The sequence below is a fragment of the Streptomyces dioscori genome (genome assembly GCF_003024195.1).
Classification (GTDB): domain Bacteria; phylum Actinomycetota; class Actinomycetes; order Streptomycetales; family Streptomycetaceae; genus Streptomyces; species Streptomyces dioscori.
The window spans coordinates 1-85,590 of the sequence record NZ_KZ679063.1; the positions used below are offsets into that span (position 1 = coordinate 1).

Consider the following 85,590-nt stretch of genomic DNA (forward strand, 5'->3'; position numbering starts at 1 on the left):
ATCTACACCGTCTTCGCCGCACTCTCCATCCCCTTCGTCCTCAAATTCGTCAAGGAGACCAAGGGCAAGACCCTGGAAGAGATGGGCTGACGCACGCTACGGACCAGCCGGTCCGGTCCGGCTGGTCCGGCCGGGCCGTCGCGCGCGGCGCGCAGCACCGCACGCAGCACCGCCGGGTTCAGGGGAGGCGGGCCGTCCACTCCGGCGTGGAGAACTTCGTGCGCATGAGTTCACGCGCACGCGCCATCTCCGTGTCCGTCACCTTGCCGGCGGCGAGCCCGTAACGGGTCCTGAACGATGAGATCAGCCCCGCGATGATGGCCTCCCGTGCCAGGCCGGTCTGCCGCCGCAGCGGATCCACTCGCTTCTTCGCGCTCCTCGTGCCCTTGTCCGACAGCTTCTCCCGCCCCGTGCGCAGCACACTGAGCATCTTGTCGGCGTCGATGTCGTAGGCCATCGTCACGTGGTGCAGAACGGCGCCGGGCCCTCCGTCCGGTCCCACGATGCGCTTCTGCGCCGCGCCGGCGATCTTCCCCTGGTCGGTGGCTATGTCGTTCAACGGCTGGTACCAGGCCTTGATCCCCATCTCGCCGAGCGCGTCGAGCACCCAGTCGTCGAGGTAGGCGTAGCTGTCCTGGAAGGACAGCCCCTGCACCAGAGCGTCCGGCACGGAGAGGGAATAGGTGATCGTGTTGCCGGGCTCCACGAACATCGCCCCGCCACCGGAGATCCGGCGTACGACCTCGATGCCGTGTTCGCGGGCGCTGTCGACATCGACTTCGTTACGCAGGGACTGGAAGCTGCCGATGATGACCGCCGGGGCCGCCCACTCCCACACCCTGAGCGTCGGCGGCCGACGACCGGCGGCGACCTCAGCGGTGAGCGCTTCGTCCAGCGCCATGTGGAGCCCAGGACTCTGCGGGCCGTCGTGGATCAGCTGCCAGTCGTAGTCGGTCCAGTCGCTGGCGTGCGCGAGCGCCCGGCGTACGGCGATGCCGACGCCGTCGGACGTCAATCCGTACATGACCGTGCCGTCCGGCACCGCCCTGTCGACGCGGGCCGCAAGACCGGCCGCGTCGGTGTCCGCCGGAGCGCCGTCCAGCGCGCGGTTCATCGCGTCGAGTGCCTCGTCCGGTTCGAGGAAGAAGTCGCCCGTGACCCGGGGGTGCCGCAGCACGCCGTCCTCCACGTCGACATCCACGACGATCAGCTTGCCGCCAGGAACTTTGTACTCACCGTGCACGAATATCGCCGTCCTTTCTCCTGCAAGGTTCAACAGTGTGAAAGGAGGGCGTGTTCCCGGGGGTCGGAGACAGAAAGCGCGCAGCCGGCGCACCCGTGCTGTCCTGTACGTTGCCCGGCGTCACCCGGCGCGTCAGCCGGCCCGGTAGAGACCTCGGCCGGCTCGCTGGATCCGCGAAGTGCCGACAAGCCGGTCGAGCGTACTGCGCACGGCGTTGATGGCTCCGCTGTCGGTGTCACGGCCGAGCGCCGCGGCCACGTCGCGGGCCCGGACTTCTTTGTCGGCGATGTGCGTGAAGTACTCGATGATCTGCTCGGTGAGCTGTCCGTACTGCTGCTGTTGCTCGGGCGCCTTGGAACGCGGGGCGTCGGCAGCACGAGAAGCACGTTCCTCCCGCCCGCCTTGGGATTCCGCGGGGGCGGTGTCGTCCGACGGCGGCTCCGCCGCTCGGGAGGGGGCGACCTCCTGCACCGTCTGCGCAGCGTGGTGCCGATCGGTGTTCCCGGTCGTGGCGGACTGTGTCGCGCCGGGCGAGTCGGACATCAGGACCGACAGGGCGCTCAGAGCCCGCTGGACCGAGTCGAGGTGCGCGACGACCGCGGCCAGTTCCCTCTCCAGCGCCCGCTTCTGCAGCTCCAGGCGGGCCAGATCCCCCTGGAGGCTCTCAGCGGTGGTTTCGATGTTGTGCGCCGTGTGAGTTGCCGGGACCATGGCTTCCTCTCATCCTCACTCCCATGCACCGGGCCGTGCCCGGCCCAGGGTTATGGGGCCGCACGGTTGGGACGCCGGGACGGGTACCTCGTGACATCGTTGGGAGGAGCATACTCTTCACCACAGACGCACCAGTACGCGACGAATCGGAAGATGCAGTAGAGGGTGCCACTGTCCTGAGCCGCAGCCGAGACGGCCGTGCGTCGTGCGGTCAGGGCCGGCAGGGAGCGGAACGCGGCGGTTCCAGCCGGCCCAGTTTCTCGGCGGTCTCCCGGATGCGCGCGTCGACGTCGGCCAGTTGCTGCCGCAGCATGCGGACCCGCTCCGTGAGCACGGCTGCTTCCGCCGCCAGGAACACGGAGGCTGCTGTGGGATCGTCGTCGTGATCGAAATCGTGGTTCATCGGGTGTCCTTCTGCGGCAGGTCACAAGAGAGACCGGAAGGCCCCTACCCGCTCTGACCGAACAGCAGGAGCCTCTGTGACAGACACCGATCGTGTGACACCTTGTGCGCCGGGAGCTCGCCGATGCCGGCCTCAGGGCAGCAGACTCCGCAGGGGGACAGCGGGGTCGGACAGTGCGCCGTCCTCCGTCACGGCCTCGGATTCGATGAGCGAGCGGATGTCGTCGATGACGTCCCACACATTGACGCTCATCCCGGCCAGGACGCGGCTGCCGGACATCCAGAACGCGATGAAGCGCCGCTCGTCGGGCTCACCGCGGAGGACGACACGGTCGTAGCCGCCTGGCTCCGTGTAGCCGGTGTACTCCATGCCGAGGTCGTACTGGTCGGTGTAGAAGTAGGGCAGCCGGCCGTGGACCGCGTCCTTTCCGAGCATGCTCTAGGCCGCGGTACGCGGTTGGTGCAGGGCGTTGGCCCAGTGCTCCACGCGCAGGTGCCGGCCGAGCTTCGGGTGGAAGGCGTTGGCGACGTCCCCGGCGGCGAAGACGGCGGGGTCCGAGGTCCGCAGATGCGCGTCGGTGACGATGCCGTTGTCCACATCGAGGCCCGCTGCCTCGGCGAGGCCGACGTTGGGATGATGCCGACTCCCACCACGACGGCGTCCGCGGGCAGATGACGGCCGTCGCCCGAGCCGTCACCGTCCTTGCCGCGGAAGAAGTGGTGGAACCCGATCTCGTAGAGCCAGGCCGCCGAGGCGTACGTGGCGATGTGGCCGCCCAGTCCGAGGGGTGCCCCACGGGTGACCATGGCCGCCGCGTTCCACCGGTTGAGCGCGGTGATCCTGGTCTCCATGGCCAGGTCGCCGTCGAACGCGGGCTGGGCCGAGGCGGGGACGGTGTTGATGTAGTCCGAGGTCAACAGGCCGGGCAGGGACATCCCGGACCGGGTCGCGAACTCGTGCACACGGCGCAGGAGATACACCGCCCGGTCCGGCCCGGCGTTGCGCACGACGGCGTCGAGAGAGGCCTGCCATTCGGCGGTCTCCTCGCGGTCGCGGTCGGGCAGCTGGTCGAGCTCACTGGTCACGGGGGACTCGGTGGGCCGGGACGGAACACTCATGACAGCCTTCCTGGCAGGGCAGGGGAGAAGGAGGCGCCGGCACTCTCGCCTACTCCACGAAGTAGGAGTCGTGCTTGTCGAAGAACGCGTCCCGCTCCTCGTCCGAGGCGTGCGCCAGTTGGGACACCTGCTCGAAGTACTCCTCACGGGGCGCTCCGGGGGTGAACAGCAGGAGCATGTCGGCCGGGGCGTCGGAGTCGTTGCGGAAGGCGTGCAGGCCGCCTTGCGGCACATGAAGGAAATCGCCCTTGCGCGCGTCGATCCACTGCACGCCGTCGAACACCCGGACCGTTCCGTCCAGGATGTAGAAGGACTCCGAGATCCGCTTGTGGAAGTGGGTCTTGGGACCGCCTGCCCTCGGCTTCATCTCCACTCGGTACAGCCCGAACTCTCCCCGGGTGGTCTCGGTGGTGGCCAGATAGTGGGTGGCGCTCTGGCCCGCGCCGCTGACGCCGAGGGCCGGAGGGGTGGCCGCGGGCCGGAAGACGGCGCTGACCTCACCGTCCTCGCCCCAGTACTTCTGCTCGGGATAGGGATACGACATAACGGTGTTCCTTTCATGGCGGTTCGCGCCGAGGCGGCGGCACGGAACGACGTGACGGTCCGTTCTACCCACAAGACCGGTGGGCGTGTACCGGTGTGACACCGGCCTACGCCTCGAAGGGTCAGCCGAACATGCCGACCTGGTAGCCGCCTGCTGGCTGCCGGCTGACGGTTGATGACGTTGATGCGGTTGTAGGCGCAATGGTTGCGGCCCATTGACCGGACACCCTGGCGTTCTGTGACACGGGAACACCACTGTTCACACCGGATACCATCGAACGTGTGGGCGTGGTCCCTCGATGTCCGGAGCCGTGCCCACGGCCCGTGACGGAGCTCGCCCGTGACGGGGCCGGCAAACACACCGTTGGCGAACGAACCGAGGTGACCGCCCTGGCAGTCGAAGGCGTTCTGCACCCCGGCCTCATCGTGCCGGTCGGGCACATGGAGCCCGTGCCGCGCCGCATCCGGGGTCTGATCGGCGGCCGTGTCGTCTTCGATACGCGCCGCGCCCTCTACGTCTGGGAATGGCAGGCCTACCCGCAGTACAGCATTCCCGTCGAGGACCTGCAGCGTACGGGTGGAGGTGGAGGGAGTGGTGCTGGCGGAGGCGTCCGACTGCGTGAAGCTGTTCGAGACCGGGCCGCCCACCCGTTACTACCTCGACCGCACCCGAATCGACTGGGGTCGGCTGCGGCAGTCGGACACCGTGACCAGGAGTCCCTGCAAGGGGACGACGAGCGCCTACTGGTCGTTGGACGGTGCCCCCCCCGGACGGGGGCCGACATCGCCTGGACGTACGACTTCCCCACGATTCACGCCAACCGCATCGCGGGAATGACCGCGTTCTACAACGAGCACGTGGATCTCTACGTCGACGGCACGTTGCTGCCCAGTTCCTCCGACAGCAACGGTCCTACCCCCGGACAGGGGCCTCGCGGCCACGACCGGACGGTGTGAATCGCCTTCCGTCATGCTGTGCTGTGTCACACGAAAGCTCTCGGCCCGGTCTCATGAGGTGAAGCCCGGACTCGCCTCTGCCGAAGGAGTACGCCGTGAGCGACGTCATTCTCGAACCCGCCGCCCAGGATTTCGCCGACGCCACCGCCAAGCCGCCTCTGCTGCACGAACTCGGAGTCTCCCGAGGCCAAGTACCCCGTCGCCATCGAGCAGGCCTACGCCGCCGCCCGGTGGATCACCACCAGGGGAGCCGAGGAGGGCCTGGACGGCTCGCGTCTCGTAGTCGCCGGCGACTCCGTCGGCGGCAACATGACCGCAGCCCTGACACACATGGCCAAGCAGCGCGGCGACGTGGTCTTCCTGCACCAGTCGCTGTACTACCCCGTGACAGACGCCGCCCAGGACACCGAGAGCTACCGGACCTTCGCGCACGGCCCCCACCTGACGGCGAAGGCCATGGAGTGGTTCTGGGACGCGTATACCACCGATCCCGCCGAACGCGCCCAGATCACCGTGTCCCCGCTGCGGGCCACCCTCGACGACCTCCGGGGCCTGCCGGCGGCGCTCGTCATCGTCGACGAGAACGACGTGCTGCGCGACGAGGGCGAGGCGTACGCCCGCAAGCTGATCCAGGCGGGTGTCGCCACCACCAGCATCCGCTACCACGCGACCCTGCACGACTTCATGATGCTGAACCCCGTCCGCGGAACGCAGGCTTCGACCGCGGCCGTCGAGCAGGCCGTCCACGTCCTGCGCAAGGCACTGGGCACCGACTGACCGCCCGACCGACCTCCCGAACGGCAGATACGCGACTGAAAGGCCGATCCCATGACTGCACAGAATCCGACCGTCGTCCTCGTACACGGCGCGTTCGCGGACTCCTCCAGCTGGAACGGGGTCGTGGAAAGACTCCAAGCGCACGAATACCCGGTGGTGGCCGCGAGCAATCCGCTGCGGACACTCGGTGGCGACGCCGAGTACGTCAGGCAGCTCGTGGCCTCCATCGAGGGTCCGGTGGTGCTGGTCGGACACTCCTACGGCGGATCCGTCATCAGCAACGCCGGCAAGGGACTCGGCAACGTCAAGGCACTCGTGTTCGTCGCGGCCTTCCTGCCGGACGAGGGGGAGAGCGCCATCGCGCTGTCGGGCAAGTTTCCCGGCAGCACCCTCGGCGAGGCCCTTCGGCCGGTGCCCGTCACACTCCCCGACGGCAGCCAGGTCACCGACCTGTACATCGAGAAGGGAAAGTTCCACCAGCAGTTCGCCGCCGATGTCGCCGCGGAGACCGCAGGGGTCATGGCGGCCACCCAGCGGCCCGTGACCGATGCCGCGCTGGGCGAGGGCGCCTCCGCGCCGGCCTGGCGGGAGATTCCCTCATGGGTGCTGGTGGCCACGGAGGACAGGAACATCCCGCCGCAGGCACAGATCTTCATGGCCGAGCGGGCGAACGCCACGGCGGTGCGCGTCGCCGCCTCGCACGCCGTCGGCGTCTCGCGCCCCGGCGAGGTCGCCCGCCTGATCAACGCGGCGGCTCAGGCCACCCTCTGAGACGCCGCGTCCGGGCAGGACCGTGTGACGGCCGGCCGATCACATGGGGGATCGGCCGACCCCACGTTCCACATCGGAGTACATCGGAGTACATCGGAGCACATGATGGACACGGACAAGCAGACAGCGGCCCGCGGCCTGGCCGAGATCGAGGCCCATCTCTACCGGGAGGCCCACCTCGGTGCGGCCCGCCGGCGCCTGGCCCAATTCACCGCGCGGGCCGACGACTTCAGCCCCGGCCAGAAGCGCGACCTCGAACAGTGGTACCTCGACGAGCAGCGATACGTGGCGCGCATGGTCACCGATCACATCGCCGACAGCGTCAGCGCCGTGGAGAAGGCGCACCGCATCCGCTTCGGACACTGGCTGCGCGGCACACTGGTGGCCATGACACTGATCACCGTCGTGCTGTTCCTGTGTGCCGCGCTGGTGGTGGGCATGGCCACCTGACCAGCGGCCATGGCCGGGACGCCGGGTATCGTGGCAGCCGGGAGGCTGTCATGGCGCGGGACGGAGCTAGGACCGAACTCGTCGGGCGGCGGTACGAGCGCCAGGTGCTGGACGGCCTTCTGGCCGGCGTCAGAAGCGGGCGCAGCGAGGTCCTCGTGCTGCGCGGCGAAGCGGGGATCGGCAAGAGTGAACTGCTGAGACATCTGCTGGATCGTGCCGACGGATGCCGAGTGGTCCGGGTAGCCGGGGTGCAGTCGGAGCGGGAACTCTCCTACGCCGGCCTGCATCAACTGTGCGCACCACTGCTCGAACACATGGACGACCTGCCGGAGCCGCAGCGCAACGCACTGCGCACGGCGTTCGGGCTCCAGCCGGGTGACGTCCCCGACCGGTTCCTGATCGGTCTGTCCGCCCTGAGTCTCCTCGCCGGTCATGTGGGCGATCAACCCTTGGTGTGCGTCGTCGACGATGCACAGTGGCTCGACAGCGTCTCGGCCCAGACACTGCAGTTCGTGGCCCGCAGACTGGTGGCGGACTCGATCCTGCTGATCCTTGCCGTGCGGGAGCCCACTCCCCGCGAGGTCCTCCCGGGGCTGCCCGAACTGGTGTTGACAGGTCTGACGGAGAGCGAGTCGCGCCGGCTGCTCGACTCGGTGGTCACAGGTCCGCTCGACCACGCGGTGCGGGACCGCATCGTCGCCGAGACGCGGGGCAACCCACTGGCTCTGCTGGAACTCCCGCGCGGGCTGGCCGATGTCGAACTGGCCGGCGGGTTCGCCGAGCCCGACGTCCGGCCGCTGTCCAGCCAGATCGAGAGCGGCTTCGTACGTCGTGTCGCCGCGCTTCCCGAGGAGACACGGCAGTTGCTCGTCCTCGCCGCCGCCGAGCCGGCGGGTGATGTGACCCTGATCCGGCGAGCGGGTGAACGGCTGGGGATCGCGGTGGACGACGCCGTCATGGACGCCGAGGCTTCCGGACTGATCGTGTTCGGCACCTGGGTGCGTTTTCGGCACCCGCTGGTTCGTTCCGCGGCGTATCGCGCGGTCGGTGCCGCCGACCGGCGGCGCGCGCACGAGGCCCTCGCGGACGTGATCGACGCGGAGGTGGATCCTGACCGCCGGGCGTGGCACCTGGCCGGTGCCGTGGTGGGCCCCGACGAGACGGTGGCGGCCGAATTGGAACGTTCGGCTGAGCGGGCCCGGGCGCGTGGTGGCATCGCGGCCGCGGCGGCTTTCCTTGAGCGTTCCACGGAGCTGACACCCGACCCCACCCGCCGCGGCGGCAGAGCTCTGGCCGCCGCGCGGGCCGCGTTCCAGGTAGGAGCCTTCGAGCCGGCACGCGAACTCGTGGAAGCGGCCGAGCTGAGCTGTCTCGACGAGGTCAGCGCCGCGCAGGCCACTCTGCTGCGCGGGCAGATCATGTCCGCGTCGAAGAGTGCCGGCGCCGGCCTGCCGATGCTGCTGGAGGCGGCCAAGCGCCTGCAGCCGTTCGACGCCGTGCTCGCCCGCCAGACCTACCGCGACGCGATCTACGCGGCGCTCACCGCGGGCCGACTGGCCAGGGGAGGGGTGCGCGACGTCGCGGAAGCCGTACTGAGTGCCCCGAGCCACTCGGACGCCCCGACGCGGGAGGACGCTCTTCTGCGGGGGCTGTCACGAGTGATCACCGAGGGCTACGCGGACGGGGCGCCGGCGCTGCGCCGGGCCGTGACCGCCTTCCATAGCGAGGAGATCTCCCGGGAAGAGGGCCTGGGCTGGCTGCCACTGGTGTGCCGCATGGCGCACAGCATCTGGGACTTCGAGGCCTGGACCGTGTTGTCCGAGCGTCTGGTCGACCTTGCCCGTGAGGCGGGCGCGCTCACCGTGCTGTCCTCGGCCCTGCTGCTGCGGCTGTCCAACCGGGTGTTTGCCGGTGACCTCCAGGGCGCCGATTCCCTGGTTGCGGAGGCGCAGGCGATCGGCGAGGCCACGGGCAGCAGTTTCTTCGCCCACTACGGTGCGCTGGTCGTGGAGCCGTTCAAGGGACGGGAGGCCGCGACCCGGGCGTCCATCGACGCCGTCACCCAGGACCGCGTTCTGCGGGGCGAGGGGAAGGTACTGACGGCCACACAGTGGGCCGCGGCGGTTCTCCACAACGGTCAGGGCCGGTACGAGGAGGCGTACGCCGCGGCCCTGCGCGGCTGTGAGAACCCCCAGGAGATGGGGCTCTCCCTGCAGTCGAGGGTGGAACTCGTCGAGGCGGCCGTCGGGCTCGGCCGGCGGGCCGACGCGGTCGACGAGGCCCGTACGGTCGAAGAGATGGCCCGGGCGAGCGGAACCCCGTGGGCGCTCGGCGTCGCCGCCGGTGTGAGTGCGCTGATGAGCGATGACCAACGCGCCGACGACTCGCACCGTAGAGCCATCGAACTGCTCGACACCACACAGGCCCGTATGGACGGCGCCCGCGCCCGGCTCCGCTACGGCGAATGGCTGCGCGTCCAGGACCGACCGGCGGACGCCCGTGCTCAGCTGAGTCAGGCGCACAAGGTGTTCACCGCGGTCGGCGCCGAGGCCTTCGCGGAACGCGCACGCCGTGAACTCGCAGCCGCGGGTGCGAAGGTCGGCAGACGGGGCGTGGCGGCGCCCGCGGTGCTGACCGCTCAGGAGTCGGAGATCGCACGGCTCGCCCACAGCGGGCTCACCAACCCCGCGATCGGCGCTCGGTTGTTGCTCAGCCCGCACACCGTCGAGTGGCATCTGCGCAAGGTGTTCGTGAAGATGGGCATCTCCTCCCGCAAGGAGATCAGTCTCGAACTGCTGGACGGCGGAGCCGCGTCGTAGCCGCCCCCCCCCCGGCGGACAGGCCCTTCGGCATGTCACGGCTGCGGAGGGACATCCGTCGGCATCTCGGGTTCGGCCGGCCGCGCGGGTACGGTGACGATCGCGATGTCCTTGGTCAGCAGACGGTGCACGGGGCAGCGCCCGGCCGCCGCCAGGAGCTGTTCCCGCTGTGCGGCGTCGAGTTCGCCGGGGCAGGCCGGCGGTGGGGTCGTACGAGGATCTCGTCGACAGCGACATGGGAGGACTGGGTGACCGCGTCCGATCCCGCCTTGTGCGAGATGATCGGGCGGCCTTCGAGGCAGCACGCGGGACATGGCAGGTGTGTGTGGGCTGTCGTCAGCAGGCCTCCGCGAGGAGAACGCGCTCCAGGTGGGTCAGGTCGCCGGTGCGTGCGGCCCCGAGGAACGCCTGTACGAGACGACGGTGCGTCACGGCGTCGACCTCCTGGCGGTGGCGCCGTGTGCCGAGTCGCTGCTGGGCGCGTGCGACCTGCTGCCGTGAGTTCACGACGCTGATCCGGAGAAGTGAGGCGATCCGGTCGTAGGAGCAGCCGAAACCCTCGCGCAGTATGTAGGCGGCGCGCTGCTTGGGTGTAAGCGTCCCCAGCAACAGGGCGACGGCTCGCTCGACGGCGTCCTGCCGCTCGGCGACCGCCTCCGGTGTCGCGTCGACGTCCGTCGGGTCCGGAAGCCACGTACTGGCGCTGAACTCACGGCGCCGGCGAGCCGACTGCACCACGTTCATCGCCAGCCGAGCGGTGATCGTCCGCAGCAGAGCGGACGGGTTGTGCACGGCCGCCCGGTCGGTGCGCTGCAGTCGCAGCCACACTTCCTGGACGACGTCCTCGGCCTCGGCCGGGCTGCCGACGATGCTATGGGCGATGTGCAGCAGGGAAGGGCGGACCTGCGTGAACATGGACGCGGCGTCGTCCAGACTCTGGATGTCCGGGATCCTCGGCGTGTCATACGCGGTGGGTGGGCGTCTTGCTTCGATCAGGTCGGTGTCCACGATCTGCTCCTCCGAGAAGGCGGGCCGGTCGGCCGGAGTGCTTGTGGAACCAACCTCCCGCCCGGGCCGGGGTCATCGCGCCTTTGACAGCCCGTGGGGAGTGCGTGGTGAACCCGTGGCCACGCACCACGTGGTGGACGCCAGGACCCCGGGGGTCGGCCCCGTAGGACCCTGGGGTGGCCGTTGCGGGGGTACGCACCTGGGAGACCGTCGCTGGGCTTCCCGCAACTCGCCTACAGGTCGGTCGGCGCCTTTTCTGGTCTGGCAGATCCCCCCGGGGCGGCTCCCCGGCGTGCCCTGGTAGACCCTGGCCCACTGCGTGGTCGGCTGTGCCGGGACCCCTGGCGGGACCCCCGGGGACCGGATGGCCGGGCTGCGGTGGTGCGTAAGGGTCAGAGTGCCGTGTGCAGCTGTCGGCGTGAGGTGATGCCGAGCTTCGCGTACACCTTCCGCAGGTGCCACTCCACGGTGTGCGGGCTGAGGAACAGCTGCGCACCGATCTCGGAGTTCGTCAGTCCGTCCCGGGCGAGTTGCGCGATCTGCTTCTCCTGAGCGGTGAGCGATGTCGGGGCCGCACCCGCGCGAGAGGCCACGGTCTCACCGGTCGCCCGCAGTTCGCGGACGGCGTGTCCGGTGAACGCCTCAGCACCGAACACGCCGAACATCGCATGTGCGGTGCGCAGGTGATGCCGGGCGTCACCGCGCCGGTTCTCCCGGCGCAGCCATTCCCCGTACACCAGGTGCGCCCGCGCCAGCTCCGAGTGGACCAGCGTGCGTTCCAGCCGCTCGACGGCCTCGCGGTACAACGCCTCGGCTTCGGCACCCTGGGCGAGCAGGGCGCGTGAGCGTGCCTGCACGCCGAGCGCCCAGTCCGTTCCGGCGGCATCCGTGATCCGCGTCAGTTCGGCCACTGCCCGCTCGGCCTCTTCATGGCGACCGAGTCGGGCGGCGGCCTCGACGAGCTCGACCAGCGCCCAGTTCGCCGCGACGAGGTTCCGCGGATCGCGGCTCGCCTCCCTGGCGGCGTCCAATGCCTCCGCGTACATTCCCAGGCTGTTGTGGAGGACGGCCAGCGCTCGCTGAGCGATGGCCACACCGACTCCCGTCTCACCGCGGTCCGCGGCGCCGTCCATGGTGGCGCGGATCAGCTCGGCGGCCTCTCGGTCATGGCCCTGCCATGCGGCGAGGGTCAACGTGCCGTACGCCGTGAAGCTGCTGTCGGCCGCCGCCTGGATCGTGGCGATCTCCGTGGTGAGCAGGGCGGCGGCCTCCAGCTCGCCCGCGCACACGTGGACGACGACCCGCGAGTTGAGCGCGAGCGGCAGCTCGGCCAGTGCGCCGACGGCTCGGGCGGTCCGCACGTGCCGTGCCGACAGTTCGCTCCACGCCCGGTCGTCCCACACTTCTGCCGCGAGCACCGAGGCCGGCCACGACCAGCGCAGCACTTCCTCCGTCCTGGTCTCCCGGCGGAGTTCCCGGACAGCCGCGCGTGAGGCGTCGACGGCAGCCTCGTACCCGTCGGTGAAACGGGAGGACAGGGCATCCAGCAGCAGATCGACATGACGAGGTTCGTTCGTCGCGCCGGTGGTTGTCTGCCGGGCGGCCGCCGCGACATCTGCGACGTCGGTCCCCGAAGCGGGCCGTCCCGCGAACATGGCGGCAGAGAGGGCGTCGAGAAATGTCTCCCTGGCCAGATCCACGTCCAGCGGGACCAGCCGCCGCGCGGCGGCGAGCAGGGCGGTCAGTGCCGGGCCCGCGTGGCTTGAGGCGAAGGCGATGTGTGCGCGCAGTAGCGCGGCCCGCGCGCGGCCGTGTTCGTCCGCGGCGGTGCTCTCGGCCAGAGCCAGCAGCTCGCGTGCCGCCGTCGGCGCACCGGCCCGGAGCTTCGCCTCGGCGGCGGCGAGGGCCCGGGTCGCCTTGCGACGCGGCTGGGGTGTCAGCACTGCCGCGTGCGCGAGGAAGGCGGCCGCCGCGGCGGCCCCACCCCGTGACATCGCGCGTCCGCCGGCCGCCTCCAGGTCGGCCGCGATGGCCTCGTCGGGGCGTACGGTCGCCCGAGCCAGGTGCCAGGCGCGGCGGTCGGGGTCCAGGGCGCGGTCGGTCACCTCCGCGAGTACGCGATGGGTTTCCCGCAGGTCGGTCAGCGAGGCCGAGCGGTAGACCGCCGATCGCAGAAGCGGATGCCGGAAGCGCACCAGCGCACCGATGTCGAGCAGTCCGGCGGCCACTGCCGGGCCGAGCGCGCCGGGGCCGATGCCCACGCGCTCCGTCGCACGGCGGAGCAGTGTGAGATCGCCGATCGGTTCGGCGGCGGCGATCAGCAGGAGACGCCGGGTGTCGGCGGGGAGGGTGCAGACGCGGTCCAGGTAGCTGCGCTCGATCCGGCCGGTCACCTGCCCCGGGCCGGGCAGGCCGAGGGCGTCCGTGGGTCCTGGGTTCGTTCGGCCTTGGGGCAGTTCCAGCAGCGCGAGCGGGTTGCCGCGTGCCTCGGCGAGGATCCGCTCGCGGATCTGTTCGTCCGCCGGGTTGCCCGGTACCGAGTCCAGCAGGGCGCGGGCATCGGCGTTCGTCAGACCCTGGAGTGTCAGTTCGGGGAGGTTGGCGAAATCGTCCCGTCCCGAGGGCTCCCGGGTGGCGAACACCATGGCCAGGGGTTCGGCGAGCATGCGCCGTGCCACGAACGACAGGGTCTGCGCGGAGACCTTGTCGAGCCATTGCGCGTCGTCCACGAGGCAGAAAAGTGGCTTCTCGGCAGCCGCGTCGGTCAGGAGGCCGAGTACGGCCAGGCCGACCATGAACCGGTCCGGAGGAGGTCCCGTACTGAGCCCGAAAGCCGTGGCGAGTGCTTGTCGCTGCGGGCCCGGAAGGCGCGTGGCCAGATCGAGGAACGGGGCGCAGAGCTGGTGCAGCCCCGCGTAGGGCAGTTCCATCTCCGATTCGGCGCCCGCTCCCCGGGCGACACGGTGACCGGCCGCGCGTGCCGCCAGGTGGTCCAGGAGGGCGGACTTCCCTATTCCGGCCTCTCCACGCAGTACCAGGACGGCGCTCCGGCCCGTCTCCACGGCGTCGGCCAGCGCGGCGAGCGTGTCACGTTCGTGTCTTCTGCCGCGCAGCGGCCTGCGGCCGTTTACGTTCGTCCCTGGCCCTCACCCTCATCCGTCTCGCACCGTCGTCCGTCAGGCCGCCGCGGCCTCCTCGACCCTGACCGCTGAGATGTCGAGGGTCAGTGTGACCTTGTCACTGATGAGGACGCCGCCTGTCGCCAGTGCCGTGTTCCAGGTCAGACCCCAGTCCGAGCGCCGGAGCGTGGCCGTGCCTTCGAAGCCGATCCGGTGCTGTCCGTAGGCGTCCTCGCCGGCCCCTCCGAACGTGACGTCCAGGGCGAGGGGGAGTTCGATGTCCTTGATGCGCAGGCGGCCGTCGAGGCGGAAGGTGCCGTCGCCGAGCTGGACGATGCCGGTGCTCTGAAAAGCCATCAGCGGGAACGTTTCCGAGTCGAGGAAGTCGGGTCCTTTGAGATGTGCGTCGCGTTCCTGGATTCCCGTGTCCAGGCTGTCCATCTGCACACTCACATACGCCTCGGAACCGGCAGGGCGGGACCCGTCGAGCTTGAGGAGGCCTTCGAAGCGGGTGAACCTCCCCCGGACGTTCGAGATCATGGCGTGCCGGACGGCGAATCCGATCGTGCTGTGGACCGGATCGATGGTGTAGGCGCCGGTCAGTTCCGCGTACGCGTTCGACGTCCGGCCTGCGTTCTGGTCGCTTCGTGCATACATGGCGCATGCCCTTCTGTGTGTGCTTGTGGCTTCAAGGGAAAGGGTGGCTTCATGCGGACAGACCGGCTCACAGGCATGTCCGGTCGGTAGGACCGCTCTGGTCGGTAAGACCGCGCATCCGGCGATGCTGTGACACTGTCGTCGTTCGCTCCACGCCGGAGGCCGGCGAGCCGGCGGTGGCTGCTCACACCTGAACGAGGCTGACCGTGGCCCCTGTCACAGATGCTCCGGAACCCCGGTCACCTGGGCATGACGCTCTTCGCAACCAGCACGATCGTGTCGTTGTCGGCCAGGACGACGGTCGCTCTCGTGCCGCGCTCTTTGCTGACAGCGCTGTTCACCGTCGTGGTCGCCCACACTGTGTGGCATGGTCTGCGTTCGGCGGACGGTGCGTGGCGCGCCCGGGTCGGTCACTTCTTGCACGCTGCCATGGCCCTGGCGATGGCGGTCATGCCCTGGGGCTGGGGACTGCCCGTGGTGGTGATGACGGTCTTCTTCGCCGGGGCCACGCTCTGGTTTCCGCTGAGTGCGATCGGACGGAGGGAGGACCGTGCGACCGAGTCTGTTGCCGTGTTGCCGCACATGGCCGGTATGGCGGCGATGACATGGATGGTGCACGCACACCACTTCACGGTGTCCGGTGGCGTGGCGGGTTTCCAGGTCGCTGCTCCGGCGGTCACCGCGGTTCTGGCACTGGTCCTGCTGGGGTGCTCGTTGCGGTCGTTGACACGGTCCATGCCCCCGTTGCGGGCGGTGGCCGGTGTGGTCCGCGCAGGGCCTGCCGCGGCGCCCTACCAGCATGTGCGTGAGGGTGCGATGGCCCTGGGCACTGCGGTCATGCTGCTGATGCCCCACTGACCGCCGTGCGGGTCGGCAGGTATCAGGTGTCCTTGGTGAGTTCCGTGACATGGGCGCCGACATAGTCGGTGGCGGCGGCGTCGAGGAGGGCCGAGAGCAGCCCTGGGAACCGGTCGTCGAGGGCGTCACGTCGCAGCGTGACGTAGCACCGCGTGCCCTCCTGGCGGGTCCGTGTCACGCCCGCCTCGCGCAGCGTCTTGAGGTGATGGCTGAGCGTGGACTTGGCGACGGGTGCGCACAGTTGGCCCCAGCCGCGTTCGGCGCCGTCGGAGAGCACGCGCACGATGCCCAGCCTCGTCGGATCGCTGAGAACGCCCAGCAGCCGGGGCAGTGTCACCTCTGCGTCGGGCCGGGCAGGACGGTGGTCGTGATCGGACATGCAGCCAGGGTAGGGCACACCGCGCCCGGCGATGCGAGGCAGATGACAACGTTGTGACCGTCTTCACTGCTCAACAGGGGAGTTCGTTTGACTCAATGGCACACGCTTGCACACTATGTTCGATGTTCAATGAACTTCGAACGATGAATGAGGGTCTCATGACCGTGAATTCGACCAGCCGCACCATGTCCGGGCACGTTGCGATCGTCACCGGGGCGGGATCGGGCATCGGACGTGCCACCGCCGTCGCGTTCGCGGAGGCCGGCGCGCACGTGCTCGGTGTCGGCCGCCGCGAGGAGCCCCTGAAGGAGACGGCGGCGATGAACAGCAACATCGAGGTCCTGGCCGTGGATGTCTGCGACGACGGGGCACCCGCCGACGTCGTAAGGACCGCTGTGCGGCGGTGGGGGCGCCTCGACCATCTGATCAACAACGCCGGAGCGACCGCGGTCATGCCGCTCGTCGAGACCGACAAGCAGACCGTCCTGAACCTCCTCGCGCTCAATGTCGTGGCTCCCAGCCTCCTCGCGCACGCGGCCCTGCCGCACCTGCGGAAGACCTCCGGAACGATCATCAATCTCTCCAGCACCTACGGGCACCGTCCGATGGCCGGCGGCGCGCACTACGCGGCCACCAAGGCCGCCGTCGAGCAGCTGGGCACTGGAACTCGCCGGTGAAGGCGTCCGCGTCAACTCGGTCGCTCCCGGACCGACCCGTACCGACGTCATGTTGCACGCGGGCCTCAGCCCCGAAGCCGCCGACGACATGTACGCCTACGAGCGTGAGCGCATCCCGACGCACCACATCGCCGGCGCGGACGAGATGGCCCACTGGGTTCTGCGACTGGCCGAACCTGCCGGACGCCATGCGACCGGCCAGGTCGTCACGGTCGACGGCGGACTCGAACTGATCTGAGACCACGCCGCCGTCACGACCGCGCGCCGCCCCGATCACCGCGTGCGGCCTCATCGACCGCGTGCGGTCATCGGAACGGGTGGGCAGGAGGCCCGGCCGGCCCCCGCCCACCTCATTGCGTGTTCCCGATGTGCCAAGCGAAGATCGACTTCCGGTTCGGAAAAGCTAGGGCCTGCGCTCGTCACAGATTCAGCCACATCCCGGTCAACCTGATGAAACGGGTGTGCGCGGGCCAGTCCCACGCACAGTCACAGCACCGCGAGGATGGAGCAGACACGCAGTTCGCAAGGGTTTTGCACCCCGCCGCCGCGAGGTCCCGCCCACGTCGTCCAGCGATCACCCCGACATCCGCCGGGGCAGCCGTCCGCCGAGTCTCCAGGAGTCGCCTCCCATGATCGCCAGCTCGCATTCCGACCCGGTCGGGCGACACCGTGAATGCGCGGTGCTCGACGAACTTCTGGTCGCGCTGCGCGCAGGCGAGTCCCGCGTACAGGTGCTCCGCGGCGAGGCCGGCATCGGGAAGTCGGTACTTCTGGAGTACGCGGTGGCCAAGGCGGGCCATGTGACGGTCACCCGGGCACAGGGCGTCGAGGCGGACATGGAGCTGCCCTACGCGAGCCTGCACCAACTGTGCGCGCCCTTCCTCGCCCAGCTGGACGCGCTCCCAGGCCCCCAGCGTGGAGCGCTGCGCGTGGCGTTCGGGATGGCGGCCGGAGACCCGCCCGACCGCTTCCTGGTCGGCCTGGCCGTGCTGACCCTGCTCACCCGGGCCTCCGAGACCCGACCGGTGCTCGTCGTGGTCGACGATGCCCAGTGGCTGGATCAAGTGTCCCTGCAGACACTTGAGTTCGTGGCCCGGCGGCTGCTCGCCGAGGCCGTCGCCATGGTGTTCGCGGCACGCGACCCCGAGGGACAGGCCGCGCTCGCCGGTCTGCCGGAGTCGCGGATCGGCGGTCTCGACGCGGCCGCGGCCGCGGAACTCCTGGGCAGTACCGTCGGCGGGCGACTGGAGAAGCGCGTCAGGGACCGCTTCGTGGCCGAGATGCACGGCAACCCGCTCGCGCTTCTTGAGTTCTCCCGCGGCCGAAGCGCCGCGGAGCTGGCCTACGGCCTGGACTCCTCCACGTACCGCAGCGCCCGGGGAACGGTGTCGAGCCGTGTCGAGCGGGACTTCGCCGAACGGCTCGGTCCGCTGCCACGAGCGACCCGGACGCTGTTGCTGATCGCCGCCGCGGAACCGGTCGGTGACGCGGCCCTGCTGGTACGTGCGGCCGCCGCACTTGAGGTCACCCCCGACGCCGAACCGGCCCGGGCCGCCGGTCTGATCGATCTTCACGGGTCCATCCGATTCCGGCACCCGTTGGCCCGTTCGGCGGTCTATCACCAGGCCGACCCCGAGGAACGCCGAGCGGTGCACAGGGCGCTGGCCGCGGCCACGGACCCGGCCGCGGACCCCGACCGGCGCGCCTGGCACGCCGCCCAGGCCGCCACCGGACCCGACGAGGACGTGGCCGCGGGTCTGGAACAGGCGGCGGACCGCGCGCGGCAGCGCGGCGACATCGCCGCCGAAGCCGTACTGCTGGAGCGGGCAGCCCAGTTGACGCCGGACGCCGGCTCCCGCGGGCGCCGGGCCGTCGCAGCCGCCGAGGCACACTTCTCGGCGGCCGCACCCGACCGGGCGACGGAGCAGGCGACTCTCGCCGAACTGTGCCCCCTCGGCGCGCTGAACCGTGCACGCCTGGCGCGCCTGCGCGCGCGGATCCTCTTCGCCCGCAGCCGCAGCGACGAGGCCGCGCCCCTGCTCCTCGCGGCCGCCGCACAGTTCGCCGCCGCCGGATCGCCATTGGCGCGGGAGACCTACCTCGAAGCGATCAGCGCCACGATCTTCGCGGGCAGGCTCCACGGTCCGACCGGCGCACGCGCCGCGGCCGTCGCAGCCCGCGCCTCCGGAGCGCCACCGTCGGGATCGGCGGCAGCCGACCTCCTTCTGGACGGGGTGGCCGCACTTCTCGCCGATGACTACGACACCGGTCTCACGACCCTGCGCAGCGCCCTGGAACTCCTCGCGACCGAGGAACTTCCCACCCGTGAGGCCACGATGCGCTGGCTCCTGCTGGCCCCGGTCGCGCTGGAGGCCTTCATCCACTACGCGTGGGACCTGCACGCGTGGGACGTCCTGGCGACCCGTGCGGTGCGCCTGGCCCGCGACGTCGGAGCGCTCGGTGCGCTGCCGCCTGCACTCATCTACGCCGGCGGGGTCCACATCCACTACGGCGACTTCGCCGAGGCGGCCCGGATGATCGACGAGGCCGACGCGATCGCCGCCGCGACCGGTCACGCCCCGCACAAGTACGCCGCACTCGTCCTCGCCGCCTGGAAAGGCGACGCCGATGTCGCCGCCGGCATCGTCGAGGAGGCCCGGGCCAGCGCCGTGGAACGTGGCGAGGTATCTCTCCTGGGCGCCATGGGTTACATCCAGGGCGTGCTGTTCAACGGGCTGGCACGCTACGAGGAAGCCCTGGTCGCCGCACGATCCGGCATCGAGCACGACGGTTTCAACTTCACCGGTCTCTCGCTGGTCGAACACATCGAGGCCGCCACCCGGTGCGGCAAACTCGACCAGGCCCGGACCTCACTCGACCGGCTGGTCGAACTGAGCCGCGCCGCCGATTCAGGCTGGGCCCGCGGCGCCTGCGCCCGCAGCCGGGCACTGCTCGCGGACGGCGACGAGGCCGACAGCCTCTACCGGACCGCGATCGAGGAGTTCGGCCGCGGCCGGGTGGCCGTGGAGGTCGCCCGTACGCACCTCCTGTACGGCGAGTGGCTGCGTCGGAGCCGCCGTCCCGCGCTGGCCCGTGAGCATCTTCGCGAGGCGTACGAGATGTTCGACGGCATGCGGGCGGACGCCTTCGCCGAGCGGACCCGTCGCGAGTTGATCGCCACCGGCGAGCACGTCCGGACGCGCGTGGCCGTGCCGGCCGCTGACCTGACCCCGCAGGAGTCCCAGATCGCGACCCTCGCCGCGGACGGCCTGACCAACGCGAAGATCGGCGCGGAACTGTTCATCAGCCCCCACACGGTGGAGTGGCATCTGCGCAAGGTCTACACCAAGCTCGGAATCACCTCACGCCGCGCTCTGCCGGATGCCCTCGTGACGGCTCCGGCCCTGGGCATTAAGGCACGCGGCGGGAGCGACGGCCCGAGGAAGAACCGGTACGAAAGGTCCCTGCGATCACCGCGGACGCCCGGGCCGCGATGATCGGCCGAACCGCGGCCCGGGAGGCCGTGGTGGTGCCGCCCGACGGGTGTTCCGCCCTGTCCAGGGCTTCATGACGGGGCACAGGGCCGCTTCGGACCGGGCGCTCACTCGTGCCGCAGCCCCTGAGGCCGCGTGGACCGCCACAGCGTGGGCAGGGTCAGCAGGGTCACTCCGACGGAGGCGACCGCGCCGATGCCGGCTGTGGCCAGCAGAGCGCTCCAGTCGTGGACCATGGGCCTGCCGACGATACCGAGCAGCGCGCCGCCGAGCGTGGTACCGGTCAACCCGGCGACGAGCAGGCCCAGTCCGACCGGGAGCGCGGTCTGCCAGAGCACGGATCCGGCGAGCGTACGGCGCCGGGTGCCGAACGCGGACAGCACGGCCAGGACCCGTGCGCGGTCCCGGATCTGCTCCAGCGCGCCGAGCAGCATGCTTGCCGCGATCAGCAGCAGGACGGCCGCCACCCCGGCCAGCAGCGCCCGCCAGATCCCGTCGAGGGCCGTGTCCTTCTCGGGCCGTCCCGGGAAGTCGACGGCGAAGGACGGGTCCAGCCGGGCAGCGGTGGTTCGGATGCGGTCCTGCACGTCCTCGATGGTGGTCGTGTAGGTGAGCCTGATGGTGCCGACAGCGTCTTCCATACCCGTCGGTCCGGCCGCCCCGGGTGTGGCGAGCAGTATCCGTTCGGCGGCGTCGCCCGGGGGATCGGCGCTCGTGACGGGGACGGTCGCGGTGATGCGCGGGGTCCGCCATCCGGGTCCGTCCGCTCCTACGCGCAGCGTCATGCCGGCCTGCCAGGTGGTCACGTCGTGGGCGCGGTCCATGCCGACAGGTGTGGTGAGGAAGGCGTCCCCGTCGGAACAGGAAGGCAGTGACGCGAGTCGGCGCAGCTGGGCGCAGTCGGCGACGCGGACTGTCCGCGTGAATCCGCCGTCCGGAGGGTTCACGGACAACTCCGCGAAACCGACGGCCTCCCGCACGCCGGGAGTCGCGGCGAGGACCGGAGCGTACGCCGCTGTGTTCCCTGCTCCGGCGGCGAGGCGGGCGACAGCGGTGCGCGTGTGGGACGAGGGCGCGCGGTGGGCCGTTGGGGCCGCGCCGTCCGCCGGACCGTGGGCGAGTCCGGTGAAGAGGGTCTGCAGCGCCACGGCACCCGCCACGGCGACGGCGATCCCGTTGACCGAGCGGGTGGCGGTCTCACCGCTCAACTGCATTCTGCGCAGAGCGAGTTGCCAGGACAGCGGACCGAAGCCACCGCACAGCCGGGTGAGACGGTCCACGGCCCAGGGCAGCACGGCGGTGACGCCGACGAGCAGCGCGAGCATGCCGACAGCCACCAGGACGACACCGGAGCCGCCGCGCAGGCCGGCGGGGCTCTGGACGATCACCCGCAGCAGGACCAGTCCGAGCACAGGGAGCGCGATGCGCCACCAGAGGCGCCGGGTGGTTCCGCCCGACCTGCGGACGACTCCGAGGGGTTCCACGACCACCTTGTGCATCGACAGGCGCGTGACGAGGAGGCCGAGCATGAAGACGGCGACGACAGTGACGGGCACCAGCACGGGCTCCGGGGTGAGGTCCTCGGTGAAGACGCCCAGCCCCTGTATCTCCACCAGCCCCGCGAACTGGCGGCCTGTCAGGAACAGGACCGCACCCAGTGCGGTGCCGGCCAGTGTGCTGAGCGCGACCTCGCCCGCGGCGACGGTGGCCGTCGTCCGGCGGTCGGCGCCGACCAGACGCAGCGCGGCCAGCCGTCGGTCCCGGTGCTCACCGCCGAACCGGACGGCCGCGGCGATGAAGACGCCTATCGGGACGAGCAGCACGACGATCCCCGCGATGCCGAGCAGGACCAGTTCGGGGGAGAGGGGCTTCCTCGGATAGGCCTTGCCGAAGTGGTCCAGCCGCCGTGTGTCCCCGACGCCCTCCACCATGTGACTCCCGCCCAGGTAGAAGACGTACTCGCCCGGGTCGAGCAGACCCGCGTCAGCGACCTCTCCCGCGACGGGGTGGGCGAGTCGCTCGCGCAACAGATGGCTGCCGGGTGAGGCCAGCAGCCGGCGCAGTGCGGGTGACACCACCATCTCTCCAGGGCGGGGCAGACGCCGGACGCCGGGCGGAAGCGGCGCGGCGCTCCCCTCCTGCTGCACCATGCGCCCCCGGATCTCCTTGCCACGGAACACGGTGTCGATGTCGCTGATCAACACGGTGTGATCCGAGGCGTCGATGGCGCGATCGTCGAGATTGACGTCGATACGGGCGTGGGTGCGCTCGTCGCGGTGGTGGCGTGCGGTCGGTACGGACGCGGCGAGCAGCAGCATGGCTACGCCCAGCCCCACCCCGACGGCCGTCAGGGCGGTGCGGACCATGCCCTCCCGGCCGCCGGCCAGGGCGAATCGCATGCCGAGGCCCAGCGCGCGAAGTCCTCCGAAATGTCGTTGCAGACGCGGGCTCACAAGGTTCCTCTCCTGCGGGTGTGTGCCGTCCGTGAGGCCTGGTGACCGGGCCTGGCAACGTGAGGGCATGGGGTGCCGAGCATCTCGGTCGGGCGGACGGAGCGGCGGCGCGGCGTGGAATCCGCCGACCGGTCTGCGCCGACTATACACAGTGCGTATAGACGGATGCGGCGACACCACCGCCATCGTGTGAACCGACCTCACAACAGTGTCAATGCACTGGCCGGGAGGACGAAGAGAAGAGCGGCCGGGATCGCGACAGGAAACCCCGTGATGCGCGCGACCCCGGCCGTCCGCGGAACCTGCTGTGAACGGAGAGCGTCAGTCCGTGTAGACCTCGGCGCGGTCCACGCTCACGAACGCCGCCCCGGCGGAGGAGTTGCGTTCCCCGGTGACCCGGACCTGCAGGGTGTGTGTGCCGTACGGCAGGCGTGGGCTGAGGTACTGGAGCGTCTCGCCGGTGCGGATGGCGCCGTAGAAGTCGACGCGCTGTTCGGCGCCCCCGTCGACGCGGATGCCGGCTATGCCGTTGCCGGTGTCCTTCACGGACAGCAGCGCGATCCTGGTGCCCGTGAACGTGAACGTCGCGGTGTTGCCGGCCCCGTTGCTCCAGTGGTCGTCGCCCCAGAAGCACTGCGCGGCGCAGCCGGTGCCCGAGTTCCACGAACCCTGGTACGTCACCGTGCCGTTGCCGCTGGAACGGCCGTCGTCGTTGATCCAGTGGTTGCCGGACCCGGGGTCGCCGGAGGGCAGGTTCTGCGTGGCGCCCAGGGCGAGCGGGGTGCCGAGATCAGGGCCTCCGTCCGCCCGCCAGCCGATCTTCTGGGCACGCGTCGTGCGGTTGCTGTAGGTGAGGTCCGACGTGGTCTTGGCGTGGTAGATGATCCAGTCCTCCGTCCCGTCGGGGGAGCGGAAGAAGGCGTGGTGGCCGGGGCCGAACACGCCCCTGGCGTCGTTGCGTGCGAAGACGGGCCCGCTGCGCTGCGTCCAGTTGCCGGCCACCAGCGGGTCGGCTCCGCTCGGCAGGGACATCTCCCACACCTGGTAGTCGGGCTTCCCGGTGTCGCACGTCGAGTACGTCATCCAGGTACGGCCGTTGCGGTAAAGGAACTCGGGCCCCTCGCGGACCTCCGGGCAGCCTCCCGCCCCGTTCAGCGCGACGGCGTTGCCCGAGACGGTGTACGGGTTCGACATGGGCGCGATGTTCAGCCCGTTGTGCTGGTACGCGTTGATGCCGCTGTAGGCGAGATAGAGCCGGCCGTTGTGCTGGAGGATGCCGGGGTCGATGGCGAAGTCGTTCGTGTGGTTGGGCGGGGTCAGCTTCGCCTTGAAGTGGTAGGGCCCCGCCGGGTCGTCGCCGGCCGACTCCAGGACGTAGAGCCGGTGGTGGTCGTCCACCCCGTCGTCGGCCGTGTAGTACATGTACCAGCGGCTGTCGAAGCGGTAGAACTCGGCTGCCCAGATGTGCTGGTTGCGCGAGGCGTCGGTGTCCGTCCACACGGTGATCGGTTCGGCGTCGAGCAGGGTTCCCAGCGAGGGGGAACGCCACATCTTGATGCTGCCGCCCTGGGTGGTGGTGAGGTGGTAGGCCCCGTTCGCATACGTCATGAACGGGTCGGGCCCCGTGTTCAGCGGATTGCGGAAGGTTCCCGAGGCCGCCGCGGCCGTGGCGGCGGTCGATGATGTCGTGGCGGGGGCCTGCGGCGCGCAGATCAGGCCGAGCAGCAGGGCGAACAGGGCGGTGACCAAAGCAGTGATGGGCCGGGCACGCATCGCTGGCTCCCCACGTATCGAGGTCCGGGTGTGACGGACGGCGTGACACGAGCTGATGGTTGCCCATGGCAACACAGGCCTTACATCGATGTAAAGAGAGGCGGAGCAAGAGATTCTGACGTGCCGGCGGATTCGATCCCGCCCCGGGAATCTGTCACAGACGCGGGACGGGCGTTGTCAAGGAAGCAGACGGGAGAAGCAGACGGGAGAAACCGTCGGGAGGAGTAGTCGGGAGAAGCCGACGGGAGGAGCCGGGAGTGCAGGTCTCAACGACGTCCGGAGGCGTCCTGCGGATTCCACGAGCGAAGTTTGTCCGGGTTGAGGACGACCCAGACCTGAACGGCCCGGTGGCCCGCGACGTCGAGGCCGATCACCGCGGCCACCTGGTCGTCGTAGCGGGCGACGAGTCCGGTGCGGCCGTTGACGGAACGGGTGTGCAGGCTGGTGCGGGGACGCCGGGCGAGGAGCGTCAGCAGACAGTGGGCGATCCGCTCGTTGCCGTGGACGGGTTCGGTCAGTGCGCGAACCTTGCCACCGCCGTCGAAGAACGCGATGGCGTCGGGCGCCAGCAGGGCTGCCAGAGATGCCGGATCCTCCGTGGCACACGCCTGCTGGACGGCCTGGACCACGGTGTCGTGCCGCTCCGTGGTGGTGGGCCGTGAGCGGCGTCCCTGGAGACTCCTGAGGGCCTGGTCGACCGGATTGGTCGGTTCGCTGCGCTCGGGCTCGGGCTCGGTGCACCCCATGCTCTCCGCGACCGTACCGGGGGCCGTACCGATACCTTCGGAGTGCCCGTCCCGCGGTCCCGACAGCGTCGAACGGGACAGGCAGACCGCACCCCCGACCTGCACGAGCCAGGCGCGGGGCGCCGTCACGCACCTCCGCTCGGGCGCGGACAGGGCGTACCAGCGCCGATAGGTCTCCGCGACGACCTCCTCGGCCGCACCGCTGTCACCCGTCACCCAGAACGCGATGTCCAGCAGATGCCGTCGCTCGTCGAGCAGCTCTGCGATCGGCACCGCACCCTCGTGATCCATACGGCACCCACTTTTCCCTTGTGTGCGTTTGACACCCTGACCGGTCAGCCGCAGAGCATGTGACACGCCTTCGGATCCTGCTGGCGACACGGTGTTCTGACGCGACCACTGTGCGGCACTGACCGTCACACCTTCGTGAACTGCTCTGTCGTACTGGTAGCAGGTCACGGTGGTACGCGCAGTGGAACGAGGTAGAAGATGAGACGCAAGGACCGACCCCTCGAAGCAGGTGGCCCCACCGAACCGACGAAAGAAGCCCGGACGACCGGACCCCGGAGGGGTCGAAGGGGCGAGAGGCTCGCCGACTGGGCGGACGCCCGACTGGGATACCGCTCCTCGTCGAAAGACTTGCTGCGCAGGGCCGTCCCGGACCACTGGTCGTTCATGCTCGGGCAGATCTGTGTCTACAGCTTCCTCGTCCTCGTCGTCACAGGTGTCTACCTGACCTTCTACTTCCATCCGTCGTCGGAGCAGGTGGTCTACCAGGGCAGTTACGCGCCACTGCGCGGGCTGCTGGTGTCCGAGGCGTTCGACTCGACGATGCACATCTCCTTCGACGTCCGCGGCGGCCTGCTCATCCGCCAGGCGCACCACTGGGCGGCTCTCGTCTTCGTGGCCGCCCTGTTCGTCCACATGATGCGAGTCTTCTTCACCGGTGCCTTCCGCAAGCCCCGCGAGATCCACTGGGTGCTCGGCTTCCTGCTGCTGATCCTGGCCATGTTCGGCGGACTGACCGGATACGACCTGCCGGACGACCTCCTGTCCGGAACCGGACTCGCGGTGGTCAACGGAACGATCCTCTCCATGCCGATCGTCGGCACGTACCTCTCCATGCTTCTGTTCGGCGGAGAGTTCCCGGGGAACGACCTGGTGGCCCGGTTCAACACCATCCACGTCCTGATCATCCCGGCCCTCATCGCCGCGCTGTTCGTCGCCCGTGCGGCGCTGTCCGTCCGCCACCGGCCGGCTCAGCACGCCGGCCCCGGACGCACGAACGAGAACGTCGTAGGAATTCCGCTCAAGGTGTACGCGGTGAAGTCCGCAGGGTATTTCTTCCTGGTCTCGGGCTTCATCCTCGTCATCGCGGCGCTCGTACAGATCAACCCCGTCTGGGACTACGGGCCCTACCGGCCGGACCAGGTCTCGGCGGGCTCACAACCCGACTGGTACATGGGCGTGGCCGACGGCCTCCTGCGCGTGATGCCCGGCTGGGAGCTCGGCTTCCGGGGCCACACCCTCGCCCTCGACAACCTCGTCCCGCTGCTCGTGGGCGCCGGCCTCTTCCTCGCCATGGGTGCCTATCCGTTCGTCGAGGCCTGGGCGACCGGCGACGACCGTGAACAGCATCTGCTCGACAGGCCGCGCAACAGGCCCGTGCGCACCGCTCTCGGGGCGGCCTGGCTGAGCGTGTACCTGGTCGCGCTGATCGGCGCCGCGAACGACATCATCGCCATCAGGCTGCACGTCTCGGTCGACGACGTCACGTGGGCGGTCCGCGTCGGCCTCTTCGTCGTCCCCCTCATCGTCTACTTCGTCACGAAACGGTGGGCCCTCGGCCTCCAGCGGCGCGACCGCGACAAGGTACTGCACGGTCGTGAGACGGGAGTCATCAAACGCCTCCCGAACGGTGAGTTCGTGGAAGTGCACGAGCCGCTCAGCCAGGAGGAGCTGCACAAGCTCACGGCACACGAGCAGTACGCGCCGCTCGCTGCGGTGTCGCCCCCCAAGGCCGTGAACGGCACACCCGTGCCGGTGCCGGTGCCGGAGCGTGCACAGCGTCTGCGGATCGGGATCAGCCGGGGCCTCCACGGCGCCGGCGCACAGATCCGCAAGCCCACCGCCCATGAATACACGCAGATGACGGGCGGACATGCGTCTGACGGTGACGGTTCACAGAATGACGACGGCGTGTAGCCCACTTTCTCGAACCCGCACCCGCCGCGCGGACACGCAGTACGAGCGATGCCCGATCGGTGTTGTCTTCCGGCCCCGGCCGCTGCAGCAACGCGACGCGTCGTCGCGGACGGAAAAGGGCGTGATGAGGCTTGCTCGCCGACGGAACACGCCCCGCCGCGCCGGCTGTCCCGGGGAACGGCCGCCGCCATGGGGGTCACCGACCAGCGAGCCAACGGTCGACTGATCCGTGGCCCAGCTGCGCGTCGGCCCCGGGAAGCAGCGTCCGCTCTTCGAGCAGCGCGCCGAAGAAAGGGGCCCGCGGGTCGGATACGACCTCGCGCAGGGCACCGCGGGCGGCCAACAGCTTGGCGGTGAGGTCGTCGAGACGGTGCTCCTCGGGACCCGCGACCTCAAGCACGCCGAACAGCGGTAGCCCCACGGCCACATGAGCGACCGAGGCGGCGACGTCGTCCGTCGACACGGGCCGTACCGGCACGGGCGCCACGTGCACACCGTCCGCGTGGGTGGTCGAGCGCGAAAGGGCCTCCACGGACTCGAAGAAGGGCGTGGCCCGCACGATGGAGTGAGGGATCGGCGAGCGCCGTAACCGCTCCTCCTGCAGTGCCTTCGCGTGGAAGTACCCGCCTCGCGCACGGTCGGCGCCGACCAGGGACAAGGCCACATAGTGCTCGGCACCCGCGGTGGCGGCGGCGTCCAAGAGGTTGGCGGTCGCCGCCTCGAAGAACAGCACACTCGTGGCCTGCGCGCGGGACGGCGCGTCGGTGACGTCCACCACGACGTCGGCGCCGCGCAGGGCGACGGGAAGTCCCTCGCCCGTGACGACGTCTACCCCGTCGGCGCGAGAGAGAGGGCGGACCTCCACGCCGTGATCCCGCAGTCCGGCGACCGTCCTGGACCCGATGAGCCCGGTGGCACCTGCAACAACGACTCTCATCCTTTTCGGCGTCTTCCCGTCGACGGTGATGGCGATGGTGGGGGAGGGGGAACTGCGTACCCACCGCTCTTCTGACCGTCTGCGGGCAGATAGTGTGACACTGTTCGGCGCCGAACCGACAGACAGCCGACAGGCCGGGACTCGGCAGCGCACCCCGTGCACCCCGTGTCACAGATCCGCCGCGCGTCCGGTCATTCCTGGGAAGAGCCGAGCAGTTCGATCACCCCAGGAAGGTGCGACACAGTGTCAGAGAGCCATGCAGGACACATGCACGGGACCGATGCGCAGGAGGGGGCGACGGCCGGTTGGATGACCGCCGCCAAGATGATCCAGGACGCCTCGCCGATCACCGTCCCGGAGGGTGCCTCGGCCATGACGATCCACGTCGAGTGGGAGCCGGGCGACCCGGGGACCCCGCCGCACCGGCACTCGGGTCCCGCCTTCGGATACGTCATCGAGGGCGCGGTCCGCTTCGAGCTGGAGGGTGAGCCCGAGCGCGTCGTGGAGGCGGGCGGCACCTTCTGGGAGCCGGGCGGCGACGTCATCCACTACCAGGACGGCAACGCGCTGACGGACGCGCGGACCCGGTTCGTGGTGACCATGCTGTGCGCGCCGGGCAAGCCCATGCTCGAACTGGTCGACGAGGAGGAACTGGCGAAGCGGGTCCATCTGCGTGCCCCGCGGCCCACTGCCTGACCTGTGGCCCTGCCCGCTTGACCTGTGGCCCCGCCCCCCTGACCCGTGCCCTGCCGTCCGCAACAGCCGCTTGCGGGCGGCAGGGGAAACGGGACGCGGACCGGCGGGCGGGCGGCGGAGCGGCGGGCGGGCGCCTCAGCCGACCGTTCGCCGCGCACCGTGCAGCACCGTCGCCGTGCGTTCGCGGACCGTGTCGGCGCCGACGCCGGGTGCGGTCTCGTGGAGCGTGAGTCCGTCCGGCCCGACGTCGATGACGGCGAGGTCGGTGATGATGCGGTCGACCACGCCCTTCCCGGTCAGCGGCAGGGTGCAGTTTTCGACGATCTTCGGTTCGCCGGTCCGGGTGGTGTGTTCCATCAGCACGATGACACGGCGGGCGCCGTGGACGAGGTCCATGGCGCCGCCCATGCCCTTGATCATGCGGCCGGGTACGGTCCAGTTGGCCAGGTCGCCGGCCGCGGAGACCTGCATGGCGCCGAGGACGGCGACGTCGACCTTGCCACCGCGGATCATCCCGAAGGACAGAGCGGAGTCGAAGACGGAAGCGGCCGGGCGCAGCGTCACTGTCTCCTTGCCGGCGTTGATCAGGTCGGGGTCGACGTCCGCGCGCAGGGGGTGATCACCCACGCCGAGCAGGCCGTTCTCCGAGTGCAGCACCACGTCGACGCCTTCGGGGACATGGGCGGGGATCAGCGTCGGCATCCCGATGCCGAGGTTGACGTACTCGCCGTCGCGCAGTTCGGCCGCCGCGCGGGCCGCCATCTCGTCCCGGGTCCTCATGCGGTCACCTCTCGGACTGTCAGTTTCTCGATGTCTTTCGCCGCGGCTTGTTCCGAGGTCAGTACGACGACGCGATGGACGTAGATGCCGGGCAGATGCACCTCGTCGGGGCCGAGTTCGCCGGGCTCGACCAGCTCTTCGACCTCGGCGATCGTGACCCGTCCGGCCATCGCGGCCAGGGGGTTGAAGTTCCGCGCCGAGGAATGGAAGGCGAGGTTTCCGTAGCGGTCGCCCCGGGCCGCCCGGACCAGGGCGAAGTCCGTGGGGAGGCCGTGTTCGAGGACGTAGTCGCGCTCGACGCCTTCCGTGGTGAAGCGCCGGGTCTCCTTGGGAGGCGAGGACACGAGGACCTCGCCCTCCGGTCCGTAGCGCAGCGGCATACCTCCGTCGGCGATCACCGTGCCGACCCCGGCGGGTGTGTAGAAGGCGGGGATGCCGCAGCCGCCTGCGCGAAGCCGCTCGGCGAGGGTGCCCTGCGGAGTGAGCTCGACCTCGACCTCACCGGCGAGATACTGCCGGGCGAACTCCTTGTTCTCGCCGATGTACGAGGCGGTGATCCGGCGGATCCGCCGCCGCTCCAGCAGGATGCCGAGACCTCGCCCGTCGGTGCCGCAGTTGTTGGACGTCACGTCGAGGTCCGTCGTGCCGGCGTCGGCGAGAGCTTCGATGAGTACCGTCGGGATGCCGCAGAGCCCGAACCCCCCGACCGCGAGGCCGGCACCGTCGGCGATGTCGGCCACGGCCGCGGCGGCACTTCCGACGATCTTGTTGACAGGCATACGTGTGCTCTTTCTGGGTCGGTCAGCCGCCGGCGAGGGCGCGGACGGTGCGGGAAGGGCTGGGCCGGCCGAGCAGATCGGCGAGCCATGTACTCGTCTCGACGAGCTTGTCCAGATCCACCCCGGTGTCGATGCCGAGGCCCGCGAGCTGCCACAGCAGATCCTCCGTGGCCAGATTGCCGGTGGCGGACTTCGCGTAGGGGCAGCCGCCCAGCCCGCCGGCGGAGGCGTCGACGGTGGTCACTCCGTGCCGCAGCGCGGTCAGGGTGTTGGAGAGGGCCTGACCGTAGGTGTCGTGGAAGTGCACCGTGATGCTCTCCACCGGTACGCCGGCCGCGGTGAGGGCGTCCAGCAGGGCGGCGACCCGGCCGGGAGTGGCGACCCCGATGGTGTCGCCCAGGGACAACTCGGTGCAGCCCAGCGCGATCAGCCGGGTGGCCACCGACACCACCTGCGGAACAGGGACCTCGCCCTCCCAGGGGTCGCCCCAGCACATGGAGAGGTAGCCGCGCACCCGCATGCCGGTTTCGCGGGCCCGTCCGACGACCGGCGCGAACATCTCCAGTGACTCCTCGACCGTCCGGTTGAGGTTGGCCCTGGCGAAACTCTCCGTCGCCGAACCGAACACCGCGATGTCCTCCACCCCGAGGTCGACGGCCCGGTCCAGGCCCCGCATGTTGGGGACCAGGACCGGGTACCGCACGCCCGGCCTGCGGTCGATGCGACGCAGGACCTCCTCCGCGTCGGCGAGTTGGGGCACCCACTTCGGATGGACGAGACCGGTGGTCTCGACGACGCGGTGCCCGGCGTCGACCAGTCGCTCCACCAGCTCCGCCTTCACAGAGGCCGGGACGGTCGCGGACTCGTTCTGCAGCCCGTCGCGGGGGCCGACTTCGCAGACGGTGACCCGGGCGGGGAGTCCGGGCAGCTGATCGATGCCGTAGCCGGTCACTGGGAAACCTCCGGTGGTGCGGTGCTGTCGGTAGGGCCGGGGCGTAGCGCCGCGGCCGTACCGGGGGCGAATGTTCTGTCGGCGCGACGTGGCCGACGGCGGGCGTGCGATGACCTGGACCAGGCCGTCCGTCCGGGCCCGTGCGCCTCTCGGTTGCGCCTGTCGGTGTCAGCGGCCGGCGCGCAGTTCGGCGAGGACGCGCTGGGCATGGTCGGCGCGGACCTGCTTGTCCGCGACGAGACGGGCGACGAGGGCGGGCACTTCCTCCGCGCTCGCGCCCGCTGTGAGGGCGACGTTGCGGGCGTGCAGCGACATGTGCCCGCGCTGGATGCCCTCGGTGGCCAGCGCACGTACCGCGCCGAAGTTCTGCGCCAGTCCGACGGCGACGATGATCTCCGCCAGTTCGGTCGCGGTGGTGACACCGAGGAGGGCGATCGAGGCCTGCGCCACCGGGTGCAGTTTGGTCGCACCGCCCACCAGACCGACCGGCATCGGCAGTTCCAGGGTTCCGACGACGTTTCCGTCGGCGTCCTTCTCGAAGCGCGACATCGAGGTGTAGCGCCCGGTGGGGGAGATCGCATGGGAATGGGCGCCGGCTTCGACCGCGCGGGTGTCGTTGCCGGTGGCGAGGACGACCGCGGAGATGCCGTTCATGATGCCCTTGTTGTGGGTGGCCGCACGGTAGGGATCGGCCTCCGCGAGCGCTGCCGCGTGCACGATGTCGTCGACCACGGACTCGCCGCCCAGCGCCTCGGCGTCGAAGACGGCCCGCGCCCGGGAGAGGCGCAGATCCGCCTTGTTGGTCAGGATCCGCAGCAGCGTACGCCCGCCCGCGATCTCGCCGGCCCGGACGGCGACGGCCTCGGCCATGGTGTTCACCGCGTTGGCGCCCATCGCGTCGCGGACGTCCACGTGCAGATGGGCGACGACGTAGGTGCCGGCCCGGGAGGGGACGACCCGCACCGAGATGTCACGTACTCCACCGCCGAACTCGACCAGCTTCGGGTCCTGTGCGTCGGCCAGTTCGACGAGTTCCTGGCGGGCCTCCAGCAGCCGGAGCCGGCCTGCCTCGGGGTCCCGGACACCGATGATCTGGACCTGGGCCTGCATGACCGGCTCGGTGGACGAGGTGAAGAAGCCGCCGTGGGCGCGGGCCACCTTGGCCGAGTTCGAGGCCGCGGCGACCACGGAGGCCTCCTCGCTGGCCATCGGCACGAGCACGTCACGGCCGTTGACGGTGAAGTTGGTCGCCACGCCCACGGGGAGTTCCATGACCCCGACCACGTTCTCGATCATGTGGTCGGCCAGGTCGACACCGAGGCCGTGCTGCGGGGCGAAGGCGGCGATGCGCTGCGGATCGACGGTGGCGGACTCCGCCACGATCCGTCGGCGTGCGTCGACGGACAGGTCCCGTAGACCCTGGATACGGCTGGTGCGCGGCATACGGCCCCTCCACTGCGTCGTGGTCACCGAACAGCTCGGTGCGGTAGGCGACGCTAGTTCCGTTCCGCCCGCACAGGTATGGGTGAATGGCCCATGCGCTCTGCCGATTCGCTGGACGATCGGCCCTGCCGGGTCCAGGGGGCGCTCTCGGAGCAAGCCCGTCGGCGCGCACGTCTCTCCGGGGCTCACGCACCTCTCGTGAGGTGGGCCAACTGGACCGCCACCGTGATCCGGAAGAGCCGGTCGGGTTCCTGCCAGTCCGCTCCGAGGAGTTCCGCCGTGCGCTCCAGTCGCTGCAGCACCGTGTTCTTGTGCAGGTGGAGGGCACGGGCTGTGGCGACCGGACTCATCCGGTTGCCGAGATAGGCGGCCAGGGTGGGCACGAGCTTGCCTGCGTGCGCGGCGTCCCAGTCCAGCAGCGGGCCGATGACAAGCCGCAGGTACGTCGCCACGCGCGGCTCACCGGGACCGAACAGCGCCGTGTACGGGAGGTACGCGTCGGCGGTGACCGCGGCGTCGTCCAGCCCGAGGGCCGGCAGGACCCCCACGCAGGCCGACGCGGCGTCGATCCGGGCGCGCAGATCGTGGTCCAGGTCCGAGAAGCCGGCGCCGACCGCCAGCACGGGTGCCCGTACGGTGCGGCCGACGGTGGCATGGACGGAGGTGCTCGCGGCGGCCGGGTCGGCGTCGGTGGTGAGGGCGATCACATGGTCGGCGTACTCCCCGATCAGTCCGCTCTCGCGGCGCAGGCCGCGGACGGCCTCATGACGCAGTTCGGCGGGCAGCGCGACCACGACCACGGAGCGCAGTGCGTCGAGCCGGATGCCCCGCGCGCGGGCCCGGGTGGCGAGGTCGGCGTGGCGCTCGGGGTCGGCGGAGAGCAGGTCGGCCAGCAGGTCGCTGCGTACCCGCTGCTCGGCCTCGATCGTGGCGTCCTGCTTGAGGTTGAGCAGTGCGGTGATCTGGGCGGCACGTTCCGCGGTGCGCAGCTCGACCGGTCCGAACGGAACCTCGCCCGGCTCCAGCAGCAGCGCGCCCAGCAGGGTCGCGCCGGCCAGGACGGCGACCACGTATCCGCCGTCCGTCGGAGTGCACCGGCCGCTGCGGCGGCTGCGGTCGACCGCCGTGGCCACGGGTTCCTCCAGACGCCCCACATCGAGGAGCGTCACCTCGCACCGCAGGGCCCGGCCCAGCGCGGTGGCGACATCGGACGCCTCGCTGCCCTGGAGCACCAGCCCCGTCAGCTCGCTGTGCACCTCGCTGGCCCGCTCCATGGCCTCCACGTGACGGGCGAGCTCGCCGTAGGCGTGGCGGGTCTCGTCGGCCGCGTCCTGGGTGCGGGCCAGCAGCCGCGCGGTCTGCAGCACGACGGCGGCATGGTCGGCGAAGGCCGACAGCAGGGAGATCTCCTCCGGGGCGAATTCGTGCTCGACGCGGTTGGCGGCGAACAGCACACCGATCACCTCGTCACCGGCGAGCAGCGGGACGCCGAGCATCGACACGAGGCCCTCCGCGGTCACGGCGGAATCGATGCCGGAATCGTGCGGCGCCTGGGTCATCGTGGCATAGGAGGACGTCCAGCAGGGCCTGCGTCCCTCGACCACCCGGCTGGCCAGGCCCATCCCCGGCGGAACCCGCAGCCCTGGGAAGGACGGCGCGACCGTCCCGAGGGTCGTGCGCACCAGCAGCTCGCGGCTGTCCTCCTGGTACTCGGACAGATAGGTGACGTCCGTGCCCATCAGGTCGTGCGCCCGCTCCACGAGCCGGCCCAGCAGCTCGTCGACGTCACGGAGCTGGGCCAGCTCACGCGCGGAGGAGAACAGTGCCGCCAGCTCCTGACCGCGGCGCCGCCACCGGTCGGAGGTCGCGCGCAGCCGCCGCAGCTCCTGCCCGATGCGCACGCTGTCCCGCCGGGAGAGGGACACCGTCGCCAGCAGCTCGTCCACGTCCGCCTCCTGCTCGGCGGACGCGGCCTGGAGCAGGCTCACGACCACGTCGACCGGAAAAGTGTCCGTCATGTGCGAGCCTCACCTTCTGTGCCGATGAGCCACCGGCAGCCTGAATCCAGTGGACCGAACATACATAGCCGCTCGGTGACGGCGCACGTAGCGTCCACAGCAGCGCCGAGGCGGGGCGAGGCGGGGAAGCCTCCGCGAGCCGCCCTTGCGCCGGCCGGGCGCGCACGGCACCGACGCGCAGTCACAGCACAGCACCGACGCAGTCAAAGGAGACAGCGAGCATGACACTTCATGTGGGCATCGACGTCGGTGGGACCTTTACCGACGCCGTGGCGGTCGTCGACGGGGTCGCCGTACGCGGCAAGGCCTTCTCGACCAAGGACGTGACCACCGGCATCCTGGGTGCGCTGGCGGTGCTCCAGGAACGCGCGGGAATGACCGAGGCCGCCTTCTTCGCCGCCGTGGACCGCTTCGTGCTCGGCAACACCATCGTCACCAACGCGGTGGACGAACAGAAGTTCGCCCCCGTGGGACTGCTGACCACACAGGGCTTCCGCGACACCCTGCGCATCGCCCGGTCGGCCCGCACCGACGAGCGCGACCCGCACAAGATGGCGGCACCGCCGGACATCGTGGAGCGCCGCCGCATCATCGAGGTCGCGGAGCGGGTCGACGCGCACGGCACGGTGCTGGCGCCCCTCACCGACGACGTGATCGCCACCGCGGTCGACGCGGTACTGGCGGCCGGCGCGGAGGCGATCGCCGTCTGTCTGCTCTGGTCGTTCCGCAACCCGGTGCACGAGAAGGCGATCGGGGAGTACCTGGATGCCCACCACCCGGACGTCCCGTACACCCTCTCCAGCCGTCTCACTCCCGTGTACCGCGAGTACGAGCGCATGGTCACCACCGCGCTGGACGCCGCGGTCAAGCCGATCGTGGCGTCGCACTTCCATCAGCTCGCCGACGAGCTGCGCGGCCGGGGGCTGCGGGCGCGGGTGCAGATCATGCAGGTGCACGGGGGATTCCTGTCGGTCGAGGAGACCAGCAAGGCCCCGATCCAGATGTTCAACTCCGGCCCGGTCGGCGGCGTCACCGGAGCCCGGCTGCTGGGCCGGCAGCTCGGCCGCCGACGCGTGCTGACCGCGGACATGGGCGGCACCAGCCTCGACGCGGCAGCGATCATCGACGACGAGTTCCGGCTCCTGCCGCGGGCCGAGATCGGCGGCCTGCCCACCAGCCTGACCGCCGTGGACATCGAGACCATCGGCGCCGGCGGCGGCAGCCTCGCCTGGGTCGACGGCCGCAACCTGCTGCGGGTCGGCCCGCACAGCGCGGGCTCCACCCCGGGCCCCGCCTGCTACGGCAAGGGCGGCACCCGCCCGGCGGTCACCGACGCGGCGCTGGTGCTCGGGCTCATCAACCCGCACTACTACCTCGGCGGCACCGTCCCGCTCTACGAGGACCAGGCCCGCGCCGCCCTGCGCGAGCATGTGGCCGGACCGCTGGGCATCACCGAGGACGCCGCGGCCGAGGGCGTCTACCGGCTGGCGACGTCGCAGATGTCCAACGCGCTGCGCAAGATCACGGTGAACCGGGGACACGATCCGCGCGAGTTCACCCTCGTCGGCTTCGGCGGCGCGTGCGGTCTGTTCGCGGCCGCCATCGCCGCCGAGGCGGGCGTGCGCGAAGTGGTCGTCCCGCGCAACGCCGCCGTGTTCTCCGCGCACGGCCTCATGCACGCCGACTCCGTGTTCTCCGCCGTACGGACGAGCCCCTGGACGATGGATCAGCCCGCCGCCGACCTGGACAAGGAGTTCACCGCTCTGGAGGAGCGCGCACAGTCCTGGTTCGAGGCCGAGGGCATCCCCGAGGACCGGCGGGAACTCTTCCGCGAGGCCGACGTCAAGTTCATGGGCCAGATCTTCGAAGTCACCACCCGGCTGCCCGCGGGCACCTTCGGCGAAGCGGACAAGGCCGCGCTGCGGACACAGTTCATCGCCGACTACGAGGAGGAGTTCGGCGCCGGAACCGCCTGGGCCGAGGCGGACATCCTCCTGGTCAACTCGCGGGTACGGGCCGTCGGGCGCAGCGACGTGCAGAAGGTGGAACGGGTCGCGGGCGGCGAGGAGCGGCACGAGCTCAGCCGCCGCAAGGTCCTGGAGCCGCTCACCGGCAAGCGGCTGGAGATCGACGTGCACCGCGGCTTCGGAGCCCTCGGCCGCGCGGACGGCCCGTGCCTGCTGGAGGAGCCGGACACCACGGTGTACGTGCCGAGCGGTGCCACCGTCGCGCTCACCGACGGCGGCGACTTCCTGATGCGCCTCGCCGACCACTGACTCCTGCCCCGTCCGTCGAAGGAGACGACCATGAGTGGCACCCCGCACAACCTGCCCGACGGCTTCGACCCGGTCACCCTCGAAGTGATCCGCATGCGCCTGGACTCCATCGTGGAGGAGATGGGCATCGCGATGATCCGCTCCTCGGGCTCCCCGGTCATCACCGAGGCCGGTGACTTCAACACCGCGCTGTTCGACCCCACCGGCCGTATCTACGCCTACTCCGACTACGTCCAGTTCCACATCGGCTCCGGCAGCGTCGCCGTACGGAACCTGGTGAAGGCGATCGAGGGGGAGCAGCTGTCGCCCGGTGACGCCTTCATCAGCAACGACCCGCACACCGCCGGCGCCAGCCACCCGCCGGACACCAACGTCATCTCGCCGATCTTCCACGGCGACGAGCTGATCGGCTGGGCGCAGTCGCAGGCGCACCTCATCGACGTCGGCGGCATGACCCCCGGCGGCTTCGCGCCCGGCGCCCACGACTGCTACGCCGAGGCGCTGCGGCTCCCGCCGGGCGTCAAGATCTTCGAGCGCGGCGAACCCGTCGAGTGGGTCCGCCGCATCCTCCTCAACAACGTCCGCGTACCGGCCCTGTTCTGGAACGACGTGCGCTCCCTGGTCGCCAGCAACAACACCGGCATCCGGCGGCTGCTGGCCACGACGGAGGAGTTCGGCCTCGACCGGTTCAGGGACTACACGAAGCTGTCCTTCGAGCTGGCCGAGCAGGTCGTGCGCGACCGTGTCCGTGAGATCCCCGACGGCACCTACACCGCCGAGGAGTGGACGGAGCACAACGGACACGTCGACGAGCTGTACCGCGTCGCGTGCACCATGACCAAGCGCGACGACCAGGTGACCTTCGACTTCACCGGCTCCAGCGAGCAGACCGACGGCTTCGTCAACTGCAGCTACGGGGCGCTCGTCGGCAGCGTCGCCAGCGCCATCGTGCCGATCCTCGCCTGGGACGTCCCCTTCAACGAGGGGGTCATGACCGCGTTCGACATCGTCGCCGAGCCCGGTTCCATCGTCAATCCGCGGCCTCCGGCGCCGATCAGCAACGGGCACCTGACGACCGGGGCCCGGGTCAGCCGCGTCATCACGAAACTGATGAACGAGGCGTGCCGTACCAGCGCCGACGAGGTCATCCGCGACCGTACCCAGGGGGTGTGGGGCGACTCGTGGACGGGTGGCATCTCCGCGGGGACCACCGACGACGGCGAGTACTTCGTGCTGTTCAACATGGACGGCGGCGGCATGGGCGCCGGCGCCCAGCCGGAGAGCGACGGGCTCGACTGCGCGGGCATGATGACGCAGGTCAACAACATGCTGCCGGACGTCGAGATGAACGAGATGCTCTACCCGGTGCTCTACCTGTGGAAGCAGCTCAACGTCGAGAGCGCCGGACACGGCGCCCACCGCGGCGGCCTCGGCCTGCGCTTCGCCTGGACCCTGCACGGCGCCCAGGAGGTCACCCAGACCGTGTTCGCCCCCAACGCTCAGGTGCCCGCCGACGGTTTCGGCGGGGGACTGCCCGGCGGAGGCAGCGGCCACGAGGTCTGGCGCCGCAGCAACGTCGCCGACCTCCTCACCGAGGGCCGGGTGCCCGGACCCGGCACGCTGGACAGCGCGGAGCGCGAGCTGCTCGCCATCAACCAGCAGTCCGTCGCCATCCGCGACGGTGACGTGCTGGTGCAGTGGATCGCCGGCGGAGGCGGCTACGGCGACCCCCTGCTCCGGGACCCGCGGCTCGTCGCCGCCGACGTCCGGGACGGATACGTGACCGAGGAGACCGCACGGCACACCTACGGCGTGGTCCTCACCGACGGGGCCGCCGACGAGGCGGCCACCACGCGGGCGCGCGCCGCGCTGCGCGAGGAACGCCTCGGCCGCAGCCCGGAGCGGCCCGTTCCGGCGGACTCCCCGGCCCGGGCCTCCGCGCCCCGGCGCGACGCGGACGGCTGGCACGTACAGGCCAGCGGCGCCCGCCTGGGTACGGGCGACGACTGGCACGACCTGGCACACAAGGTCACCCATGTCGCGGCCGACCGGCTCGCCGAGCACGGAGTGCGCGTCCGTCCCCGCACCGACGGCTGGAAGATCGTCATCGACGAGTTCTACAGTCCCTCGTGCGGCACCCTGCTCGATGCCCGTGTCCGGGTGGACACCGGCACGAGCTGACCGAGAACCGGAGCAAGGAACCAACATGACCTTCAACGACGCCGGGCCCCTCGCGGGCATGCTGCCCGGAGGACTGTCCGAGGGCGCGCTGCGCGGTGTGGTCGTCCTCGACATCACGCGGGTGGTGGCGGGGCCGTTCTGCTCGATGCTGCTGGCGGATCTCGGCGCGACCGTGATCAAGATCGAGAACCCGAAGGAGCCGGACTACGCCCGGGACTTCCCGCCCAAGCTGACGGCGGACTCCGGCGACGAGTTCAGCGGGTTCTTCGCGCAGTTCAACCGCAACAAGTTCGGCCTGACCATCGATCTGTCGACCGACGGGGGCAAGGAGCTGCTCAAGAAGCTGGTGCGGCGCGCCGACGTCCTCGTGGAGAACTTCCGGCCGGGCACGATGGACAAGCTCGGCGTCGGCTACGACATCCTGCGCCAGGAGAACCCGCGCCTGGTCTACACGGCGATCTCCGGCTACGGACAGAACGGCCCGTACCGCCGCCGGCCCGCCTACGACAACAGTGCGCAGGCCACCGGCGGCCTGTGGTCGATGAACGGCTTCCCCGACCGGCCGCCGGCGCGCGTCGGCACCATCATCGGAGACCTCTCCGCGACGCTGTACGCCGTCATCGGCACCCTGGCGGCCCTGCGCCACGCCGAGAAGACGGGCCAGGGACAGATGGTCGACATCTCCCAGCAGGACTCGGTGCTCAGCCTGACCGAGAACGCCGTCGTGTCCTACACGGTCGACGGCAAGGTCCCCGGCCCCCTGGGCAACGAGCACCCGTTCGTCAAGCCCTACGAGCTGTACCCGTGCAAGGACGGATTCGTCTTCTTCGGCGGCTACACCGACAAGTTCTGGCGGCTGTCCTGTCAGCTGTTCGGCCGGCCCGAACTCGCCGACGACCCCGAGATCGACACCATGGCCAAGCGGTTCACGCCCGAGGTGTACGAACGCCGGGTCCGGCCGCTGCTGCACCGGTGGTTCGAGGACAGGACGAAGACCGAGCTTGAGGAGATCGTCGGGGACGCCGTACCACTGAGCGCGATCAAGGACATCGCCGAGGTCGTCGCGGACCCGCAGATCGCCGCGCGCGACATGGTCGTCGACGTCGAATACCCCGACTTCGGCGAACTGCGGATGTTCGGATCACCGGTCAAGCTCACCGACACGCCCACCCAGCCGCGCGGACTGGCGCCGAAGGTCGGCGAACACTCGGACACCATCCTGCGGGCACTCGCCGACCTCGACGAGAACACGATCACACGGCTGCGGGAAGAGGGAGCCATCTGATGGGCGGCATCACCCTCGACAGGGACGGCGACGTCGCGATCGTGCGCTTCGACCGCCCGGAGAAACTCAACGCGCTCACCCTCGCGATGTACGACGAACTCGGCGCGGCCTTCGCCGAGGTCCGCGACAACGACGCGTTCGCCGTCGCCGTCCTCACCGGCAGCGGCGACCGGGCCTTCTGCGTGGGCGCCGACCTCACCGAGTCCATCCCGGCACTGGCGGAGGGCCGCTTCGACATCTCGCGATGGGACGCCGCGCACCAGAAGCACACCTCGCTGTTCAAGCCGGTCATCGCCGCGGTGAACGGCCTGTGCCTCGGCGGCGGATTCGAGATCATGCTGTCCACCGACATCAGGATCGCGGCCGACACGGCGCAGTTCGGCCTCCCCGAGAGCGGCGTCGGCGTCGTGCCGGCCGGCGGTACGCTCACCAGACTCACCCGCCAGATCCCCTACGCCTGGGCGATGGAGCTGATGCTCCAGGGCGACCGCGTCACCGCCGAGCAGGCGCTGCGCTACGGGCTGCTCAACGAGGTGGTCCCCGCCCCCGACCTCCTCGACGCGGCCCTGCACCGCGCCCACCGGCTCGCCACGCGCAGCGGTACCGCGCTGCGGACCATCAAGGAGGCCGTGCTCCGCCTCGGCGACCTCCCGCAGGACCAGGCCTTCCACAGCGAGGCCCTCTACGGGCAGAAGGCCTTCACCTCACCGGACGCCCGTGAAGGGCTGAGCGCGTTCGCCGAGCGCCGCGAACCCGACTTTCCCTCCCGCCCCCGACGGTGACGCCCGTGGCCGGCGCCATCGCGCCGGCCACCACGACGGGTGCGGCCACTTGCCGGCTCAGCCGTGATGAGGCGAATCGGGAGGAGCGGGGGAGCGGCTGCCGGGCTTTCGGCCGCCGTCGTTGGCCATCAACCAGTCCGACAACTCCCGTACGGCCGCGTCGATCTCGTCGTGCGCGTAGTGGTCGCGGTCCCAGCCTGCGTACAGGGAGATGGCCAGCGGGCGGCCCTGGGCGGTCAGCGGGCGCACGCTCAGGTCGAACTGCGGATGGTCGACGACGACGCAGACGCCGTGGCCCGCGGCGGCCAGGGCCTGCGCCATGGCCTCGGACTGCGGCTCGAAGGCGGGCCTGAGCGGCGTGCTCTGCTCGTACAGGGTGGTGTCGAGGGCGCGCCGCACGGCGCTGGCCCGGCTGCTGACGATGACCGGGTGGTCGAGCAGCCCCGCCAGCTCCAGGTCGCCGCCGCCCTCCTGGGCGACGGGGTGGGAGGCGGGCATCTGGGCACTGATCCGACGGCCGCCCAGCCGCCGCGCCGCCATGCCGCCGGGCGGCGGAGCGGTGGAGATGCCGATGTCGACGTCCCCGGCCAGCAGCCGCTCGTACACCTGGTCCGGCTCACAGCCCCGGGCGTCGGTGAAGGGGCCGCCGAGTTCGGCGACGTACGGGGCGATGAGGTGCGTGATGGTGGAGTTGGGGCAGGCCACGCGGAACTGGAGCGGGCTCTGTCCGGACACGGCCTGCAGCAGTTCCGTGCCCTGCGCGGCGCGCAGCGTGAGATCCCTCGCGACGGGTACGAAGCGGCGTCCGGCCGCTGTGAGCTGGACCCCCGTGCTGGTGCGCCGCAGCAGTTCCGCGCCCAGTTCGCGTTCGAGGGAGCGCAGCTGCCGCGAGACGGAGGGCTGCGCCACATGGACGCGCGCGGCGGCGGCCGTCATCGAGCCGGTGTCCACCACCGCCAGGAAATACCGCAGGACCCGCAGTTCCATCGTGCCTCCGTCGTGGCTCTGTCGTGCCGCGGTGGCGCCGGCGCCGCGTCGTCACCGCTCAGCGCCCGCCGCCGTATCCCCGCTCGGACCCGGCCATGCCTTTGAGGTATGACCGTACAGCTCAGAAGGTACTGGACCGTATGGCCGGTGGGCCACGAAACTATGGCCGACCGGACAACACCGTTCGAACGGGCACCCGCAGCGTCGCGGTCAACGCAGGACCTCGTGCCGCCTCGCGCCGCGCACAGGTCACATCCCCCGCCGGCACCGCCGCTTATCCCCGGAGTCAGCCATGCCCCAGACCACATCCGCCGCCGGCCGCAAAGCCAGACAGGCCACCACCGCGTCCTTCATCGGGACCGCGGTCGAGTGGTACGACTTCTACATCTACGGCACCGCCACCGCCCTGGTGTTCGGGAAGCTGTTCTTCCCCACGGCAAGTCCCACCGCCGGCACCCTCGCGGCCTTCGCCACCTTCTGGGTCGGCTTCCTGGCCCGCCCGCTCGGCGGACTGATCTTCGGCCACATCGGCGACCGCGTGGGACGCAAGAACGTCCTCGTCACCACCCTCGTCCTGATGGGGTCCGCCACCACGCTCATCGGCCTGCTGCCCACCTACGCCACCATCGGCGCCGCCGCACCGGTCCTGCTCGTCCTGCTCCGCGCCGTGCAGGGCATCGCGGTGGGCGGCGAATGGGGCGGCGCGGTGCTCATGGCCACCGAGAACGCCGAGCACAAACGCCGCGGCCTCGCGGGCATGTGGGTCCAGCAGGGCTCGCCGGCCGGGTCCATCCTGGCCACCCTCGTCTTCATCGCCGTCGGAAACCTGCCCGACGACGCGTTCATGACGTGGGGCTGGCGCGTCCCGTTCCTGCTCTCCGCCCTGCTGGTGATCATCGGTCTGGTGATCCGGCTGAAGGTCACCGAGTCCACCGACTTCGAGAAGGCCAGGCAGCAGGAGGACGCCGCCCCGAAGATCCCCGTGGTCGAGCTGTTCCGCACCTCCCGCGTACTGGTCCTGCTGGGTGTGGGTGCCAGCGCCATGGGAATCTCGTCCGCCTACTTCACCAACACCTTCGTGCTGTCCTGGGCCACCAGCGACCTGGGCGTGCACCGGCAGACCATGCTCGACATCCTCCTGATCCTCGCCGTCCTGCAGTTCCTGTGGCAGCCCCTGGCGGCACTGCTCGCCCAGCGCGTGGGAACGGTGCGGGTGATGGCGGGCGCCCTGATCGCCAACATCGTCGTCGCGGTGCCGATGTTCCTCCTGATCGCCACCCGTAACAGCACACTGATCGGGGTGGGACTGGCCCTGGGCGTGCTCACCGGATGCAGCTACTACGCGCTGCTGGCGGGCTTCCTGTCCCAGGCGTTCCCGGTCAAGGTCCGCTACACCGGCGTCTCCCTGGCCTACCAGCTGTGCAGCACCGTCATCGGCGGCTCGACCCCCTTCGTCGCCCAGTGGCTCCTGACCCGGGGCGCCGGCCACTGGCCGGTGGTCGGCTACTACATCACGCTCCTGCTGCTGACCACGGTCTGCGTGCTGGCCCTGGCCCGGTACCGCTCGGGTCCCCGCGACGACGCCTCGGGCGCCGAAGCCCCTGCGCGGGAGAGCCTCCCCACCGTCGCGTAGGTCGGCCGCACACCCGAACTCCCTTCCTTCCTAGGACCCAGTCATGCACCTGGACGCACTGTTCACCAACGGCCGCTTCACCACACTCGACGCGGACCGGCCCACCGCACACACCCTCGGGGTCTTCGGAGGCCGCATCGTCGGCCTCGACGAAGAAGTCGCCGGATGCACCGCCGACCAGGTCCACGACCTGCGCGGAGCCCCGGTGGTGCCCGGCTTCAACGACGCCCACCAGCACCTGAGCATGCGAGGCCGCCGCCTCCTCGAACTCGACCTGCACGCGCGGACCGTCCCCACCCTCGACGCCCTCTACGCCGCGGTACGCGAGCGGGCGGCGCGGCTGGGCCCCGACGAGTGGCTCTTCGGCGCGGGCTACGACCAGAACAAGATCGGCGCCCACCCCACGGCCGAAGCTCTCGACGAAGCGGCTCAGGGGCGCCCCGTGTGGCTGGAGCACGTCTCCTGCCACATGGGTGTGGGCAACACCGCGGCCTTCACCCGCGCCGGCTTCACCGACCGGCTGGGTGTCCCCGACATCGACGGCGGCCACGTCGAGCGCGACCCGGCCGGCAGGGCGGTCGGCCTGCTCCAGGAAACCGCCCAGCACCTGGTGACCCGGGCGTTCCGGCCCTCGCCCCTCGACTCGGTCGTCGCCGCCATCAAGGCCGGCAACGACCAGGGCGTGAGCGAGGGCATCACCAGCCTCACCGAGCCGGGCATCGCCGCCGCCGAACACGTCGGACACGGCCCCGCCGACCTGCACGCCTTCCACCGGGCCGTCCAGGAAGGGGCACTGAGCATCCGTACCACGGTCATGCCCTACATGACCGTCCTGCACGACATGGGGGAAGTCGGGGGCGGTGACACCTGGTTCGGGCTCGACCTGGGTCTGCGCAGCGGATTCGGCGACGACCGCCTGAAGATCGGCGCCACCAAGATCGCCACGGACGGCTCGCTCATCGGCCGCTCGGCACACATGTGCTGCGGCTACCAGGACGAACCCGACAACGTCGGCTTCCTCCAGTTCGACGAACAGTGGCTGCGCCACACCATCACCGAGGCGCACCGCTGCGGCTGGCAGATCGCCGCCCACGCCATCGGGGACGCCGCCATCGACGTCGTCCTGGACGCCTTCGAGGCCGCGCAGGCCGCCCACCCGCGACGCGACGCGCGCCACCGTATCGAGCACTTCGCCGTCGCCTCCGACAAGCAGGTCCGCCGCCTGGTGGACAACGGCGTCGTCCCCGTGCCGCAGGGGCGCTTCGTCTCCGAGATCGGCGACGGAATGATCACCGCTCTGGGTCCCGAACGCGCCGAACTCTGCTACCGCATGCGCAGTCTCCTGGACGCCGGGGCGGTTCTGCCCGGCAGCAGCGACGCCCCGGTCGCACACGGCAGCCCACTGCTCGGCATCCACGACATGGTCAACCGCCGTACCGCGGGCGGCGCCCCGCTGGCCCCCGCCGAGGCACTCACCCCCGAACAGGCCCTGTACGCCTACACCGTGGGCTCCGCCTACGCCGAACACGCCGACGACCGCAAGGGCCGCCTTGCCCGCGGCATGCTGGCGGATTTCGCCGTCCTCTCGGACGACCTGCTGACCGTCGACCCGCAGCGGATCGACACCCTGACCGTCGGCGCCACGGTGATCGGCGGAACCGTGGTCCACGACACCGGAGCCCTGTCCGCGTAACCGTCACTCCCTGGGACCGACTCCGGCATGGGCCGGCCGATTCGCCTCGACCGGCGCCGGCCGAGGCGAATCGGCCGGCCTGTTCGGGCCGACGTGCGTGGTGCGGGACCTGCCCCGCCCGTATGACGTGCTGCTCGCCCGGGAGCGCCAGGCGCGCTGCCTGCTCGTCTCCGGTCGGCGACAGGCGGGGGTGCGGATGCGACACCCCCGCCTACCGGCTCACGGCGCCAATGGCGGACGATGCCTGACATCCGTCACCGGGAGCCGCGGGCACGGATACAGCAGGGCCGGCCGCGCAGCACGCCGTCGAGGCGCTGTGATCCGCCCCGGCCGGGTCCCGTACCTTCATGACGTTCCCGTTGATTCCCATGGAGAGGTTCCCGCATGGACAGCAGTGTCGAGACGCTGGAATTCCAGGCCGAGACACGCCAGTTGCTGCGACTGGTCATTCATTCGATCTACTCGAACAAGGACATCTTCCTACGCGAGCTGATCTCGAACGCCTCGGACGCACTGGACAAGCTGCGGCTGGAATCGCTGACCGACTCCAGCCTCACCGAGGTCGGCACCGCCGACCTGCACATCGCGCTGGAAGCCGACCAGGACGCCCGCACACTGACCGTCCGTGACAACGGGATCGGCATGAGCCGGGACGATCTCGTGGACCTGATCGGCACGATCGCCAAGTCCGGCACCGCCGGCCTGATGGAGAAGATCAAGCAGTCCAAGGACGCCGCCACCGCCGAGAGCCTGATCGGGCAGTTCGGTGTCGGCTTCTACTCCGCCTTCATGGTCGGCGACAAGGTCACGCTGCTCACCCGGCGGGCCGGCGCCGACACCGGCACCCGGTGGGAGTCCGACGGCGAGGGCGCCTACACGATCCAGAGCGTCGACGACCTGCCCGTGGGCACCTCCGTCACCGTGCACCTCAAGTCCGCCGACAGCGAGGACGACCTGGCCGACTACCTGTCGGAGTCGAAGATCCGCCAGATCGTCAAGCGGTACTCCGACTTCATCCGCTGGCCGATCCGGATGGCCACCGAGCGCAGCGACACCGACGGGACCGCCGCCCCCGCGGTCGACACCCTCAACTCGATGAAGGCCCTGTGGGCCCGGCCGCGCGCCGAGGTCACCCAGGAGGAGTACAACGAGTTCTACAAGCAGCTCAGCCAGGACTGGCTCGACCCTGCCGAGACCATCCACATGCGCGCCGAAGGAACCTTCGAGTACGAGGCGCTGCTGTTCCTCCCCTCCCAGGCGCCGTTCGACCTGTTCTCCCAGGAGACCAAGCGCGGGGTGCAGCTGTACGTCAAGCGCGTGTTCATCATGGACGACTGCGAAGCGCTGATGCCGAACTACCTGCGCTTCGTCAAGGGCGTCGTCGACGCCCACGACCTGTCGCTGAACATCTCCCGCGAGATCCTGCAGCAGGACCGCCAGATCAGCGGCGTACGCCGACGCCTGGTCAAGAAGGTCCTCGGCGCGATCAAGACCATGCAGGCGAACGACGGCGAGCGCTACACCAAACTCTGGGCGCAGTTCGGCCGGGCGCTGAAGGAAGGGCTGATCGAGGACACGGACAACACCGAGGCGCTGCTGGAAGTGGTGTCGGCCGCTTCCACGAACGATCCGGAGAAGACCACCACCCTGCGCGAGTACGTCGAGCGCATGAAGGACGGCCAGGAGGCGATCTACTATCTGACGGGCGAAACCCGTGCGACGGTGGAGAACTCCCCCCACATGGAGGCCCTCGCGGCCAAGGGCTACGAGGTCCTCATCCTCACCGACCCCGTCGACGAGGTCTGGGCCGACCGGGTCCCGGCCTTCGACGGGCACCCTCTCCAGTCCATCGCCAAGGGCCAGGTCGACCTCGACGAGCCGGCCGAGGGGGAGCGGTCCGCCGAACAGGCCCAGCGCGAGGAGGACTACGCCGCCCTGCTGCCATGGCTGACCACCACGTTGTCCGAGCACGTCAAGCAGGTGCGCCTGTCGTCGCGCCTGACCACCTCGGCGGCCTGCATCGTCGGGGACGCCCATGACATGACCCCGACGCTGGAGAAGATGTACCGCGCGATGGGGCAGCAGCTGCCTCCCGTCAAGCGGACCCTGGAACTCAACCCCGCACATCCGCTGATCATCGCCCTGCGCACAGCGTACGAGGCCAACGCCGACGACCCCGCGCTGGCGGAGATCGCCGAGGTCATCTACGGCAGCGCACTGCTCGCCGAAGGCGGCGACCTGCCCGACCCGGCCCGCTTCACCCGCCTGCTGAACGACCGACTGACCCACGCCTTGTAGCCCACGGCCACGGCCGAGCGCAGCCCGATGCCCGACGCCCGATGCCCGATGCCGAACGTCCGGCATCGGGCGTCTGGCGTCGGCCGGAGCGCAGCCTTCAGCGCAGCCGACGCGCCCGTAGCACCACGTCGTCGGTGTGGTGCGCGCCGGCGCCGCCGTCAGGTGCCGTCCGTGGCCGCTGCTCGTCCACCTCCACCTTCCAGTCGTCGTCGAACAGAGCGGCGACCATGGAGGGCCAGACGTAGTCGGCCGGGTCGAACTCGCCGTGGTCCGCCTGCGGTGTGTCCATCCCCGCGTGGTGCACGAGCAGGAGCACACCGCCGGGGGCGACGGCCGCGAGCAGTGCTCGCTCGGCTGCGGCGTCGGGGGTGCGCAGCAGAGCCGGGTACTGCGCGGAGACCAGGTCGAACGAGGCCGACGGGAGCGCCGCTTCGGTCAGGGCGGCATGGACCCAGCGGACGGTGACGCCCGCGTCCCGTGCGTGCCCGGCTGCCCGCTCCAGCGCCACTCCCGAGACTTCGAGCGCGGTGACGTCCCAGCCGCGGCCTGCCAGCCAGACGGCGTCCGCGCCCTCGCCGCACCCTACGTCCAGCACACGTCCGGGCGTGAGCGAGGCCACCTCGGCCACAAGTGCGCCGTTGGGCCGGCCGCTCCACAACTGCTGGCGGTCGGCGTACCGGTTGTCCCACTCCGCCCGTACCGCCGGATCGCCGGCGTATCCGTCGGAGGCGATAGAGGTGTCGGACGCGGGCGATCGAGGAGTGTTGTCTGCCATGCCCCCACCGTCGCCCATCGCGTTCCGCTCACACCACTGTTGTTGCCGTTCCGGCAAAGCGGTGTCCACGAGGCCGATGCCATGCCGGTCCCGTTCCTCCCCGGCCCGCCACGGTCGACCACCGCGTCGAAGGCTGGCTGAACGGCCGCCCCGTGGGCCGTCACGAGGGCGGTCACCCGCCCAGGGTCAGGCGCACGGTCCCACGCAGCGGGTCTCGAACCAGCCGGCCAGCCGGAGGGAGGCCCGTCGTACGCGGACGTGTGGCGCCCGCTCCGCTCACCGAGCAGAGCGGGCTGGCCCGACGTCCAGGCTCGATGTGCCGGCGGGCGGATGCCGAGGTCTTCGCCCGTCGGCATCGGCCCCAGCTCGTCAGGGCACCAGGTGCTCGCTGAGCTTCCACAGCCGCTGCGCGTCGTCGGGGTCGAGCATCGCCGAGTTGGCGTCGGAGGGGATGCTGTCCGCGGTCAGCGGGCGCTGCTCGTCGTCGAGCACGGCGATGTCGCCGTCCTTGAGATAGACCCCGCCGAGACCGTCCAGGAGCGGGCTGGCGGCGGCGAAAACGAGGGTCGCGGCCCCCTGGGCGACGGTCTTCTTGCCGGCATCGGGGTCGATGACGGTTTCGCCGTGGTCGTCGACCAGACCCTGCGCACGGTACGAGGCGGCCTCCTGCGGGGTGAACGGGCCCGCCCCGATGACGACTCCGGGGTGGACGGCGAAGGCGCGGATGCCCTGGGCGGCGTACCTGCGGTCGAGTTCGACGGTGAACAGGACGTTGGCGCGCTTGGACTGGCCGTACGCGGTGCCGGGGTCGTACCCGGTCGCGAAGTCCAGGTCGTCCCAGCGGATCTCGCCGATACGTGCCGCGCCCGAGGTGACCGTCACCACTCGGGCGCCCTCCGCGGCCAGCAGGGCCGGCACAAGTGCCCTGGTGAGCTGGAAGTGGCCGAGGTGCGAGGTGGAGAACTGCAGCTCGTGACCCCGCGCGTCGCGCACCAGCTCGGGCGTGAACAGCACAGCGGCGTTGTTGACCAGGGCGTGCAGGGGCCGGCTTGAGGCGAGCCACCGCCGGGCGAAGGCCTCGATCGAGGACGGGTCGGTGAGGTCGAGGCGCTCGACACGCACCCCGGGGAGCCCGTGCACCGCCGCGGCGGCCCGCTCGGGGTCGCGGGAGGCCACCGTCACCGTGGCGCCCGCGGCGGACAGGGCACGGGTGGCTTCGCGCCCGAGCCGGCCGTGGCCACCGGTGACGATCACCTCCCGGCCGGACAGGTCGAGGCCGTCGAGGACGTCGTCGGCGGTGGAGGAGGCGGTGAACGGAGTGCCCAGCGGAACTTGCTGTGTGGTCATGTCTCCCAGCATCGGCGGCGTACTCCGGACGCTGAATCGTTGTGCGTCCGTATTTTCTGCGCGAGAGTACGGGGATGTCTGATGTGGCGGTCACGGACGTGCTGTCCGACGTGTTCGACGTGGTGGAAGTGCGGGGGATGATGACCGGCGGGTTCGCGGTCCGCGGACCGTGGGTGTCCAGGGGCGCGGTGTCCCGGCCGCTCAAGCTGGTCGTGCTGGTCGCGGGATCGGCCCGGATCACGGTGGACGGGCCGGGCGGCCCGGAGGGTCCCGTGGAGCTCGCCGCGGGCGACGTGGCACTGCTCAACCACCGCACCTGGGTCGACATGCGCGGGGGGCGGGGCGGCGGCGCACCGGTGGAACTGATACCCGGGGCGGGCTTCGACGCGATGGCGCTGACCGAGGCCGACCTGGCCACTGACGACGTGCTCGTCGGCGGCGAGGTCAGGGTGAGTCCCGCGGGCCTTGCGCTGCTGAGCATGGCGCTGCCCGGCCTGGTCCGCGTGCACGCGGCGACGCCGGCCGCCTCCCGCCTGGGCGGCATCGTCGAGCGGCTCTTCGACGAGGCATCCGGCGGACGGCTGGGTTCGGGGTTCGCCATCCGGCAGAACGGTCAACTGCTGCTGCTGGAGATGCTGCGCGCGTATCTGGAACAGGAGGAGACACCGGTCGGCTGGCTGCGGCTGCTGGCCGACGAGCCGCTGCGCCCGGCGCTACGGCTGATGCACGAACAGCCCGGGCAGGCCTGGGGGCTGTCGGAACTGGCCCGCGCCGCCGGGATGTCACGCACCAGCTTCGCCGAGCGGTTCCGCGCCACTGCGGGCACCCCGCCGCTGACGTATCTGTCGCGCTGGCGGATGCTGCTGGCTCAGCGCGCGTTGCGCGATCAGGACGTCCGGGTCGGCGCCCTCGCCGCGGAACTCGGCTACAGCTCGGAGAGCGCGTTCAGTACCGCGTTCAAACGAGCGGTGGGGGAGTCACCCCTGCACTACCGGCGACGGCTCCGGGCGACGGCGTAGCCACCTCGGCGGCGTGGCGCCGTCGGCGATTGCGCGCCTGACCGCGAACGGCGCCAGTGCTCGGTGTGTGGGGGATGTTCAGTTCGCGTGCGCGGTGAACGGTCCGACGGTGAACGAGTTCCCGCAGACCTGCAGCCCCGCAGGATCCGCGGACAGGGAGGCCGTGTTGTTCGGCGGGAAGACCTTGATCCGAGCCGGTTGTGGCCAGCACTTGCCGTCCGTGACGCCCTTGTCGGGGGTCCGCACCACAGCGTGCGCGGCCTCTCCCGCCTTGAGGACCACATTCTCCGCGGCTCCGCTCTGCGTGCGGGTCGCGGGCTTCCCGATGCGATCACCGTTCTGATCGGTCAGCGACAGGCCCGGATATCCCTTGAGCGCGCAGCTGCCGTCGCTGATGTTGGTGAGGGTCAGGTCGAAGTACTTGCTGTTCATCTCCTGGCCCGTGGCTTCGAGGCCGGCGCGCAGACGGTCCGTGGTGCAGTCACTGCCCATGCCCGGGCTGTCCGTGCTGCCCTGCTTCGGGGTTGCCGCGGCGGTATCGCTCGCCGTGGCGGAGTCCGTGGGCAGGTTGCTTCCGGTCGTTGTGGTGGCGCCCGGACTGTCCGACACCGCACTGGTGGAGGCAGCCTGCGCATCTCCGTCACCACCGCCGCACGCACCCAGTCCGAGTACACCCAGCGCGACCAGTCCTGAGACGAGGACGGGCTTGTGAACCTTTTTCATTCCGTTGGCACCCATGCCGGTTCGGCTGTCCACCCCGAACGAAAACATGCATGCACCACGCAGTTCGGTGCGCCGGGATCAACATGACCGCGCGTCGCCCGCCCACTCGCTCGGCGCGTACCCCGCCGACGCCATGACCAGGTGTGCCCCCGGGGGCCGGTCGCTCCAGCCGTTCGTCCTGCGCCTGCAAAAACTATGCTCATTCCCTGCGGGGAAGTCACCCGCAACCTCGCCGCTCCGTGCTCGGAGAGCAACTGATCGCGGAGGTCAGCAGGCAGTGCGCCGTCGCACACAGCCACCGCGAACCCACAAGCTGAGCAGATGACCTCGATGTCCCACCGCAAGGAGCCGCCCACCAGGGCCCGGACGTCGTCGTCCATGAAGGTAGGGGTTCCCGCGCGGTCGGCGCGCCGCAGACGTACGACGTATCAGCGCAGGTCCATGCCCGACTGTGGCCATGAAGTCCCGCAGGCCGTCCGGGCTCTGACGGCGCCCTGTACTGCCGATCGCAGTGCAGGGCCCGTCCTGCGTGTGGATGTTGGGCGCTGTGACCTCTGATCCGATGCATCGTCGCAGACCCACCGGTTCGTCATCTCACCGCTGTAATAGGCGAGTTGCAGTGTGACGTGAGTGGAAGGTGGGAAGAAATCGCACACGGCTGTCGAGGCACGGAGAGCTTGCTCGGCAGGTTCGGACAGGACGAGCGCCGACCACGCGTCAGGAGACCGATCAATGATGCTCACGCTTGTACGGAGCAGGGTGCAGGCCGCCGTGGTCGTACTTTCGACCGTCGCGGCCCTCGCCCTCGGCTCGACCGTCACGACCCACGCCACAGCGGCCCCGGCGCTCGCGAAGGCGGGGCCGACGGCGGTGGCGTACGTGGAGGTCAACAACAACAGCATGCTGAACGTCGGCAAGTACACCCTCGCCAACGGCGGCGACACCGTCTTCGACGTGGCCGTGATCTTCGCGGCGAACATCAACTACGACACGGGCACGAAGACGGCAAAACTGTACTTCAACGAGAACGTGCAGCGCGTCCTCGACAACGCCGCCACCCAGATACGGCCGCTGCAGCAGAAGGGCATCAAGGTCGTCCTGTCGGTGCTGGGCAACCATCAGGGGGCGGGCTTCGCCAACTTCCCGTCGCAGCAGACGGCATCGGCGTTCGCCAAGCAGCTGTCCGACACGGTGACCAGGTACGGTCTCGACGGCATCGACTTCGACGACGAATACGCCGAGTACGGCAACAACGGCACCGGACAGCCCAATGCCAGCTCGTTCGTCCATCTGGTGACCGCGCTCCGAGCCAACATGCCGGACAAGATCATCAGCCTCTACAACATCGGACCGTCCGCATCCCGTCTGTCCTACGGCGGTGTCGACATCTCGTCCAAGTTCACCTACGCCTGGAACCCGTACTACGGGTCCTGGCAGGTCCCCGGCATCGGACTGCCCAAGTCGAAACTGTCGCCGGCAGCCGTCGAGATCGGCAGGACTTCGCAGAGCACGGTCACCACGCTTGCCCGCCGCACCGTGAGCGAGGGATACGGAGTCTTCCTGACGTACAACCTCAACGGCGCCGACCGCAGCGCGGACATCTCCGCGTTCACCAGGGAGTTGTACGGCAGTACGGCCGTCTACACACCGTGAAGCGAACACTCGCTTCGGCGTGTGGGGTTGCGTACGAACTGCGGATCCTGCCGATGCCGATGCCGATGCCGATGCCGATGCCGATGCCGATGCCGATGCCGATCCGAGGCATGACGGATGACGTCGTCGCTGAACGGTTGAACGGTTGAACGGCTCTGCGGCTGAGCGGCGAGCTGTGGCCGGTGTTCGGGGGGCGCCAGGAACGGAGTTGTAAGGTTCTGGCCATGACTTCGATCACCGGCCGCGGAGACCTGGACGAACTCGTCGTGGCCTTCTCCGAGTTTCTCGACACGGCGAATCAGGCTCAGGCGCGCAAGGCGGTACGCGAGTTGGTGGTGGTCGTCGACAACGGAGCCGCGCTGGAGCTGGCAGCCCGTTTCGCGCCGGTCGCGGACCTCGCCCTGGACACACTGCTGCGGCTGTGGCCGACGGCCGGAGACCCGGACGGCTACGCCGAGGCACTGCTGGTGCCGGCCTTCCGCCGTGAGGGCCGCACGGAGCTGACATTGAAGCGCGTGACCTCGCTGTCGGGCCTGCGGCACCTGACCATGCTGCGCACACTGACGGTGGACCGCTGCAAGGACATAACCGACCTCACGGAACTGAGCGCGCTCACCGACCTGCGCCACCTCGACCTGAATGGCTGCGCGGGAGTCGAGGACCTGACCCCGCTCAGCGGACTCACCCGGCTCACCTGGCTGAGCCTGCACCGTTGCCGTCCGGTGTCCGACGTCAAACCGCTGCTGTCCCTCGGTCAATTGCGTCACCTCGACCTGAGTATCACTCGGGTCACCTCGGTGATGGATTTCTCGGCAGCGTTCCCCCTGCTCGATCACCTGAACCTGCGCGGCTGCCGGTCCTTCACCTCCCCGGCGCAGCTTTCCGGCCTGACCCGCCTCACCCACCTCGATGTCGGCTGGACGGCCGTGCGTGACCTGACCGGCCTGACGAACGTGCCCGCACTCGCCTCCCTGCGACTGGAGAGCTGCAAGCAGCTTCGTGACCTGACCGGCATCGCCGCGGCGGTGAATCTCTCCGAGCTGGTCATCAAGGATTGCCCCCGTTTCCAGTCCCTCCGCGGCTTCGGCCACCACCCTCGCCTGACGAAGCTGGAGATCAAGGGCTGTCCGGACCTGTTCGACCTGCACGGGCTCTCCGCGCTGACGCACTTGGCGGAGCTGCGGATCGCGGACAGCGAGCGGTTCGCCTCCGTCGCGGGAGTCGGATCCCTGCCCTCCCTGGAAAAGATCACCTTCGAGAACTGCCCCGCGCTGTCGGACGTCACCGACCTGGCCGGACTCACCGGCGCGTTCCGGCTTCATCTGGACGGGCTCGGCCTGATCCGGGACCTGTCCCCGTTCGCCTCCCTCCCCGGTCTCCGCGGACTGGGTCTCGACAGGTGTTCCGGGCTGCTGGACCTCACCGGTCTCGGCCCCCGCAGCGCCCTGCAGGAACTGGCCGTCAGCCGTTGCGACAGCCTGGGCAGTCCGGGTGACCCGGGTGATCTGCCGACTCTGCGTGAACTGGGGTTCAGTGGTCTTCCCCTGCTCACCGACCTCGGCCGCCTGGACGGCCTGACCGCACTCACCAAGGTCGGTGTGCGGGACTGCCATGCGCTCAAGGACATCAGCGGACTGGCCGGCACCCCGGTCACCGACCTGACACTCCACTGGACCCCGGGCCTCGACTCGCTCGACGTCCTGGAGACGTGTCCCGACCTGCGCGTACTGAGCGTGGACCGGATTCCGCAGCTTACGGATTTCCCCGCCCTTCACTCCCTGACCCGCCTCTACCTCTCCCACCTGCACTGGGAGAGTCTGTCGCCCCTGGCCGGTCTCACCTCGCTCCAGTCCCTGCGCATGGGCTACCTGGACGAAGTGACGGACATCAGTACGCTGGCCGATCTGCCCGACCTCTGCGAACTCCACTTCGGCGGCCACCATGCCCTCACCGAACTCGGCCCCCTGCTCAAGATGAAGTCGTTGCGACGGCTCAACAAGTCACTGCAGATGAACGGACAGATACTGCAAGGCCGACGGGATCCCGTCCTGAGCGAACTCGCGGCACGCGGACTCGCGATCGACCAGCGCTGACGACCAGAGTCCACAACCAGCGCTGACGACCAGCGCTGACGACCAGGGCTGACGATCTGGGCTGTCCGCCACCGACACCGCAGCTGACCGCGACCATGATCCAGTGGTTGCCGGATCCGGGGTCACCGGAGGGCAGGTTCCGCGTGGCGCCCAGGGCGAGCGGGGTGCCGAAAACGGCGATCGGCGTTCTTGGACGGCCGGCGCACTCGAATGGCTGATCAGAGCACCGGTGGTCCCGCCTCGATGCGGCGCAGAACCGGGAGGAGGCGGTCCAGGTCGGGGCCGGTCTGGACCTGTCGCTCGTCCCACCAGGTGGCACCGGCGTCGTGCAGGGGCCCGACGACGTCCCGTGCCTTCGCTGCGTCCGGGGGCGTGGCGCCGCCGAGTACGAACTCGAAGGGGCGCTCGGCCCCGGCCGGGCGGTGCCCGCGCACATAGCCGACCAGTTCGCGTACCTCCGCCACGTCCGGCACATGACCGTGTCGGGCCGACTCGAAGAGCGGCACAGCGCCGTCCCACCGCGCTGCCCGCCTCATGGGCGCGGGACGCGGCCAGAACCCGCCGATCCACACGGGCGGACCGGGCCGTTGCGCGGTGGCGGGCAGCAGCGTCACATCCCGGACCTCGTAGTGCCGGCCGTGGTGGTTGACCGCCTCGCCGGACCAGAAGCGGCGCAGCAGATCCAGTCCCTCGTCCAGCCGCTCGGCGAGTACGCGTGGCTCGGCGGCGTCGCCGAAGCTGCGGTATTCGTCCTCGACCGGTCCGCCCAGGCCGGCGGCGAAGATCACCCGGCCGCCGCTGAGGTGGTCAAGGGTGGCCACCTGGCGGGCCAGTTGCTGCGGACGGTAGCGGGGGACCGGCGTCAACAGGGTGCCCAGCCGGATCCTGGAGGTCGCCAGCGCGGCCGCGGTCAGCAGCATCCAGGGATCTCCGAAGGGACGCCCTTGGTGCTGACGGTGCAGGATGTGGTCCCAGACGAAGAGCCCGTCCCAGCCGGCCTGTTCGGCGGCCGCTGCCGCCGTCGCGACGTTGCGGGGGTCGGCGAAGTCACCGAAGTTCGGGATGTTCACGGAGAAGCGCATCCCAGCAGGATGCGCAGCTGACCACGCTCCAGCAACCGGATTCGGATACAGGTGTCCGGGGCGAGTCGCCGGAGTGGAGCCTCGCCGCCCGGATCCGTCCGGGCGGCGCGCCCCGTCGTTGTGGATGTCAGGTGTCCAGGCGCTCTTCCAGGCGGACGGTCACCGTGTCTCCTGCCTCTTTGCCGATCTTTTTGCGTACGTCCGCCTTCACCGGCAGCTTGTGTGTGCCGTCTCCCAGAGCCATGAACGAACTTCGGAACGGGTGACCGTCGATCGTGCCCCTCACCTTCACCAGGCCGCGGGTGCCGAAGAACTCGGCCGACTCGGGCCACACGACATAGGTCCAACCGCCGTTCTCGGGGCTTTTCCGCAGGGTCGCAGTGAACTGTTTTTCCATCGCGCATAACCGCCTGTTCAGGAGCTATCGACGAGAATGAGGTCATTGCCGTCCGGGTCTCGCACAGCGAACATGGGGGCGCCAGGACCCCGTGCGTATCCGTATCCGTATCCGTTCCGTATTCGTAGCCGCATCGACGGCGCGTGCGTACAGTCCGCTTGTGGTGTTCACCAGGTAGGACTGAGGCAGGCGGGGAAACTCATCGCTGACGCGAAGGTGACTTGAGAGCCTCACGTGGACATCACTTCAGCGGTGAGTGCCGCGCGCAGGGCTGCCGTGCCGATCGGTTACGAGCCGGGCCGTGCCCCGATGCCGTGGGCGAGGAGGCTCTCCGCGGTCTCAGCGATGGTGTCCTCGATGGGCCGCGCCCGCCACCCGAGAAGCCTCTCCGCCTTGCTGCTCGTGGCATCGAGATCCCGGCCGAGCTGGTGCCTGAGCAGACGCAGCTCCGGGTTCACGGCGCCCAGCGCGCGTGCGAGCCACACGGGCAGTTCCCGGGTCGGGGCCTTCGCGGCGCGCTCGCCCAGGCGGTCGCGCAGGATGCGTGCGATGTCGACGACGCGCAGGCTGGAACCGGCGACCGCGAGGAAGCGCTCGCCGTCGGCCGCCGGATCGGTCATCGCGCGCATATGCAGATCCGCGACGTCGCGGACGTCGACGAAGCCCATCCCGAAGGGAGGGCACGCGGGGACCCGGCCTTCGAGCATCCTGCGCACCAGGCGCAGGGACGGCGGGTCGTCCGGTCCGAGGAGCGGTCCGAGGACCCCCACCGGATGGATCGCCGCCAGTTCCATGCCGCCGCCCTCATCGGTGACGAACTGCCAGGCGGCGCGTTCGGCGAGTGTTTTGGACCGTTGGTAGGGCGGGATGTCGCCGTCGACGTTCGTCCAGTCCTCCTCGGTGAACGGAGCCGTACGCCGGGGGTGCCCGATGCCGATGGCGCCGAAGGCGCTCGTCAGGACGACCCGGCGTACCCGTGCGTCGCGGGCGGCGCGCAGGACCCGCAGGACGCCTTCGCGCGCGGGGATCACCAGTTCGTCGTCGTTCGCCGGCGCGCGCCGCAGGGTCGGCGACGCGACGTGGAGGACGAAGTCGCAGTCGGCGACGGCGTCGTCCCAGCCTTCGGGGTGTTCGAGGTCGGCGCGCACGACCGTGAGCCGGTCGTCGTCGAGGGGGGCTGCCGCACGGAGCCAGGAGCGCAGTTCCGGCTCGCGTCGCAGGTCGCGGACCGTGGTGCGTACGGTGTGTCCGGCGTCGAGCAGGGTCAGGACGCACCAGCTCCCGACGAATCCCGTTCCTCCGGTGACCAGTACCTGTGCCATTCTCATCTCCTCAGCTCATGAGTCGCATGTCAGGGGGCCGGGGCGGACGGCGGGGTTCATGCGAGGGCCATGCCGGGAACGCGGCGGCGGATGGCTTCCATCTCGGCCTCGTCGGAGACGCCCTGCCAGTCGTGCCGGGGGGTGTACGGGGCTTCCAGGGCCCGCACTTCGTCGTCGGTGAGTTCGATGCCGAGGGACGCCACGGCCTCGTCGATCTGCCGGATCGAACCGGCGCCGACCAGGGGCGCGGTGACCACCGGCTGGTGTCGCAGCCAGGCGAGGGCGATCTGTGCCCGGCTGACACCGCGGGCGTTCGCGGTCTGCCCGACCGCTTCGATGACGGCGCGGTTGGACGCCTCCTCGGCCGGTGAGTAGAGCAGGTCGGCGTAGGCGCCGTCCGTCTCGGAGCGCACCGTCGAGTGGGAGTCGTCCCACGGGCGGGCGAGGCGCCCGCGGGCCAGCGGCGACCAGACGACCGTGCCCACGCCTTCGTCCAGGCACAGCGGGATCATCTCCCGCTCCTCCTCACGGGCGAGCAGGTTGTAGTGGTCCTGCATCGACACGAACCGCGCCCAGCCGTGTCGCTTCTGCAGGTGCAGCGCCTTCGCGAACTCCCACGCGTGCATGGACGAGGCACCCAGGTAGCGGACCTTGCCGGCCTTCACGACGTCGTGGAGCGCTTCGAGTGTCTCCTCCCACGGGGTCGAGCGGTCGTTGCGGTGGATCTGGTAGAGGTCGATGTGGTCCGTGCCGAGGCGGCGCAAGGAGTGGTCGATCTCGGTCATGACGGCCTTGCGTGACAGGCCACGGCCGTTGGGGCCGGGCCGCATCGGATGGCGCAGTTTGGTGGCGATCACCACGGCGTCGCGCTCGGCGAAGTCCTTGAGCGCGCGGCCGAGGATCTCCTCGCTGGAGCCGTTGGAGTACATGTTCGCGGTGTCGAAGAAGTTGATCCCCGCCTCCAGCGCGTGCCTGATGAGCGGGCGGGCCTCGTCCTCGCGCTTCGACCAGACGGGGTGGCCCCGGTCGGGTTCGCCGTAGGTCATCGCACCGATCGCGATGGGGGACACGTCGAGGCCGGTCGTGCCCAGCTTGATGTAACGCATGACGCTCCTTAAAGTATGCGGAGAGGTCTCCACATACGGTAGTGGAGAGCTCTCCACTTAGCAAAGCGAGGTCCCGTGGTCCGTTCGGACGCCCGTGAGAACAGGGCACGCATCCTCACCGCCGCGCGCGAAGCGCTCGCGGTCGACGGCAGTACGTCGCTCAACCAGATCGCCCAGCGCGCGGGGGTCGGCCCGGGCACCCTGTACCGCAACTTCCCGACCCGAGAGTCGCTGGTCCTGGCCGTCTACCAGGACGAGGTCGCACGCATCACCGGCACCGTGACGGGCCTGCTGGAGCGGATGCCGCCGCTGGAAGCGCTGCGCGACTGGACGGTCGAACTGGTCGAGGCCATGCGCAGGAAGCACGGCCTGGGCGACGCCCTCGGCCCGGGAGCGCACCAGGCGATCAGCGAGCACAGTTACGGGCCGGTCGTCGCCGCGATCACGGAACTCCTCGACGCCGGCAAGGAGGACGGAAGCATCCGCGCGGACGCCGATCCGCGCGACTTCCTCCAGCTCACCGGCGCACTGTGGCGCGCCGCGGCCGGCCCCGAGGACCGGGCGCCCCAGATGCTCGCGCTCATCCTCGACGGGCTGCGCACGTACCGGTAGGGACCCGGCGTCGGCCTGGGAGGCTGCTCGTCGCACCCAAGGAGCACGCCGGACACGTGGTCCGCGACCTGGACGCGGCGGCCGACATGGCTGCACGCCGGCGCGCGGTCGGAGGCGCCCAGGGCGTAATTCAATTGACGGAGGATTCCGGCAACGTACGACCGAGCGGATCGTCCGTCCGGCCAATGCCGTCGGCATGACCACGGGGTACGGCTGGGCGAGCCGGTCGCGGCCGACGGTGTACCTGCTCATGGCATACGGCAAAGCCGAGGAAGTGTCCGAGTACGCCGCGACTCCGGCCCGCGAGCACGGCCTCGTCCGCTACCACCCGCAGAGCGAATGCCGGCGCGCGTAGCCCGTTCCTTCGAGACCGTGCTGCTGCAGCCGGCATGACAGCGTGAGGCGGCGGCAGCAAGAGGGTTCACGGCCGGACCCCTTCACAAGCACGTCCCATGGTGAGATGACGTGGAACAACGCCTTGGCCCCGGCGAACCGGCGTCGGCCGGGCTGGAGAACCAGCCCGGCCGACGTGGGTGTTCGCGCGAGGCGGGAGGCTACTCGGACTTGATGGCCGCCAGCATGTTGAGCTTGGAGGCGCGGCGGGCGGGCCACACCGCGGCCAGCATGCCCACGCCGGCGGCGAGGACGAGGAAGAGCCCCAACCGGCCCCAGGGCATGACCAGTTCGTACGTCGGAAGCGAGGGAGCGATCAGCTCGCCGGCCGCCCAGCCGAAGAACGCACCGAGGCACAGGCCGAGGACCGCGCCGAAGAGCGAGATGACCAGTGACTCCAGGCGCACCATGCGCTTGATTCCCTTGCGGTCCAGGCCGATGGCGCGCAACATGCCGATTTCCCGGGAACGCTCGAAGACCGACATGGCCAGGGTGTTGATGACGCCGAGGACGGCGACGATCACGGCCATGGCGAGCAGCCCGTAGAGCATGTTCAGCAGAAGGGTGATCGCCTTGGCGATGTCGTTGGAGATGTCCTTCTTGTCCTGCACGTTGATGGCCGGGTTGTCGCCGAGCGCCTTCTGCAAGGCATCCTTCGTGGCCTGGTTCGGGCCGTCCTCGGTCTTCACCATGACCTTGTTGTCGGTGACGTCGGCCATGTGTGCGGAGAGCACCGCGCTGTCGATGACGATTCCGTCGAGCAGGGAGTTGCCCTCGTAGACGCCCGCGACGGTGAACTGCTTCCTGGCGCCGTCCTCGAAGGTGACCGGGACCTTCGAGCCCGCGTGCCAGTTGTTGTCCTGGGCGGTGTCGTCGTCGACGACGATGTTGTTCCCGGTGACCTCGGAGAGCGAGCCGGAGCTGAAGTCGACCGAGATCATCTGGCCGATGGTGTCGCCGTCGACGCCGGTGAGCGCTGTCGTGTCGCCGTCGACCAGGGCCGGGGAGGTGCGCTGGGTGCTGGTGGCGGTGACGCCGTCGGTGCGCTTGAGCGTCTTCTCCACATCCGGTGACAGGCCGGTGGCGCCGATGGCTCCCAGGGAGACGACGTAGTCACTGCGCAATGAGCCCGCGGCCATCTCGTCGATGCTCTTCTGCACGCTTCCCGCGATCACGGTCAGGCCGGTGATGAGGGTGAGGCCGATCATGAGCGCGGAGGCGGTGGCGGCGGTGCGGCGGGGGTTGCGTACCGCGTTCTGGCGGGCGAGCTTGCCCGCGATACCGAAGACGCGCAGTACCGGTGCCGAGGCGGCGATCATCGGCCGGGACAGCAGAGGGGTGAGCACGAACACGCCGATCACCAGTGCGCCGGCGCCCAAGCCCATGGGTGCCTTGGCGTCGCCGCTGCTCATACCCGTCCCGGCGAGGACCAGTGCGACACCGCCGCCGGCGAGAATCGCGCCGATGGTGTTGCGTACGACGAGGCCGCGGCCGCTCGGAGCGGTGTGCACGCTGCTCATCGCGGCGATCGGGGGGATCTTCGCGGCGCGGCGGCCGGGCAGCCAGGCGGCGAGGACCGTGACGACAACGCCGACGACGAGCGCGGCAAGGACGGTGGTCGAGGAGACGATCAGCGGCCCGTCGGGGACCGTGGAGCCCGTGACGCCCAGCAGCGAGCGCAGTGCGGCCCCGAGACCGATGCCGGCGAGGAGACCGGTGACGGCAGCGACCGAACCGACGACGGTGGCCTCGATCAGTACCGAGCGGGTCACCTGGCGGCGGCTGGCACCGACCGCGCGCATCAGGGCGAGTTCCCGGGTGCGCTGGGCGACCAGCATGGTGAAGGTGTTGGCGATGATGAAGATGCTGACGAAGAGCGCGATCCCGGCGAACACCAGCAGGCCGGTCTGCAGGCCGCTCATGCCGGCCTTGATGTCCTTGGCCTGGTCGTCGGCGAGCTTCTTTCCGGTGACCGCCTCCGCCCTGGCGGGCAGCAGCTTGTCCACGCCGGCCTTCAGTGTCGCCTGGGAGGTGCCCGCAGCGGCCCGGATGTCGATCTGGTCGTACTGGCCGGACCCGGTGAACAGCTTCTGCGCGGTGGCGTTGTCGAAGAGCGTGAGGGTGCCGCCCGCCGCGACATTGCCGTCGTCGGTGGTGAAGATGCCGACGACCTTCTTCTGGCGCACCGGGCCGTCGGTGGACAGCCGCACGGTGTCGCCGACACGGTAGTCGCCGCGGTCGGCGGTCCTGGAATCCAGTGCCACCTCGGCGGCGGTGACCGGGGCGCGGCCGGAGCCGAGGTCGTACCGCGGATCCTTGCCGTTCTTCGCGGGGTAGTAGTTGCCGCCGGTGCTGGAGAAGCCGTTGCCGAGGAGGTCGCCGTCCTTGTCGGCGACGGCGGTGTAGCCGGCCACCGTGCCGGTGACGGTCCCGGCCCCGGGAACGGCCGAGACCCGGTCCAGCAGGCGCTGGCTCAGCCGTGGTGGGTCGCCGGGAGTCGCGTCGTCGTTCTTGTCGTGCGGGCGGACCGCGACGTCGACGGTGTCGAATCCCTTCTCGGAGCTCTTCTGGTAGGCCTTCGAGATCGTGTCGGTGAACACCAGGGTGCCGGAGACGAAGGCGACGCCGAGGAGCACGGCGAGCACCGTCATCAGCAACCGGGCCTTGTGGGCGAGCACATTGCGCAGGGCGGTACGGAACATGGGGGAGTCCTGGGGGGAGAAGGCGGGAGCGTGGTGGCCGGTTCGCGACGCGGCGGCGCCGGGCCGGGAGGCCGCCGCGCCGCGTCAGTTCGTGGTCGGCCCGTGGTCAGCTCGTGCGTCCCTTGGCGTCGAAGCGCTTCATGCGGTCGAGGACGCTGCCGGCGGTCGGGTCGTACAGCTCGTCGACGATCCGGCCGTCGGCAAGGAAGATCACCCGGCCCGCGTGGGTGGCCGCGACCGGGTCATGGGTGACCATGACGACGGTCTGGCCGAGCTGCTGCACCGAGTTGCGCAGGAAGCCCAGGACCTCGGCGCCGGAGCGTGAGTCGAGGTTGCCGGTGGGCTCGTCGGCGAACATGATCTCGGGCTTGCCGGCCAGCGCACGGGCCACGGCCACACGCTGCTGTTGACCACCGGAGAGCTGATTCGGACGGTGCTTGAGCCGCCCGGACAGGCCGACGGTCTCCACGACCATGTCCACCCACTCCTTGTTGGGCTTGCGGCCGGCGATGTCCATGGGGAGCGTGATGTTCTCCAGCGCGGTCAGCGTCGGCAGCAGGTTGAAGGCCTGGAAGATGAAGCCGATCTTGTCACGGCGCAGTTGGGTGAGCTTCTTGTCCTTGAGCGAGGACACCTCGACGTCGCCGATGCGCGCCGAGCCGCCGGAAATGGCGTCCAGACCGGCCATGCAGTGCATGAGCGTGGATTTGCCGGAGCCCGAGGGGCCCATGATCGCCGTGAATTCGGCCTGCCGGAACTCGACAGAGACGCTGTCCAGGGCGACCACCTGGGTCTCGCCCTGTCCGTAGACCTTGGTGAGGTCCGTTGCGCGGGCCGCGGCCACGGCGGGGCGGGTCGCGGTGGGGGCGCCGGAGGGGAAGGCGGTCACGGTGGAGTGCTCCTGTCGTAGGCGGGCCGTTGGACCGGAGTTCGCCGCGGGCCCGGGAGGATGAACCGATGGGGTTTCGTTGTGGTCTCCATCGTCTGTGCCGGCGAGACGTCATACATCCGACCGCGCGCCCGTTACCGTTCCGGACCAAAGTCGAAGGCGGTGGTCGCGGAGTAGTCCTCAAGAAGGAGAGACCTCCGCCGGGAGGATGCTGCGGTGGCGCCATGGGACAGGTCCGGGTTCCGGCTGACGCCGGAGCAGAGGTCGCTCACCGACCTATGATGCGATCCCGCCCTCTACTTGCTTGGAGAAGACGCATGAGGGATGCGAGCACCGGCAAAGTGGTCGTGAACAGGGTGATGTCCCTGGACGGTTTCATCGCCGGTCCCGGCCACACGATGGACTGGATCTTCGAGCACATGACGTCGGCGACGTTCCCGGATGTCATGGCGGCCACGGGCGCCATGCTCATCGGGCGGGGCACGTACGAGGTCGGCAAGCGGATGTCCGAGGAGAACACGGGCTACGACGGCGGGGCTCAGTTCGTGCTCACTCACCGCCCGCCCGAGGAGCCGGACCCCGACGTCACCTTCCTCACCTGCGACATCGAGGAGGCCCTGGCCGCGGCACGCCGAGCCGCCGGCGACAAGAACGTGGAGATCCTCGGAGCCGATGTGGCCGCCCAGTGCCTGCAGCGAGGCCTCGTCGACGAGATCCTGGTGTACGTGCTGCCGGTGCTGCTCGGCGACGGCGTCCGCTTCGCACCGCCGGGCCTCGACCGGATCGACCTGGAGCCGTTCAGCAACGTCCAGTCGGGCGGAGTCACCATGCTGCGCTTCCACGTGCGCACGTGACGGTCGCGACCAGGGGCCGTCTTCGAACTGACCTCGCCCGCAGCATGAATGGCGCGAGGACGACCGCTGGTTCGTAGGCGGCACCCGGCACCGGCACCCGGCACCGGCACCCGGCACCCGGCACCGGCACCCGGCACCGGCACCCGGCACCGGCACCCGGCACCCGGCACCCGGCACCCGGCACCGACACCCGGTACCGACATCCGGCACCGGCACCCGACCTCGTTCGCGAACCCTGCGAGGCAGGTGCTCCGTCGCTGGTGAAAGAAAGCGGATGGTGCCGGACAGGCGGAGGTATGGAGTTCAAGCTGGAGCGTGGGCGTCCCCCGGAGCGGGAAGCCCGATTCGAGGCGCTGGTGGGCGTGGTCGCCGAGCCGCTGCACCGGTATCTGCGTCGGCGTGCGGATGCCGGTGCGGTCGATGACGTACTCGCGGAGACGATGCTGGTGCTGTGGCGCAGGCTGGAGGATGTGCCGGGGCTCGGCGCAGGGTCGGCCGCACATATGTCTGGTGAAGGACAAGGAAGGAGCGACCGGTGAACGATGAGGAACTGCTCGCCCGGCTGCAGGCCGCCGACCCCGCATCGGCCTCGGTGGCTCCTCCACCCGATCCCCACCGGCTGATGGAGGCCACCATGACCGTCGACACCGACATGCGAACCGTGCAGGCGTCCCCCCACCGGCCTCGCCGCCGTCTGGCCCTCGTGGCAGCGGCGGTGCTCGCGGTGGCCGGCGGCATCGCCTGGGGCACGATGGACTCCTCCGACGACACCCCGTCCGCGCTTGTCCTCAAGGCCGCTGGAGAGAGCGGCGAAGCCAAGTGTGCGGGGCCCACCGTCGACAGTCTGCGCGACCGGGCGACAGAGCAGACGGCAGCCTTCGAGGGCACGGTGGCTTCTGTCAGCGGCAATCAGGTCACCTTCAAGGTCGACCACTGGTACACCGACGGGGATGCCTCCACCGTCCGGGTCACGAACATCGAACACTGGGAGGACGGCGTCGTCTTCCGAGCGGGTGACCACGGATTCATCGTCGCCCACAACGGTTCCATCGGCTTTTGCGACAACGCGTTCTGGACCGATCCCTCCCTCCGCGGCCTCTTCCACCGGGCATTCGAACGCAGGGGCTGACAGAGCCTCGCCGACCTCGCCCACCCGGCGTGAAACGACCGGTGCACCTGAGCGCTAGGCCTTGCTCCAGCCTTCTACGCTGCGATACAGGTCCAGCAGGTCCACCACGAAGAGGAGGGTCGAGCCCGCCGGGATCAATGGTGACGGCGACTGATTGCCGTAGCCGAGACGCGGGGGAACGATGATCTCGCGTCGACCGCCGACCTTCATCCCCTTCACACCTCGGTCCCAGCCCTTGATGACCCTGCCACTGCCCAGGGCGAACTTGAACGGCTGGCCCCGGTCCCAGGAGGCATCGAACTCCTTCCCGGACCCGAAGGTCACCCCGACGTAGTGGACCCTGACCACCATGCCCGACTTCACCTCGGCCCCGTCCCCGACGACCAGGTCACGGATGGTCAACTCGGTAGGCGCTTCACCCTCCGGAACGTCTACCTGGGGCTTCGTCAGTTCACTCATCGCACCCTCATCGCTCGCTGTTGAATGTCCCTGCTTCGGTATCCTCCTGCGCAGGTCGTCGGAGGCCATGTGGCCAGAGACTACTGGGCAGTTGCCCCGCCACCGGAACCAAGGTGCCTGCCGGTCGACGGCCCCACCCGTCCCGACGCTGCAGTGCCCGACCGGGACGGTGCCGCGACGGCCGTCATGGCCAACGCGCGGCTGGACACCGAATCCGGCCGGACGGGGTCCCGTGGTGCCGGACGGTCAGGAGCCCCTGCTCGCGAGGCGGGCGCGGCGGCAGCTCACAAGGGTAGTTCGACGCTGATCACATTGCGGAGCATGCTCCGGAGGTGCTCCGGCATGTCGATGGTGTCCGGGCTGAGCAGCCATTGGACCTGGAGGCCGTCGATCAGGGCGATGAGGTTCACCGCCAGTTCGGACGGGGCCACGTGGGAGTGCAGCAGATCGCGGTCGGCGAGATCCTCGATGGCCCGGGTCATCTGGCTGCGTGCCCGCTCGTAGCGGGCGGTGAAGTACGGACGAGCCGGGTGGTCCGTGGTGGTCGCTTCGCTGGACAGGACCGCGAAGAGGCTCACGACGAGGGGGTTCGCCTGGTTGTGGGCGACCAGGCGGATCATGCTGGCGAAGTACTCCAGTCCGTCGGTGGGGTCGCCGTCGGTACGGAAGAAGTGCTGGTCGTCCTGGAGTTCACGTTCTTCCAGGACGGCTTCGAGCAAGGACTCCTTCGTCGGGAAGTGGTGCAGGAGCCCGGCCCTGGAGACACCGCATGCCGCGGCGAGCTGGACCGTGCTGGCGTGGCGGTAGCCGACCTGCCCGAACGCGGTGAGCGCGGCCTCGATGATCTGCGCCCGCCGCCGCTCGCCCTTGGGGTAGTTGCGTGAGCTCGCCGGCCGCGTTGCCGCTTCAGCCTTAGTCATACGGGAATGCTATCCACCGTAGAAAACCAGCAGGACTGTAGGTATCGTCCCTCCCGTCACAGATACCGACATGGGTGTAGGTATTCATGCTGCGCCTCGCTCCTGTCCGGACGTATCCGTGGCCCGGCCGTCGAACCCGAGAGGAAACCGCACATGCCCACGCCACAGCTGTCGCTCCAGCTCTACTCCGTCCGCCATGCCCTGGAAGCCGACCAGGACGCCACCCTTGCCAGAATCGCCGGGCTCGGGCTGAGCCAGGTGGAGGTGTTCGGCTTCGTACGCCGCGCCGAGGAACTGTCCGGGGCGCTGCGCCGCCACGGGCTGGCGGCCCGCACCGGGCACGCCGAACTGCTGTCCACACAGCGCCCCGACGGCGCCGACGTCCCGTCGCTCGACGACACCTTCGCCGCCGCCAAGCGGCTCGGCCTCGAACTGGTCATCGACCCGTTCGTCCCCGCGGCCCGGTGGACCGACGAGAAGGAGATCGCCCGAACAGCCGCGCTCCTGAACGAAGCGGCGGACCGCGCGGCGGAGCACGGGCTGCGCGTGGGCTACCACAACCACTCCCAGGAGTTCGTCCACACCGTCGACGGCTCCAGCGCCTTCGAGTACTTCGTGAGTCTCCTCGACCCCGGCGTGGACCTGGAGATAGACCTGTACTGGGCCTCCGCGGGCGGCAAGGACGTGGTCGGTCTGCTGGAACGCCTGGGCGCACGGGTGAAGGCCCTGCATGTGAAGGACGGCGCGATCATCGACGACCCGTTCTTCTCCGGGGTGCCGCTGGACCCCGCCGACACCGGGCAGGTCGCCCCCGGTCAGGGACAGGTGCCGCTCGACGAGGCGCTGGCCGCCGCCGCGCACGCCGAGTTCGCCATCATCGAGTTCGACCACTACGACGGTGACATCTTCGAGGGCATCGAGTCCGCCGTCCGCTACCTGGCCGCGAGGGGCATCGCCTGATGACGACACGTACTCCGGTCGGTGTCGGTCTCATCGGTGCCGGCAACATCAGCGACCAGTACCTGACCAACCTCACGGCGTTTCCCGATGTACGGGTGCTGGCCGTCGGCGACCTCGACACCGCACGGGCCCGGGGCCAGGCGCAGAAGTACGGGGTGGAGCTGTGGGGAGCGCCGGAGCTCGTCCTGGCGCATCCCGACGTCGACATCGTCGTCAACCTGACCATCCCGGCCGTCCACGCGGAGGTCAGTTCGGCGATCATCGCCGCGGGCAAGCACGTCTGGTCGGAGAAGCCCATCGCGATCGACCGGCTCAGCGCCCGGTCCCTCCTCGACACGGCCTCCGCCGCAGGTCTTCGCGTGGGCATCGCACCCGACACCGTCCTCGGCCCCGGTCTGCAGACCGCCCGCAGGGCCATCGCCCGCGGCGACATAGGCACTCCGCTGTCCGCGTACACCGTCATGCAGTACGCGGGCCCGGACCTGTGGCACCCCGACCCCGAGTTCCTCTTCGCCAAGGGCGCGGGCCCCCTCTTCGACATGGGCCCCTACTACCTCACGGCCCTGGTCAGCCTGTTCGGCTCCATCAGCCGGGTCTCCGCCGTAGGCTCGACCGGCCGTCCCACCCGAACCATCCGCGCCGGCGCCAGAGCCGGCACGGACTTCACCGTCGGCGTCCCCACCCACATCGCCGCCATCGCCCGGTTCGACTCCGGCGCGGTCAGCCAGAGCACGTTCAGCTTCGACTCCCCCCTCACCCGCACCGGCGTCGTCGAGATCACCGGAACCGAGGGCACTCTCGTCGTGCCCGACCCGAACACGTTCGCCGGCGACGTGCGGATCACCCGCGTCCCCCGGCCGGGCAGTGAGCCGGTGTGGGAGACCGTCCCGCCCGTCGGAGTCGCATCGGGCCGCGGCCTGGGAGTGCTGGACATGGCACGCGCCATCCGCGCCGGGCAACCGCACATCGCCACAGGAGAACTCGGCTACCACGTGCTCGACGCCCTCATGGCCATCGACGAAGCAGCCGCCTCCGGCGAGACCGCCCACGTCACCAGCGGGATCGGCGACCTCCCGCTCGTACCCGAGGACCGAGACCCCTACGGAGCCACGCTGTGACCCCACCCATCCGCGCCGGATTCATCGGCGGCGGCTTCATGGCCACGGTGCACACCCGCGCCGGCCGGGCCGCACGCGGGCGTCTCACCGCCCTGGCCAGCTCCACCCCCGAGCGGGCCAAGCAGGCCGCACACGACCTCGACGTCGAACGACACGAGCCGGACGCCCACGCCCTGGCCACCGCACGCGACCTGGACGTCGTCCACGTCTGCAGTCCCAACCACCTGCACGCCGAACACGCCCTGGCCGCGCTCCACGCGGGCACCCATGTCATCTGCGAGAAACCCCTGGCCACCACGGCCGCGCAGGCGGCACGCCTCGTGCACGCGGCACACGCGGCCGACCGCGTCGCCGCCGTGCCCTTCGTCTACCGCTACCACCCGATGGCCCGCCAGGCCCGGGCACTGGTGGCAGGCGGCGAACTGGGGACCGTCCTCACCCTCGACGCCTCCTACCTCCAGGACTGGATGCTGCAGGCGAGCGACGACAACTGGCGGGCGCGGGAGGAAGCGGGAGGGCCCTCCCGGGCCTTCGCCGACATCGGCTCCCACCTGTGCGACCTGATCGAGTTCGTCACCGGACAGCGCATCCACCGCCTCACCGCCCGCACACGCACCGTCTTCACGAGCCGGGGCGATCATCCGGTGACCAACGAGGACATCGCCGCGCTCATCGTGGAACTCGGCGACGGCGCCCTGGGCACCCTGCTCATCAGTCAGCTCGCGCCCGGCCGCAAGAACAGTCTCACGCTGGAACTGCACGGCACCCGGCAGAGCGTGCGCTTCGAGCAGGAGCGCCCCGAAGAGCTGTGGATCGGCAGGCCGAACGGATCGCAGACCGTGCTGCGCGATCCGCGGACCGCGGCCCCCGACTCCGCCCGCATGTCCCCGCTGCCGGCCGGTCACCCCCTGGGCTACCAGGACGCGTTCACCGCCTTCGTCACCGACGTCTACAGCGCCATCCGCGGTCACGTCCCCGCGGGGATGCCCACGTTCGCCGACGGACTGCGCGCGGTCCGTCTCACCGAAGCCGTCCTGGCATCCGCCCGCGACAACGGGGCCTGGATCGACACCGCGCCCGACACCGAGGAGCGAGTATGACCGCACCCACGCATCCCGTCACCCTGTTCACCGGCCAGTGGGCCGACCTTCCCTTCGAGGAAGTCGCCGAACTGGCCGCCTCCTGGGGCTACGACGGCCTGGAGATCGCCGCGTCCGGAGACCACCTGGACCTGCGGCGCGCCGACGAGGACGACGCATACCTGACCTCGCGGCTGGAGGTCCTCGACCGTCACGGCCTGAAGGCGTACGCGATCTCCAACCATCTGGCCGGGCAGGCGGTGTGCGACGCCCCCATCGACTTCCGCCACCAGGCGATCCTGCGGCCGTACGTCTGGGGCGACGGCGACGCCGAAGGAGTGCGGCAGCGGGCCGCAGAGGACATGAAGCGCTCCGCCCGCGTGGCCCGCAAGCTGGGCATCGACACGGTGGTCGGCTTCACCGGCTCATCGATCTGGCCGTACGTCGCCATGTTCCCGCCGGTCCCCGCCTCCGTCATCGACGCCGGGTACGAGGATTTCGCGGCCCGCTGGAATCCCGTCCTCGACGTTTTCGACAGCGAGGGCGTCCGGTTCGCCCACGAGGTCCACCCCGGTGAGATCGCCTACGACTACTGGACGAGCGTGCGCACCCTGGAAGCCATCGGGCACCGCCCGGCGTTCGGTTTCAACTGGGACCCCAGCCACATGATGTGGCAGAACATCGACCCCGTCGGATTCATCACCGACTTCAAGGACCGCATCTACCACGTCGACTGCAAGGACACCCGGCTGCGCCCGCGCAACGGCAGGGCCGGTGTGCTCGGGTCGCACCAGCCGTGGGGCGACCCGCGCCGGGGCTGGGACTTCGTGTCCACCGGGCACGGAGACGTCCCGTGGGAGGACGCGTTCCGGGCGCTGGAGGCGATCGGCTACAGCGGTCCCATCTCCGTGGAGTGGGAGGACGCCGGTATGGACCGACTGCACGGTGCCGCCGAAGCCGTCGGCTTCGTACGCTCCCTGCTGTGGCCGAAACCGCAGGCGTCGTTCGACGCCGCCTTCAGTAACCAGTAGGCGTCGCGCTTCAGTATTCCTGGGGCTGGCGCAGCTTTCAGCGCCCGAGTTCTTGTGCATCGGGCGCTGAAAGCTGCGCCCCGCTGACCCGGCACCTCCCGGTGTCGGCCTCCCCGCGTCAGCCGATGTCGTGGTCGGGGTGGGTCCGGTCGTACGACTCCCGTGCGTCGGCGATATCGGCACGGTGGGCGAGGGACCAGTCGGCGAGCGCCTTGACCAGGTGCGTCAGGTCGGCTCCCGTCCCGGTCAGGCGGTAGTCGACCTGGGCCGGGACCGTCGGATAGACGGTGCGCAGTACGAGGCCGTCCCGTTCGAGCCTGCGGACGGTGAGGGTGAGCATGCGCTGGGAGATGCCCTCGACGGCGCGCTGCAGCTCCCGGAAGCGGCGCGGCCCGCCCGCGAGTTCGACGATCACGAGCACCGACCACTTGTCGCCGATGCGGTCCAGCACATCGCGTATGCCGCAGTCGGGGTGCTCTTCGAGACCACAGGGGTCGAGAGCGGCGGGGGTGGTTACCCCGGTGTGCGTGAGTGACATCGAACTGCCTTCTTGTGGCCGGTCAGCGTGCGATCAAGGATCAAGCGTAATGACCGACGAGAACCACGACGGAAGACTGTGATGGCCATGATCTTGGTGACGGGAACAGGCGGGAACCTCGGCTCCGCCACCCTTGCGGCGTTGCGTGCCGGCGGCGTGGCGGCGACGGGTGGCAGCCGCACGCCGGGACCGGGGACGAGACACCTCGACTTCGACGACCGTGCGAGCCTCGACCTCGCCGGGGTGTCGACCTTGGTGCTGATCTCCGCCGGGTACGCGGAGGACGATCAGGTCGTCGGACGGCACGCGGCGGTCCTGGACGCCGCCGTACGCGACGGTGTCGACCACGTCGTCTACACGAGCCTGACCACGGCCGGTGACCATCTCGGGTTCGCTCTGGCGCACCGGGCCACCGAGCGTCTGGTCCGGGCGAGCGGACTCCACTGGACGATCCTGCGCAACGGTCTGTACGCCGAACTCTTCGGCGGCCTGCTGACATGGGCCGGCGAGGGGGTGGATTCCCCCTTCGGGGACGGCGCCCTGGCCGCGATCGCGCGGGAGGATCTCGCCGACGCCGCGGCCGCCGTCGCGGCGAATCCGGCCGGACACCGCGGCCGGGTCCACGAGTTGGTGGGCACGCCGATCACAGCAGGTCAGGTGGCTGACAGGCTGGGGGTTCCGCATCGCACCATCGGACTGGGGGAGTACCGGCGCAGGCTCCTCGACGAGACCCCCGGGCTGCTGCTGTTCCAGCCGCCCATGCTCGCGTCGATCGCCTCGGCCATCCGGCACGGCTTCCTGGACGCCACCGCTCCCGATCTCACCGATCTCCTCGGCCGCCCGGGCCGCGACCCGTTGGCTTCGGCGGTCACGGCTGCGGTGGCCGCGCGCCCGGAAGCCACCCTCTAGCGGAACTCCCTGGCTCCGAACTCGCCGCCGGGCGCCCACGGTTCACCGATGCGTGTGGCCGAATCCGCCGACCTCGATGTCGCCGGGCTGATCGACGGCGACGGCCGCCGCGCGAAGGATCGCCTCCGCGGGGATGCCCACCGCGGTCATGTTCGTGCGTATCTGCTCGCGAACGTGCGGGTCGGTCGGGGAGTCGGCTCGATCGGTGCGGATACACCCCGGTGAGACGGCGCCCTGAGTTCGGTGCGGGCGGTGCGGACGGCCGCGGTGTATCCGGCGGCACCGCTGGTCTGGGTTCCTCGTGCTGTTCACGGGCACGGGCATGATCGGTTTTGGACAGGCGCTGGGACGGGGCGGTTACTGATGTGATGGTGTCGTCGGGTGTCGGCTTCGCCTGTTGCAGGGTCTTCAGCTGTGGGTCCGGTGCCCGACGGCAGTCGGGTCGGCTTCGCGGGTGCGTTACGCAACGTTCCAAAGGGGTGGGCGAGTTGGCTGTTCCTGTCCTTGATCAATTGTTGTGTCATGGGCATATTCCTCGTCATGGCGTTGGTCCGGCAGGGACTACGTGTGGTGCGGAGCAGGGGGATGGGGACCATGGCGGAGCTGTTTGCCGGACTGTTGGAGGGTGTGTCCGAGGCGGTTGCGGAGAGCACCAGTCTTCAGGGCAATCACCTGCTGGAACTCGCCGTGCCCGACGACGCGTGGCGACAGGTGCTCTGCGTGACCTACCGGCTGGAGCGCCGCGCGGACGTGCCGGCGAACTCGTTCCGGCTCTCGGCACAGGCCTCGACGCCCCTTCCGTTCCTGGTCCAGGTGATGACGGAGGACCAGCAACTGATCAACCAGGTGGACTTCAACGGAGGCCCGCCCGCGGCGGCGATCAGCGGCTCGCTCACGTCGTACAACGGGCAGATCCTCCACATCCGTATGAGCCTGGACGGCAACCCGCTCGTCTTCCATCTTGACCTGGGCCAGCCGGCGTCCGCAGCGCTCAGTGGCCGCCTGCTCGCCTTCACCCTCGCGTCCAGGCCTCTGCCGGCCACACCGGAGAACGAACAGTGGCCGCGCAGTGTCACCAGGCAGGCGTTCGTGCTGGGCTACGAGGACCCCGTCACCGGACAGATCACACCGCCGTGCCGGACCATGCCGCCCGCCCTGTCGTCCAGCCGGGTGCGGCAGGCGTTCCTGGACCTGACGAATCTGGGCATCCGCTCCCCGAAGGTGTTCCCGTTGCTGAGCGTTCCGACGGACGGCGCTGCTGCGCAGGCGTTCCGCGACGCGCTGGGCAATGTCGACACCGACGCGGTGGTGGCGGAGATGCACCAGGGACGTCAGCTGACGGCGACGCGGACGGGCAGCGGTGCTTACACGTTCCGCTTCGTGCCGGACGCCCGCTACACCGGACCGCGCCTCCTCCTGGTGGAGACCTATCAGCTCACCTCGGTGCCGCTGAGCTACGGACCCGGCAGGGTGATCAAGACTTTCACCCTGCTGCCCGGAGAGCGCACGACGATGCGGGTGAGCTCCTACAGGCGGTCGTCGCAGAGCATCCAGTCGACGTCGTCGGTGCTGGACTCCACCAGCGACGAGAGCGAGCGGGAGTTCGAGCAGGCCGTCACTGCCGAGCAGGGCAACTCCGCCGAATCGTCAAAGAGCTTCGAGTACAACGCTCAGGCTTCCGCGTCCGCGAAGGGCTCCTGGGGCTGGGGCAGCGCGAGTGCCTCGGTCAGCGGCGGAATCAGCGGCAGCAACAGCTCCGCCCGGCAGGAGTTCGCGAAGAATCTCACCAGCGCGGTCGGGAAGAACGCCGCGAGGGCTTCCGCGCGCCGTGAAGTGACCGTGGACACCAGCATGGACATGAAGCTGGAGGAGGGAGAGGAGTCGGCGGTCGAGCGGACCATCGAGAACATTAACACCAGCCGCACCCTGAACTTCCTTTTCCGCCAGATGAATCAGGAGTACGCGGCTGTCCTGCACCTGGTCGACGTCCGTGTCGCGTTCTTCAGCGGCCACTCCGAATCCCGCGAGGAGGTGCCGCTCGCCGAGCTGGACTCCCTCCTCGACCGTGTCCTGAACGTGCCCAGGACCGCCGAGGTTCGCCGGCAGATCCTCGACCTCGTCGGGGCCACCCGTGACCTCACCGGCAACACACACCCCGGCTTCGTACGCACCCAGGCACCCGACGGAACCGAGCTGGCACCGGCCGTCGACCCCACCTACACCAGCGACTACACCACACCGGACGGTCGCACGATCACCCTGCCAGGCATCGTCACGGCTGCCGAGCGCCACGTCATGCGCACCGACGGCGTCACCGTCGACGCCTTCCTCGGCGAGGGCCAGGGTCTGGACGCCTACTCGACCGGGCTCCAGGAGCAGGCCCTGCGCGCCCAGGCTGCTGACAACCTCCTCAAAGAACGCGAAGCCGACCGTCTTCAGATCGCCCTGGAGATCGCCCGCGACGGCGACCAGAAGCGAGCGGAGGCATTCCGGACCCTCTTCATGCCCACCCAGATCGTCAACCAGATCGATCACGCCGCCGTGAACACTGCACCCGTCAACGGCAAACCCAGCAGCTGACATCGAAGTGCGCACCAAGATCGGCCGCACCCTCAGTCCTCCGCTCCGGTGGATCAGCCGGGAACATCCGGTCGTGGTCCCGAGCGCCGACAGACATTGTCGAGTGACGTGATGCCGCGGGGCGGGGCCGGTCGTGCGGCCGATCGCGTCGGCCGTTCCAGCCGGCCGCACGCGGCCGACGAGTAGAAGGAGCCAGAGGGTTGTGGATGACGGGAAAAGCGCAGAAGGCAGTGATGAGCAGAAGAAACCGCTTGCGAACACCGAAAAGGTATTGAGATCTCGGTGGGGTACGTCTGAACCGAAAGTTCTGGGGGCGAACGTTCTCAGCGTGAAACCGCTCCAGTATCAGGACGAGGTACTCGACGGAATACAACATGAGAGTACGGACTATGTGGCCGTGCCGGCGCAGAACATCAAGGGCTGGCCCGATGTTGAATTCCTCGGGGAAACGGAACCTCCGAGACTGAAAGGAGTCCTGCTCAAGACCGATGCTAAAAATGGAAAAATGCGCCTGGTGCTGGAAGGGGAACGCGACTTCCGGTCCTTCAAGAGCATCGGACTTGCCGAAGGGGTGTACCCCTCCGGGACGTACAGGGCTAAAAAAGCGGATCGGGCGGCGAATCCAGGCCCCTGGGACAATCAGCTGAACCACGTCAATTCTTTTTGGAGGCCGCGCAAACCCGAGGACGGGGAGTACGAAGTACAGCTCAAGGTGAGTGCTTTGATGGCCGAGGCCATCAAAGCGGACGAAAAACAGCACATCGATGACCATCGGGTGGCATATGAATTATCCCTGAGGCTTTTGCAGCGTCTGGTCGTTTCTGTCAAGGAAGTCGAAAAATCCGGAGAGGAAGGAGAGTTGGAGCTGCTCGGAAGACTCACCGACAAGGCTCTTCAGCAGAATTTCGGCTACCTGGTACCTGAACGTCCTGACGAGCTCGAATCGTGGGTGACCCGCGTGCATGGCGTTTATGGCATCCTCCTTGACCGGTCGAAAGAACGCGACAGGATGGGCTGGCACAAATCCAAAGCGGGAGAGGCGGAGCTGATCGGGTCCACAATTTTTCTTGAGCTTGTGTCAATGCGTGACATCACGTCGAGTGATTCGCTCATAGATCCTGGGATGATCGGTCGTGTTTTCCACTTCGACAGCTTCGAACGGTATCGTGAAAGCGGGAAAGGGGAAGGTGTACCGTTCAAGAAAGGGGACCGAGTGAAAGTTCGGAAATCTGCGGTCTTGACTAGCACGTCCTATGACATCTACAGCGCCCCGGATGGTGAGTCAGTCGACACGGACGCGAGGGTCGCACAGAAGCTGAAAGAAACTGCGGGCGCATTTTGCAGTGTAAAGCAGCGAACGGCGGATGCCTGGGTCTCAGTGTCTGTCAAGGACACCGAATGGGCTGTGCTGGGGGATAAAGTTTACGTCCTTGTCTCGGTCAACGAGCTGGAGAGAGAAGAAAGTTCAATGGAATGAAAGGCAGGCCACCCAGGCCGTCGGAGCGACCAACGACAGCATCCGGCGTGGTCAGTAGTCGGTCAGGCAGAGCGCGTACTTGCCCGCGGGCCGGACTTGGGTGGTCTCCGGCAGGTCGGCGCAAGGGCGGTGGCCGGGGTCGCGGATGCTGCCGACGACCTGTAATGCCCCCTGGGCACAGTCGACGATCCGGAGTTGCCGGGTCACGCAGTCGCCGAGCCTCCACGGGGCGGCTGAGCTGCGCGCATTGGGCGACGGAGGGGCCTTCATGGCCGTGGGCTTCGCGGCGGGGCGCGGCTCGGCCGGCTCGGGGGTGGTCCACTCTGTGCCGTCGAGCATGTGGTGGGTCGTGGCGGCGGCCGTGCCGATCGGGACGCCGACGAAGAGGACGAGGTAGGTGATCCCGCGGGCGATGGTGGTGAACGTGGGGCTCATGTCGTCCTCTTGGTGTGGCGGCGGATGCTGTCGTTGGGGTTATGGATCGCCCGGGCAGGCCGGATGTGCCCTACACGCGACCTCTCTTCGCGGGGCGCCGGGTCGGGGGTGCTGGCGGTGGCTTCTGACCTGCGACAACAACCGTCCCCATGGGAGTCGACGGCAGGGGAGGGGGTCGGCGGGACAGCGTTCTTGTGTGAGCCCGGGCCATCTCCCTTGCCCGTGCGGACGCCGGTCTTCCCCTCGATACCCGCGTCTGCGAGGAGCGCCTTCGCGACCTTCGTGTGCGCGACGTGCACGTCCCGCTGGAGCCGCGTGAGGGGCACGCCGTTGTCGTCGCCGACGGGGCGACGCAGCGCTTCCTCGACGTCTGGCGTCGACGGTTCCGACACCTCGGTCTCCTCGCCCTTCTCGCGGGCGGCTTGCCACGCTCCGACCTGTTGAACGCCGATGCTGCCGGGGGATCCGGCGACGATGTAGGCGGATTCGGGAAGACGGCTACCAGACGCCAGGCGCCCACTAGGATGACCGCGGACAGGGCGGTCAGGGGGCCGCTGCCACTGCTCTCCTCGTCACCCTTCCTCCTCGACGGCCGCCGCGGGCTCGGCTTCGGACGGCTCGGCGCGGACTCGCGACGCTTCACAGCAGCCCCACCACGTGCGCCCGTCGGCAACACCGGTGGGCGGCAGCCATACCGACGAACCCGCGCGCCGCCGGGCACCTGGTGCGCTGTAGCGCGCTGTCACTCTGGACGAGGAGGACCCGCTACGGGCTGACCGCTGCGGTCTGCCCGTTGGAAGCCGCCGCCCTGGCCGCTGCCGGAGACGCAGGCGCGGATGGCTACGCAACCGTGCCGCACCACCGCGCCGAGGCCGATCCGGCTGTCTGGACCGCCGACCTGCCCGCCGTGCTCACCGCCCTGACCCGCACGGAACCGCGGGCGTCCCATGGGAATATTCTTTGCAACCCAGGGTTCGGTGAGAACTCTTGCCCTGCCTCGCGTCCATGCCGAAGGGAGTATGAGTTGATCGAGTGGGTGCGGATAAGCATAGGCGCCAGGGCCGTTCCCCAGCCCGTTGCGACTCCGATCGTCTGGTTCGCGGCCTTCACCGGCGCTCTACTGCTGGTGGCGATCACCAACCATTTCGGCGAACACGGACACCCCGGCACGGCCCTGCTCGCGCTGTCCCTCCTGGCCGCTGTACTCGGACTGTGCGCCCGCTTCACTGCCGCGCCAGGTACCGCCGTACTGTGCTGGCTGCTGCTCAACGGCTTCGCCATCCCGCCCCTCGGACAACTCACCTGGGCCGGACACCGCGACACCGCTTGGCTCGCGTGCCTTCTCGCCGCAACGGCTTTCGGAACCGGCCTCGCTCGCATCGCCAACGCCCGCGCCGCGTACCGACGTATCACGTGAGCTTGGCATTGACGGTCTGTCATCGAACATTGCCTCGAACCGTCTGGAGTTTCGGCTGAGCGCAGGACATGAAGGTGGCCTTCGCCAGGCCCGTCCTGCACAGGTCCGCTGTCAGACGCGGGGCAGCACGCCCAGGAGCGTTGCGGTGAGGGCCGACTTCAGGGAGTCCTTCAGTGCCAAGTGGAAGCGCGCCAGGTCGGGTTCGGCCCGGTAGGCCGCTTGGAGGCTGGGTGGGGGTGTGCTGTATGCGGACAGCGCTCCGGCCAGGACCATGGTCTGCAGACTGAAGAGGGTCGCGCTCTCGCCCAGCTCCGGCAGGTACTTCTGGATCGTGGTGGTCATGGTGGTCAGTCGGTCCAGGGAGGCGCGCTTGTAGCGGGCTACGACCTCGACGGAGACGTTGCGTTCCAGGACGGTGCCCTGTGAGCCGAAGAGGTCGCACAGCACCACCCGGTCGGAGAGTGAGCGGCTGAGGATCTCTGCCACCGCTGTCGCCCGCTCGGCCATGGGCAGATCTTCGTCGACGCCGGCCGCCAACTCGCCCGCCAGTTCCGTCAGCCACTCCTGCAGGAAGTGGTCCAGCAGTTCCAGCAGCACCGCTTCGCGGGACTCGAAGTAGCGCAGCACGTTCGGCTTCGCCAGGCCCACCCGGCGGCTCAGCTCGTTGAGGGTGACCGCGGCCACGGGCATCTCGTCGAGCATCGCCGACGCCATGTCGAGGATGGCCCGTCGGCGGATCTCCCGCTGCTCTTCGGTTCGCGCCCGCTGGAAAGTCACGATCACCAGCCTAACTTAGGTACCTGCGGTACGTTGACAAAGTACCGAGAGTACTTTAGCGTCGTCCACGCAAGATACTTCCGGTACGTTACTGAGCTGAGGGTCTGACATGAGTGAGAAGTGGACGACGGCGAACATTCCGGATCAGCGCGGGAGGGTGGCCGTGGTGACCGGGGCCAACACCGGACTGGGGTACGAGACCGCCAAGGCGCTCGCCGAGCGCGGGGCGACCGTGGTGCTCGCCGTGCGCAACACCGAGAAGGGCGAGCAGGCCGCGGCCCGCATGACCGGCGACGTGACCGTGCAGGCGCTCGACCTGACCTCGCTCGACTCCGTCCGGAACGCGGCGGCGGCGTTGCTGTCCCGGTTCGACCGGATCGACCTGCTCATCAACAACGCCGGCGTGATGTACACCCCGAAGCAGACCACCCGGGACGGCTTCGAGATGCAGTTCGGTACCAACCACCTCGGCCACTTCGCCCTCACCGGGCTGCTGCTGGACCTGATGCTGCCGGTGCCCGACTCGCGCGTGGTGACGGTCAGCAGCACCGGCCACCGCATCCGGGCCGCGATCCACCTCGACGACCTGCAGTGGGAACGGTCGTACAGCAGGGTCGGCGCCTACGGTCAGTCCAAGCTGGCCAACCTGATGTTCACGTACGAGCTGCAGCGCCGTCTCGCCGCACACGGCACCACCGTCGCGGTGGCCGCGCACCCCGGCCTGTCCGGCACCGAACTCGCCCGGAACACCCCCGCGGCCCTCAGGCTCCCGCTCACCTGGCTCGCGCCGCTGATCACCCAGACGCCGGCGATGGGCGCGCTGCCGACCCTGCGCGCCGCCACGGACCCCGCCACGCTCGGCGGCCAGTACTACGGTCCCGGCGGGCGCAACGAGATCATGGGCCACCCCCGGCTGGTCACCTCCAGCCCCGAGTCGTACGAGGCAGCAGTCCAGCAGAGCCTGTGGGCCGCCTCTGAAGACCTCACCGGGGTGACGTTCCCCGTCGGTGAGTCCAAGCAGAACTCGTTTCCCTCCGGACCGGCCACCAGGAGGTAATGATCGCCCGACGGCGCCGGGATCCCGTACGAACGCCCGGCGCCTCTGCGTGCCCGACCGGGGCGCCGCATCCCCTTTCGGCGGGGGGCTTCCGGCTCGGCTTTTGGACAGGTGTAGACAGGTCGGGTGGCTCGGGTCTAGTTTCTAGACATGCCTGGACAGGTTTATAAGCATCATCGTGTCGCTCATGTGCTCGCTGAGGAGATCCGAGCGGGAGTGCATGCCGACGGCAGCAAGCTGCCCGGCGAACATGCGCTGCGAGAGCGGTTCGGAGTGAGCCGTACGACTGTGCGGCAGGCTCTCAACGTCCTCGGCGAGCAGGGACTCATCGAGACACACGCCGGCATCGGGTCGCTCGTCACCTTCGACGGCACGCCCCTCGACCAGCGGCTCGGCTGGACCCGTGCACTTGCCGCGCAGGGTACCGAACTGACGACCGAGACCTTGCGCTTCGAGCGCATACGGGACGAGGCTCTGGCCGGCGAACTGGGCTTGCCGTCAACCCGGTTCATCGCTCTCGACCGCGTCCGCCGGCTGGTCGGCGGGCACGGTGTGTCGCTGGAGTTGAGCCGCGTGCCTGCCGTCGCCGATCTCCTCGACCTGCCGGAGCGCGGGCTCGACGAGGGCTCCCTGAGCCGCACTCTCGCGGCCGCGGGGCGTGTTCCCGACTCCGGCGAGGCGCACATCTCCGTCGTCGGACTCACCACGGACGAGGCCGCGATCCTGCACCGCTCACCGGAGGAGTCCTTCCTTCGCGTCGCCCAGGTGTTCCGGGGCGCGGACGGGGACGTCGTCGAGCAGGTCACCAGTCTGCTCGATCCGTCCAGGTTCCAACTGCACGTACGGACCGGCCGAGGAGCCCACCTGTGACCTCCACACCCGACCCCGCCCTGCTCGACCGCGCCCTCGGCGCCTTCTACGGGCTCGCGCTGGGCGACGCCCTCGGGATGCCGACGCAGGTCATGTCCCGCGCCGATGTCGTACGGGTCTACGGCACGCTGAGTGGCTTCGAGCCCGCCCGGCCCGACAACCCGGTGAGCGCCGGAATGCCGGCCGGGTCCATCACGGACGACACCGAACAGGCGGTGATCGTGGCGCGGCTCCTGGTCGAGGGCGGCGGGCACGTCGATCCTCTGCTGTTCGCGGAGGAACTCCTGTCCTGGGAGAAGGACATGAAGGCCAAGGGGTCGTTCGACCTGCTCGGTCCGTCGACGAAAGCGGCCCTGGACGCGGTGACACGCGGCGTCGACCTCACGGAGGCCGGCAAGCACGGCACGACGAACGGCGCCGCGATGCGGGTGACGCCGGTCGGTATCGCGTTCGGCGCCGACGACACGGAATGGTTCCTGGACCGGGTCGTCGAGTCCTGCCAGGTCACCCATGACACGACCATCGGGATCGCGGGCGCGTCGGCCGTCGCCGCAGCCGTCTCCACAGGCCTTGCCGGCGGCTCGCTCGACGACGTCTTCGACGCCGCGGTCGCGATGTCGGCGGCCGGTGCCAGGCGCGGGCACTGGACAGCGGGCGCCAGCATCTCGGCGCGTATCGGCTGGGCACGCGACCTCGTGGCCGACCAGGACACAGCGGCGGCGCTCGACCGGATCGACTCGCTCATCGGCACCAGCGTGGCCAGCCAGGAATCGATCCCGGCCGCGTTCGCGGTACTGGCGCTCACGAACGGTGACCCGTGGCGCTCCGCGCTGCTGGCCGCGAACCTCGGCGGTGACAGCGACACGATCGGTGCCATCGCGGGGGCGATCGCCGGAGCCATGGGAGGACTCAGCGCCCTGCCCGTCGACGCCGTTCACACCCTGCGAGAGGTGAACGATCTCGAACTGGGTCCTCTGACAGAGCAGTTGCTCACCTACCGCACTCGCTGAATCCCCCCTTTCTTTCTGTCTTCCCCTGTTTTTCCCTCTGTACCGAGCACAGGCAAGGAGGTCCCGCGATGGCCGCTTCAACGAAGAACGACCGCGTCGGCACCGTGGAGACCCGTGGGATCGAACCGGTCCCGGACAGCGAGCGGCGCGGTCACGCGAGCCAGATGTTCTGGACGTGGTTCGCCGCCAACATCTCACTCCTAGGGCTGCCGCTCGGCGCGACTCTCGTCGCCTTCCGCGGTCTGAACATCTGGCAGGCCGTTCTCGTCGCGGTCGCCGGTTCGGTGGGCTCGTTCGCGCTGGTGGGTGCGTTGAGCATCGCGGGCAAGAAGGGCGGCGCCCCCGCCCTGACGCTGTCCCGTGCGGTGTTCGGGCAGCGTGGCAACCACGGGCCGACCCTGGTGACCTGGCTGAGCCGGGTCGGCTGGGAGACGATCACCACCACCACAGCGGCGTACGCGCTGCTCGCCCTGCTCAACACGGTCTTCGGCGTCGAGCGAGGCACGGTCCTCACACTGCTGTGTCTCCTGGTCTTCATCGCCTGCACACTGATGATCAGCGGGCTCGGGCACGCCACCATCATGTGGATCAACAAGTGGGCGACCGTGGTCTTCGGAATCCTCAACCTGGTGGTGATGGGCTTCCTCGTGGCGACCGTCGACTGGTCGAAGGTGCTCGACCACCCGGCCGGCCCTGCCAGCGGCGTCATCGCGGGCATCGGATTCATCGCGGCGGGCACCGGCATCGGATGGGCCAACGCCGGTGCGGACTACGCCCGTTACCTGCCGCAGTCGATCCCGGGCGGGCGGCTCGTGCGCGCCTCGGCGTTCGGTGCCGGCATTCCCCTCGTCCTGCTGATTTCTTTGGGTTCGCTCCTCACGGCCGGTGATCCCGCGCTCGCCACCTCCGCCGATCCGGTCGCGGCGATCAACGCGTTGCTGCCGTCCTGGATGGCCGTGCCGTATCTGATCGCGGCGTTCGGCGGGCTGCTGATGTCCAATCACCTCTCCACCTACTCGGCCGGACTGACGATGATCACGCTCGGTATCCGGGTACCGCGTGCGTGGGCGGTCGTTCTGGACGTCATCCTGATGTTCCTCGGTGGCATCTACTTCATGCTCATCGCAGACGACTTCTACGGCCCGTTCAGCACCTTCCTGACGCTGCTCGCCGTGCCGATCTCCGCCTGGATCGGTGTCATCGCCGTCGACATGGTCCGAGGCCGGCAGTACGACCCCGCCGGCCTGATGGACACGGGACGTGGCAGCCGCTACTGGTACACCGGCGGGTTCAATCTGCCCGCCGTCCTCGCGTGGCTGGCCGCGATCGCAGCCGGGCTGACCTTCACCAAGGCCGCGACCGGCGCCGACGACGTGTGGTTCGCCGGCCCGTTGGCCGATTCCTGGCTCGGCACGAACGGCCTCGGGTGGCTCATCGCGATCGTCACAGCCGGCGCGGCCTACCTGCTGCTCGGACGGCGTCCACCGCTGAGCGCCGATCCGGCCCCCGACCCCGCCGCCGGTCCCACCACGTTCGAGGAGGCCACCCGATGAACGACGACTACCGTGTCGTCCTCGTGGGGAACGTCATCGTCGACCTCGTCATCGAGGTGCCCGACCTGCCCGAGCGCGGGGGCGACGTCATCGGAACCCGCACCGAGCTCTACGCGGGCGGTGGCTTCAACACACTCACCGCGGCGCGCAGGCTAGGCGCCGAAGCCGTCTACGCCGGGCTCCACGGCACCGGCCCCTACGGAGAGCTGGTGCGATCCTCGCTCACGGCAGAAGGGGTCGGACTGGTCCTTCCGGCACGCTCGGACGGCGACACCGGGTTCTGCGTGGCGCTGGTCGACGAAGGAGGCGAGCGGACCTTTGTCACGAGCTTCGGCGTCGACGCACGTATGACGGCGGATGAGACGGCGACGATCGCCGCGTCCGTGCGGAGCCGCGACCTGGTGCAGGTCTCCGGCTACAGCCTGGTGATGCAGGTGAACGGCCCTCTGCTGTCCCGCATGGTCGCACGCCTCGCGGAAGACGTACGGGTCTGTCTGGACCCCGCGCCGCTGGTGGCGGACATCCCGGCCGAGGTACTGAACCCGGTACTGGCCCGGGCCGACTGGCTGAGCTGCAATGCGCGGGAGGCCCGGCTGATGACCGGGGTGGCGGAGCCGCGGGAAGCCGCACAGGTGCTACGCGGGCGGATGCGGAGCGGGGCCGGGATCGTCGTACGGGCCGACAAGGACGGCTGCTGGCTGTCGGCACCGGATTCTCCCGACATCGTGCACGTCCCCGGGTTTCCCGTGGACGCGGTCGACAGCAACGGGGCCGGGGACGCGCATGTGGGCGCGTTCCTGGCACTGCTGGGGCGCGGAGCATCCGCCTACGAGGCGGCGCGCGGAGCGAACGCGGCAGCGGCTCTGGCGGTGACACGGAGGGGTCCTGCGACCGGGCCGACCTCGGGCGAACTGGCCGCGCTGCTGGGCGCGGAGACATCGAGTGCGCTGGGACTGAGCTGACGGACCTCTTCCACCGGGGCAAGGACGCGGCCGCAAGGGCGGCCTGGGCCGGCACTCGGTCGCTGTCGACCGACAATCCGGCCTCTCAACCCAGGCGCGCGCAGGTCGGGGAGAGGCTGTTCAGCCTCGACCGTAGTCAGGCGGCGACTGCCGCTCATCCGGTCAGGCATCGTGCCCTGACAAATCAGGCGGCGGTCGGGCAGGTTGCGGACACGAATCGGGAACGGGACGGGAATCCGTTCGGAGAGGGTTCCTCCAGCGCAGGTCGCAGCGGGTGACACACCGGACCTCCGGGCACGGACCGGTCTCCGGCCCGTGGCACACGACCTGACCGACCAGTTCGAACAACGCTGTCTGAGGAGTCCACGTGAGCTCGAAACCTGTCGTACTCATCGCTGAAGAACTGTCGCCCGCGACGGTGGACGCACTGGGCCCGGACTT

The 85,590-nt window shown here is 69.7% G+C and carries 68 protein-coding genes and 5 pseudogenes; 39 read left to right on the forward strand and 34 right to left on the reverse strand.

Going from position 1 to position 85,590, the window contains the following annotated elements; translation table 11 throughout:
* A partial coding sequence (locus tag C6Y14_RS45975; RefSeq protein WP_404828908.1) for an MFS transporter occupies positions 1–90 on the forward strand: 90 nt, incomplete at its 5' end.
* 88 nt (positions 91–178) lie between these two features.
* Here C6Y14_RS45975 and C6Y14_RS41140 read toward each other — a convergent pair.
* The 6 genes and pseudogenes from C6Y14_RS41140 to C6Y14_RS41160 all read right to left on the reverse strand — a co-directional run bounded on the left by C6Y14_RS41140 (position 179) and on the right by C6Y14_RS41160 (position 4,019).
* Entirely contained in the window at positions 179–1,243 is a 1,065-nt protein-coding gene (locus C6Y14_RS41140; protein WP_107022059.1) for a lipoate--protein ligase family protein, read from the reverse strand.
* A gap of 132 nt (positions 1,244–1,375) precedes the next feature.
* Positions 1,376–1,954, reverse strand: a complete 579-nt coding sequence (locus C6Y14_RS41145) for a hypothetical protein (protein WP_107022060.1) — start codon at positions 1,952–1,954, stop codon at positions 1,376–1,378.
* A gap of 211 nt (positions 1,955–2,165) precedes the next feature.
* Positions 2,166–2,357, reverse strand: a complete 192-nt coding sequence (locus C6Y14_RS41150) for a hypothetical protein (RefSeq protein ID WP_107022061.1) — start codon at positions 2,355–2,357, stop codon at positions 2,166–2,168.
* A 132-nt stretch (positions 2,358–2,489) separates the two neighbouring features.
* Positions 2,490–3,040: pseudogene (locus C6Y14_RS41155) on the reverse strand (oxidoreductase C-terminal domain-containing protein); the annotation flags it as partial.
* A pseudogene (locus C6Y14_RS45420) lies at positions 3,014–3,475 on the reverse strand (pyruvate dehydrogenase (acetyl-transferring), homodimeric type); the annotation flags it as partial. The pseudogenes C6Y14_RS41155 and C6Y14_RS45420, both read right to left, overlap by 27 nt.
* A gap of 49 nt (positions 3,476–3,524) precedes the next feature.
* The gene (locus C6Y14_RS41160) at positions 3,525–4,019 is read right to left on the reverse strand and encodes a cupin domain-containing protein (RefSeq protein ID WP_107022062.1); all 495 of its coding nucleotides are present in this window, start codon (positions 4,017–4,019) and stop codon (positions 3,525–3,527) included.
* 389 nt (positions 4,020–4,408) lie between these two features.
* Here C6Y14_RS41160 and C6Y14_RS41165 point away from each other — a divergent pair.
* The 5 genes and pseudogenes from C6Y14_RS41165 to C6Y14_RS41185 all read left to right on the forward strand — a co-directional run bounded on the left by C6Y14_RS41165 (position 4,409) and on the right by C6Y14_RS41185 (position 9,792).
* Positions 4,409–4,975, forward strand: a pseudogene (locus C6Y14_RS41165) (DUF427 domain-containing protein).
* Between the two features lie 177 nt (positions 4,976–5,152).
* Positions 5,153–5,752, forward strand: a pseudogene (locus C6Y14_RS41170) (alpha/beta hydrolase); the annotation flags it as partial.
* Positions 5,753–5,803: 51 nt separating this feature from the next.
* Entirely contained in the window at positions 5,804–6,523 is a 720-nt protein-coding gene (locus C6Y14_RS41175; protein ID WP_107022063.1) for an alpha/beta fold hydrolase, read from the forward strand.
* 102 nt (positions 6,524–6,625) lie between these two features.
* Entirely contained in the window at positions 6,626–6,973 is a 348-nt protein-coding gene (locus C6Y14_RS41180; RefSeq protein ID WP_225891537.1) for a hypothetical protein, read from the forward strand.
* Positions 6,974–7,023: 50 nt separating this feature from the next.
* Positions 7,024–9,792, forward strand: coding sequence for an ATP-binding protein (locus C6Y14_RS41185; RefSeq protein WP_107022064.1), 2,769 nt, complete (start codon positions 7,024–7,026; stop codon positions 9,790–9,792).
* Between the two features lie 336 nt (positions 9,793–10,128).
* Here C6Y14_RS41185 and C6Y14_RS41195 read toward each other — a convergent pair whose 3' ends face one another.
* From C6Y14_RS41195 to C6Y14_RS41205, 3 genes are all read right to left on the reverse strand, one after another.
* Positions 10,129–10,800, reverse strand: coding sequence for a sigma-70 family RNA polymerase sigma factor (locus C6Y14_RS41195; protein WP_107022066.1), 672 nt, complete (start codon positions 10,798–10,800; stop codon positions 10,129–10,131).
* 392 nt (positions 10,801–11,192) lie between these two features.
* A complete protein-coding gene (locus C6Y14_RS41200) occupies positions 11,193–13,913 on the reverse strand; it encodes a helix-turn-helix transcriptional regulator (protein ID WP_107022067.1) in 2,721 nt (906 codons plus the stop codon).
* A 63-nt stretch (positions 13,914–13,976) separates the two neighbouring features.
* A complete protein-coding gene (locus C6Y14_RS41205; RefSeq protein ID WP_107022068.1) occupies positions 13,977–14,576 on the reverse strand; it encodes a YceI family protein in 600 nt (199 codons plus the stop codon).
* A gap of 249 nt (positions 14,577–14,825) precedes the next feature.
* Here C6Y14_RS41205 and C6Y14_RS41210 point away from each other — a divergent pair, with 249 nt between their 5' ends.
* A complete protein-coding gene (locus tag C6Y14_RS41210; RefSeq protein WP_107022115.1) occupies positions 14,826–15,434 on the forward strand; it encodes a DUF5134 domain-containing protein in 609 nt (202 codons plus the stop codon).
* A 22-nt stretch (positions 15,435–15,456) separates the two neighbouring features.
* Here the strand turns inward: C6Y14_RS41210 and C6Y14_RS41215 are convergent, their stop codons facing one another.
* On the reverse strand, positions 15,457–15,813 hold the full coding sequence (locus C6Y14_RS41215; protein ID WP_107022069.1) for an ArsR/SmtB family transcription factor: 357 nt from the start codon (positions 15,811–15,813) through the stop codon (positions 15,457–15,459).
* 185 nt (positions 15,814–15,998) lie between these two features.
* Here C6Y14_RS41215 and C6Y14_RS41220 point away from each other — a divergent pair.
* Both C6Y14_RS41220 and C6Y14_RS41225 read left to right on the forward strand, forming a co-directional pair.
* Positions 15,999–16,728: pseudogene (locus C6Y14_RS41220) on the forward strand (SDR family NAD(P)-dependent oxidoreductase).
* A 391-nt stretch (positions 16,729–17,119) separates the two neighbouring features.
* On the forward strand, positions 17,120–19,987 hold the full coding sequence (locus C6Y14_RS41225) for a helix-turn-helix transcriptional regulator (RefSeq protein ID WP_107022070.1): 2,868 nt from the start codon (positions 17,120–17,122) through the stop codon (positions 19,985–19,987).
* A 104-nt stretch (positions 19,988–20,091) separates the two neighbouring features.
* On the opposite strand, the gene C6Y14_RS41230 is transcribed toward C6Y14_RS41225, so the two are convergent.
* From C6Y14_RS41230 to C6Y14_RS41240, 3 genes are all read right to left on the reverse strand, one after another.
* Complete coding sequence (locus tag C6Y14_RS41230; RefSeq protein ID WP_159074408.1) at positions 20,092–22,383, reverse strand: FtsX-like permease family protein; 2,292 nt, start codon at positions 22,381–22,383, stop codon at positions 20,092–20,094.
* Positions 22,384–22,758: 375 nt separating this feature from the next.
* Positions 22,759–24,210, reverse strand: coding sequence for a glycoside hydrolase family 43 protein (locus C6Y14_RS41235; protein ID WP_107022072.1), 1,452 nt, complete (start codon positions 24,208–24,210; stop codon positions 22,759–22,761).
* Positions 24,211–24,476: 266 nt separating this feature from the next.
* Entirely contained in the window at positions 24,477–25,247 is a 771-nt protein-coding gene (locus tag C6Y14_RS41240) for a sigma-70 family RNA polymerase sigma factor family protein (protein WP_107022073.1), read from the reverse strand.
* 198 nt (positions 25,248–25,445) lie between these two features.
* On the opposite strand from C6Y14_RS41240, the gene qcrB reads away from it, so the two are divergent.
* Positions 25,446–27,161 carry a cytochrome bc1 complex cytochrome b subunit gene (gene qcrB / locus C6Y14_RS41245; RefSeq protein WP_107022074.1) on the forward strand — a complete coding sequence of 572 codons (1,716 nt, stop codon included), beginning with the start codon at positions 25,446–25,448 and terminating at the stop codon, positions 27,159–27,161.
* A 196-nt stretch (positions 27,162–27,357) separates the two neighbouring features.
* On the opposite strand, the gene C6Y14_RS41250 is transcribed toward qcrB, so the two are convergent.
* Complete coding sequence (locus tag C6Y14_RS41250; protein WP_107022075.1) at positions 27,358–28,098, reverse strand: SDR family oxidoreductase; 741 nt, start codon at positions 28,096–28,098, stop codon at positions 27,358–27,360.
* Positions 28,099–28,365: 267 nt separating this feature from the next.
* Here C6Y14_RS41250 and C6Y14_RS41255 point away from each other — a divergent pair, with 267 nt between their 5' ends.
* Complete coding sequence (locus C6Y14_RS41255) at positions 28,366–28,794, forward strand: cupin domain-containing protein (protein WP_199855047.1); 429 nt, start codon at positions 28,366–28,368, stop codon at positions 28,792–28,794.
* A 135-nt stretch (positions 28,795–28,929) separates the two neighbouring features.
* Here C6Y14_RS41255 and C6Y14_RS41260 read toward each other — a convergent pair whose 3' ends face one another.
* From C6Y14_RS41260 to C6Y14_RS41280, 5 genes are all read right to left on the reverse strand, one after another.
* Positions 28,930–29,574: a 3-oxoacid CoA-transferase subunit B gene (locus C6Y14_RS41260; RefSeq protein WP_199855048.1), complete on the reverse strand. Its 645-nt coding sequence runs from the start codon at positions 29,572–29,574 to the stop codon at positions 28,930–28,932.
* Entirely contained in the window at positions 29,571–30,353 is a 783-nt protein-coding gene (locus tag C6Y14_RS41265; RefSeq protein ID WP_107022077.1) for a CoA transferase subunit A, read from the reverse strand. The genes C6Y14_RS41260 and C6Y14_RS41265 overlap by 4 nt, the downstream gene beginning before the upstream one ends.
* Before the next feature lie 22 nt (positions 30,354–30,375).
* Positions 30,376–31,305 carry a hydroxymethylglutaryl-CoA lyase gene (locus tag C6Y14_RS41270; RefSeq protein ID WP_199855049.1) on the reverse strand — a complete coding sequence of 310 codons (930 nt, stop codon included), beginning with the start codon at positions 31,303–31,305 and terminating at the stop codon, positions 30,376–30,378.
* A gap of 168 nt (positions 31,306–31,473) precedes the next feature.
* Positions 31,474–32,748, reverse strand: a complete 1,275-nt coding sequence (locus C6Y14_RS41275; protein WP_107022078.1) for a hydroxymethylglutaryl-CoA reductase, degradative — start codon at positions 32,746–32,748, stop codon at positions 31,474–31,476.
* A gap of 185 nt (positions 32,749–32,933) precedes the next feature.
* Positions 32,934–34,766, reverse strand: a complete 1,833-nt coding sequence (locus C6Y14_RS41280) for a helix-turn-helix domain-containing protein (RefSeq protein ID WP_107022079.1) — start codon at positions 34,764–34,766, stop codon at positions 32,934–32,936.
* A gap of 221 nt (positions 34,767–34,987) precedes the next feature.
* Here C6Y14_RS41280 and C6Y14_RS41285 point away from each other — a divergent pair, with 221 nt between their 5' ends.
* Genes C6Y14_RS41285 through C6Y14_RS41300 form a run of 4 tightly spaced genes read left to right on the forward strand, consistent with a single transcriptional unit; the run spans position 34,988 to position 41,290 of the window.
* The gene (locus C6Y14_RS41285) at positions 34,988–37,042 is read left to right on the forward strand and encodes a hydantoinase/oxoprolinase family protein (RefSeq protein WP_107022080.1); all 2,055 of its coding nucleotides are present in this window, start codon (positions 34,988–34,990) and stop codon (positions 37,040–37,042) included.
* A gap of 30 nt (positions 37,043–37,072) precedes the next feature.
* Complete coding sequence (locus tag C6Y14_RS41290; protein WP_107022081.1) at positions 37,073–39,223, forward strand: hydantoinase B/oxoprolinase family protein; 2,151 nt, start codon at positions 37,073–37,075, stop codon at positions 39,221–39,223.
* 25 nt (positions 39,224–39,248) lie between these two features.
* Positions 39,249–40,508 (forward strand): CaiB/BaiF CoA transferase family protein, encoded by a 1,260-nt coding sequence (locus tag C6Y14_RS41295; RefSeq protein WP_107022082.1) that lies wholly within the window; start codon positions 39,249–39,251, stop codon positions 40,506–40,508.
* Positions 40,508–41,290 carry an enoyl-CoA hydratase/isomerase family protein gene (locus C6Y14_RS41300; RefSeq protein ID WP_107022083.1) on the forward strand — a complete coding sequence of 261 codons (783 nt, stop codon included), beginning with the start codon at positions 40,508–40,510 and terminating at the stop codon, positions 41,288–41,290. Before C6Y14_RS41295 ends, C6Y14_RS41300 begins: the two co-directional genes overlap by 1 nt.
* 57 nt (positions 41,291–41,347) lie before the next feature.
* Here the strand turns inward: C6Y14_RS41300 and C6Y14_RS41305 are convergent, their stop codons facing one another.
* Positions 41,348–42,277: a LysR family transcriptional regulator gene (locus C6Y14_RS41305; protein WP_107022084.1), complete on the reverse strand. Its 930-nt coding sequence runs from the start codon at positions 42,275–42,277 to the stop codon at positions 41,348–41,350.
* 292 nt (positions 42,278–42,569) lie between these two features.
* Here C6Y14_RS41305 and C6Y14_RS41310 point away from each other — a divergent pair, with 292 nt between their 5' ends.
* The 3 genes from C6Y14_RS41310 to htpG all read left to right on the forward strand — a co-directional run bounded on the left by C6Y14_RS41310 (position 42,570) and on the right by htpG (position 47,901).
* A complete protein-coding gene (locus C6Y14_RS41310) occupies positions 42,570–43,910 on the forward strand; it encodes an MFS transporter (RefSeq protein ID WP_107022085.1) in 1,341 nt (446 codons plus the stop codon).
* 43 nt (positions 43,911–43,953) lie between these two features.
* Complete coding sequence (locus tag C6Y14_RS41315) at positions 43,954–45,603, forward strand: amidohydrolase (protein ID WP_107022086.1); 1,650 nt, start codon at positions 43,954–43,956, stop codon at positions 45,601–45,603.
* Positions 45,604–45,987: 384 nt separating this feature from the next.
* Positions 45,988–47,901 (forward strand): molecular chaperone HtpG, encoded by a 1,914-nt coding sequence (htpG, locus tag C6Y14_RS41320; protein WP_107022087.1) that lies wholly within the window; start codon positions 45,988–45,990, stop codon positions 47,899–47,901.
* A gap of 97 nt (positions 47,902–47,998) precedes the next feature.
* On the opposite strand, the gene C6Y14_RS41325 is transcribed toward htpG, so the two are convergent.
* Both C6Y14_RS41325 and C6Y14_RS41330 read right to left on the reverse strand, forming a co-directional pair.
* The gene (locus C6Y14_RS41325; RefSeq protein WP_107022118.1) at positions 47,999–48,676 is read right to left on the reverse strand and encodes a class I SAM-dependent methyltransferase; all 678 of its coding nucleotides are present in this window, start codon (positions 48,674–48,676) and stop codon (positions 47,999–48,001) included.
* 369 nt (positions 48,677–49,045) lie between these two features.
* The gene (locus C6Y14_RS41330) at positions 49,046–50,023 is read right to left on the reverse strand and encodes an SDR family NAD(P)-dependent oxidoreductase (protein WP_107022119.1); all 978 of its coding nucleotides are present in this window, start codon (positions 50,021–50,023) and stop codon (positions 49,046–49,048) included.
* A gap of 74 nt (positions 50,024–50,097) precedes the next feature.
* On the opposite strand from C6Y14_RS41330, the gene C6Y14_RS41335 reads away from it, so the two are divergent.
* Positions 50,098–51,042, forward strand: a complete 945-nt coding sequence (locus C6Y14_RS41335; protein WP_107022088.1) for an AraC family transcriptional regulator — start codon at positions 50,098–50,100, stop codon at positions 51,040–51,042.
* Between the two features lie 78 nt (positions 51,043–51,120).
* On the opposite strand, the gene C6Y14_RS41340 is transcribed toward C6Y14_RS41335, so the two are convergent.
* Entirely contained in the window at positions 51,121–51,765 is a 645-nt protein-coding gene (locus C6Y14_RS41340) for a DUF4232 domain-containing protein (RefSeq protein WP_107022120.1), read from the reverse strand.
* Positions 51,766–52,500: 735 nt separating this feature from the next.
* Here C6Y14_RS41340 and C6Y14_RS41345 point away from each other — a divergent pair.
* Both C6Y14_RS41345 and C6Y14_RS41350 read left to right on the forward strand, forming a co-directional pair.
* Positions 52,501–53,418, forward strand: coding sequence for an endo-beta-N-acetylglucosaminidase H (locus C6Y14_RS41345; RefSeq protein WP_199855051.1), 918 nt, complete (start codon positions 52,501–52,503; stop codon positions 53,416–53,418).
* 224 nt (positions 53,419–53,642) lie between these two features.
* On the forward strand, positions 53,643–55,511 hold the full coding sequence (locus C6Y14_RS41350) for a leucine-rich repeat domain-containing protein (RefSeq protein ID WP_107022090.1): 1,869 nt from the start codon (positions 53,643–53,645) through the stop codon (positions 55,509–55,511).
* A 218-nt stretch (positions 55,512–55,729) separates the two neighbouring features.
* On the opposite strand, the gene C6Y14_RS41360 is transcribed toward C6Y14_RS41350, so the two are convergent.
* The 4 genes from C6Y14_RS41360 to C6Y14_RS41380 form a co-directional block, all read right to left on the reverse strand.
* The gene (locus tag C6Y14_RS41360) at positions 55,730–56,593 is read right to left on the reverse strand and encodes an LLM class flavin-dependent oxidoreductase (protein WP_107022092.1); all 864 of its coding nucleotides are present in this window, start codon (positions 56,591–56,593) and stop codon (positions 55,730–55,732) included.
* A 127-nt stretch (positions 56,594–56,720) separates the two neighbouring features.
* Positions 56,721–56,990: a DUF1905 domain-containing protein gene (locus C6Y14_RS41365; RefSeq protein WP_107022093.1), complete on the reverse strand. Its 270-nt coding sequence runs from the start codon at positions 56,988–56,990 to the stop codon at positions 56,721–56,723.
* Between the two features lie 287 nt (positions 56,991–57,277).
* Positions 57,278–58,312 carry an NAD-dependent epimerase/dehydratase family protein gene (locus C6Y14_RS41375; RefSeq protein WP_107022094.1) on the reverse strand — a complete coding sequence of 345 codons (1,035 nt, stop codon included), beginning with the start codon at positions 58,310–58,312 and terminating at the stop codon, positions 57,278–57,280.
* A 56-nt stretch (positions 58,313–58,368) separates the two neighbouring features.
* Positions 58,369–59,418, reverse strand: coding sequence for an aldo/keto reductase (locus tag C6Y14_RS41380; protein WP_107022095.1), 1,050 nt, complete (start codon positions 59,416–59,418; stop codon positions 58,369–58,371).
* A 75-nt stretch (positions 59,419–59,493) separates the two neighbouring features.
* On the opposite strand from C6Y14_RS41380, the gene C6Y14_RS41385 reads away from it, so the two are divergent.
* Together C6Y14_RS41385 and C6Y14_RS44740 are read left to right on the forward strand one after the other, a co-directional pair.
* Positions 59,494–60,030: a TetR/AcrR family transcriptional regulator gene (locus tag C6Y14_RS41385; RefSeq protein WP_107022096.1), complete on the forward strand. Its 537-nt coding sequence runs from the start codon at positions 59,494–59,496 to the stop codon at positions 60,028–60,030.
* Positions 60,031–60,226: 196 nt separating this feature from the next.
* Complete coding sequence (locus tag C6Y14_RS44740) at positions 60,227–60,385, forward strand: hypothetical protein (protein WP_159074409.1); 159 nt, start codon at positions 60,227–60,229, stop codon at positions 60,383–60,385.
* A gap of 199 nt (positions 60,386–60,584) precedes the next feature.
* Here the strand turns inward: C6Y14_RS44740 and C6Y14_RS41390 are convergent, their stop codons facing one another.
* Positions 60,585–63,125: an ABC transporter permease gene (locus tag C6Y14_RS41390; protein ID WP_107022097.1), complete on the reverse strand. Its 2,541-nt coding sequence runs from the start codon at positions 63,123–63,125 to the stop codon at positions 60,585–60,587.
* Positions 63,126–63,231: 106 nt separating this feature from the next.
* The gene (locus tag C6Y14_RS41395) at positions 63,232–64,014 is read right to left on the reverse strand and encodes an ABC transporter ATP-binding protein (protein ID WP_199855050.1); all 783 of its coding nucleotides are present in this window, start codon (positions 64,012–64,014) and stop codon (positions 63,232–63,234) included.
* A gap of 317 nt (positions 64,015–64,331) precedes the next feature.
* Here C6Y14_RS41395 and C6Y14_RS41400 point away from each other — a divergent pair, with 317 nt between their 5' ends.
* From C6Y14_RS41400 to C6Y14_RS41415, 3 genes are all read left to right on the forward strand, one after another.
* A complete protein-coding gene (locus tag C6Y14_RS41400; RefSeq protein ID WP_107022098.1) occupies positions 64,332–64,868 on the forward strand; it encodes a dihydrofolate reductase family protein in 537 nt (178 codons plus the stop codon).
* A 296-nt stretch (positions 64,869–65,164) separates the two neighbouring features.
* Entirely contained in the window at positions 65,165–65,407 is a 243-nt protein-coding gene (locus C6Y14_RS41410) for an RNA polymerase sigma factor (RefSeq protein WP_225891538.1), read from the forward strand.
* Positions 65,404–65,997 (forward strand): hypothetical protein, encoded by a 594-nt coding sequence (locus tag C6Y14_RS41415; RefSeq protein ID WP_107022100.1) that lies wholly within the window; start codon positions 65,404–65,406, stop codon positions 65,995–65,997. The genes C6Y14_RS41410 and C6Y14_RS41415 overlap by 4 nt, the downstream gene beginning before the upstream one ends.
* A 54-nt stretch (positions 65,998–66,051) precedes the next feature.
* Here the strand turns inward: C6Y14_RS41415 and C6Y14_RS41420 are convergent, their stop codons facing one another.
* On the reverse strand, positions 66,052–66,456 hold the full coding sequence (locus C6Y14_RS41420; protein WP_107022101.1) for an FKBP-type peptidyl-prolyl cis-trans isomerase: 405 nt from the start codon (positions 66,454–66,456) through the stop codon (positions 66,052–66,054).
* 284 nt (positions 66,457–66,740) lie between these two features.
* Entirely contained in the window at positions 66,741–67,376 is a 636-nt protein-coding gene (locus tag C6Y14_RS41425; protein WP_107022102.1) for a TetR/AcrR family transcriptional regulator, read from the reverse strand.
* Positions 67,377–67,529: 153 nt separating this feature from the next.
* On the opposite strand from C6Y14_RS41425, the gene C6Y14_RS41430 reads away from it, so the two are divergent.
* The 4 genes from C6Y14_RS41430 to C6Y14_RS41445 are packed head-to-tail and all read left to right on the forward strand — an operon-like array spanning position 67,530 to position 71,564.
* Entirely contained in the window at positions 67,530–68,336 is an 807-nt protein-coding gene (locus C6Y14_RS41430) for a sugar phosphate isomerase/epimerase family protein (protein WP_107022103.1), read from the forward strand.
* Entirely contained in the window at positions 68,336–69,454 is a 1,119-nt protein-coding gene (locus C6Y14_RS41435; RefSeq protein ID WP_107022104.1) for a Gfo/Idh/MocA family protein, read from the forward strand. Before C6Y14_RS41430 ends, C6Y14_RS41435 begins: the two co-directional genes overlap by 1 nt.
* A complete protein-coding gene (locus C6Y14_RS41440; RefSeq protein WP_225891539.1) occupies positions 69,451–70,554 on the forward strand; it encodes a Gfo/Idh/MocA family protein in 1,104 nt (367 codons plus the stop codon). The genes C6Y14_RS41435 and C6Y14_RS41440 overlap by 4 nt, the downstream gene beginning before the upstream one ends.
* A complete protein-coding gene (locus C6Y14_RS41445; protein ID WP_107022105.1) occupies positions 70,551–71,564 on the forward strand; it encodes a sugar phosphate isomerase/epimerase family protein in 1,014 nt (337 codons plus the stop codon). Before C6Y14_RS41440 ends, C6Y14_RS41445 begins: the two co-directional genes overlap by 4 nt.
* A gap of 118 nt (positions 71,565–71,682) precedes the next feature.
* Here the strand turns inward: C6Y14_RS41445 and C6Y14_RS41450 are convergent, their stop codons facing one another.
* Entirely contained in the window at positions 71,683–72,102 is a 420-nt protein-coding gene (locus C6Y14_RS41450; protein WP_107022106.1) for a winged helix-turn-helix transcriptional regulator, read from the reverse strand.
* 87 nt (positions 72,103–72,189) lie between these two features.
* Between C6Y14_RS41450 and C6Y14_RS41455 the strand changes: the two genes are divergently transcribed.
* The 3 genes from C6Y14_RS41455 to C6Y14_RS44385 all read left to right on the forward strand — a co-directional run bounded on the left by C6Y14_RS41455 (position 72,190) and on the right by C6Y14_RS44385 (position 77,068).
* On the forward strand, positions 72,190–73,011 hold the full coding sequence (locus tag C6Y14_RS41455) for an NAD(P)H-binding protein (protein WP_107022123.1): 822 nt from the start codon (positions 72,190–72,192) through the stop codon (positions 73,009–73,011).
* Between the two features lie 594 nt (positions 73,012–73,605).
* Complete coding sequence (locus C6Y14_RS41460) at positions 73,606–75,591, forward strand: hypothetical protein (RefSeq protein ID WP_159074410.1); 1,986 nt, start codon at positions 73,606–73,608, stop codon at positions 75,589–75,591.
* 202 nt (positions 75,592–75,793) lie between these two features.
* Positions 75,794–77,068 (forward strand): hypothetical protein, encoded by a 1,275-nt coding sequence (locus tag C6Y14_RS44385; RefSeq protein ID WP_159074411.1) that lies wholly within the window; start codon positions 75,794–75,796, stop codon positions 77,066–77,068.
* 51 nt (positions 77,069–77,119) lie between these two features.
* On the opposite strand, the gene C6Y14_RS41465 is transcribed toward C6Y14_RS44385, so the two are convergent.
* Positions 77,120–77,503 carry a hypothetical protein gene (locus tag C6Y14_RS41465; RefSeq protein WP_107022108.1) on the reverse strand — a complete coding sequence of 128 codons (384 nt, stop codon included), beginning with the start codon at positions 77,501–77,503 and terminating at the stop codon, positions 77,120–77,122.
* A 1,024-nt stretch (positions 77,504–78,527) separates the two neighbouring features.
* Between C6Y14_RS41465 and C6Y14_RS41470 the strand changes: the two genes are divergently transcribed.
* Complete coding sequence (locus C6Y14_RS41470) at positions 78,528–78,920, forward strand: hypothetical protein (RefSeq protein ID WP_107022124.1); 393 nt, start codon at positions 78,528–78,530, stop codon at positions 78,918–78,920.
* A 111-nt stretch (positions 78,921–79,031) separates the two neighbouring features.
* On the opposite strand, the gene C6Y14_RS41475 is transcribed toward C6Y14_RS41470, so the two are convergent.
* A complete protein-coding gene (locus tag C6Y14_RS41475; protein WP_107022125.1) occupies positions 79,032–79,697 on the reverse strand; it encodes a TetR/AcrR family transcriptional regulator in 666 nt (221 codons plus the stop codon).
* Positions 79,698–79,806: 109 nt separating this feature from the next.
* On the opposite strand from C6Y14_RS41475, the gene C6Y14_RS41480 reads away from it, so the two are divergent.
* The 5 genes from C6Y14_RS41480 (at position 79,807) to C6Y14_RS41500 (ending at position 85,149) form a co-directional block, all read left to right on the forward strand.
* A complete protein-coding gene (locus C6Y14_RS41480) occupies positions 79,807–80,754 on the forward strand; it encodes an SDR family NAD(P)-dependent oxidoreductase (RefSeq protein WP_107022109.1) in 948 nt (315 codons plus the stop codon).
* A 150-nt stretch (positions 80,755–80,904) separates the two neighbouring features.
* The gene (locus tag C6Y14_RS41485) at positions 80,905–81,624 is read left to right on the forward strand and encodes a GntR family transcriptional regulator (RefSeq protein WP_107022110.1); all 720 of its coding nucleotides are present in this window, start codon (positions 80,905–80,907) and stop codon (positions 81,622–81,624) included.
* Complete coding sequence (locus tag C6Y14_RS41490) at positions 81,621–82,634, forward strand: ADP-ribosylglycohydrolase family protein (protein ID WP_107022111.1); 1,014 nt, start codon at positions 81,621–81,623, stop codon at positions 82,632–82,634. The genes C6Y14_RS41485 and C6Y14_RS41490 overlap by 4 nt, the downstream gene beginning before the upstream one ends.
* Positions 82,635–82,702: 68 nt before the next feature.
* Positions 82,703–84,187 (forward strand): purine-cytosine permease family protein, encoded by a 1,485-nt coding sequence (locus C6Y14_RS41495; RefSeq protein ID WP_107022112.1) that lies wholly within the window; start codon positions 82,703–82,705, stop codon positions 84,185–84,187.
* On the forward strand, positions 84,184–85,149 hold the full coding sequence (locus C6Y14_RS41500; protein WP_107022113.1) for a PfkB family carbohydrate kinase: 966 nt from the start codon (positions 84,184–84,186) through the stop codon (positions 85,147–85,149). Before C6Y14_RS41495 ends, C6Y14_RS41500 begins: the two co-directional genes overlap by 4 nt.
* Positions 85,150–85,590: the final 441 nt, after the last annotated feature.

Coding starts and splice junctions, on each gene's coding strand:
- qcrB (WP_107022074.1), top strand. CDS start 25,446: ATGAGACGCAAGGACCGACCCCTCGAAGCAGGTGGCCCCACCGAACCG.
- C6Y14_RS41335 (WP_107022088.1), top strand. CDS start 50,098: ATGTCTGATGTGGCGGTCACGGACGTGCTGTCCGACGTGTTCGACGTG.
- C6Y14_RS41230 (WP_159074408.1), bottom strand. CDS start 22,383: ATGCGATTCGCCCTGGCCGGCGGCCGGGAGGGCATGGTCCGCACCGCC.
- C6Y14_RS41380 (WP_107022095.1), bottom strand. CDS start 59,418: ATGCGTTACATCAAGCTGGGCACGACCGGCCTCGACGTGTCCCCCATC.
- C6Y14_RS41275 (WP_107022078.1), bottom strand. CDS start 32,748: ATGCCGCGCACCAGCCGTATCCAGGGTCTACGGGACCTGTCCGTCGAC.
- C6Y14_RS41260 (WP_199855048.1), bottom strand. CDS start 29,574: ATGAGGACCCGGGACGAGATGGCGGCCCGCGCGGCGGCCGAACTGCGC.
- C6Y14_RS41420 (WP_107022101.1), bottom strand. CDS start 66,456: ATGAGTGAACTGACGAAGCCCCAGGTAGACGTTCCGGAGGGTGAAGCG.
- C6Y14_RS41145 (WP_107022060.1), bottom strand. CDS start 1,954: ATGGTCCCGGCAACTCACACGGCGCACAACATCGAAACCACCGCTGAG.
- C6Y14_RS41315 (WP_107022086.1), top strand. CDS start 43,954: ATGCACCTGGACGCACTGTTCACCAACGGCCGCTTCACCACACTCGAC.
- C6Y14_RS41365 (WP_107022093.1), bottom strand. CDS start 56,990: ATGGAAAAACAGTTCACTGCGACCCTGCGGAAAAGCCCCGAGAACGGC.
- C6Y14_RS41210 (WP_107022115.1), top strand. CDS start 14,826: ATGACGCTCTTCGCAACCAGCACGATCGTGTCGTTGTCGGCCAGGACG.
- C6Y14_RS41435 (WP_107022104.1), top strand. CDS start 68,336: ATGACGACACGTACTCCGGTCGGTGTCGGTCTCATCGGTGCCGGCAAC.
- C6Y14_RS41150 (WP_107022061.1), bottom strand. CDS start 2,357: ATGAACCACGATTTCGATCACGACGACGATCCCACAGCAGCCTCCGTG.
- C6Y14_RS41205 (WP_107022068.1), bottom strand. CDS start 14,576: ATGTATGCACGAAGCGACCAGAACGCAGGCCGGACGTCGAACGCGTAC.
- C6Y14_RS41465 (WP_107022108.1), bottom strand. CDS start 77,503: ATGAGCCCCACGTTCACCACCATCGCCCGCGGGATCACCTACCTCGTC.
- C6Y14_RS41400 (WP_107022098.1), top strand. CDS start 64,332: ATGAGGGATGCGAGCACCGGCAAAGTGGTCGTGAACAGGGTGATGTCC.
- C6Y14_RS41235 (WP_107022072.1), bottom strand. CDS start 24,210: ATGCGTGCCCGGCCCATCACTGCTTTGGTCACCGCCCTGTTCGCCCTG.
- C6Y14_RS41175 (WP_107022063.1), top strand. CDS start 5,804: ATGACTGCACAGAATCCGACCGTCGTCCTCGTACACGGCGCGTTCGCG.
- C6Y14_RS41350 (WP_107022090.1), top strand. CDS start 53,643: ATGACTTCGATCACCGGCCGCGGAGACCTGGACGAACTCGTCGTGGCC.
- C6Y14_RS41290 (WP_107022081.1), top strand. CDS start 37,073: ATGAGTGGCACCCCGCACAACCTGCCCGACGGCTTCGACCCGGTCACC.
- C6Y14_RS41450 (WP_107022106.1), bottom strand. CDS start 72,102: ATGTCACTCACGCACACCGGGGTAACCACCCCCGCCGCTCTCGACCCC.
- C6Y14_RS41445 (WP_107022105.1), top strand. CDS start 70,551: ATGACCGCACCCACGCATCCCGTCACCCTGTTCACCGGCCAGTGGGCC.
- C6Y14_RS41225 (WP_107022070.1), top strand. CDS start 17,120: ATGATCGCCAGCTCGCATTCCGACCCGGTCGGGCGACACCGTGAATGC.
- C6Y14_RS41250 (WP_107022075.1), bottom strand. CDS start 28,098: ATGAGAGTCGTTGTTGCAGGTGCCACCGGGCTCATCGGGTCCAGGACG.
- C6Y14_RS41425 (WP_107022102.1), bottom strand. CDS start 67,376: ATGACTAAGGCTGAAGCGGCAACGCGGCCGGCGAGCTCACGCAACTAC.
- C6Y14_RS41360 (WP_107022092.1), bottom strand. CDS start 56,593: ATGCGCTTCTCCGTGAACATCCCGAACTTCGGTGACTTCGCCGACCCC.
- C6Y14_RS41480 (WP_107022109.1), top strand. CDS start 79,807: ATGAGTGAGAAGTGGACGACGGCGAACATTCCGGATCAGCGCGGGAGG.
- C6Y14_RS41460 (WP_159074410.1), top strand. CDS start 73,606: ATGGCGGAGCTGTTTGCCGGACTGTTGGAGGGTGTGTCCGAGGCGGTT.
- C6Y14_RS41410 (WP_225891538.1), top strand. CDS start 65,165: ATGGAGTTCAAGCTGGAGCGTGGGCGTCCCCCGGAGCGGGAAGCCCGA.
- C6Y14_RS41300 (WP_107022083.1), top strand. CDS start 40,508: ATGGGCGGCATCACCCTCGACAGGGACGGCGACGTCGCGATCGTGCGC.
- C6Y14_RS41340 (WP_107022120.1), bottom strand. CDS start 51,765: ATGAAAAAGGTTCACAAGCCCGTCCTCGTCTCAGGACTGGTCGCGCTG.
- C6Y14_RS41265 (WP_107022077.1), bottom strand. CDS start 30,353: ATGCCTGTCAACAAGATCGTCGGAAGTGCCGCCGCGGCCGTGGCCGAC.
- C6Y14_RS41310 (WP_107022085.1), top strand. CDS start 42,570: ATGCCCCAGACCACATCCGCCGCCGGCCGCAAAGCCAGACAGGCCACC.
- C6Y14_RS41375 (WP_107022094.1), bottom strand. CDS start 58,312: ATGGCACAGGTACTGGTCACCGGAGGAACGGGATTCGTCGGGAGCTGG.
- C6Y14_RS41160 (WP_107022062.1), bottom strand. CDS start 4,019: ATGTCGTATCCCTATCCCGAGCAGAAGTACTGGGGCGAGGACGGTGAG.
- C6Y14_RS41500 (WP_107022113.1), top strand. CDS start 84,184: ATGAACGACGACTACCGTGTCGTCCTCGTGGGGAACGTCATCGTCGAC.
- C6Y14_RS41185 (WP_107022064.1), top strand. CDS start 7,024: ATGGCGCGGGACGGAGCTAGGACCGAACTCGTCGGGCGGCGGTACGAG.
- C6Y14_RS41295 (WP_107022082.1), top strand. CDS start 39,249: ATGACCTTCAACGACGCCGGGCCCCTCGCGGGCATGCTGCCCGGAGGA.
- htpG (WP_107022087.1), top strand. CDS start 45,988: ATGGACAGCAGTGTCGAGACGCTGGAATTCCAGGCCGAGACACGCCAG.
- C6Y14_RS41305 (WP_107022084.1), bottom strand. CDS start 42,277: ATGGAACTGCGGGTCCTGCGGTATTTCCTGGCGGTGGTGGACACCGGC.
- C6Y14_RS41485 (WP_107022110.1), top strand. CDS start 80,905: ATGCCTGGACAGGTTTATAAGCATCATCGTGTCGCTCATGTGCTCGCT.
- C6Y14_RS41180 (WP_225891537.1), top strand. CDS start 6,626: ATGATGGACACGGACAAGCAGACAGCGGCCCGCGGCCTGGCCGAGATC.
- C6Y14_RS41325 (WP_107022118.1), bottom strand. CDS start 48,676: ATGGCAGACAACACTCCTCGATCGCCCGCGTCCGACACCTCTATCGCC.
- C6Y14_RS41280 (WP_107022079.1), bottom strand. CDS start 34,766: ATGACGGACACTTTTCCGGTCGACGTGGTCGTGAGCCTGCTCCAGGCC.
- C6Y14_RS41215 (WP_107022069.1), bottom strand. CDS start 15,813: ATGTCCGATCACGACCACCGTCCTGCCCGGCCCGACGCAGAGGTGACA.
- C6Y14_RS41455 (WP_107022123.1), top strand. CDS start 72,190: ATGATCTTGGTGACGGGAACAGGCGGGAACCTCGGCTCCGCCACCCTT.
- C6Y14_RS41495 (WP_107022112.1), top strand. CDS start 82,703: ATGGCCGCTTCAACGAAGAACGACCGCGTCGGCACCGTGGAGACCCGT.
- C6Y14_RS41390 (WP_107022097.1), bottom strand. CDS start 63,125: ATGTTCCGTACCGCCCTGCGCAATGTGCTCGCCCACAAGGCCCGGTTG.
- C6Y14_RS41285 (WP_107022080.1), top strand. CDS start 34,988: ATGACACTTCATGTGGGCATCGACGTCGGTGGGACCTTTACCGACGCC.
- C6Y14_RS41240 (WP_107022073.1), bottom strand. CDS start 25,247: ATGGATCACGAGGGTGCGGTGCCGATCGCAGAGCTGCTCGACGAGCGA.
- C6Y14_RS41430 (WP_107022103.1), top strand. CDS start 67,530: ATGCCCACGCCACAGCTGTCGCTCCAGCTCTACTCCGTCCGCCATGCC.
- C6Y14_RS41255 (WP_199855047.1), top strand. CDS start 28,366: ATGCACGGGACCGATGCGCAGGAGGGGGCGACGGCCGGTTGGATGACC.
- C6Y14_RS44740 (WP_159074409.1), top strand. CDS start 60,227: ATGACCACGGGGTACGGCTGGGCGAGCCGGTCGCGGCCGACGGTGTAC.
- C6Y14_RS41345 (WP_199855051.1), top strand. CDS start 52,501: ATGCTCACGCTTGTACGGAGCAGGGTGCAGGCCGCCGTGGTCGTACTT.
- C6Y14_RS41330 (WP_107022119.1), bottom strand. CDS start 50,023: ATGACCACACAGCAAGTTCCGCTGGGCACTCCGTTCACCGCCTCCTCC.